Source organism: Halomonas sp. B23F22_20, from assembly GCF_043496985.1.
In the GTDB taxonomy this organism is placed as follows: Bacteria; Pseudomonadota; Gammaproteobacteria; order Pseudomonadales; family Halomonadaceae; genus Halomonas.
The window spans coordinates 1-112,607 of the sequence record NZ_JBIEKH010000010.1 but is presented as its reverse complement, the minus strand read 5'-3'; the positions used below and the strand labels follow the sequence as shown (position 1 = coordinate 112,607).

Genomic DNA, 112,607 nt, shown 5'->3' with positions numbered 1-112,607 from the left:
AGCGTGGCCTGGCGCGACGCCTCCTGGGCGGTGCTGGTGGTCATGGCGGTCTACGCAGGCGCCTCGCTGGTGATGTTCCCGCTGAGTCTGCTGGTGGCGCTGACCGGGCTGCTGTTCGGCCCCTGGTGGGGCTTCGGCTATGCGCTGGCCGGCACGCTGGCCGCCTCGGTGTTGACCTGGTGGGTGGGTCGCAAGCTGGGCCGCGACGCCCTGCTGCGCTACGGCGGCAAACACCTCAAGGGCCTGTCGCGCTACCTCTCGGGGCGCGGCATCCGCACCATGACGGTGGTCAACCTGCTGCCGCTGGCGCCCTTCACCCTGACCAACATGATGGCCGGCGCCTTCCACCTGCGCTTCCGCGACTACATGATCGGCTCGACCCTGGGCATCGTCCCGGGGCTGGCCGGGGTGACCCTGCTCGGCAGCCAGCTCGGCGAGCTGGCCACCGCCGAGAGTCGCCAGGAGGTGATCGTGGCCCTCGGGGGCCTGGTGCTGGGGGTGGGGCTGCTCTACGGACTCAAACGCTGGGCCCAGAACCGCAGGCGCCGCTGAGGCCGGCTCAGCGCCTGCCTGCAAGGCGGCTTACTTGGGGGGCAGCTTACTTGGAAGGTAATTCTGGTTCGTCGGAAGGCTCGTCAGAGTGCCTGCCGGGCCACCAGGAGGGCCGCTCCTGCTCCCACTCCTCCTGTACCAGGTGGCGCAGGATCCGCCCCCGGTAGCGCAGCATCTGCCACTCCGCGCCCAGCCGTCCGCGCACTCGGTCCCAGCCGCCATCGTCGGCGTGGGTGAAGGGCCCACCTCGGGCGATCACCCGCCGGTAGACGGCCAGGCAGCGCTCGGCGCATAGCCGCTCGTCGTAGTCCGCGGCGGTGGCCAGGGCACCGTGGTGCAGCGGCTTGCGGCATCCCGGGTCAGCGAGCTCGACCAGTGCCGTGGCCATGACTTCGGCGTCGTCCTCGGCCAGCAGCCGGCCGTTCTCGCCATCCGCCACCACCTCCACGACCCCGGGCGCGTGCACTGCCACCACGGGTAGGCCGGCGGCCATGGCCTCGGCCACCACCATGCCCTGGGTCTCGCTGTGGGAGGCGAAGGCGAAGACGTCCATGGCGTGGTAGGCGTCGATCAGCGCCTGGCCCTGCAGGCGCCCAGTGAAGTGGACCCGTTCGGCCACGCCACGCTCCGCGGCGACCGCCGCCATGGCCTCGGCAGCCTCACCGTCGCCGACCACCAGGAAATGGGCGTCAGGTCGCACTTCCAGGGCTCGGCATACCGCTTCGGCCAGGAACGCCAGGTTCTTTTCCCGCGCCAACCGGCCCAAGTGGCCGATCACGTAGGCATCGTCGGGAATGCCACGAGCCGCACGACAGCCCGCGCCGTCGCCCTCGGCGAAGCGCGCCGTGTCCACGCCGCTCGGCACCACGCGGATCTCGGGATTGCCGTCACGCGCCAGCAGCAGGTCGCGAATGCTCTCGCTGGGCGCGATGACGGCATCGCACAGCCAGGTGTACTGGGTGGCCAGGGCCACGGCGAAGCGCTGCATGCGCGGCGAGTCGCCGGGCACGTAGTGGGTATAGTGTTCGTAGAGGGTGTGATGAGTGAACACCAGCGGCAGGCCGTAGGTTTCGGCGGCCCGAGCCGCGGTGTCGCCCAGCAGGAAGGGATGGTGGGCATGCACCAGGTCCGGCTCGAAGGCCTCGATAGCATCATAGAGCTGGCCGGGAATCGGCACCGGCAGCGAGAAGTCGCTGCCGTTAAAGTGCTGCACCGCGGCCACCCGCACCACGTCGGCCTCGAAGTCCGGCTGACCCTCGAGGCGCGGCGCCACCACCAGCACGTTATGCCCCGCGGCCTGGAGCTGTCGCTTGAGCCGCTGCACCGACTCGCTGACGCCACCGACGATGGGCAGATAGGTGTTGGTGAACATGAGCACATTCACGGTCGCGACTCTCCTTGCCGGGCTTGCGGGGGCACCTCCAGCGGCGGCACGCGCCCGGGCATCTCCTGCTCAAGATAGGCGATGAAGGCGCGGATCCGCAGCGGAACGTGGCGGCGCCGATCATACACGGCATGGAAGTCGGCACGCACGCCCCGCCACCCCGGCAGCAGTTCGACCAGGCGCCCCGCCGCCAGGTCTTCGTGGACGTCCCACCAGGAACGCAGGGCGATGCCACGACCGTCCTGGGCCAGGCGCCGGACCACCTCGCCGTCGTTGCTGGCCATGGGACCGGTGACCTTGACCGCGCGTTCCTCTGCCGGGCCGCGGCGGCGAACGAAGCGCCACACCGCGTAGTCGCTTTCGATCTCGCGCAGCACCAGGCAGGGATGGCTCGCCAGATCGGCCGGTGCCTCCAGCGGGGGCATCTCCGCCACGTAGCGCGGCGCCGCGCACAGCACTCGACGGTTGGCCAGGATGCGCCGCGCCACCAGCCGCGAGTCCGGCGGCTCGCCGATCCGGATGCCGATGTCGATGCCCTGGTCGGCCAGGCCGAGCGGGAAGTTGGTCAGCTCCAGGTTCGCCTCGAGGCGCGGGTGGCGGGCGAGAAAGGCCGACAGCAGCGGCGCCACGTGCCGGCGCCCGAAGCCGAAGGTGGCGTTGACGCGCAGCGGCCCGGAGAGCTCGGCACGGCGGTCGCCCAGTGTCTCCTCCAGCTCCGTCAGATCGTCGAGGATGGCCACGCCGCGGGCCAGGTAACGCTCGCCCTCGGCGGTCAGGGTCAGGCGCCGGGTGGTGCGCGCCGCCAGCGAGACGCCGAGGCGCGCTTCGAGGCGCTGCAGGCGCTTGCTCACCGCCGACAGCGACAGCCCGAGCTCCCGGGCGGTAGCGGTCAGGCTGCCGGCCCGGGCCAGGCGCTGGAAGAAGGCCAGGTCGTCGAGGGGCGTCACCGTACTCTCCACTTATGTTCAATAATTGCTTGAATATTACCCCGATTATCTCGTCGATGTGCAGGCGTAGACTGAATGCCACATTCCGCACCGAGGATTCCCCATGACCCAGCGTATCGCCGTGCTCGCCGGTGACGGCATCGGCAAGGAAGTCATGCCCGAGGGCCTGCGCGCCCTGGAGGCCGCCGCCCGCCGCTTCGGCCTCGACCTCTCCTTCGAGCCCTTCGACTTCGCCAGCTGCGACTACTACCTCGAATATGGCCAGATGCTGCCCGACGACTGGCACCAGACCCTGGTCGCCTTCGATGCGATCTACTACGGCGCCATCGGTTGGCCGGAGAAGGTCCCGGACCATGTCTCGCTGTGGGGCTCGCTACTCAAGTTCCGCCGCGAGTTCGACCAGTACGTCAATCTGCGACCCTGCCGCCTGCTGCCGGGCATCGAGAGCCCGCTGGCCGGCCGCAAGCCGGGCGATATCGACTTCTACGTGGTGCGCGAGAACACCGAGGGCGAGTACTCCAGCGTCGGCGGCACCATGTTCGAGGGCACCGAGCGTGAAGTGGTGATTCAGGAAACGGTGATGACTCGCACCGGGGTCGACCGGGTGCTGAAGTACGCCTTCGACCTGGCCCAGAGCCGCCCCCGGAAGAAGCTCACCTCGGCGACCAAGTCCAACGGCATCGCCATCACCATGCCCTGGTGGGACAAGCGCGTGGCGGCCATGGGCGAGCGCTACCCGCAGGTCGAGGTCGACAAGTTCCATATCGACATCCTGACCGCCAACTTCGTGCTCCACCCGGACTGGTTCGACGTGGTGGTGGCCAGCAACCTGTTCGGCGACATCCTCTCCGACCTGGGCCCGGCCTGTACCGGCACCATCGGCGTGGCCCCCTCGGCCAACATCAACCCCGAGGGCACTTTCCCGAGCCTGTTCGAGCCGGTCCACGGCAGCGCCCCGGACATCGCCGGACGCGGCATCGCCAACCCCATCGGCCAGATCTGGTCCGGTGCCATGATGCTCGAGCACCTGGGGCACCGCGAGGCGGGCGCGGCCATCCTCGCCGCCATCGAGGCGGTGCTCGCCGAGGGCGATGCCAAGACGCTCACGCCGGACCTCAAGGGCCGCGGTACCACCGAGGGCCTGGGCCGCGCCATTGCTGAACGTATCGAGGCCTGTGCCACGGAACACACAAGCCATCAGGGAAAATTCGAGTCACTTCGGACCTGAAAATCGGTCCTGGTGTTTACGAAGAGAGAAGAGATCAGGCGTCGCCTGCCGCTGCATCGGCGATGGCCATCGAAACAGGAAGCGGCCCTCCTGTCAGGAGGACCGCGCATTGCAACTGGCGTTTAGTTGGTATTGACCAGGGACTTGAGGTACTGGCCAACCTCAGAGTGATGCTGAATCGAAGACACCGGCAGGATCATCTCGGCCGGTCCCCAGGCAAAAACGTTCACAGGGGTATGGGTATGGGTGCCAGTGCCCCAGACGATGTTCTGTGCGGTCCCCAGGACACGCCCCAGCACATCACCACGGTCGTTATAGGGATAGAAGGCGTCGAAATCCTGAACGGCCGGGACCTCCTTGGCATCGAGATAGCTATGACCCGCCACATGATAGGGATTCGGCTTGTCGGCCAGGACAGCCACCGCCTGTTCCTCATCGATCTGAAAATCGCTGTTGGCATTGACCATTTCCATCAGACGCGCGGGGGTCTGCTCCCCCTCATCGAGCGCCCCGAAGTCGCGCAGCAGCGTCGAAAAGCTGGCCTTCTGCTGATAGAGCGAATCGAGGATCGAGAAATCGCCAAAGTTGAAGTTGGGAGCATAATCCTGCTCCGCGAAGGCAGGGCCCGGCTTCGCCTGCGGCTCTGGCAAGTTGGCCGAGGAGTAGCTGAATCCGAACGCGCCGGTTTCATGATCCGCGGTAACCAGAATTACGGTGTCATCGCGTCCTTTCGCCCAATCATAGACGCCCTGAATCGCCTCCTCGAACTTAACCATCTCGTTGAGCATGGTACCGGCATCGTTGGTATGGCCCGCCCAGTCGATCTGCCCTCCCTCGACCATCAGGAAGAAGCCATCGTCATCCTGCTCGAGCACGTTCAGGGCGGCCTGAGTCATCTCGCTCAAGGTCGGCTGCTGACGCCCGGGATCATCCTTGCTGTCACGATAGGCGATACCATCGGCCATGCCGGAATTGGCAAAAAGGCCCAATAGCTTCCCGTCATGGTGGTCGTCGAGCTGCGTGCGACTGAAAGCCAGACCATAGCCCTGTTCGGCGGCTTCGTCGAGCAGGTTACGCTCATCCTCGCGCTTGGAAACCGGGTCGAAGGCTCCCCCCATCAGATCGAAGACCTCGTTTCTAGCCTGATCGCCATCATTCACCGATTGCGGTACCCAGTGGCGGAGCCCGCCCGAGAGCATCACATCAGGCCCCACCTCGAGCATGTCCTCAGCGATGGCGTTCTCAAGCGAGCGATGGGGTTGATGAGCGGCGAAGGCGGCGGGTGTGGCATGGGTCAGGCGAGTATCCGAGACCAGACCGGTTGACTTGCCCTGGGACTGGGCCAGCTCGAGCACCGTCTCGACCGGATTGCCCTCGGCATCGATACCGATCACCTCGCTTCCGGAAAAGACCCCCGTTGCCAACTGAGTGGCGGAACAAGCGGAGTCCACCACGACGGCATCCCCTGGGTGAGTCAAAGAAAAGCCGACAACACCCTCCTTGGCCAATTGATAGAACGCCGTCGACTTGCCGCCATAGATGGAATCGGGAGCCTGATTCGCATAGGTCTCCAGCATACCGACCTGCTGTGGCCCCATACCGTCCCCGATCATCAGAATCACGTTCTTGATCTCGGCAGCACTAGCCGGTGCCGCTATACCCGCCAGCAATATGCTACCGCACAGCGCGCCTACTGCCGGTGTTTGCTTCATGCAGTATGTCATTGTTATTCCTTCTTGTTACTATATTTTCTGGGTGCACGGCGCACCCTCTTGCCTACTCGACTAGGCAGTCTCAAAGTCCGTCTTTCATCGATGTCAGCACCTTGGGGATGACGGTGTCTCCACCATCTAGTGCCATTGAGTAGCATGCATTATTTCAGATATATGACAACAACCATATTGATGAGACTTTAGCGGACGAATCCATTCCCTGGCGTTATTGCCGGCAGCACCGACAGAGACGCAAGAACCGTACCGGGACGGCTTGAGCATGAACCCGGCGCGTGGCTCAAGGTTTCTTGCACCCCGACCGGAACGGGGTTCGCTTGGATCAGGACCGTGACTCTCCCGAGTCCTCATTCGAATTTTGTATAAAACATACAAGCTTCTTCATCGACTTCTATGCGACCACGGGCTACCGAGTCTGTGCGCATGCATGAAACTTCGACATCTGAAGCGAACACCATGACAGGACCACGCAAATAGCGCATTCAGGCGACCGGTTATAGGTAGCGGTGGTGCATCAGCGTGACTCGTACCCGATAGGGTCGCCGATCTCGGCGCCGGTGACCGACGTTATCCTCGCACGGCCACGCCGAGGACAAGCGTACTGGAATGACGCCTGCGTAGTGGAGCCGGCAGGATGCCGAAGGGTTCTCCTACGACCGACTCTCCACCGACCGACATACCCCGTGTGGCACCCGGGAGGACTCCTTCTACTACAGCGGCTCCCGGGCATGTAGCGGCCAAGACAGTAATGGCTGGAGTATTCTGGACGTAAGAGTTCTCCCGCTCGCCGGCCTACCCCGAGGCGAAGGCAGACGGCGGTTCAAGCAACCAGCTTCGCCGCTATTCCGGCCACGTGCTCGCCCTGGAAGCGCGCCAGCTCGAGCTCCGTATCGCTGGGCTGGCGCGAGCCGTCACCGCCGGCAATGGTCGCGGCGCCGTAGGGCGAGCCGCCTTTGACCTCGGAGATGTCGAACTGAGCCTCGAGCCCGTAGCCGATCGGCACGATTACCATTCCGTGGTGGGCCAGGGTGGTCCAGGCGGTGAGGATGGTCGACTCGTTGCCGCCGCCGGTACCTGTGGAGGTGAAGACGCTGGCCACCTTGCCGCGCAGCGCGCCCTTGGCCCACAGGCCACCGGTCTGGTCGAGGAAGGTGCGCATCTGGCCCGACATGTTGCCGAAGCGGGTCGGCGTGCCGAAGATCACCGCGTCGTAGTCGGCCAGCTCCTGAGGGCTCGCCTCCGAGGTGTCGAAGGTCTGACCGCCCGCCTTGGTGAAGGCCGCCGCGTCCATGGTCTCGGGCACGCGCTTGATGTCGACCTCGACGCCGGCCACCCGGCCGGCGCCTTCGGCAACGGCTCGGGCTAGGGTGTCGATATGGCCGTACATGGAGTGATAGAGCACCAGTACCTTGGTCATGAATCCCGCCTCCTGTCGATGGATGACGAGATTCAGTCTAGCCGCCGTCGCGCCGGGCACAGGCGAAGCCTTTCGACGCCGGCATGCGATCCCATCGAACGGTCAGGCACGTGCCCAGGCGCCGGCGATGATCCGCACCCGATCGTCCGACAGGTTATCGAGCAAGTTGCGTCCCATGGCCGCGAAATCATCGCCGAAGATCAGCGCCGGGCCCGGCAAGGGCGCCGATGCTGAGCGTTCTTTGCCCTTCCCCTGTCCTTCCACCTGCCGACGCCGCCAGGCCAGCGCCGAGGCGCTGACGTCGTCCACCTCGTGGGCGACGAACCCCGCCTCGGCAAGCGCGGCCTCGAGGACCTCCCGGCGGATCAGGTGACTATGCGTGACCTCCCGAGCCCACGGCACCGGCAGCGAGAGCGGCGCCGGGTTGTCCCCGGCGACCACCTCATGGAGCAGCACGCGCCCCCCAGGCACCAGCAGGCGACGCCACTCGGCGAGCACCGTCGCCGGATCGGGCATGTTCATCAGGGCATGCTGGCACCAGACCACATCCACGCTCGCCGTCAGCAGCGGCAGCCGAGCGGCGTCCGCACACAGGAAGCGTGTCCGATCCGCCAGCCCGGTGGCCTGGCTCAACCACTCGGCCACCGCGACGAAGGCCGCGGTGATGTCCACTCCGAGCGCCTCGACACCACACTCGTGGGCCAGCAGCCGGCTGGCGCCTCCGGTGCCGCAGCCGACGTCCAGCAGTCGCTGTCCGGCGGCGAGAGCACCGCGCCGTGCCAGGTCGCGACTGGCCCGGCGTCCGCCCAGGTGAAGCTGGTCGATGCCGGCGACCTCGTCCGGCGAAAGCCGCTCCGGGTCCCGGCCAGCGGCCCGGAACGCCGCCCGCAGTCGGGCCGTCAGCGGCTCGCCATCTTGCCGGGCGAGGGCATCGTAGTGGCCATCGAGATGCGGCATGCTATCCATTACGGGGATCTCCCTGAATATCCAGGCGTTCCAGCCTAGCGGCTTTGCGGCCGCCGCCCTATCCTGCCATGGTCGTCCCGACACGGAGGTCACGATGCCACGCACCCTGCTTCCCCTGGCCCTGCTCGCCCTGGGCCTGTCCGCCTGTACCGGCATTCCCGAGGGCACCCGAGCCGTCGATGACTTCGATGCCGAGCGTTATCTGGGCCGCTGGTACGAGATCGCGCGACTGGATCATTCCTTCGAGGAGGGCCTGGACTGCGTCACCGCCGACTACGCCCGACGCGACGACGGCGGCATCCGGGTGATCAATCGCGGCGTCGACCTGGACGCCGGCGAGGTCGATGTCGCCGAGGGCCGGGCCTATCCACTCGACGATCCGCGCCTCGGTCGCCTCAAGGTCAGCTTCTTCGGTCCCTTCTATGCTGGCTACAACGTGCTGGTACTGGCCGACGACTATGACTGGGCGCTAGTGTCAGGCCCGGACCGCGACTATCTGTGGATCCTCTCGCGCCGCCCCGAACTCGCTCCGGACACCTACCGCGCGCTGGTCGACCGCGCCGCGGCGCTGGACTTCCCAGTCGACGAGCTGATCGAGGTGGAACAGGGCGACGCCTGCACGCCCTGGCGTCGCAACGGCTCGGCGGAGCCACTCGACGCACCGAGCGAGCGCTGAGCAACCCCAGAGACACGAAAGAATGTACAACATACGTATGTCGTAGTTACACATACGCATGGTTCACGTCATCCTCATGCACGCACTCCCGAACAACAAACGTGCATTCACATGAGGTGACATATGACGATAGGACGCCGTCAATTCCTGGCTGGGACCGCCGCCCTGACCGCCGTGGCGAGCTCGCCTTCACTGTTCGCTGGCGCCGAGGCGCCAGCGCGCTATCCCAACGACTGCTGGCAAGTGCTCGACGAGCGCTTCGAGCGCTACATGCTGTTCAACTCGCCGCTGCAGCGAGTATGGAGCGGCGGACTCTGGCTCGAGGGACCGGCCTGGAACGCCGTGGGTCGCTACGCGGTGTTCAGCGACATTCCCCGCGCCCGCCAGATGCGCTGGGACGAAGCCAGCAACACGGTCAGCGTAATGCGCCACGAGGTCGGCCACTCCAACGGCAACGCCTTCGACGACCGAGGACGCCTGATCGCCTGCGAGCACTCGCCCGCCAGGGTAGTACGCTACGAGTGGGACGGCAGCGTGAGCGTGCTGGCCGACGGCTGGCAGAACAAGCGCCTCAACGCGCCCAACGACCTGGTTACCCTGCCCGGCGGTGGGATCATCTTCACCGACCCCGGCTACGGCGCCCACGTGGATTACGAGGGCCATCGCCGCGAGCTGGAAATCGAGCCGGCGGTCTATTACGTCGACGACACCATGGACGAGCCGCTGCGCCTGACCACTACGCCCTACAAGCCGAACGGCATCGCCCTGAGCCCCGATCGGCGCACGCTCTACGTCACCGACACTGCGCCGTCTCACTATCCCGATCAGCCCCCTGCCATCTTCCGTTTCAAGCTCTCGGAGGACGGCAAGCAGGTCTCGGAGGGCACTCGCCTGGTGGAAGGCCAGGACGAAGGCTACGACGGTATGGCCGTGGACGAGGACGGCAACCTCTGGGTTGGCACCTCGGGCGGCGAGGGCAAGGACGGCGTCAGCATCTTCACCGCCGAGGGCGAGCGCATCGGCCGCATCCTGCTACCCGAGGTGTGCGCCAACGTGTGCTTCACCGGCGAGGGCCGCAATCGGCTGCTGATGACCGCCAGCCGCTCCATCTACACCCTTTACACCGGGGCCCGCGGCGTCTGATCGCAGAACGCCCCACTCCGGCGCGCGATCGCGACGCGTCGACCCGCGCCGCTCGGCCCATATGGCCGAGCGGCGGCGTTTCCTTTCGGCTTTTCACACACGCACCGGCCATTTTCATTAAATCGACAGGTTCCCTTGAGCCGGCCCCGGGCAGGGCCGAAGGTAGGTCGCATCCCGAAAAAAGCCACAACACGAGGATCCCCATGCTGCCCCCGACCCGCCATCGCCGTTGCCGAGGTAAGCACCATGCTCAGTGAATGGCTGGAGGCCAGTCTCGACGGCCGATCTCTCGCTACGAAGGATGGCTCTCTGGCCGGAGGACGCTACCGCATCGAGGGTGCAGGCCTGCTGGAGCTCACTCCCACGGCAGCGTCGGAGACGGCACCGGCGCTGATTCTTTCGGTGGGGGTTCACGGCAACGAGACCGCCCCCATCGAGCTGCTCGGGGAACTCCTGGCTCGCCTGGAGGCCGGCCTGCTGCGGCTGGCCACCCCTACACTGGTGATCCTCGGTAACCTCGAGGCCATCCGCGCCGGCTCCCGCTACGTCGACACCAATCTCAACCGGCTGTTTCGTCGCGGCCTCGACGCCGCTGGCATGGAGCCGGATCGCGCGCGGGCGCTGATGTCCGCGGTAGACGCCTTCTACGCGCGCCATGCGGATCGCCCCCGGCTTCACTATGACCTGCACACCGCGATCCGCGACAGCCAGTACCCACGCTTCGCGGTCGATCCCTACGCCGAAACGGTCACCCCGGCCGCACAATGGCGCTGGCTGGCCGGCGCCGATATCCAGGCGGTCCTGCACCAGCATGCCCACAGCTGGACCTTCTCCCACTATTCGAAGCACTACCTCGGCGCTGCGGCCTTCACCCTGGAACTGGGCCGCGCCCTGCCCTTCGGCGACAACGATCTCGCGCCTCTGGCGCCCATGGCCCGACTGCTCGAGGCACTGATCGAGGACCGCCCGCCGGCCAGCCGACCCGCCGAGACCATGGCCTTCTTCCGCGTCGAACACGAACTCAGGCGCCACGCCGAGGACTTCAGGCTGTGCTTCCCCGACGACACGCCCAACTTCACCGAGTTCGCCGCTGGGACCCGCCTGGCCGAGGACGCCGTCGACGGCCCATTCACGGTCGGCGAGCGGCCCCTGCGGGTGGTCTTCCCCAATGCCTCGGTGGAGATAGGCGCCCGCGCGGCCCTGCTGGTCAGCGCCGCGACGGCGCCGGACGACGGCACCTGATCATCACGCCGGCCCGGTCAAGAGGCTCAACAACAACAATCCCAACAACCCGGAAAGCATTCATGACACTCTTTTCACACCGTTTAGACCAAGGTCGAATGACCGTCTGGACAAGGCGACCTGCCGACGCTCGTCGAGGCTGGTAGAATCGCCCCCTTTTTCACGCCGGACCGTCACCATCGGTCTTCGGGGCTGCGCCCGACACGCCGCGCCACCCGCGCGCCGTGTCGGACGCAGCCCGGGTGAACCCTGCGAACTGGAGCCTTTTCCATGGCCGACACCCCGACCCCGCTGGAAGTGCGCAACATCAAGAAACGCTTCGGCGATACCGAAGTCCTCAAGGGACTCTCCCTGCAGGCTCACAAGGGTGACGTCATCACCCTGATCGGCGCCTCGGGCTCCGGGAAGAGCACCTTCCTGCGCTGCATGAACCTTCTCGAGATGCCCAACGAGGGCGAGCTGATCGTCCACGGCGAGCCGATTCGCTTCAAGGAGACCAAGCACGGCCGCGAGCCGGCCGACTGGAAGCAGGTCGTGGCCATGCGCGCCAAGCTGTCCATGGTCTTCCAGAGCTTCAACCTGTGGGCCCACATGACGCTGCTGGAAAATGTCATCGAGGCGCCGGTCCACGTACTCGGCAAGTCGAAGCAGGAGGCCATCGCCCACGCCCGCCAACTGCTCGAACGGGTCGGCCTGGGTGAGCGCGCCGACTACTATCCCGCCCAGCTGTCCGGCGGCCAGCAGCAGCGCGGCGCCATCGCCCGGGCGCTGGCCATGGACCCGGAGGTGATGCTGTTCGACGAGCCCACCTCGGCGCTCGACCCGGAGCTGGTCGGCGACGTGCTCAAGGTAATGCGCGACCTGGCCGAGGAGGGGCGCACCATGATCGTGGTCACTCATGAGATGGCCTTCGCACGCGACGTTTCCACCCAGGTCATTTACCTGCACCAGGGACAGGTCGAGGAGGCCGGACCGCCCGAGCAAGTGCTGGGCAGCCCGCGTTCCGAGCGACTCAAGCAGTTCCTGGCACCCAAGCACTAAGGCGCCCGCACGAGGAGATCTCCATGATCGATCTGCACGGCTACGGCCCGCGCCTGTTCGAAGGCGCCCTGATCACCGTCGAACTGGCGGTACTGTCGCTGATCCTGGCTATCGTGCTGGGGCTAGCGACCGCCACCGCCAAGATGTCGCGCCACTGGTGGCTGCACCGGCTCGGCACCCTCTACACCACCGTCATCCGCGGCGTGCCGGACCTGGTGCTGATGATGCTGCTGTTCTTCGGTGGCCAGATCGGCATCAACGCCTTCACCGACATGCTCTATGAGCGCTTCGACGTCGACATCTTCATCAACGTCAACGAGTTCATCGCCGGGGTTGGCACCATCGGCCTGATCTTCGGCGCCTACATGGGCGAGACCTTCCGCGGCGCTTTCCTGGCCGTGGACAGCGGCCAGATCGAGGCCGGGCGCGCCTACGGCATGAGCCACTCGCTGGTGTTCCGCCGCATCCGCTTTCCGCAGATGATGCGCCACGCCCTGCCGGGGCTGTCCAACAACTGGATGGTGCTGCTCAAGACGACTGCCCTGGTGTCGGTGATCGGGCTGTCCGACATGGTCCGGGTGGCCGCCGAGGCCTCCAAGGCGACCCGCGAACCCTTCACCTTCATGATCATCGTCGCGGTCATCTACCTGCTGATCGCCAGCGTCTCCGAATGGGGTTTCGCGCGGCTGCAGAAACGCTATGACATCGGCTACGGGGAGGCAGACTGATGGACGCCCTGATGAACTGGCTCGAGGCCGCCCTGGCCGACAACAGCATCTTCACCCTGCAGACCCTCTCTTACTACGGTGACGGCCTGGTCACCACCGTCCAGTTGGTGTTCCTGTCGCTGATCATCGGCCTGGTGATGGCGGTGCCCCTGGCCATCGGCCGCGGCTCGAAGAAAGCCTGGATCCGGCTGCCGATCTTCTTCTACTGCTACGTGTTCCGCGGCACTCCGCTGCTGGTGCAGCTCTATCTGATCTACTACGGGGTCGTGTTCGTCGAAGGCATCCAGGACACCTGGCTGTGGGTGATCCTCGAGAAGCCCTTCGTACCAGCGCTGATTGCTTTCACCCTCAACACCGGGGCCTACACCACCGAGATCTTCCGTGGCGCCATCAAGGCCACGCCGAAGGGCGAGATCGAGGCGGCCCGCGCCTACGGCATGTCATGGAGCCTCATGCTGCGGCGCATCGTGCTGCCCAGCGCCTTTCGCCGCGCGCTGCCGGCCTACGGCAACGAGGTGATCTTCATGCTCCATGCCAGCGCCATCGCCAGCGTGGTGACCATCATGGACCTCACCGGCGCGGCGCGCTTCGTCTACGCCCGCTTCTACGCTCCCTTCGATGCCTTCCTGTTCGTGGCGGCGATCTACCTGTGCCTGACCTTCTCGATCATCTACTTCTTCCGCCACCTGGAGAAGCGACTGCTCGCCCACCTCAAGCCGGCCAGCGGCTGAGGCTAGCGTCAAACAAGCGTTGGGAACCGACGTTCGTTCCCGATCTTTCGGCCCGCCCGACCTTCCGCTAAGGTGGGCGGGTCATCATCCCAGAGTCGCCGCCCACAAGGTGGACCATCAACAACAAGGGGAATCCCTCCATGAAGATTCAGAAGATCCTGAGCCTCGGCGTGCTGAGCGCCGCCATGTTCGCCGGCATCGCCAACGCCGAGGTCCGCGATATCCGCATCGGCGTCGACGTGCCCTACGAGCCGATGGAGTACCGCACCCCGGACGGCGAGCTGACCGGCTTCGACATCGAGCTGGGCAACGCCCTGTGCGCCGAGATCGGCATCCAGTGCGAGTGGGTCGTCCAGGGCTGGGACGGCATCATTCCGGGGCTGCAGGCGCGCAAGTACGACGCCATCATGTCCTCGATGACTATCAATGAGCAGCGCCGTGAACAGGTACTGTTCTCCGATCCCTACATCACGCCGCCCTCTGCCTGGTTCGCCCCTGCGGACAGCGAGATCGTCACCCCGGACGCCGAATCCCTGGACGGCATGTCCATCGGCGTGCAGCGCGGCACCCTGCAGGACAACTACGTCACCGACCTGTACGGCGACGTGGCCGACGTGAACCGCTACGCCACCGCCGACGACATGGTGCTGGACATGGATGCCGGCCGCCTCGACATCGTCTTCCTCGACTTCCCGATCGGCAAGTCCACCCTGCTCGACAGTGAGGCCGGCGACTACAAGACCGTCGGCGAGAAGATCAGCGAGCCGAAGGAGTACTTCGGCGAAGGCTTCGGCATCGCCTTCCGCCAGCGCGACGAGGAACTGGCCCAGGCCTTCAACGAGGCCCTGGCAACCCTCAAGGAGAACGGCACCTACGGCGAGATCGAAGCCAAGTACTTTGGTGAATAAGGGCGTTGGTGAATAAGGCCTTCGTTGACTCGGATGGGGGCGTCTGACCTCCATCACATTGCGGCTCCTGTCTTCAGGGGCCGCAATGCTCAACGTCAAAGACTCTGCATGGCACTTCACGAACGCTACCCATGCCTTCGACAGGCCGCCTCATACTTCTCACCATGACAACAGACACGCCATGCACCTCATGAGGATTGTGGCGGAAGTTTTCGAAAACGCCCTGGCGAGACGCCAAACAGTTGACTGAAGCAGCGTCGAAAGTGAGAAATGTTAACAAACCCCGTCGCAACGGCAATATCGGCAAGCGTCTTGTTGGTATGTTGTAATAGCTGACGAGCTTGAGTAAGCCGCAATTCCAGATAGTAACGTGACGGTGACGTGTCGAGATGGTTCCCGAACAGCCGCTCCAACTGACGTCTCGAGATACCTACCCAGTCCGCCAACTCTTCTACCGATAGCGGCTCATCGATATTGTTTCGCATTAACTCCAGCGCACTCTTCAGCGACTTTGGCAGCAAATTATTACGATCGATGCTAATGGCTGAGATATCAATTACATCCGACTTCTTGTCGCAACTCAAGACTTCTTCTATCGCACTGATGCAAGCACCATCACAGTCACGACTGAGGATCGACAGCATCATATCCAAGGAGCTATTGGCTCCGGCACAGCTCACTCGATCACGATCCACAACATGACTCTGCTGGGAAATCTTCACCCCAGGAAACTCTTCCGACATCATGGCTCGCCCATCGGGATGGAATGCACATTCGTACCCTTCCAACAAGCCGGCTTCGGCGATGAAATACGAGCCGTTCCATAGCCCACCCAGCACGCAGCCCACATGATCCGCGGTTTTCAACTTGGCTCTCAGGCGAGGAAGAGAACGCATCTCAAGGCGATAACCACCGCAGAGAATCAGATAGTCGAAAGCATCTTCTTGAAGATCCTCCAAAGGATAATCCACCGCCACCTCGATGCCCAAATCGCTGACGACCTCCCCTTCGACATCCGCGGCACTAACGACGGAAAATTCATAGACAATATTCGATTTCACCAAATTAGCAGTCACCAAGGCATCAAGCGCACCCGTGAATGCCATCAGAGAAAAATTCTCGAACAAGACAAAAGCAAACCTCCTCTTTTCAACCGCGACTGCCTCGTCAACTTCCAGATCGATGAAGGGCCTATTCTTGCTAGCCAATGGGCTTGAAAACCCGAAACTATGATTCATGTTTTTACCGGCGATCATTGTCATATCTACCAGTCTTGCTTGGAAGGCGATAGTGAGGACGCACGCACCAGCCCGGCACTATCGTCGAGTCAGAAAATAATCGACATGCACAATTTGATGCACCCGAGTTATGGCATGCGACAACAACGATGGCAACCCGATCAACAGCAGCAAATAGAAACGCCCTCGACGACGACGCCGAGGGTGCTGTCTATAGCAGGTTGGGCAGCCAAAGAATCAGCTCGGGAAACACGGTAAAGATCCCTACGGCAGCCAGCAGAATTAACCAGTAGGGTAGCGAGGCCCTGGCGGCATCGGGCAGGCTCACCTCATTTTTCGTGATGGAGCAGAGCACGAAGAGATTGAGCCCGACAGGCGGCGTGATCATCCCGATCTCCATCAGCAGCGTCACGATGACGCCGAACCAGACGGGATCGAAGCCTAGGCTGGTGACCATCGGGAAGGTGATCGGCAGGGTCATCAGCAGCAGGGAGATGCCGTCGAAGAAGCAGCCCAGCAGCAAGTAGACGAGCACGATCATCAGCAGGATGCCGTAGCGATCCAGCCCAAGCCCGCCGATGGCATCGACTGCGGCCCGGGGCAGGCCGAGCAGGCTCACCGCCTGTGACAGGATCACGGTGCCGATCAGGATCATAGCGATGGCCCCGAACATCATCGAGGCGTGCTTGAAGGCCCCCCACAGCTTCGGCATGTCGAGATCGCCCCAAGTCAGGCCGAGCACGATACTGGCCGTCACGCCCAGCGCGGCTGCCTCGGTCGGCGTCGCGATGCCCATGTAGATGGTGCCGAGTACGAAGAAGATCAGGATCGGCAATGGCCAGACCTCCAGCAGGCCACGACCCACCGCGCCCCAGTCCATCTTCTCTTCCCGCGACGGCGCCACCGGGGATCCGAGGCTCGACCGCACCATGATCCAGCCGAAGAACGCCAGGGCAATCATCAGGCCCGGCAGCATGCCCGCCAGGAACAGTTTGCCGATCGAGACGTTCTGGGTCGCCCCGTAGATCAGCAGCGCCAGGCTGGGCGGAATCAGCAGCCCCAGCGTGCCGCCCGCCGCCAGCGTGCCCACGATCATGTTCGGCGAATAGCCTCGCTTGCTCAGCTCGGGATAGCCGACCGAACCGATCGCCGCCGCGGTGGAGGTGCTCGACCCGCTCACCGCGCCGAACAGCGTGCAGACCGCGATATTGGTATGCAGCAGCTGGCCGGGAATCCGCCGGAACAGCGGCGTCAGGCCGTTGTAGACACGGGTGGAGACGCCGCTGGCCAGCAGGATATCGCCCAGAAAGATGAACAGCGGCACGGCGCTGAGCGTGAACTCGGTCAGCAGGTTCCACGCCGAGTTGATCGCCAGCGCCGAGGCTCCGCCAGCCTGGAAATGCAGCAGAATAAAGCCGGTCAAGCCCAGGGCCGCCCCCAGTACGGCGCCGCTGCCTAGAAAGACCAGCAGGCCGACGCTCAGAATCGCCCAACTCATGACAGGCCCTCCGCGGATGATGGCGCGTCGCAACCGAACAGCTCACGCAGTCCGTTTCTCACGATGATCAGCAGACACAGCCCCATCGACAGCGGCATCAGCGCCATCCAGGGCCACAGCAGCACCCCGCTGATCTCGGAACGTGCCCCGATCTGCAGCGAGAAGACCATGAAATCCCAGGCCTGGTAGGCGAAGATCGTGGCGAAAGTGACTAAGACCGCATTAGCGAAGATATCGGCCGCCACGGCCAGCCGACGGGAAAGGGTCCGCACCAGCAGGTCGATGCGAATGTGTTGACTGGTATTCAGTACGTGGGGGAGCGACAGGAACGACAGGGAGAGGAACAGCAGACCGGAAAGCTCATCGGAAAACCCGATGGGACTCCCGGCCAGGTATCTCATCAGGGTGCTGACCAGCACCAGGCCGGTCATGAACACCCCTCCACATACGCCTATCAGGAATACCCCGTACACCAGTCTGTCCAACCAGGTAGACAAGACTCTCATCAAAGGCCTCTCTCGATGACGGCTTACTGGGAATCGCTCTGGAGTTCACCGGTCACGGTGTCGTAGTAGCGAAGGCCTTCTTCACCGGCCTCGCTGGCCATCTCATGCCAGGCCTCCCAGGCCGCATCCACAAAGGTCTGCACATCCTCGTCCGAGAACGCCGGCAGCACGGTGATCCCCATGGCTTCGCGCTCTTCGCGGGCCTCGGCCTCGCGCTCGGGATCCACCGCCTTGTCACGGGTCTCTTGCCAGATCTGTTCACCGGCCCTCGTCAGGATCTCCTGCTGCTGCTCGTCGAGGCTGCTCCAGGTGCGATCGCTGACCCCGAACATCCAAGGAGAGGCCGCCCAGGGATGCAGGTAGGCCTCGTAGTCGGTCACTTCCTGAAGGGAAACGGTCTTGGCAACGGTCGAGAGATAATAGGCACAGTCCACGACCCCGGTCTGCAGCGCCAGGTACATGTCGTTCTGGGGGATCACCTGGGCGGAGATGCCGAGGCGATCGAAGGTCTCGACGAGGTGGCCCGACCACACCCGCACCTTCTTGTCGCGCAGCCCCTCGAGGGTGTTGACCGGTTCCTTGCAGTGCAGGCCCACGTCGAACACCGGCGCGACGACGCCACCGATCGTGTGGACGCCCCAGTCGACATAGCCTTCTCGATACAGCTCGCGCAGGGTGGGCAGGATGCCGAGATGCTGCTCTGCTTCGGTGATCGCGCCCTGGGCGTAGATCGAGGCCATTCCCGGAGCATCGCGGTTATAGTACTCCCCGTACATCAGCGCCATGTCGACCATGCCTCGCTGCATTATGCGCAGCATGTCGACTTCCTTCAGGCCCAAAGATCCCGCGTGGTAGACATCGACCTGCAGCTGCCCGTCGGAATACTCGTCGACCAGGTCCGAGAAACGCTCCAGGTATGCCGCCTCGGGACGCGATTCGGCCAGACCGCTGTGAAACTTCAGTGTCCGAACGTCGGACCAGGCCTGAGTTGCAGCCCCCATCAGCGCCAGAGAGACGCTCGCCGCCAGCATTGTTTTTTTCACTTCAGGTTCCCTTGGTTGGCAAACTCTTTAAGAACCTCTCACAAAGCCGGGCTGACACTGGCACTGAATACGAACAAAAAGGGGCCATATGCGACAAACTGTGCACTTTCATCTCTCGCCGGTGTCGTATCCGTTTCGTCTTGCCGAATCACTGCCTTGCCTCCGAGCACGACCTTCCTGGTCGGCCAGACGCCAACGGCCCCGACAGTGTCGGGGCCGTTGGCGTCATGGTCGGGCGTTGCCTCGTGTGACGTCGATCACACCCTTGGATGCACGCCCGGCACATGGTCGTCATCGGCCTGGGCCAGGGCGGATGCATCCTCCGGCGGATGCGCCAGGGCATCGAGGATGCCGCATTCGGCGGCGGAACTCTGCCCCTGACAGCGCTCGCGCAGCGCCTGCAGCGCACGCTCCAGTGCCTGGAGCTGGGCAATGCGGGCCGCCACGTGCTCCAGGTGGGCGTCGATCAAGGCGTCGGCTTCGTGGCAGGGACGGTCGGGATCGTCATGGCAGTCCAGCAGGGCACGAATCTCGCCCAGCGTCATGTCCAATGCCCGGCAGTGCCGGATGAAGGACAAGCGCTCGACGTGGGCCTCGCCGTAGAGGCGGTAGTTGGCCTCGCTGCGCGCCGGCTCGGGCAGCAGCCCCTCGCGTTCGTAGTAGCGGATGGTGACGACGCGGCAGTCGGTGCGCCGCGCCAGCTCGCCGATCTTCATGGCAGGCTCCGGTGAGGACTTTTCCCTATAGTGACTATAAGCTTGAGATCGGGCAAGCCGCGGGCGGCGCTTTTTCCGTCCTCGGACGGCGACACCCGATGCAGAGAATCGACAAAGCGGCCACTCACGTCGAACCGCTCTCTCGCTCGAGAGTCATCGGAAGGGTCACTCACACCGGGAGATCACGATGCCGCTCGCCGCCAATGCCGATGCCACCGTCACCCGCCCCTCCTCGGCCTGGACCGGCTGGGGCCAGTGGCTGGCGCTGGTCACCATGACCCTCGACCACCTGGCCCGCTACGCGATGCCCGACGCCTGGCACATGGGCTGGATCGACTCCTCGCTGGGCCGCATCGCCTTCCCGCTGTTCGCCGCCATGGTCGCCTGGCACGGACTGTTCAACACCCGCGATCCGTTGCGCTATGCACGGCGCGTGCTGGTGATCGGGCTGATCGCCCAGGTGCCCTACGCGCTGATGCCTCGAGAGGCCGACGGGCTGATCCTCAACATCTGCTTCACCCTGTCGCTGGGCCTGATCGGCGGCGCCTGGCTGCAAGGGCTCCCGGGGCGGCTGGCGAACGACACCACCACCACCAGGCGAGTGGCCGCCGAGGGGCTCGGCGCGTTGGCGGTCTGGGCCCTGGCGGGCCAGGTCGTCGAGTACGGCCACCTCGGCCTGCTGATGATCCCGTTCTACATGCTGGCCATGCGCAGCCTTCACTCGGCCGGCAGCGGCCTGCACGAGCGCTTGACGAGTATCGCCGCCGCACTGCCGGTGCTGGTCACCGCTGGGCTGATGAACAGCTCCGGGATGGCCAAAGCCGTCACCGTCGCCACCTGCCTGGCGGCCTTGCTGCTGGCCGCCGGCGCTCACCGCCTCTCGCCTCGGGTGCCGGTGCAAATGCCGCGCCGCCTGTGGCTGGCCTGGTACCCCGCGCACTTCGCCGCCATCGCGCTATGGCTGGGGCTGACCTGATGCCCCACGCGCCTCGATCAGGAACACCTTGAAGGCCTGCCACAAGGGGCTTCGATAGCGCTCGGGATGCCATACCAGCGAGAACGTCCGATGCAAGATCAGCTCGCTGTCGAGCGCCACCAGCTCACCGCGCTCGAGCTCACCGGCAACGCCGAGCGCCGACAGGCAACCGAGACCGAGGCCAGCGAGCACCGCTTGCTTGATCGCTTCATGCTGGCCAAGCGCCATACGCACACGGGGCGACCCACCACGGCGACGCATGGCCTGTTCGAAGACCTCGCGGGTACCTGAGCCGGGCTCACGCAGGATCCAGGCGGCCTCGGCCAGGTCGTGATCGTCGAGCCGTTCGCGGCTCGCCAGTGGATGGCCCGGGGCTGCCACCACCACCAGGCGATCCTCGCACCAGGGCTCGCTGACCAGCGCCGGCTCCAGACACTCTCCCTCGATCAGGCCCAGATCGGCCTCCAGGCGCAGCACGTCGCCGATCACCTCATGAGTGTTGCGCAGCCTCAGGCGCAGATCGGTGCGCGGATGCGCCTCGCTGAAACGCCCTACCAGGTCGGGCAGCAGGTAGGTCCCCACGGTGGCACTGGCCGAGACACCAAGCGTTCCGTGCAGCTCCCCCTCAGGCTCACGGGCCGCGGCGACAAAAGCGGCCATGCCGTCGAGCAGTTCCTCGGCGCGCGGCAACAGGCTACGCCCCAGGTCGTTGAGCACCAGCCGGCGGCCGGGGCGTTCGAACAGCGCCACGCCAAGCTGGCGCTCCAGGTCGGAGAGCGCCTGGCTGGTCGCCGACTGAGACATCGCCAGTTCGGCGGCGGCACCGCTCACCGTGCCGCGCCGGGCCACGGCGGCGAAGACCTGAAGCTGACGAAAGCTGACCTGGGGTGCCATATCGCCTTTTCCGAAGAGAGGGTGCGTTATTAGCTGATAACCATACACGCTATCAGGACACGACATGGCCGCAACGCACAATCTCCTCGCACACTGCCTCGCAGCCCAGTCCCATATGGCAAGGCCTTGTCCTCAGTCTTTTAATGACCGCCAGCGGCACCGCCCTGACCCCGCTGCAGAGGCTCACCGAGAGCGGGGTGAGCCTGCTGGTACAGGCCTTGCTACTGGGCATCCTGTTCGGCCATTCTCCGGCTGGCCGGGCCAGGGGACTCAAGATGGCTCAGAACGAGCCCGGACGTCCGGGGCCCCGCGCATGAAGGCGAGGATCCAGCGCGCCATCAGGGCATCGTCTACCGGGGCATGCAGGGAGGCCATGCCCTCGCGGACCCGCTGTGCGCCGACCTGGTCGCGGCGCAGCGCCATCAGCTCCGCCGAGTAGGGCTTGGCGAACTCCGGGTGCCCCTGAACGCCGAGGAAGGACTCGCCCACCTGCATCAGGTAGACGGGGCAGAAGTCGCTACCGGCCAGCACCCGGGCCTCCTCGGGGGGCGTCACCACCTGGTCCTGGTGGCTGACGACCAGGTCCAGGCCCTCCTGCCAGGGTTCCATCCATCCGGCTCGGCCGGTCACCCGGTTGAAGGACATCCCCACGCCCCAGCCCCGGGCGCTCTTGACCACTTCGCCGCCCAGCGCCCTGGCGATCAATTGATGGCCGAAGCAAATGCCCACCAGGGGCTTGCCCACCGCCCACAGCCGGCGCACGAAGGCCTCCAGGTCAGCCACCCAGGCCAGGCCGTCGTTGACGCCGAACTTGGAGCCCGTCGTCAGCCAGGCATCCACCGCCTCCGGGTCATCGGGGATCTCCCCGTCCAGGCAGCGCCACACCCGGAACTCGAGGGTCGGGTCCACCGAGGTGAACAATCGCTCGAACATCGCCGGATAGTTGCCGTGGCGCTCGCGCAGTTCCGGCGCCACGTCGTCGCATTGCAGCAGTCCGATCCGCATCGGCTGTCTCCCTGGGCAAGTTAGAGGCGCCCTTCGACGGCCTGAACGAAGATGTCCCGGTACTGGTCGGCCGTGAAGGCGATGGGATTGGAGCCCGAGGACGGATCGGCAACGGCCATCTCCCCCACCCGGTTGGCCTGGGCGGAATCGATGCTCAGGGCGGCCAGGGTGTGTGGGATGCCCAGACGCTCGCGCAGGTCGAGCACCCAGTCGATGACCGACGCGGTGCCCGGCTGGCGCAGGTCCAGGTAGCGTCCCAGACGCACCATGGGCTCACCGATGGCCCGCTCGTTGGCGCGCAGCACATAAGGCATCAGCACCGCGTTGAGGGTCCCGTGGTGGGCATCGTAGAGCGCGCCCAGTGGGTGGGCCAGGGCATGCATGCCGCCGAGCCCCCGCTGGAAGGCGGTGGCTCCCATCATTGAGGCCACCAGCATATTCATGCGCGCTTCCAGATTATGGCCATCGGTAAAAGCTTGAGGCAGAAAGTCACGGATCCGGCGCATGCCCTCCACGGCGATGCCCTCGGCCATCGGATGGTAATTGGGCGAGCACCAGGCCTCCATGCAGTGGGACAGCGCATCCATGCCGGTGGCCGCGGTAATCGCCGCCGGCAGTCCGGTGGTCAGCTCCGGGTCGAGGATCACCGTGGCCGGCACCATGGCGGGATGGAAGATGATGCGCTTGACCTGGGCGGCCTCATCGGTAATCACCGAGGCGCGGCCCACCTCCGAGCCGGTGCCGGCGGTGGTGGGTACCGCCACCACCGGTGCCACGGCCTCGCCGTCGGCCTGCTTCCAGTTGTCGCCGACATCCTCCAGCGCCCACAGCGAGAGATCGTCCCGCTGGCGGGCCATCAGCGCCACCGCCTTGGCGGCGTCCAGGCCGGACCCGCCGCCGAAGGCAATCACGCCGTCGTGACCACCCTCGCGGAAGGCCGCCACCCCGGCGTCGACGTTGGTGCCGGTAGGGTTGCCCTTGATGTCGCTGAATACACTGATGCGCAGTCCGTCCTCGGCGCAGGCATCCACCAGGTCGCGGACCATGGGTAGCCCGGCCAGTCCCGGATCGGTAATCAGCAGGGGCGCCCGCATGCCCAGCGCCCGGCAGGCATCCGGCAGCTCCCGGGCACGCCCGACGCCGGTGAGGATCTGGGCCGGATAGTTCCAGCCCGTGGTGAATCGACTCATATCGTCTTGACTCATGATGACCTCGTTTCGTCTGAGCTGGAAGCTGGAAGCTTGCCACCAACCCTGCGTCAGGTGTGTCTTCCAGCTTCGAACTTATGGCTTGCAGCTCCCGGCGGAGCCGGGTTTCCTTCCGGCTTCCAGCCGCGAAGCGGCGCTCTTCCAGCTTCAAGCTGATCAAGCGTGCTTGAGGTGAAAGGACTTGGGCCGGGTCAGGGTCTCGTAGCCCAGCCGCGACAGCGAGCAGCCCCGACCGGACTGCTTGACGCCGGTCCAGGCCAGCTCCGGGTCCAGGTAGTCGCAGCGGTTGGTGAACACCGTGCCCGCCTCCAGGCGACGCGCCAGCGCCTCACCGACGACGATGTCACGGGTGAAGATCGCGGCGGTGAGGCCGAAGTCGCTGTCGTTCATCAGCCGAACGGCCTCATCGTCGTCCTCGACCGGCATGATGCCGACCACCGGCCCGAAGCTCTCCTCACGCATGACTCGCATGGAGTGGTCTACCCCGGTCAGCACCTGGGGGGCCAGGTAGGCACTGCCCGGCCGCGACAGCGGATAGTCGCCGGGATCGATCCAGGCCTTGGCCCCTGCGGCCACGGCCTCTTCCACCTGGCCGCGTACGAAGTCAGCGGCGTCCGGCTTGACCACCGGTCCCAGGGTCGTCGAAGGGTCGGTGGGATTGCCGAGCCTGAGCGCACGGACCCAGGCCACCGCCCTCTCGACGAAGGCGTCGAAGATATCGCGGTGAACGTAGATGCGCTCGATGCCGCAGCAGCTCTGTCCGGAGTTGAAGAAGGCACCATCCATGACACCGTCCACGGCAGCGTCCAGGTCGGCGTCGGCGCGCACGTAGGCCGGATCCTTGCCGCCCAGCTCCAGGCCGGTGGCGATGAAGCGCCCGGCGGCGTTGCGTTCGACCATCTCGCCGCCGCCCACCGAGCCGGTGAAGGAGACATGATCGATGCGTGGATCGCGGATCAGCGCCTCGGTGGCCGCATGGGAGAGGTGCAGGTGCTGGAAGACGCCGTCCGGCAGCCCGGCCGCGTCGAAGGCCTCCTGGAGGCGCTCGGCGCACAGCGGGGTCTGGGCCGAGTGCTTGAGGATCACGACGTTGCCGGCCATCAGCGCCGGCACGATGGCGTTCACTGCGGTCATGAAGGGAAAGTTCCAGGGCGCCACGATGAAGGACACCCCCAGCGGCTCCCGGGTGATATAGCGGGTGAAGCCCGGCTTGTCGGGGAGCTCGACCGGGGCCAGGGCGGCCTCGGCCAGACCGATCATGCCCCGGGCGCGCTCCTCGAAGCCGCCGATCTCGCCGCCGCCTGCGGCGATGGGCCGGCCCATCTGCCAGGTCAGCTCCTCGGCCAGCGCATCACGGCGGGCCACGATGGCATCGACCATCGCCGAGCAGTAGCGAGCCCGCTGGCCGAGCGGAGTCTCGCGCCAGGCCCGCTGGGCCGTCACCGCCTGCTCCAGGGCCGCCTCTACCCGGGCCGGATCGGCCAGCTCGCGCTCGACGTAGACCGAACCGTCCACCGGGGAAATCGTCTGTTGTACTGTCATAGTGTCTTGATCCTCTCGTTATTGGCGACGGGGTGAGCCTCGGGCTACGGGCTTCGAGCCGCGAACCCCGTGCTCGCTCGTAGCCCTTAGCCCGTAGCCCTTAGCCCGTAGCCCTTAGCCCGTAGCCCGAAGCCCGAAGCCCGAAGCCCGAAGCCCGAAGCCCGAAGCCCGAAGCCCGTAGCCCGTAGCCCGTAGCTCAGATAATCTCGAAGTAACGATCCAGCTCCCAGTCGGTGATATGCCGCCGGAACTCCCGCTCCTCCCATTCCCGGGTGGCGGCGAAATGCTCGACGAAGGCGTCTCCGAACAGCGTCCGCGCCGCGTCGGAGGCCTTGAGCCGCTGAGCCGCTTCCCAGAGGGTGGCGGGCAGGGCCTGGTGGGCGGGGTGGTCCAGGGCATAGGCATTGCCCTTGACCGGCTCGTCGGGTTCCAGGCGGTGCTCGATACCGTATAGACCGGCGCCGATGGCGGCGGCCAGCGCCAGGTAGGGGTTGGCGTCGGCACTGCCCAGCCGGTACTCGACCCGCTGGGACTTGTCGCTGCCGGGGATCACGCGCAGGGCCGTGGTGCGGTTCTCCACGCCCCAAGTGGCCTCGGTAGGCGCCCAGAACCCGGGGATCAGTCGCGTGTAGCTGTTGATGGTCGGCGCGAACATGGCCAGCAGCTCCGGCATCAGCTTCTGCTGGCCGGCCACGAAGTGGCGCTGGACGTCGCTCATCCGGTAAGGCTTGTCGGCATCGAAGAAGGCCGAGTGGCCCGTGCCGCGCTCGCGCAGCGAGAGATGAATATGACCGCTCTGCCCCGGATAATCCGGCGACCACTTGGCCATAAAGGTGGCCATCAGGCCCCGCCGCTGGGCCCAAACCTTGGTGAAGGTCTTGAACAGTGCACCCTTGTCGCCGGCGGCCAGGGCATCGTCCACGGCGATGGCCGCCTCGAGCACCCCGGGACCGGTCTCCGTGTGCAGGCCCTCGATGGGGAAGTCCATGGTCTCGGAGAGCGCCAGCAGCTCGTGATAGAGCTCGCTGTGCACCGAGCTCCTGAGCATGGAGTAGCCCATCATGTCCGGGGTCAGGGGCTTGAGGTTGCGAAACCCCTTCTCGCGGACAGACTCGGGAGTCTCCTGGAACATGAAGAACTCGTACTCCAGGGAGCCGAAGGCGTCGTAGCCCATCTCCCGGCCCCGCTCGAGCACCCGGTTCAGCAGGCCACGCGGACAGATATCACCGGCCGGCCCCTGGAAGTCGGCCAGGAACAGCAGCATGCCGTTGCCCTCGCTGGGCAGCTCGCGGCAGCTCTCGGGAATGACCCGTAGCGGGGCGTCGGGATAGCCGGTGTGCCAGCCGGTGAACTGCACATTGTCGTAGAGCTCGTCCTTGCTGTCCCAGCCCAGCACCACGTCGCAGAAGGCGAAGCCATCCTCCAGGGCCGAGAAGAACTTCTCGCGCTGCATGTACTTGCCGAGCATCACGCCATCCATGTCGAACATGCCCACCTTGACGTGGCTGAGGCCGCGCTCCTCGACGATGCGCCGGGCATCCTCCGCCGTCTTGATCTCTCTGGCCTGCATTCCGCTCATCGTGGGGTCCTCGTTAAGTCTGTTGCTGTTGTTGTCGACGTCGTCGCCGGACCACTGCCGGAGTGACGAGTCGTAAGGATTAGACCGTGCCCGGAGCCAGTTCTTCGTCCGCCAGCTCCTGCTCGGCCCGAGCGATGGCCTCGAACTCCTCCTCCGGTGCCTGGGCTACCAGGTGGTGCCGGCTGTAGAGGCCGAAGTAGGCGAGCATCACGGCATAGAAGACCGCCGACCACAGGGCCGCCTCGACGCTGACCACGAAGGTCGACAGGAAAGCGACGATGGCAAGCCCGAAGGCCACGCCCGAGGTCAGGGTGCCTCCCGGAGTCCGGTAGGGGCGTTCGAGTTCGGGCTCGCGGCGGCGCAGCAGGATATGGGAGAGGGTCATCATGGCGTAGGAGATGGTGGCGCCGAACACCGCCATGGTGATCATCAGGTCTCCCTTTCCGGTGAGCGACAACAGAAAGCCGATCACGCCGGGCACGATCAGTGCCAGGTAGGGCACCTTGCGCGCGCCGGTGACCGACAGCCAGCGCGGCAGGTAGCCGGCCCGGGACAGGGCGAAGGTCTGGCGGGAGTAGCCGAAGATGATCGAGAAAAATGAAGCGATCAGCCCGGCCAAGCCCACCAGGTTGACGAAGCCGGCCGCCCAGGAGTCGGGGCCATAGACCGCCTGCAGGGCACCGACCAGGGGCGCCGCGTGCTCGCTCATGGCCGCCGCCCCGGCGCCGCCGGGTGCCAGCAGCAGCACGCAGGCGGCGAACACCAACAGCACCAGCATGGCAGTGATGATGCCCCGCGGCATGTCGCGGCCCGGATCGCCGGCTTCCTCTGCGGCCAGGGGCACGCCCTCTACGGCCAGGAACAGCCAGATGGCGAAGGGCAGCGCGCCCCAGATGCCCATGACGCCCTCCGGCAGGAAGGCCGAGGCCCCTACGGCCCCGGCAGTGGGGGCAATGTCGAAGAGGTTGTCGACGCTGAAGTGCGGCATCATGCCGACCACGAAAACCAGGATGGCCACCACCGCCAGCGCTGTGATGCCCATCATGATCTTCAGCGCCTCACCGGCGCCCCACAGGTGGATGCCAACGAAGAGCGCATAGAAGGCGGCATAGACCAGCGGGCCATTGAGGCCGATCAGCTCGTTGACGTAGCCGCCGATGAAGATGGCGATGGCCGCCGGGGCGATGGCGTATTCCAGCAGGATCGCGGTGCCGGTGATGTAGCCCCCCCAGGGGCCCAGGGCGCGCCGGGCGAAGCTGTAGCCGCCGCCGGCGGTGGGCAGCGAGGAGGACAGCTCGGCGATGGACAGCACCATGGCGGTGTACATGATCGCCATCAGTACGGTGGCCACCAGCATGCCGCCGAAGCCGCCGGCGGCCAGGCCGAAGTTCCAGCCGGCGTAGTCGCCGGAGATCACGTAGGACACACCGAGGCTGGCCAGCAGGATCCAGCCCGCCGCGCCCTTCTTCAGCTTGCGTTTCTCGAGGTAGTCCGTGTCGACGGACTCATAGTCCACCGAAGAGGGGTGGGAATGGCTCATCGAAGTCTCCCTATGGCTTCTTGTCATTGTCGGTGACGACCGGACCGGGGCCCGGCCGTGCGGGAATTGCCACGAGCTCGGGCCAGTGTGGTCCTGGGCGATTGCCGGCGGCAAACAGCATCAGCATGGCCGACGGCTTGGCTATAGGTAAAATCGATAGTGCCTATCCAGGGTGCGTCCCAGAGCCATCCGGCCCCGTGACGCGAGGGCTCAGAGCCCCTGGATATCGGGCACCACCCAGGGAAGGTGGCGCTGCAGTTCACCGAGGAAGCGACCCTCCAGTAGGCGGCGGCTGTCGCGGGCCAGCCGGGCGGGCAAGCCACCGAGCTCGTCCCGGCGTGCCACCAGGGTCAGGTCGCGGCGCAGGGGAGCAAGGGGAAGCGGCACGGCGCGAACGTCGAGGTGATCCAGCCCGGCCTGGTAGAGGCACAGCGGGGTGGTGATGGTCCAGCCGGCTCCGCCGGCGACCAGGCTCAACACGGCGTAGGTGTTGTCCAGGTGCAGCCTGCCCGGCAGCTCCAGCTGGTTGAGGCGCAGGTGGCGCTCGATGGTCTGACCGATCAGCGCCTGAGGGGTGTAGCGCACGAAGTCCAGCTGCCGAGCCAGCCAGCGCAGGTTATCCACCGGGCCATCCCAGTCCGCGGGCAATACCAGCACGAAGGGCTCGCCGAGCACGGGGTGGCGCTCAAGGCCGTCGTAGTTCTCCAGGCGATCGTCGGAGAGGATGATGTCCACGTGGCGGGTCAGCAGCGCATGGCCATGCATGTGGGAGAGCCCGGTGGTCAGGGTGTAGTCAGCGGTATGCCGGCGGATCACCTCCAGCAGCGGCTGGCCAACGGCAGTGGCCAGGGAATCGACCAGGGCCATGCGCACCTGGTGCAGCTGGCCGAAGGCGCCGGCCTGGAGCTCGCGCCGGGTGGTGCGGGCCTCGTCGAGCAGCCGCTTGGCCCGGTCATAGAAGAAGCGCCCGGCTCCCGTGGGCTCCAGGGGTCGGGAATGGCGGTCGAGCAGGATCACCCCCAGGGCCTCCTCGAGGTTGGCCAAACTCTGGGAGATCGAGGATTGCTTGACCCCAAGGTGGCGGGCGGCAGCGGTCTGGCTGCCCCGCTCCAGGGTCTCGACGAAGATTTCCATGCTGCGCAGGTCGAAGCCGAAGCCGTGACGCATCCCAATCCCTCGGTGACGTGGATGATGCTCCAGTCTACTCGGCCCCGAGCGCGCTGCCAGCCGTAACCCTCATGACACCGAACGAGGCCTGGCGCCTCGATCGGGAACACCTTGAAGGCCTGCCACAAGGGACGTCGATAGCGTTCGGTCGTCACACCAGCGAGAAGGTCCAGGGCAGGACCAGCCCGGCCCGCGCGAGCTGGCTGGCAACGGCGGAAAAGACCTGAAGCTGACGCAAGCTGACCTGGGGCGTCATATCGGTTTTTCCGAAGAGAGATTTCGTTATTAGCTGATAACCATATGAGCTATCAGGACATAGCATGACCGTCACGAAGCGCGTTCACAGCACCCGCCCACCGTCCGGAGCCCAATCTCATGTGGCAAGGCCTGTTGATCTGTACCCTGCTGACCGTCGCCGGCACCGGCCTCGCCCGGCTGCCGCTCCTCGCCGAGGCCGGCGTGAGCCCCCTGGTCCTGGCCCTGCTGGTGGGCATCGTGGCGGGCAATCTGCCGCTTTCCCGTCACCTGACGAAGGCCGGGCCGGGGCTGGCCTTCGCCACTCGCCGACTACTGCGCGGCGGCATCGTACTGTTCGGCCTGTCGCTGACGCTCCAGCAGGTGGTTGGCCTGGGGCCGATGGTGCTGCTGCTGGACGCGCTGGTCATCACCAGCGTGCTGTGCGCCGGCTACCTGATCGGCACCCGCCTGCTGGGGCTTGATCGCGAGACGGCGCTGCTGACCAGCGCCGGCAGCGCCATCTGCGGTGCCGCGGCGATCTTGGCCACCGAGTCGACCATCCGCTCGCGCCCCGCGGCCACTTCCATGGCCGTGGCCACGGTGGTGCTGTTCGGTTCGCTGGCGATGCTGGTCTACCCGCTGCTGTATCCGCTGATGGGCATGGATGAGAGCCTGTTCGGCGTCTATATCGGCGCCACCGTCCACGAGGTCGCCCAGGTGGTGGCCGCAGGCGAGGCGGTGGGCCCGGACGCCCTGGCCAATGCGGTGATCGTCAAGCTGGTGCGGGTGATGCTGCTGGTGCCCTTCCTGCTGATCGTCGGCCAATGGTGGCTGCGGCGCCACGCCACCGCCGGCAGCAGCGAGGGAAAGGCCGGGATGACGGTGCCCTGGTTCGCCTTCGGCTTCATGGCCATGGTGGGCTTCAACAGCTTCGTGACCCTGCCCGCCCCGCTCCATTCAGCACTGGTGCAGCTCGGCCAGCTGTCGTTGACCATGGCCATGGCGGCGCTGGGCTTCGAGACTCGCCTGGAGAAACTGCGCGCCCTGGGGCTGCGTCCCTTCGTGCTGGCGCTGATTCTGTTCGCCCTATTGATGGGCGGCGGAGGACTGGCTAGTGCACTGCTGATGGGTTGAAGGGTGAAGAAGGAAGAGCCAAGAGATAGGACTGAGGAAGTCGACGTGAGGAGACAGGCGAAGGCCACGCCCTGGGGCGCGGCCTTTTTCATCTCAGCCGATGAGGCGACGCCTCACTCGAAGCTGAAGCTCGGCGCCGGAGCGTCAGGCAGCAGGGCCGCGCAGGCGCGAACCTTTTCCAGCAGCGCCTCGTGGGTCGGTGCCACCAGGTTGACGTGGGCCAGCTTGCGGCCGGGGCGCTCACTCTTGTCGTAGCGATGCAGGTGGGCGTCCTCGATCTCCAATAGCTTCGCCGCCTCGCCTTCGCGGCCGATGACGTTGACCATGCAGGTCGGTGCGCGGGCGGCGGTGCTGCCCAGCGGCAGGCCCTGAATGGCACGCAGATGGTTTTCGAACTGACTGGTCACCGCGCCGTCCTGGGTCCAGTGGCCGGAATTGTGCACACGCGGCGCCATCTCGTTGGCTAACAGACCGCCGTCGCGGGTCTGGAACAGTTCCAGGGTGAGGACGCCGACGTAGTCGAGCTCGTCGAGCAGCGCCCGGATGTAGCCGTCGGCGGTCTGCTGGACGGCGTCGTCCAGGTCCGGCATCGGCGCCACCGAATAGCGAAGGATGCCGTCGACGTGGACGTTCTCGGCCATCGGGTAGAAGACCACCTCGCCGTCACGGCCGCGCACGGCGATGATCGATACCTCGCGCACGAAGTCGACGAAGGCCTCGACGATCAGCCGCGGGTGGTTGATCGTGCGCCACGCCTCGGACGCATCGGCCGGGTCCTTGATCACCGCCTGACCCTTGCCGTCGTAGCCCTCGGTGACAGACTTGGCGACCACCGGCGCCCCCAGCTCGCGCACCGCGGCCTCCAGCGCCTCGGCGCTGTCCACCAGGCGATAGGCCGGGGTAGGAATACCCAGGCGGTCGAACAGCGCCTTTTCCTCGGCGCGATGCTGGCACACGCGAATCGCCTCGCTGGAGGGATGCACGGGCTTGCGCTCTTCGATCGCCTGGACCAGCGAGACCGGCAGGTGCTCGAACTCGTAGGTGACCAGGTCGACCTTGTCGAGGAAGCTCTCGAGATGCTTCTGGTCGGTGTCCACCATCACATCACCGATTCCCGCGCTGGGGTGGCCGGTGGTGTCGAGAAAGGTGAAACGGTTGGCCAGCGGATAGCCCGCCAAGGCCAGCATCCGGCCCAGTTGGCCGGCTCCCAGTACGCCGATGTTCATCGTGGTTGCCTCGCTCGTCGCTCTCGGTCAGGGGGTGGGCCGCGGGTCGGGATTGTCCAGCACCGTCCGGGTCTGCTCGGCGCGGAAGTCCTCCACGGCCTCGCGCACCGTGTCGTCCTGCAGCCCGACGATCTGGGCGGCCATCAGGCCGGCATTGGTCGCCCCGGCCTTGCCGATGGCCAGGGTGCCCACGGCGATGCCGCCCGGCATCTGCACGATCGACAGCAGCGAATCCAGCCCCTTGAGGGACTTGGACTCCACCGGTACGCCAAGCACCGGCAGCGCCGTCTGGGAGGCCACCATGCCGGGCAGGTGAGCCGCACCGCCGGCACCGGCGATAATCACCGAGAGGCCGCGCTCGGCGGCGGATTTTGCATAGTCGAACAACAGGTCCGGGGTGCGATGGGCCGAGACGACGCGGGTCTCGCAGGGCACCCCAAGGCGTTCGAGCATGGCGACCGCATGCTCCATGACCGGCCAGTCGGACTTCGACCCCATGATCACGCCGACCCGCGGCGACTCTTTCGGTGCTGGCATCCTGGGCTCCTCGAAAACGGCAATGACGACGCCGCACGGCCGTCGCCGCGGGCAGATGATGAAAGTGGAAGCCCGCTATTCTAGCAGAGCCGCGCCGCGCCTACCTCTCCTCGCCGCACGGAAACCAGCAAGCGCGTGGAGACATGAGATTCGGCGTCGCCCGCAGATACGTCGCCGTCGGGCGACAGCGGGTTTCAACCTTCCTGCAGATTACCTTGGTAGGGTCATAGTCAAAGCGGTCGACAGGACGCGGCCGCTCAGCCCCACACGGACAACGTGCAGAAGGAGACCGACCATGAAGCGTCATCTTTTCATCGTGGCAGCCCTGACCGGCACCCTGGCGCTGGCCGGCTGCGACCAGGCCGACGACACCGAACAGGATGCCCAGGCCGGCACCACCCAGACCGAGCAGGCCCAGAACGAGCAGAGCGCTCAGAACGACACGGCTCAGGACACCGAGCAGCAGGTCAGCAAGACGCTCGACGGGGTGCTGGAATTCGCCGCCACCGACACCCCGCTGCCGGACGACGCCAAGGTCGTGGTGAGCCTGCGTGACGTGGCCTTGGCCGATGCCCCGGCCACCATCATTACCGAGACCAACGTGGACGCGTCGGGCAACGATCCGGTCGAGTTCAGCCTCGACTACCCGGTCGATCAGGTGGATCCCGGTCATGCCCACGCCCTGCATGCCGAGGTCTTCGACGACGAGGGCAACCTGCTCTGGAACAGCCCCGAGCGCCATTCGGTCGAGGTCGGTCCGAAAGCCGATCAGGCGCCGATCACCCTGACCCTGGAGCCGGTGGCCACCGAGGCCATGGCCGGCGAGCCGCTGGAAAAGACCGGTGAGGCACTGGACGAAGCAGGCGACGCCGTCGCTAACACCGCCGGAGAGGCCGTAGAGGCGACCGAACAAGCCGCCGGTGACGCCGCCGAGGCGACCCAGGAAACCGCCGAGGACGCCGCCGAAGCCACCCAGCAGGCCGCCGAGGAGACCGCGGAGGAGCTGGAAGAAGCGACCCAGGACGACGGCCAAGCCAACCAGTAACACCGACGAGCGACGACACGCGGCCCCGCCCGGCTGGCCCGGGCGGGGCCGCGTGTCGTCAGTGGAAAGCTCCGCTTCAGCCGGCCGCCGCCTCGCGACGGCTGGCCAGCCAATTGCCGACCAGCGCCAGGGCCATCACCGCGGCCCCGGCGACCTCGGCGATCAGGCTCGGATAGAAGACGCCGACGATGGCCGGCAGCAGCACCAGCCGCACCGGCGCCGACATGCGCGTGAACAGGTAACCCTCCAGGGCCGCCGCGAACGCTCCCAGCGCCAGGAAGGCGGTCAGCGTCGTCCAGGCCAGCAGCGGCAGCGGGCCGCCCATGATGATCTCCGGATTGAAGACCATGAACAGCGGGATCAGGTAGAGGCCCTTGGCGAACTTCCAGGCCTGGAAGCCGGTATCCATCGGCTTGGCCCCGGCGATCGCCGCCCCGGCGAAGCCGGCCAGCGCGATAGGCGGAGTGACGTTGGAATCCTGGGAGTACCAGAACACCACCAGGTGAGCGATCAGCAGCGGCACGCCGAACTCGGCGGTCAGCGCCGGCCCCACCAGCACGATCAGCACGATGTAGCTGGCGGTCACCGGCAGCCCCATGCCCAGCACCAGGCTGGCCAACAGCACCATCACCAGCGCCAGCAGCAGGTTGCCGCCGGAGAACGCCATCATCATGGCCGAGAACTTGAGCCCCAGGCCGGTCAGCCCCACCACCCCGACGATGATCCCGGCCACGGCGCAGGCCATGGACACCGCCACGGCATTGCGGGCCCCGAGTTCCAGGCCCTCGATCACCTTGAGCGCTCCTTTTTTCAGCGCCTGGGTCAACGCCGCCCCGGTCACCGGCTGGCCCCGTTTCGGGGCAACGAAGAAGAACCATACCGCGAAGCGCAGCGCCGCCACCGCCAGCATGGTAAGGATGGCGTAGTAGCCCACCCGCATCGGCGACATGTTCATCACCAGCAGCCACACCAGCACCGCCAGCGGCAGCAGGAAGTGCCAGCCGGCACCCATCACGTCGCGCATCTGCGGCAGCTCGCTCCTGGCCATGCCCTGCATGCCCTGCTTGAGCGCGATGATATGCACGAACAGGTAGACGGTACCGAAATACATGATCGCCGGCAGGATGCTGACCTTGACCACGTCCAGGTAGGGCATCCGCGTGTACTCGGCGATCAGGAAGGCGCCGGCGCCCATCAGCGGTGGCATGATCTGGCCCCCGGTGGAAGCCGCCGCCTCGATGCCCCCGGCCTGGTGAGGCTTATAGCCCAGGCGCTTCATCAGCGGGATGGTGAAGGCGCCGGTGGTCACCACGTTGGCGATGGCGCTACCGGAAATCGAACCCATGCCGGCGGAGGCGATGACGGCGGCCTTGGCCGGCCCGCCGCGCTGGCGCCCGGTGGCGGCGTAGGCCAGGTCGATGAAGAACTTGCCGGCACCGGTGATCTCCAGGAAGGCGCCGAACAGCACGAAAATGAAGATGTAGGTGGCCGCCACGCCCATCGGCAGCCCGAAGATGCCCTCCTGCCCCAGGTAGAGCTGGCCGACCAGCCGGTCCAGCCCGTAGCCGCGGTGCTCGAGAATGCCGGGCAGCCACTCGCCGAGCCAGGGCAGCTCACCGCGCGGGCCGGCGAAGGCATAGAGGATCGCCAGCACGCCGATGATCGTCATGCCGAGCCCCACCGCACGGCGACTGGCCTCGAGCACGGTGACGGTGGCGATGATGCCGACGGTGATGTCCGTCTGACTCCAGAAGCCGGCGCGGTTGATGATCTCGTCGAGGTACAGCGCCATGTAGCCGCCGGTGATCACCGCCCCGGCGAAGAACGTCAGGTCGATCAAACCACCGACTACGCCCCGCTTGTGGCGAGGGCCGAATACCGGAAACATCAGGAAGGCCAGCATCATGATCAACGCCAGGTGGATGCTGCGCTGGTAGAACAGCCCCAGCGGCTCGATGCCGGCCGAATACAGCTGAAACAGCGACAGCGCCACGGCCACCAGACTGATCAGCCACAGTACCGGGCGCGAGTGCGGCGCCTGGCTGCCGGGGACGATGGGGGAAGTGCCCGCTTCGCTCATTGGCGTCTCTCTCGAAGATACGATGTCATGTTCAGGGATCCGCGTTGTCGTGGCCTCGGGATTCCGGGGCCAGCGCTTCCAGCGACAACATCACGCGCTGGTTGGCGGCGCGCTCGCTGAGGCTGACGACCACCGGCGGCTCGCCGGCCATGGCGATCAGGTCATCGGCATAGCGATCGCCGACGCCGCAGTCGCGGGCCTCATCCAGCAGCGTCGCCAGGCTCGTCCCGTCCAGGCGGCTGACCAGGCGGTGGTCGACACGCATCGCCCCGACCCGTAGCCGGTAAGCGGCACCGGGCACCGGCTCGTCAAGATCCTCGATCCAGTAGCCGCCCTGGCCGTCAGAGACCTGGTGCCCGCGCCCGGGGATGTGATCGAGGCCGGCAGCAAAGTCCGGCAGGTGGCTGCGCTGGAGCACCATGCGGCCATCGATGTTGCGATAACAGTCGTGAACGGTGAAGCCCTCGACCGAGTGGTTCCAGGCCAGGCACCAGCCATCGCCTTCCGACATCGGCAAGCGCACCAGCAACTGCCCTTCGGCGTTCCGCACCCGCAGTTCATGGCTCGGGCACTCGGCCAGCGCCGGCGCCACCATCGTCAGCATTGCCATCGCCAGGACCAGCCACGACAAGGGGGCGAGCCCGGCGGCTCGCCCCTTGATCATCGGTGATGGCATGGCAGCGCCCCTCAGGGACGCTGACGGTCGGCGATCTCGGCGCCCACTTCCTCGTAGTAGCGCAGCGCGCCGGGGTGGAAGGCGATGGGCGTGGACTCGACGCTGAACTCGACGGTAGTGTCGTTGGCCGCCGGGTGGATGGCGATAAGCTGGTCGGTATGTTCGAACAGCGTCTTGGTGATCTGGTAGGCCAGTTCCTCGTCCATCTCACTGCTCACCGCTAACACGTTGGGAATGCCGATGGACTGGACCGGCTCCTCCATGCCCTCGTAGAGCCCCGCCTTGAGCTGGTAGGCGGCGAACACCGGCTCCTCGCCCTGGGCGTTGGCGACCTCTTCGTCGGTCAGGCCAACCAGGCGGATATCGCGAGTAGTGGCCAGGTTCATGATCGAGCTGGTGGGCGGCCCCACGCTCCAGAAGCCGGCATCGATGTCGCCGTCGCGGATCGCGTCGGCAGTCTCGTTGAAGTTGAGGCGGCGGGCGTCGATGTCGTCATAGGTGATGCCGTTGGCCTCCAGCAGAGTGCTGGCATTGATCTCGGTACCGCTGCCCGGCGCACCCACCGACACGACCTTGCCCTTCAGATCCGCCAGCGACTCGATGCCGGAGTCCGCCATGGTGACGATCTGCACGGCGTTGGGATAGATCGAGGCCAAGGCGCGGATGTTCTCGAGCTGGCGGCCCTCGAAGTCGCCGGTGCCGTTGTAGGCCTGGTAGACGGTATCGGCCAGGGCCAGCGCCAGGTCGGAATCGCCGCGCCAGACCAGCCCCATGTTCTCGACCGAGGCCCCGGTGACCTCGGCCACGGCATCGTATCCCTCAACATGCTCGTTGATCAGCTCGGCCAGGCCACCGCCGTAGGGATAGTAGGTGCCGCCCGTGCCGCCCGTGGCGATGGACAGCTGCTGCTGGGCCAGGGCCGCGGGTGCCGCCACCAGCAGGGTGGCCGCCAGGGCCGTCTTGAGTGCGCGCATGAAAGAGTCCTCCCTCGCGAATATCGCGGAGCTTGTTGTCCTTGTGGGGCGATACGGGCTCAGTCAACCACCGGGCGCCGCCGCCTGCAAAAACGCTAGCAGGCGCCAGGCAAAGCGGCCAGACCACTAATGTCGATACGCGCTACAACTTTAGCCAATGACGAAATATTGCAGACATTCTGTCTCAACATGCTGAAAAACGGCTTGAAAGCCCCATTCGCGTGGGTCGCACGCTGCGTTTCCCGGCTTCCTCGCCCGTCTTTCACTCACTTTCCGCCACCGTCTACCCCTTCCTCAGCCTCTCGTTTCAACGTCGAACTCACTCACCAACCAGCGCCTTCACCTTGGTGACGATATGCGCGCCAATGGGCAGCGCCGAGGTGGCGGCCGGCGACGGGGCATTGCCGACATTGACGGTTCGCGGCGTGTTGACGAACAGGAAGTCGTCGACCAGCTTGCCGTCCCGGGACACCGCCTGGGCGCGCACCCCAGCAGGATAGGGCTCCAGGTCGTCAAGAGTGAGGCTCGGGCAATACTTGCGCACAAGCTCCAGGTATCCGCGCCTGTGCAGGGAGTTCTTCATCTCGACCAGCCCCGGACGCAGATTCCTACCCAGCACCTTGAGGATGCCAGGATTGGTGAACATCTGCGCCAGGTCACGGGGAGAGACGTCGCGACGGCGATATCCCTCGCGCTTGAGGGCCAGCACGGCGTTGGGGCCCACGGTGACCGAGCCGTCGATCATGCGCGTCAGATGCACGCCCAGAAACGGCATCGAGGGATCCGGGATCGGATAGATCAGATGGTTGACGATGGCGTTGTGGCGCTCGAGCAGCCGATAGTACTCGCCGCGGAAGGGGCAGATGGTGAACCCCGGATCCTGGCCCAGCATGCGAATCACCCGGTCTGCCATCAGCCCCGAGCAGCTCACCAGGTAGCGGCCGCTGAACTCGCCCGCCGTGGTGGAGACCACGACCTCCTGGCGACGCTCGGCAAGCCCGGTGACCTCCGCCCCGAAGCGCACCTCTCCGCCCAAGCGTTCGAACTCGGCGGCCATGGCCCGGGTCACGGCGGCATAGTCGACGATACCGCTGGACGGCACGAAGATGCCGCCGACGCCGGTGATGTTGGGCTCCCGCTCGGCGAGCGCCTCGGCCCCCAGCCACTCACGCGTGAGGCCGTTGGCCTCGGTGCGCTCCCACAGCGCCTGCATGCGCTGCATCTCCAGGTCGTTGGTGGCCACCAGCAGCTTGCCGCAGCTCTCGAAGGGAATGTCGTGGGCCTCGCAGAAGGCCTTGGTGGCCCGATTGCCTTCCAGGCAGAAGCGCGCCTTGAGACTGCCCGGGGTGTAGTAGACCCCGGCATGAATCACTCCGCTGTTGTGGCCGGTCTGGTGGCGCGCCGCCTCGCGCTCCTTCTCCACCACCAGCATCCGGCGATCCGGATAGGCCTGCTTGAGCTGCATGGCGGTGGACATGCCCAGGATACCGCCGCCGATGATGATGAAATCGTACATGCCGTCCTCTTGTGCCAATGCGACGACCACGCCGCGATGGCGGCGTGGCCGGATCAGGGTACCTCATTGTCGAGGCGTCGCGCCCCGCACGGCTGCGCTCAACGCTGGCGCAGGGTGCTGGCGTGGGTGAAGTAGCCCCGCTGGCGCATCAGTTCGCGGCGCAGCTCCGGATGCGGTGTGAAGCGATCGCGCCCGTGCAGCCAGAAGTGGTTGTTGATCAGCAGGAAGCTGCCTACCGGATTGGGCACCGAGAGAATCCCCGCGCTGCTCTCCAGGGATTCGGAGAGATCGCTCAGCCAGTTGCCCTCCTCGAAGTCCTTCGGCTGCACGAACTGATCGATGTAAGACATGATCGGCCGCCCCTCGCGATCCACGTCGAACACCGCATGAAAGACGTCCTTGGCGACCCTCTTGCTGGGCGGCGCGGCCCAACGCATCTCGCGGCGTGCCAACGGATGGCGATAGAAGCACTCCAGGTGCTCCCAGTCGTCAAGGTGCAGCAGCAGCGAGTCTCCGCCCTGCATGTGCCGCTCGTCGATCTTCATCATCAGCACGTAGTCGGTGTCCTGCTCGACGAAGGTGCCGTCGTTGTGCAGCTCCATCACCCGGTGCGGCTGACGCAGGTAGCTGTCGGACTCGTCGACGTTCTTCACCACGAAGCGCGCGTAGTACTGGCCGCTCATGGCATCGAAGTTGGAGCGCCCCATCAAGTGCGCCACGGCGGTGGCGAACTTGACCATGTCGTCGGCCTGTTCGACGTCGTCGAGACCTTCGGGCACCACCTGCAGCCCGCCGGTCTGGCGATCCACCAGGGTGTTGATCAGCACCGGCTGCAGGGTATTGCCGCACAGATCGTCGAGGATCTTCGCCACCCGGAAGCGCAGCATCGACTTGTACTCCAGGGCCTGCACCGGCCAGTCGGCCACGGCGGCGAGGAAGGCTTCGACCACCTCACGGCAGAACGTCATTTTCAGCAGACGCGGCGACTGCGTCGAGGGCGTCAGGGTGAAGCCTTGGATGTCGGTGGGCAGCGGCATGGCGATGGCGGGAATCCGGGTCAGCGCGGTCATCTGGGTCTCCATGGTCTCGAGCGTTGATGATTAAAAAATATCTACATTTTTAAAAATCGTCAACATAAAAGCACTTTATCCTCATGCGCTCCTCATCGATCGCCCAACGCAAGAACCCCGGCCTCAGGGCCGGGGTTCGGGGTCAAACGGCGTCGACGCGGACGATCAGGGCTTTGAAGAAGGGGCGGCGCCCCGCAACTCACGCTGCATCACGGCATCGCTGTAGGAGATGCCGTAGCGGGCCCGCGACCAGGCATAAAGCGCCAGTCCCAGCAGCATCCAGCCACCGAACAGCGACCACTCCAGCGGCGACAGCGCGGACGGGCTGCCGGGCAGATAGAGACCGATCAGCGCCAGCGACAGGATCACCGATAGCGCGCCCACCGTCTTGCCGCGGCGCACGCGGAAGGGACGCGGCATGTCCGGCTCGCGGCGACGCAGCAGCACGAAGGACAGCGACACGAACAGATAGGCGACGACGATGCCCAACCCTCCGGCGACCACTAGCCAGACCAGCGCCGGCCGACCGAGCAAGGGGGCCGCGGCAGACAGCCCCCCCATCACCAGGATGGCGTTGGTGGGCGTACGGTGCTTGGGATGCAGCCTAGCGAGGAAGGCCGGCAGCATGCCGGAGTGCGCGAGAGCGTAGATGGCCCGGGAGCCGCCGATGTAGAAGGCGTTCCAGCTGGTGATGATGCCGGCGATACCGGCCAGGATCATCAGGTTGCCCGCCCAGGGCGCCTGGAAGACCGCCTGCATGGCGTCGGGCACCGCCAGCGAACTCTCGCCCAGCGCCGCCGGATCCAGCATCAGCGCGGTGCCAAGAATGATGAAGGCGTACCAGAACACCGCCAGGATCACCGAGATCATCAGCACCCGGCCAATCTCCTTGAACGGCAGGTCGATCTCCTCGGCGGCCTGAGGAATCACGTCGAAGCCGACGAACATGAAGGGCACCATGATGATCACCGTCATGATGCCGCCGACGACGCCCTGTTCGACATTGAACAGCGGTTCGAGGGTGGTGGCGCTGCCCTCGAACAGGGCGCCGGTGATGAACATCACGCCTACCGCCAGGATCAGCAGGGTCACTACCTTCTGCACCAGAGCCGCGGTGCGCACGCCGAGGTAGTTGATCCAGGTCATCACTAGCGAGCCGGCCACGCCGACCGCCACCCAGGTAGCCTTCACGTCCCAGCCGGCAATCGTCCACAGCTGCCCGACCGCGTAGTCCGGAAACAAGTGCTCGACCACCGTGGGCAGCGCCACGGCCTCGAAGGCCACCACGCTGACATAGCCAAGGGTGATCGCCCAGGTGCAGAGAAACGAGGCGAAATGCCCCATGGCCCGGTAGCTATAGACGTGCTCACCGCCGACCTGAGGCATCGCCGAGGCGAGTTCGGCGTAGGTCAGGCCCACCAGCACGATCACCGCGCCGCCGAGCAAAAAGGCAGTGATGGCGCCCAGGCTGCCCGCCGACTGGATCCAGCTGCCGGTCAACACGATCCATCCCCAGCCGATCATGGCGCCGAAGGCCAGGGCCAGCACGTCCTTGCGCGCGAGCACTCGCGTCAGCTGTGTCGCTTGCGTCGGGTCGTTGTTCATATACCTCTCCCATTTAGAAGATTTTTTGTATTAATTAATATTTTTTTTAAAATCATCGACAAAATAGCTCCTCTTCTTCGCCGTCACAAGTCACCCGAGCAACGTCCCGACTACAACCTTGGTCGCAACCCATCGCCTACCGACCCGACAAGGCCTGGCACCGCGGGCTGCTTGAAGGCCCCTCGTTAGAGGTCAAGAGAGAGGACATTTCGGGGCTAGCGAAACCCGAAAAAAGCCTTCATGCTGTAGCGGTCGATTCTGTCCTCTGGAGCATCATGAGCACGGCAAGCCCCTCCACCCGCGCGGATCGCGTCGAACCTCCGCCAAGGTGCCCTGACCTCGACGTCAGGGATCTCGAACAACGCACGCGCCTGATGCGCATCATCACCCGGCTGATCGCCGTATCGGATCTCGGCAACCGCGAGATCGCCCGCCGAGCGGGACTGCCAATGCAGAAGATCAGCGACCTCCTCGCCGGACGCCTGGAGCAGCTCACCCTCGACGAGCTCCAGACACTGCGCCGGACCATCGACCACGAACTCACTCCGCCCTAGCCGCCCGGCACCTCGCTGCGCGACCAGGGCTCGGGCCGGACTCCGCCGGCCCGACTCGCCTCATGGATTCGAGACACTAGGGAGATTCCCAATGCGACACCTCGTGACCGGCCTGCTGTTGGCCGCCTCGCTGCCCGCCCTGGCCGACGGCAAGGCCACCCTGGAGAGCCATTCCGCCCAGGGCAGCGCCACCATGGAAGTCAGTTGGGCAGGTGACGACCTGCGCATGGACTTCCCCCAGCAAGCCCAGGCGGGCTTCATGCTGCTCAAGGACGGCAAGGGCTACATGGTCAGCCAGATGCAGGGGCAGACCATGGTCATGGATCTGGCCCAGCTCAAGGAAATGGCTGAAGGCATGGGCGGCGACAAGGCCGCGGCCGGGCTCACCGACCAGCAGGCCAGCTCGGTCGATTCCCTGGAGGCCACCGGCGAGCAGGAGACCATCGCCGGCCTGGAGGGCGACGTCTATCGCCTGCAGTGGACCGACAAGGCCGGCAACGCTCACGACGACACCCTGGTGCTGAGCGACGATCCCCAGGTTCGCGAGCTGATGACCGCATTTCATGCCTACCAGCGGACCATGACCGGCGAGCCGGACCCCATCGCCACGGAACTGGAAGAGCGGGAGCTCGGCATGCTGCGCTTCAGCGACCGCTTCCAGATCGCCGAACTGTCCGACGAGACGCCGCAAGCCGATATCTTCGTACTGCCCGAGGACGCCATGACCTTCGAGGACATGATGCGCTCGGCCATCTCGGAGTAACGCCGCCTCACGGCAGCGCGAAGGCCGCCTCGAACAGGTAAGGCTCGTCGAAGTGGCGTCGCCCCACGAACACCGTGGCGTGAGTGCCCCACTGGCGCATGGCGCCAGGGCTGCGGATTCCCGCCGGCCAAAGCAGGAAGCGCTCGCGCCGCGCCGACGCCGACACGATGCCCTCGGGCCCGTAAAGGCTGCGCCGCCCGCCGCTCGGCAGTACCAGGGAACGCTGGCCGAAGCGCGGCGGCTCGCGGGCCAGGGTCAGCGCATACGTCGCCTGTGATGGCTGCGATGCTCTCGCCGATTCGACCCCGACCAGATAATGGCTGACCGCCGCCAGGCGCAGCCTCAGACGCTCGCCCTCTCCTCTCGGGTGTGCCGACATCGGCGTCAGCGGCGCCTCGCGCAGGTCGTGGTCCGCCGCCACCGACACTCGGCGCAGCGGCGGCACCGGAAAGAACAGGTGATAGCAGCCACAGGCATGGATGCTGTCGTAGATCAGCGGCCGGCCGTCCTCGCCCAGGGTCACCCGCCAGATCACGCCGTCCAGACGCCCGCCGAGGATGTCGAAGGCCCCGCTGCGCGTGCGTGCCGGAAACCACAGCGTGTAGACCAGCTGCGGCAGCACGGCGCCATGGAAACGGGTATGGGCCAGGCGCACGTCCACCTCCGGCCGCGTGGTGTCCACGCCCGGCCGCGGGCCCGCCGCACCACGCCGCCAGACGGGCGTACCCGGGCGATCGTCGTGACTGCGCGTCTCAATGGCGAAGGCCGGGGCATGGTAGGCCGCCAGGCGCCGCAGGCGGGCGTCATCCAGCGCCAGCATCCCTAGCGGACTGCGCGGCGCCTCGCGCACCAGCCGGGCGGCCGAGGCGGCGTCCAGCCCCTCGGCCGCCAACGGCTCGGGCGCATAGCGACGCACCTCGGCGCTCGCCGGGAAGGGCCGACCGAACGTCGCCAGATACTCTTCCCGCCAGCGAGTATAGCCCCAGGCCAGCCCTAGCCGGGTCAACGGATAGAGCCCCAGCACCCGCCAGCTATCGACGTAGTGGTCGGGCATCTCGATCGCCTCATGCAGCGCCCTGCGCGCCGGGCGATCCTCCGACCCGCGCAGTTCCTCATCAAGCAGTTCTTTGCCCAGCAGTTCTTTGCCCAACAGGCGCTCGGCACAGGCATTGACGGCCGCGGCCGGGGCATCACCGAAGCGCCGGGTCAGGCGCTGTCGGGCCTCGGCGGGCAGGTTGGCCGCCTCGATGCGACGCGCCCCGGCGTCCAGGCCGCGCAGCCGCGCCAACCAGTCGGCATGGCGCGGCGTCTCGGGAGAATCGCGCAGCTCGTCGGCGAAGCTCGCCAACAGCCGATCGGTGCGTAGATAGGGAAAGCCCGCGACGTGGGCCGCCCCGGCATCACCGACGCCGGCCTCGGCCACGGCGGCATCGAAGGCGGCGAGCCGGTCACGACACTGTCGCTGGTCCGGCGTCGGGTTGGCCCGCCAGGCCGGGGTCACGGCGCAGCCGGCGAGCCAGGCGACGCCGACCAGCGTCGCCAGCCACCGCCATCGGGTCACGACGACTAGACCGGGCGGTCGGTCACCGCGCCTTCGGAGGCCGGCCCGACCGTACGGGCGTATTTGGCCAGCACCCCGCGGGTATAACGCGGCGCCGGCTGCCGCCAGGCCGCACGCCTGCGCTCCAGTTCGGCGGCCTCCAGCGCCACCTCGAGGGTGTCTGCCTCGGCGTCGATGGTGATGGTGTCGCCGTCCTCCACCAGCGCCAATGGGCCGCCGTCGAAGGCCTCGGGGGTGACGTGGCCGACCACGAAGCCGTGACTGCCGCCCGAGAAGCGGCCATCGGTGATCAAGGCCACCTCGCTTCCGAGTCCGCGGCCCATGATCGCCGAGGTCGGGGTCAGCATCTCGCGCATGCCGGGTCCGCCCCGCGGTCCCTCGTAGCGGATCACCACCACGTCGCCGGCCACCACGCTACCGTCGTTGATGCGCGCCTGGGCCTCCTCCTCGGAGCCGAACACCCGCGCCGTGCCGGAGAAGCGGGTGCCCTCCTTGCCGGTGATCTTGGCCACCGCTCCCGCCGGGGCCAGGTTGCCGTAGAGGATGCGCAGGTGGCTCTGGGCTTTCAGCGGCGCCTCGAGCGGGGCGATGATGTCCTGGCCTTCCGGGTAGGGGGCGATGTCCGCCAGGTTCTCGGCCAGGGTCCGGCCGGTCACGGTCAGGCAATCGCCGTGCAGCAGCCCGGCCTCGAGCAGGGTCTTCATCAGCGGCTGGATGCCGCCGATCTCGACCAGCTCGCTCATCATGTACTGGCCGCTGGGCCGCAGGTCGGCCAGCACCGGCACTCGCTTCCCGATCGCCGTGAAGTCATCGAGGGTGATCGACACGCCGATGGCGTCGGCCATGGCGATCAGGTGCAGCACCGCATTGGTCGAGCCGCCCAGCGCGATGACCACGGTGATGGCGTTCTCGAAGGCCTCACGGGTCATGATGTCGACGGGCTTGATGTCGCGCTCGAGGAGCGCCAGCACCGCGGCGCCAGCGGCATGGCAGTCGTCGCGTTTCTCCTGCGACACGGCGTTCTGGGCCGAGCTGCCCGGCAGGCTCATGCCCAGCGCTTCGATCGCCGAGGCCATGGTGTTGGCGGTGTACATGCCGCCGCAGGCGCCAGGGCCGGGAATCGCCGTCTCCTCGATCTGCTTGAGCTCGATGCGGTCGAGATCGCCGCGAGAGTGCGCGCCCATGGCCTCGAACACCGAGACGATATCGGTGTGCCCTGCCCCGGGCAGGATGGTGCCGCCGTAGACGAAGACGCTGGGACGATTCAGCCGCGCCAGACCGATCAGGCAACCCGGCATGTTCTTGTCGCAGCCGCCGATGGCCACCAGGCCGTCGAAGCCCTCGCAGCCCGCCACCGTCTCGATGGAGTCGGCGATCACCTCCCGCGACACCAGCGAGTACTTCATGCCCTCGGTGCCGTTGGCAATGCCGTCGGAGATGGTGATGGTGTTGAAGACCACCCCCTTACCGCCGGCGGCATCGGCGCCATCGCTGGCCCGCTCGGCCAGCTCGCCGATGTGGCTGTTGCAGGGGGTGACCCGGCTCCAGGTGGAGGCGATCCCCACCTGGGGCTTGCTGAAGTCGGCGTCCTCGAAGCCCACCGCGCGCAGCATGGCACGGCTGGCCGACTTGCCGACGCCGTCCACCACCGGGGCGGAATGGCGTCGACGCGGATCCTGGGGCGTATCGCTCATGGCATGGTCTCCTCGGCTCGGTCACAGTGAACCTTCAGAGGGTGGCCGCCTGCGCCCGTGCTGGCAACCGTTCAGACCGTGCGATGGACCTCGGCCGGTCGCCACCAGGCCACCAGCAGGGCGACCAGGCTGGAGGCCACCAGCGCCCCGAGGAAGGGCGGCAGGGTCGGCACGCCACCGGGGAAGCTCGCCGCCAGCAGGCCCTGGACCAGGCTGCCGGAGGCGACCCAGCCCGGCAGCGCGGCACCAACCAGGCCGGCCACCCCGCCGGCCACGGCCGCGGCGGCGCTCATCCGCGCCCACAGCCCGAGCAGCACCGGTATCACGATGGCGGCGCACAGCAGATCGGCAATCAGGAACAGCCGCAGCACCGAGAGCCCCTGCAAGGCGATCGCCACCACCGGCACCATCAGCGCCACAGTGACCCAACGGGCCGCGCCCAGCGACAGGCCACGACGGCCGCTGCCGGCCACCACCAGCGAAGCGATGCCGTTCTGCAGGGTATCGACGCTGGAGGCCACCAGGGTCACCGCCAGCACCAGAGCCGGCAGGGCCAGCCAGCCCGGCGCCTCGGCGAGTAGCGCGAAGAACGGAATCGGCGGCTCGCCAAGCGACACCCCGGCCATGGCGGCCAACATGCCAAGACCGCCGACCACCGCTACCACCAGCACGGTGGTCACGCCGCCCAGCCAGGCGCCGCGGCCCAGGGCACGCTCGTCCCGCGCCGCCCAGACTCGCTGCCAGTAGCCCTGGTGGAAGAGGTTGGCCGCGGTCACCGCGATCACCAGCGTCAGCGCCACGGAGAGAGCGTCACCGGCAGGGATCGACGGCAGCGAGGCGTCGACGGGCAGCGCAGGCAACCGGGCGAGCGCCACGCCGCCCACCACCAGCAGCAGGGCCAGCAGCAGCCAGGCCTGCCAGCGGTCGGTGGCAAGGCTAGCCCGCAGGCCACCCACCGCGGTGTAGAGCAGGGTCGCCACCGCCACCCCGATCACCACCAGGTTGACCGACACGTCGGACAGCAGGCCGGTGATGGCGCCGATGGCGGTCAGCTCGGCGGCCAGGAAGCAGCCCATGTAGAGCACCGAGACCAACGATACCCAGCGCCGCACGCCGGCGCCGAAACAGGCCTCGGCGTATTCGCCGATGCTGCGGCCCTCGGGCAGCCGGCGGCGGATGGCCGGCCCGAAAGCGCCGAGCACGATGAACGGCAGCGCCGAGCCGATCGCATAGCCGGCCAGACCCAGCGGCCCCACGAAGGCGCCGATCTCGGGCGGAGCAAAGAGGATCCAGGCACCCATGCCGGAGGCCAGGAAGGACAGCCCCAGGGTCGGAGCCGACTGGGAGTTGCGGGCGGTGACGTAGTCGTCGAGGGGGCCATCGGCCCGGCGGGCCCTGAGGCCCAGAACGGTAAAGCACAGCAGCGCCGCGCCGAGCACGGCAGACGTCAGGTAAGGCATGTCGCACTTCCTCCGCCGGTATGAACCGGATCAGGTTCCAGGGTCAGCGACGAACGCTCTCTCAGCCTCGCGCACGGCGAGACTCCCCTGGCGACAGTGAGTGAATTGTGAGGGCGACCCTCAAGCCACGACCGAGACGGCCGATATCGGTATCGCCCGACCAGCATGACACAACGACACCCGAATTCGAACGTCCCACACGCCGGAAGCCTGCCATGCCATTCACCGAAGCCAAGGAACATGCCCCCGGATGCCTGCACGGTATCTTCGCCGACCCCTATACCGCCTTCGACAATCTGGTCGGCGAACGCCTGCTCCACCTGCGCGTGGCCCTTCAGGCCCTGCTGGCGACGCCGATGCGTGAAGAATGCCTGACGCTGCGGGTGATCCACGGCTGGGAAAACGGCGGCTGCGCCGCCGGAGACCTGCGGCACAGCGACCACCGGCTGAATAACCTGGCGGACTATCGGGCCGTGGCCGAGCGCTACCACCGGGCCGCTGAGGCGCTCGCCCCACTGCCCCGTGACGAGGCATCGCTGCTCGCCGAGCCGCTGGCCGCTGCCATCGCCGCGGCCCGATCGGATGGCATCGAGGTCGACGCCGAGACGCGCAACAATCCCGCCCGCTGGTCGGCCTTCCCCTGGGGCCTGTCGCTGTACACCTTCTTCAAGGTCTATCACCGCCTGATCTACGGCGAGGACGACGCCTACCGCTCGATCCGCTGCGAGACGCCCGAGGGCAGCCGGCAGATCCACGAATTCCACCTGGAAGAAGGCGAGTTTGCCGTGGTCCTGCCCGCCGACGGCGAGCTCGGCCAAAGCGTGCTATTGCTGCATGAGAGCCAGCTAGGGCCGGTGGAGCAACTCATCGGAGAGAGCCTGATCGACCATTGAGGCACTATCGGCGAAAGCATTCCCGATAGTGCCAAGCGAGACAGTCACGATTGGGGAAAACCTCGGGTCCCAGACTCAAGGGCTTGCCATCGAGATCCTGTAGCTGGTGTTTCAGCTGCCCCACCACATCCGCATCGTTCAGCTCCGGCGCTATCCGGATGCGATCTCGGTCATCGATGGCCAAGAGCCCCATATCGAAGGCTCGATCATGCAATGCATTGAGACAGAGCCCGTTGGCCGGATCGAGACGCGATTCTGGCCGCGCTCGCCAGGGCACGATATGGCTGGCAATCAGCAGGTCTTCGTGGCGTAGGCCGGTGATCACGCAGCGTGTGTCATAGCGGATCATCACCGCCTTGCGGAAAAGAGGCTGGCCGAGACGCCGCTTCTGCAGGCCACTCGTTTCCTGGCCTGAGAAGTCGCCATATTTCTCGACGTTCGCGCTCTCTTCCTGCTCGTGGAACGCCAATTCCGCCCAGGCTTCCTCACACTCCTTCCCTACCTGCTCTGGGCTGGCAATCAATCGCTGCCAGAGCAGAGCATCCTGTCGAGAGGCACCGGAAAGGCCTTTCTTTCCAAGGGCCTGGACCTCGGGGTCGAGACTCGCATAGTTGGTGAGTTTCATCGCCACGGAGTTCACCGAGCGCCCCATGCGCTCGGCTAATACCATCACCTCCGGCCGACGCTTGTGTAGTTGTCCGAACGTCAGCTGACAATAGAGGAATAGTACCTGCAATCGATCCTGATCCGTCCAGGCTTTCCGTGCTACCCCCATGGCGTTCTCTTCCAGTTTCCTGGCACTAAACTACCTTGGCAGAGTGGAACGTTACCAGCGTACTCACACCTCCCTCGGCACCCGTCCCATCAGGTAGAACTCCTCGTTGGGCGGGGTGGCGGTGAGGGTCACCAGGCGATTGGACAGGCCGAAGAAGGCCGCGATGGCGCCGATGTCCCAGATGTCTTCCCGGGTGAAGCCGGCCTCGGTCAGCCGCGTCTCCCATTCGTCGGTGAGCTCGCCAACCTCCAGGCCGCTGTAGAGGGCGAAGTCGAGCATCACCCGGTGCCGCTCGTCGATCGGTGCGGTGCGATGGTTGATGGCCACCTGGTCGGCCAGCAGCGGATCCTTGCTATAGATCCGCACCAGCGCGCCGTGGGCCACCACACAATAGAGACAGCGATTGCGAGCGCTGGTGGCCACCACGATCATCTCCTTCTCGGCCTTGGTGAGCGTATCGGACTCGCGCTCCATCAGGGCGTCGTGATAGGCGAAGAAGGCCCGGAACTCCGCCGGCCGGTGGGCCAGCATCAGAAAGACGTTGGGCACGAAGCCGGCCTTTTCCTGCACCGCCAGGATGGCGTCGCGAATGTCTTCAGGCAGGTCATCGAGGGAATCGGGCACGGGGAAACGGCTGATGGGGGCGTTCATGGCGGCTCCTGGAGCGATGATCGTGACGGACTACACCCTTCTAGTTAACGTTAGCGTAAACTTAATTTCCACTCATCTTTCGTGGCCCACACATAAAGCGGCCCCGCCTCTATCGAGACGGGGCCGGCGGATGCCGTATCGCTGGCCGGAATCAGTGCAGCGAGATGGTGCTGTTGATACCGCTGGAGACGTTCTCGGGCTCGAACCAGCGAGCGGTGATCGTCTTGGTCTGGGTCCAGAAGGCGATGGCCTGCTTGCCGTTGGGCCCCAGGTCGCCGAGCTTGGAGGCCCGCGAGCCGGTGAAGCTGAAGTAGGCCACCGGCACCGGGATCGGCACGTTGATGCCCACCTGGCCGACGTCGATCTCGGTCTCGAAGCGCCGCGCCACCCAGCCGGAGTTGGTGAAGATCGAGGTGCCGTTGCCATTGGGGTTGGCGTTCACGAACTCGATCGCCTCGTCGAGGGTGTCGACGCTCACCACGCACAGCACCGGGCCGAAGATCTCCTCGCGATAGATGGTCATCTCGGCGGTGACGTCGCTGAACAGGGTCGGGCCGACGAAGTTGCCGTCCGGGTAGCCCTTCACCTGGCAGCCACGGCCGTCGACCAGCAGCCTGGCGCCTTCCCGCTCGCCGGTGGCGATCAGGTCCTCCACCCGCGCCTTGGCGGCCGGCGAGACCAGCGGGCCGAGATCGGCGTCGCGCTGGGTGCCGGGGCCGACCTTCATGTTGCGGGCGCTCTCGACCAGATCGTCGAGCCACTCGCGAGCCTCACCGACCAGTACCACCACCGAGTTGGCCATGCAGCGCTGGCCGGCGGCGCCGAAGGCCGAGCCCAGCAGGTTGTTGATCGCCTGGCTGCGGTTGGCATCGGGCATCACCACGCAGTGGTTCTTGGCACCCATCATCGCCTGGGCGCGCTTGCCGGCCTCGGAGGCGCGACGATAGAGGTGGGTGCCGACGTGGGTGGAGCCGATGAACGACATCGCCTTGATGTCCGGATGGTCGCAGAGGCGGTTGGCCACGTCCGGGCCGCCGTGCACCACGTTGAGCACTCCGGGCGGCACGCCGGCCTCGTGCGCCAGCTCGACCAGGCGCATGGTGGAGCTGGGATCCTGCTCGGAGGGCTTGAGCACGAAGGCGTTGCCGGTGGCGATGGCCAGCGGGAACATGAAGCAGGGCAGCATGATCGGGAAGTTGAAGGCGGTGATCCCGGCGCCCACGCCCAGCGGCTGGTTGAGGGTATAGACGTCGACCTCGGTGGCGGCGTTCTCGGCCAGCTCGCCGAGCTGCAGCGAGGTGATCGAGCAGGCGTGCTCTACCACCTCGAGGCCGCGGCCCACCTCGCCGGCGGCGTCGGGCAGCGTCTTGCCATGTTCCTCGGTGATCAGCGCGGCCAGCTCCTCGGTGTGCTCGCGAATCAGCGCCTGCAGCTTGAGCATGATGCGCTGCCGCTTGGCCAGCGGCGTCTTACGCCACTCCCGAAAGGCGGCCTTGGCGCTGGCCACGGCACGGTCGACCTCCTCCACGGTGCAGAAGGGCACCCGGGCGACGACCTCCTGGGTGGCCGGATTGACCACGTCGCGCCACTCCTGGCTCTGGGACGGCACGGCCTGGCCATCGATGTATAGCGGAATCTCTCGGACAGTCATGGTTGCGGCTCCTTGGCGGGCCCAGGAATGGATGGCTCGGCGTGCCACCCTCCTCCTATAGACCCAAGCATTGTGGTTGTTATCCGACATTCGACTTTATGTGCATATCGACAAGGCCATCTCACCGAAAGCGGGTGTTTCGAGTGTAGAAAGGAGGCGAATTGACAGGCAACCGCCAGGCGCGCACATTGCTTGTGCCATTATGCACAAGCAGATCAAACGGAGACGCCCCGTGATCCTCGACTGGCAGGACATCCAGCTGTTCCTCGAGGTGGCGCACACCGAGCGCCTCACCGAGGCCGCCCGACGCCTGGGCGTCGACCACTCCACCCTGTCGCGGCGCACCCGCCGCTTCGAGCAGCGGCTCAACGCCCAGCTGTTCGAGCGTAGCACCCACGGCTACCGGCTGACCGAGGCCGGCCAGCGGCTGCTGGCCCACGCCGAGGAAATGGCCCGACATGCCAACGAGGCCCTGGAGACGCTCAGCGACCAGAATCGCCAGCTCAGCGGCCAGATCCGCCTCGGCGTCACCGAGGGCTTCGGCACCTGGGTGATCACCCCGCTGCTGGCGGGGTTCGGCGAGCGCCATCCTCGCCTGACCCTGGACCTGCTGGCGCTGCCGCGGGTGGTCAACCTGAGCCGTCACGAGGCCGACCTGGCGATCACCGTGGAGCGTCCCGGCAGCGCCGGCCTGGTGACCTCGCGGCTGTGCGACTACCGGCTGCGCCTCTACGCCAGCCGCGGCTATCTAGCCCGACATGGCACCCCCGAGCGGCTCGCCGAGCTGGGCCAGCACCGACTGATCGGCTACGTCGACGACCTGATCTTCAGCGACCAGCTGCACTACCTGGATCCGCTGCTCGCCCCCGGCCGTATCGACACGCCTCCCCACTTCGGCATCCGCAGCACCAGCGTCACCGCGCAGTATCGCGCCGTTCGCCAGGGCGCCGGCCTGGCGATCCTGCCCTGCTTCATGGCCGAGCCCGACGACGACCTGGTCGCCGTGCTCGAGGATGAGGTGGAAGTGGTGCGCCAATTCTGGATCACCGCTCGCCAGGAGCAGCGACGGCTGTCCCGAGTCCGCCTGCTGTGGGACTTCCTGCGCGAGGCCGTCGAGGCCAACCGCGACCTGCTGATGGGCGAACGACGCGGCGAGCTGGTGATTCCCGCCGCCGAGCCATCCCCACCCAACGAGGCCTCGGAGGCCTCCTCGGAGCCGGCATCATGACTCGACGCCTCCCGCTGCTGGCGGCGCTGCTGCTGCTCGCCGCCCTGGCCTGGCTGGACCTGCCCCGCACCCTGGCCACCGAGACCCTCGACGCCGCCCTCGGCGACGCCTTCTCGGCCTTCGCCATCGCCAAGGGGCTCAACGCCAGCATCTCGGTGCTGCAGTCCTCGACCCTGGACTTCCAGGTCTTCCAGCTCTCGGTGGGTGAGGCGCTGGACCCAGCCAACGACATGATCGAGCGCTTCTCGTGGGTGATGTTCGCCGCTTCGGGGTCGCTGGCGCTGCAGAAGCTGCTGCTCGGCATTTCCTCGAGTGCCATCATCAAGGGCCTGCTGAGCCTGGCCTGCCTGATCGCCGCACTCGCGCTCGCCGGCAACGCACCGCGCTGGCGGCGTGCGGCGCTACGAGGCGTGCTGGTGTGCGCCTTCCTTCGCTTCGCCGTGGTCGCCGTCGCCCTGGCCAGCGGAATGGCCGAGCACGCCTTCCTGGAAGCCCCCAGGAGCCAAGCCATGACCGAACTGCGCAGCAGCCAGGAGCAACTGGAAACGCTGGCCGAGCGTCGCCTCGCCCAGGGCGAGGCCGACGACAGGAGCTGGTGGGAAGGCCTGACCGATCGCGTCGGCAGCCTGGTGGACAATCCGGTGGAAGGCATGACGGAACGCTTCGATGCCCTCACCGATCGCGTCATCGACCTGACCATGATCTTCATCACCCAGACGATGCTGTTTCCGCTGGGCTTCCTGTACCTGCTCTACCGGCTTGCCGCGGCCGGCATTCGTGAGTGGACACGCCCCCGGCGAGAATGACCGACACGCTGGCCGCGGCTGTATGCATGATTCACGATAAAGGAGGGCTATCGACGCCTTCGAGAAAGAACAATGGAAGTCTCGATCCTCATCACTAAGCTGAAAACAAGAGGATGGAGATCCCCGGGTCGAGTGGCGCGTTTCGGCCGCCGGAGGGTCAGGAAGACCACCTTGAAGCATTTCTGGAGCAGCCAACGACTTCGCGATGAGGGAGACACGAGATGGGTGACGCAACGCAGCAAGGCAGTGCAGGCAAGTGCCCGGTGATGCACGGCGGCAACACCGCCACCGGCCACTCCAACATGGACTGGTGGCCGGAAGCGCTGAACCTCGACATCCTTCACCAGCACGATCGCAAGACCAACCCGATGGGCGAGGACTTCGACTATCGCCAGGAAGTCAGGAAGCTCGACTTCGAGGCGCTCAGGAAGGACATGCACGCCCTGATGACCGACAGCCAGGCATGGTGGCCGGCCGACTGGGGGCATTACGGCGGCCTGATGATCCGCATGGCCTGGCACGCGGCCGGCTCCTATCGCATCGCCGACGGCCGCGGCGGCGGCGGTACCGGTAACCAGCGCTTCGCCCCGCTCAACAGCTGGCCGGACAACGTCAGCCTGGACAAGGCGCGTCGCCTGCTGTGGCCGATCAAGAAGAAGTACGGCAACAAGATCAGCTGGGCCGACCTGATCATCCTGGCCGGCAACGCCGCCTACGAGAGTATGGGGCTGAAGACCTTCGGCTTCTCCTTCGGCCGCGAGGACATCTGGCACCCCGAGAAAGACACCTACTGGGGCGCCGAGAAGGAATGGCTGGCGCCCTCGGATGAGCGCTACGAGAACGTCGACAAGCCCGACACCATGGAGAATCCGCTGGCCGCGGTGCAGATGGGCCTGATCTACGTGAACCCGGAGGGCGTCAACGGCAATCCGGACCCGCTCAAGACCGCCGAGCAGGTACGCGAGACCTTCAAGCGCATGGCGATGGACGATGAGGAAACCGCTGCCCTGACCGCCGGCGGCCACACGGTCGGCAAGACCCACGGCAACGGCGACGCCGACGCCCTCGGGCCGGAGCCCGAAGCGGCCGGCGTCGAGGAACAGGGCCTGGGTTGGCGAAACCCCAACATGCACGGCAAGGCCGCCAACGCGGTGACCTCCGGCCTCGAAGGGGCCTGGACCAAGTACCCGACCAAGTTCGACATGGGCTACTTCGACATGCTGCTCGACCACGAGTGGGAGGTGCGCAAGAGCCCCGCCGGCGCCAACCAGTGGGAGCCGGTCGACATCAAGGAAGAGGACAAGCCGGTCGACGCCAGCGACCCGTCGATTCGCCATAACCCGATGATGACCGACGCCGACATGGCGATGAAGATGGATCCCGCCTACCGGGACATCATCGAACGCTTCCGCCAGGATCCCGCTTACTTCGAGGACTGCTTCGCCCGCGCCTGGTTCAAGCTGACCCACCGCGACATGGGACCGAAGTCGCGCTACATCGGTCCGGAAGTGCCCGACGAGGACCTGATCTGGCAGGACCCGGTGCCGGCCGGCAGCACCCACTACTCGGTGGAAGTCGCCAAGCAGAAGATCGCCGAGAGCGGGCTTTCCGTTTCCGACATGGTCGCCACCGCCTGGGACAGCGCGCGGACCTTCCGCGGCTCCGACATGCGCGGCGGCGCCAATGGTGCACGGATTCGCCTGGCCCCGCAGAAGGACTGGGAAGGCAATGAGCCCGATCGCCTGAGCAAGGTGCTGAAGGTCTACGAGGGTATCGCCGCCGACACCGGCGCCAGCCTGGCCGACCTGATCGTGCTGGGCGGCAGCGTAGGCATCGAACGGGCCGCCCGGGCCGCCGGCCACGACATCCTGGTGCCCTTCTCGCCGGGCCGCGGCGACGCCAGCGACGAGATGACCGACGCCGAGTCCTTCGAGCCGCTGGAGCCGCTGGCGGACGGCTTCCGCAACTGGCAGAAGAAGGAATACGTGGTCAAGCCTGAAGAACTGCTGCTCGACCGCGCTCAGCTGCTGGGCCTCACCGCCCCCGAGATGACCGTGCTGATCGGCGGCTTGAGGGCGCTGGGCACCAACCATGGCGGTACCAAGCATGGCGTACTGACGAGCCGTGAGGGTCAGTTGACCAACGATTTCTTCGTCAACCTGACCGACATGGCCAACACCTGGAAGCCCGCCGGCAACGGGATCTACGAGATTCGCGACCGCAACAGCGACCAGGTGAAGTGGACCGCCAGCCGCATCGACCTGGTGTTCGGCTCCAACTCCATCCTGCGCGCCTACGCGGAGGTCTATGCCCAGGACGACAACCAGGCGAAGTTCGTCGACGACTTCGTCGCCGCCTGGACCAAGGTGATGAACGCCGACCGCTTCGACCTGGCCTGATCGAGATCCACCGCCAAGCCTCGCCGTCACCCACGGCGGCGAGGCTTGTTACGCCACCCATCTCAGACCACCGCGCCGACCCGAGGGTCGGCGCGGTGCTTTGCCCCGGCGGTCATCTACCCTGCCCTCGAATGCCCCCGATCTGCAGAGAATCACCCACGCGGGGATACAGCATGACGAGTACTTGGGACTCGCCACAGGCTGGCCAGCGAGACCGCGAGAATCGACATCAGCACCAGTGCCAGCGACGGCACCAGCACGGCCCAGGGGGCCCGTTCGAGATATGGCATGCTCTCGGAGAGCAGCAGGCCCCACTCCGGCGCCGGCGGGCGCGGGCCAAGGCCCAGGAAACCCAGCGCGGCCAGCGCCAGGGCGGTGCCGGGCAGACGCAGCATCGCATGACGAAACACCGGGCCGGCGACGGCGGGCAGCACATAGCGCGACAGAAGCCGCCAGCGCCCGACGCCCAATACCGGTGTGATGCGGACATGGGGCTGGCCCAGCGTCTCGCTCACCAGCGCCGACGTATGCGCGGCCAGCGGCGCCCAAGTCACCGCCGTGACGGCAATCACGGCGCCGCTGGCGCTGGGGCCCATGAGGCCCGCCACGATCAACCCGGCGATCACTGGCGGTGTGGCGTTGGTGATCTCGATGGGGCCAGCGGCTAGCCGCGGCATCAGGCCGATCGCCAGACCCAGCACGAAGGTGACCAGTACCGTGGCCAGCGCCATGCCCATGGTGGAGATCGCGCCATGGCTAACTCGCGCCAGGATATCCCGCCCGATGCCGTCGGCACCCAGCGGTAGCCCCAGGCTGGGCGGCTGCAGGCGCAGATAGGCGGAGGTCATCGGGTCCCGCGACAGGCCGGCCACCACGATGACCGCCAGCAGTAGCGCAGCCAGAGCCGGTACGATCCAACGGTGACCGCCACCGTGGTCGGTCGGCACCGACACAGGCACGGCCCCCGCCCGCATCGCCCCGCCAAGCAGCAGGGTGCGACACAGGTTGGCCAGCCCACCCAGCACCACGGCGATACCGAGCAGGATCAGGATACCGGTCTGCAGCGCCGGCAAGTCCTGGGCGGAAGCCGCGCCAAGGGTGGCCCGGCCAAGCCCCGGGATCGAGAACACCTGCTCGACGGCGATGGCGCCCCCGGTCAGCCCGACCACTACCAGGCCCACCTGGGGCATGAGGCTCGGCAGCGTGCGCTGCAGCACGGCCAGCACGATGCGTCGCCGCGAAAAGCCGGCCACGTGCCAGGTCGCCACCCAGCGCTCGGCGAAGGCCGAGGTCAGGCCATCGCTGAACAGCCGGCCCAGCAGGCCGCCGGCAGGCAGGCCCAGCGACAGGGCGGGCAGGATCGCGTGATGCCACTCGCCCCAGCCGTAGGGCGGCAGCCAGCGAAGCCAGGCGGCGAACACCACCAGCAGCAGGGCGGCCAGCAGAAACTCTGGCAGCGCCGTGATCGCCGCCCCGACCGCGCCGGAGGTCGGCACCGGCCGCCCGGCCAGGCCGCGGCGCAGCGCCGGCAAGCAGATCAGGGTCGCGGTGACGAGCGCTACAACCAGGGCCGCGGCCATCAGCATGAGCGACACCGTAGTGGCTTCGAGCATGCCCGGCAGCACCGGCGTGCCCGAGATCCAGGAAGTACCGGCGTCACCGTGCAGCAGGCCGGTGAGCCAGTGCTGCAGCTTCTCGAGCGGCCCCATGTCGAGGCCGAGCTGCGCGCGGATGGCGTCGAGCGCCTCCTGGGTCGGGTTCTGGTCGCCGGCCCGGGCACGCAGGATGCTCAGCGCCGGGTCGCGCCCGGACAACCAGGGCAACAACCCCACCAGTGCCACCACGGCGGCCAACGTCACCAGACGCGATAGCCCCGGCAGCAGGGCGCCCCATTCCAGGGGGCGATGCGGCGCCGGGGCCTGTCGAACGTCGGGGTCGACGCTATGCGTCGCCATCGTCGATCAGCCGGGTGTGTTCATTGATCAGTTCCCGCTCGCGCGGGTCGCGCACCGCACCCTCGACGCGGGTAGATTCTCCCTGGATGACGCGCTCGTGGAGCATCGGCACTGCGGCGTCGGTGGCCAGGATGGCGGCCTCGGCGTCGATGATCGCCTCGCGACGCGCCTCACCCGGGGCCAGGTCAGCGGCCTTCTCCAGTGCCGCCTCGACCTCGGGATCGCAGAGCTGAGCGATGTTGAACGAGCCCTCGCAGGCGAAGTCGCTGACCATGTAGGCCACCGGGTCGCCGGAGTCGAGCATGGTCGCCCGGGACAGGATGAAGGCGTCGAACTCGCCGGCCAGCATGTCGGCCTCGATGTGTGCGTACTGGCGCACCTCCTGTTGGACGTCGAAACCGACAGCCTCGAGCTGCTGCTCCAGCAGCACCGCAACCTCCGGCAGCTCCGCCCGGTCGGTGAAGGTGCCCAGCGTGATGGACACGCCGTCCGCATCCTTGGCCTCGGGGCGGCCCTCGACCGGAGAGCGCAGGCCGTCGGCCCACTGCAAGGCCGGGCCCAGCAGGCCGTTGGCGACGTCGGCGCGGCCCTCATAGACGGTGCGCACGATGGCCTCACGGTCGACCGCCTCGCGGGCCGTGGCGCGCAGCGCGGGGTCCGCCAGCGGGCCGGACTCGGTGTTGAGATAGAGGGTGTTGGTGCGCGGCATCGGCACCTCGTGGATCAGCTCGGGATCGATCAGCGCGACCTGGGAAACCGGCACCGCTTCGACCACGTCGGCCTCGCCAGTGCGCAGGGCGGCGCCGCGAGCCGTGCCGTCCGGCACATAGTCGGCGTCGATGCCAGCGAGCTCGGCTCGCTCTCCCCAGTAGTCCTCGAAGCGGTCGAGGTGGGCGCTCTGGGTGCCGTTGATCTCCTCAAGCACGAAGGGCCCGGTGCCGGCCTCGATCGGATTGACGGTACCGTTGTCGCGGTAGGCCTGCTCGGCGAGGATCGCGAGCTGGGGACTGGATAGTCGGTTCGGCACCAGCGGGTCGGACTCGGCGGTACGCACGATGACGGCGTCGTCGCCGTCGGCCTCGATCACCATATCCACGCCGTCGAGGATACGCGGCTTGGGCGCGGCGTTGGTGGCGGCGGTCAGCGAGGCCACCACGCGCTTTGCGGTCAGCGGGGTGCCGTCGTGGAAGATCACATCGTCACGGATCGCGAAGCGCCAGGTGCGTGGGTCGAGCCGCTCCCACTCGGTGGCGAGGAAGGGCTGGGGACTGCCGTCGGCGTCGAGCCGAATCAGCGTCTCGGCGGTGCTCCAGCGAGACAGCTTGAAGGCGTCGTCGGTCAGCGGGTTCAGACCGGAGCGCGGCGGCTGCAGCATGGCGACGCGGATGCGTGGATCGCCTTGCTCGGTGGTGGCCTCGGCGGTTTCGGCCGTCTCGGTCTTGGCGGTATCGCTGTCTTCCTGCTGACAACCGGCCAGCATGGCCAGCGAGAGCATGGCGAACGGAAGGGGCAGGGCGTGGCGTAGCGTCATGGTGGGCTTTCCTTGTCGTAGGTGGCCGGCATGGTGTCGTCATGGTGCGTGGCGAAGTGCGGCAGCCCGGGAGAGGCACGCAGCAGGGCCGCGGTGCGCGCGTGCTCGGGAGACCGGAACAGAGCTGCCGTGGGGCGATCCTCGATGATCTTGCCGTCGTCCAGCACGATGGTTCGCTGGCACAGTCGGCAGACCACCGAGAGGTCATGCGAGATGAGCAGCAGCCCGATGCCGGCATCGTGGTGCAGCGACTTCAGTACCTCGGTGACACGGGACTGAGTCGGCAGGTCCAGGCCGCTGAGCGGCTCGTCGGCCAGCAGCAGGCGTGGGCGTACGGCGATGGCCCGGGCAATGGCCACGCGCTGCGCCTGACCGCCGGAGAGCTCGGTGGGCCGGCGGCGCAGGAAACTGGCGTCCAGGCCGACCTGCTCCAGCGACTCGGCTGCGCGTCGCTCGCGGTGGCAGTCGATGCGCAGCCGCGCGAGCGGCTCCTGGATCAGCTCGCCCACGCTCATGCGAGGGTCCAGCGATGACGCCGGGTCCTGGGGAATGTACTGCACGGTGCGCCTGTACCAGCGCATCGCCCGCACCGTTCCGGGCACGATCGGGCGGCCCTGACAGACGATCTCGCCGGCATCGGCCCGGGTCAGACCGAGCATCAGATTCAGTAACGTGCTCTTGCCGGCGCCGGATACCCCGGCCAGGCCGATGAGCTCGCCACAATGGATGCGGAAGTCCACGTCCTTGAGCGTGTGATACCACTCACGCGCTCGCCAAAGCCGCCGGGAACCGGGCATATACTTGTTGAGCCCGGCGACCCGCAGTAGGGAGCCGTCGTCGTTGAGTGCCGTGTCCGACATGATCTATCCGGTAACCTCGCAGACCGGTGACACGCGATAGGCACCGGGGCCAGCGCCATGGCGAAGTGCCGCGAGCAGCTCGCGGGAGAAGCGATGCCCGGGAGCCTTGATGATGTTCGCCAGGGCGCCGCTCTCTACCAGCCGGCCATCGTCGATGATCACCGCCCGCTCGCAGAGCCGGGCTGCGGCGTGCATGTCGTGGGAAATGAACAGCAGCGACGGTGTCCCAGCGGTGCCGGTGGCATCGCTCAGCAGCGTCAGCACCTCGTCCTGGGACAGCACATCCAGCGCGGTGGTGGGCTCGTCGGCGACGATCAGCGCCGGCTTGCAGGCCAACGCCAGGGCCAGGCAGACACGCTGGCGCTGGCCGCCGGACAGCTCCGCCGACGAACGTCGCACGACCCGCTCCGGGGCCGAGATCCTCATCCGCGCCAGGAGGTCGACGACTGCCCTTTCCGCCTCACGGCGTGACATGCCATGAGCGCGCAAGAACGGCTCGCGAAGCTGGGTGCCAACACTCACCAGCGGGTTCAGTGCAGCCTGGGTGTCCTGAAAGACCATGCCGGCGCGCGCTGTCGACGGGCGACGGGTCGCACGCATCCTGCCGACATCGATGCCATTGATCCGTATGCCTCCCCCCACTGAGGACCCAGGGGGCAGCAGGCCGAGGATCGCCTTGGCCGTGAGGGACTTGCCTGAGCCGGAGGGGCCAAGCAGGCAGACACGCTCACCGGGCTGCACCTGGAAGGACAGGCCATCCACCACGTCTTGTCCGCCCAGGCGCACACTCAATTGATCCACCCTCAGAACAGGGGCGCTTTCCGGTGAGGTCACGAGATGTTTCTGCCTTGGGGATGCCGAAAGGCGAAAGGTTATATCATAACAACAGATGCAAAAACAACGCGCTCTAGCCCTGTCTCGTTCGGCCGGATATGGCCCGGACCTGTTCTCTCGCCCCCAGGCCTCGCGACCGCGTCGGGCGCTCACGAGGCCAAAGGCCACATCGCTGTAAACGAACGCCAGGCAATGGCTCAGGTGCCGCAGAAGGTCCGCAGCACCTTCTCGTCGTCATGCGGCGGGCGCAGGTAGTCGATCTCGCCGTGGGGTTCCTCGAAGGGCCGGGTGATCGCCGCCAGCAGCGCCTCGAAGGGGGCGAAATCATCGTCCTCGGCGGCCGCGACGATGGCCTGCTCAACGCGGTGGTTGCGGGGGATGACCGCCGGGTTGGTGGCGCGCAGGCGCCGCGCCAGCTCGGCGGCGTCGGCGTTTTCCCGAGTCAGCCGCTCGCGCCAGCGCGACAGCCACGCGTCCAGCGCCTCGCGATCGGCGAACAGCTCGGCCAGCCGTGCCTCGCCCTCGGCCCCTGCCAGGGCATCGGCCAGGCGGCGGAAGGCCAGGGTGAAGTCGGCGCGACCGGCGTGCATCACCGCGAGCAGCGACTCGATCAGCTCGCCGTCGCCCTCCTCGGCGGTCTCGAGCCCCAGCTTGGCGCGCATCACGCCGAGGCGGCTGGCCTCGAAGCGCTCGGTGAAGGCCTCGATCGCCGCCGTGGCACGCTCGATGGCGCGGTCAGTGTCGTCGTCGATCAGCGCCAGCAGCGTCTCGGCGAAGCGCGCCAGGTTCCACTGGGCAATGGTCGGCTGGTTGACGAAGGCGTAGCGGCCGCGCTCATCGATGGAACTGAACACGGTGCGCGGATCGTAGGCGTCCATGAAGGCGCAGGGACCGTAGTCGATGGTCTCGCCGGAGATGGCGGCGTTGTCGGTGTTCATCACTCCGTGGATGAAGCCGATCCCCATCCAGCGGGCCACCAGCTCGGCCTGAGCCGCCACCACCGCCTCGAGCAGGCCCAGATAGCGCTCGCCGCCCTCACGCTCGGCGAGGTGAGGATAATGGCGCTCGATCGCCTCGTCGGCCAGCAGCTGCAGGGCCTCGGTATCGCGACGGGCAGCAAAATACTGGAAGGTGCCCACGCGCAGGTGGCTGGCGGCCACCCGGGTCAGCACCGCGCCGGGTTCGGGGATGTGCCGGAACACCCGTTCGCCGCTGGTCACTGCGGCCAGCGCCCGGGTGGTGGGCACGCCGAGGGCGTGCATGGCCTCGCTGACCAGGTACTCGCGCAGCACCGGTCCCAGCGGCGCCCGGCCGTCGCCGCCCCGGGAGAAGGGCGTGCGCCCACTGCCCTTGAGCTGGAGGTCGCGCACCCTGCCCATCCGGTCGATCACCTCGCCCAGCAGCAACGCCCGCCCGTCGCCGAGCTGGGGCACGAAGTTGCCGAACTGATGCCCGGCGTAGGCCATGGCCACGGGCTCGGCGCCCTCGGGCACGGCGTTACCCGACAGCGCTTCGGCGGCCCGCTCGACGTCGAAGGCCTCGAGATCGAAGCCCAGCTCCTCGGCCAGCGGCCGGTTGAAGGCCACCAGCCTCGGCCGCTCGACCGGGGTCGGCAAACATTCGGCGCGCAGCCGATCGGGGAAACGGGCATAGCGCAGGGTAAAGGGGGGAAACATGGCGCCTCCTCATGGTTGGTGACGCCTACCCTACAGAGACAGACGGGGACGACCAAGATTCCCGACGTTTCAATCGCCTTCGTCGCGGCACGTCGCCTCCAGCGCAGGCATCAGCTCGTCCAATCGGCGCGCCAGTGCCTCCCTGGCCGACACGGCCCGCGCCAGCTCGCCGGTCTTGGCCAGCGCCTCCAGCCGCCTGGCGGCCTCACCGGCCGCCAGGCCGCCCACCACTTGCGCCGAGCCCTTGAGGGTATGGGCGGCGCGGCGCAGCGCGCGAACCTCACCGGCCGCCAGGGCGGTATCGATCTCCGCCATCAGTCGCGGCCCCTCATGGCGAAACATCTCGACCATCTCGACGAGCATCTCGTGGTTGCCGTCCAACGCCTTCAAGGCGCCTGCCCAGTCCAGGCAGGGCAGCTGCCCGGCCTCTGGCGCGGCCTCGACGCCACCCGGTACTGCGGCCGATATCAACGCGTCCGATGTGACACCCCCCACCACCTCCTGGCCCGTCTCCTTTACCCCTTCCGAGCGTTCGACCGCGGCATAGAGCTCTGCGGCGCGAAACGGCTTGGAAACGAAATCATCCATCCCGGCCGCCAGGCAGTGCTCGCGATCCTCGCGAGTGGCACTAGCCGTCATGGCGACGATCGGCAACCGATACCCGGCACCTCGGATCGCCCGGGCGGCCTCCAGACCGTCCATCACCGGCATGTGAATGTCCATCAGCACCACGTCGAAGGCCTCGCGCGCCACGGTATCGACGGCCTGGCGTCCGTTCTCGGCCAGCACCACGGCGTGGCCGCGCTGGCGCAGCAGGTCGCAGGCAACCTGCTGGTTAATGCGCCCGTCCTCGACCAGCAGCACCCGCCGGGGCGTCACCGTGGCCGGGGCGACGGACTCGCTGCTCCGCTTCGCCGCGCCCGTGTCGCCCAACGCCTCGCCGATGGCATCGAGCAGCTCGGACTGCTTGAGCGGCTTGAGCAGCAGCCGGGCGATGCCCAGCCGACGTCGCCGGGTCACGTCCCCGGAGCGTCCACCCGAGGAAAGCATCAGGATCGGCATGGCGGCATGGGAGGGGTGAGCACGGATGCGTGCGGCCAGCGCCAGGCCATCCATGTGCGGCATCATCATGTCGAGCAGCGCCAGCGGGAAGCATTCTCCGGCCTGCTCGGCCCGGGCCAGGGCCGCCAGGGCCTCGCGTCCGCTCTCCACGCATACCGGGTGCATGCCCCAGCCGGCCAGGATCTCGTCGAGGATGCGCCGATTGGTGGCATTGTCATCCACCACCAGTACGTCGATCCCCTTCAGGCCGGGCGGCGACATGGCGGCCCCGTCCTCGAGCACCTCCAGGTCGATCTCGAAGACGAAGCGGCTGCCTCGACCGTCCAGTCCCTCACGGACCTCGATATGGCCCCCCATCATCTCCACCAGCTGGGCGGCGATCGACAGCCCCAGCCCGGTGCCACCACTCTGACGGGTGGTGGAACTGTCGGCCTGGCCGAAGGCCTCGAAGATCCTGTGGCGCTTGGCAACGGGAATGCCGATGCCGGTATCTCGGATCTCGACGCCCAGCCGGATCCGCCCCGTTTCGCGGGCGACCAGGCGCAGATCGACCACCACCTCGCCGCGTTCGGTGAACTTGATGGCGTTGCCGACCAGGTTGACCACCACCTGGCGCAGGCGAACGGGATCGCCCAGCACCCGGTCGGGCACCTCCGGCGGAATGTGCACTGCCAGCTCCAGGCCCTTGTCGGCGGCATGTAGCGACAGGGTCTGGAGGGTGTCGCTCAAGGTGTCGCGCAGCGGGAAGGGCGTGGCCTCGAGCTCGAGCCGGCCGGCCTCGATCTTGGAGAAGTCGAGAATGTTGTTGATCAGTCCCAGCAGGGTATCGGCGGATTTCTGGATCAGCGCCACGTACTCGGCCTGCTGCTCGTTGAGCGTGGTGCGCTCCAGCAGCTCGGCCACCCCGATCACGCCGTTCATCGGCGTGCGGATCTCGTGACTCATGTTGGCCAGGAACTCGCCCTTGGCCTGACTGGCCCGCTCCGCCTGGTCTCGGGCACGGCGCAGGTCGTCCTGGGAGCGGCGCAGCGCCTCGGTGGTGGACTGCAGCTCGGCGGTACGCTCGGTGACCAGCTCCTCCAGACGGTGCCGGTGGCGCTCGAGCTCGGTGATGTCGGAATAGACGGCGACGTAGTCTCCGTCGCGGGTGCGATGCTCGCTGATCTGCACGCATACCCCATCGCTGCGGGTGAACTGGTAGGGGCCGACCGGCTCACGGTGCTGAGCGAGGCGCTCGGTGACGTACTGCTCCCCGCTGGCATACTCACGCGGGATCGTGCCCCGAGCGACCACCGCCCGCAGCAGGTCCTCGAAGCGCAGCCCGGGTTCGACCACGTCCACCGGGGTGACGAAATGCTCCTTGAAGCGTGAGTTGTAGAGCACCAGGCGGTCCTCGGCGTCGAAGATCGCAAAGCCCTCGGCGATCGATTCCAGGGCCTCGGTGAGCTGGTGGCGAGCCTCCTCGGTCAGCCGCATCTGAGCCTCGAGGCACTCGCGCTGCTCTTCAAGCTCGGTGATGTCGGTGTAGATAGCCACGATCCCACCGTTGCGAGTGCGGCGCTCGCTGATCATCAGCCGCCTCCCGTCGCCGCGCTCGAGCTTGAAGGGCGGCCCGGGATCGCGGCGCTGTGCAAGGCGCCAGGCGACCCACTCCTCTATCGAACGCTCTCCGGTGAGGATGACGCCCTGCTCGGCCACGCTGCGAATCATGTCCTCGAAGCACATGCCGACTCGGACCATCTGCGGGACACCGGAGCAGTCATCACGGAAACGCCGGTTGAACGCCACCAGGCGATCCTCGGCGTCATAGAGGGTAAAACCCTCGGAGATCGCCTCCAGGGCCTCGATCAACTGACGATGTACCGCTTCGGCCCGATCCGCCCGCTCGCGGTCGTCGTCGTTCATCGCCGCACCCCCTTGCGGCGGCTCACGGGAAGATGCCGCGCATCAGCTTGGCCTCGGTGACCCGGCTGATGCCCTCGATCAGCGCCGCGGTGCGCATGTCGAGGTGCTGCGCCTCGGCCCTGGTAAGGGTGCGCTGGAAGGCATCGAGCAGGATCGCCTGCAGGCGCTCGTGGATCTCGTCGAGGCTCCACATCAGGTTCTGCATGCCCTGCACCCACTCGAAGTAGGACACCGTGACGCCACCGGCATTGCCGAGGATATCCGGCAGCACGAAGATGCCGCGCTCCTGGAGGATGTCATCGGCTTCCAGCGTGGTCGGGCCATTGGCCCCCTCGGCGAGCAGGCGGCACTCCAGGCGCGCAGCGTTCTCCACCGTGACCTGGTTCTGCAGCGCGGCCAGCACCAGGATGTCGCAGTCCAGCTCCAGCAGCTCGTCGTGGTCGACGATCTCCGGCGCGGGAAAACCATGCAGGCGGCGATGCTCATCGGCATAGGCAGTCAGCGCCTCTACCGACAGCCCGGCCTCGTCGTGGAGCGCGGTGGACGCGTCGCCGACGCCGATGATCTTCACCCCACGTTCGGCGAGGAAGCGCGCCGCATGGCTGCCCACGTTGCCGAAGCCCTGAACTACCGCGGTGGCGCCGCTCAGCTGGAGCCCCAGGTGGCGGGCAGAGGCCTCGATCAGATAGACCAGCCCACGGCCGGTAGCTTCCTTGCGCCCCAGCGAACCGCCCAGCACTACCGGCTTGCCGGTCACCACCGCCGGCACCGTATGGCCGACCTGCTGGCTGTAGGTGTCCATCAGCCACGCCATGACACGCTCGTCGGTGCCCAAGTCCGGGGCCGGGATGTCCTTGTCGGGGCCGATGATGTCGATGATCTCGGTGGTGTAGCGCCGCGTCAGGCGCTGCAGCTCGCGGTCGCTAAGGGTGGTCGGGTCGACCCGCACGCCGCCCTTGGCGCCGCCGAAGGGCAGCTTCATCAGCGCGCACTTCCAGGTCATCCACATCGCCAGGGCCGCCACCTCGCCCAGGTCGACGTCCTCGTGGTAGCGAATGCCGCCCTTGGTCGGCCCCATGGAGAGCAGGTGCTGGACCCGATAGCCGAACACCGTCTCCACCTGGGCACGGTCGTCGCGGAAAAACGGGAAGCTGACCATCTGGGTGCGCTGGGGAAACAGCAGGCGCTGGCGCAGGTTGTCATCCAGCCCCATGTACTGGGCGGCCTTGAGGAACTGCTGCTGGGCCAGGCGGAACATCGGCGAGTCCCACTCGCCGCCCCGCGCCCTGGCCCGAGACAGGGTGTAGCGAATCGCCCGGCCGAGCGACACGCTCTTGAGGTGCGACTTCACCAGGTAGTCGTAGGCGCCGGACTCCACCGCCCTCGCCGCCAGCTTGACGTCGTCGAGGCTGGTGAGCACCACTACCGGCACCTGGGGCGCCACCAGGCGCACCCGGAACAGGGTCTCCAGCTCTTCGCTGTCGGGCAGCACCAGGTCGAGCAGCACCAGGTCCACCCCGCCCTTGACCAGCCGCGTCAGGCCGTCGGCCAGGTTGTCCACCGCCTCGACCTCGCAGCGTAGCTGGGAATCCTCACCCAGCAGCTTCTGGATCAGCTTGCGATGCATCGGGTTGTCCTCGACCAGCAGCAGACGTACCGGGGAATCCTGCATGATCGAGCCCTCCCGAATTGACGTGCCATGCCTGGCCGGCCGGGCTTGAGGCTCGGGCATGGGTTGCTATCAGCGTAGGCTACCCTCAGGCGTTGCGGGCACCGCATAGAACAGACAGTCGCTGCGCGCGATCTCGCTGTTGGTGGTGGCCATGAACAGCCGCAGCGGCCGCCGGGCATGCAGTCGGCCGTCACGCGCCTCGAGCAGCTCGGCCAGGCGCTCGCGCCCCTGACCGTCGCACGCCGTCAGACAGGCCAATCCCTGCTCGCCCAGCCAGCCGAGGCGCGCGTCCGGCAGGGTCACGCCGCGATTGTGCTCGTCGATACGCGCCCACAGCGTGAGATCGAAGCCGGGGCGCGGCTCACGGGCATAGACGACGCTGCCCCCTGGGCGCAGCTCGACGCGCAGCGGATGGACCAGCACCTCGAGGCCCTGAGACGGCGGCATGGTGGCCGGCTCGGGACACTCGGCAAGCAGTCGCAGCAGCCCCTCGGCGACCTCCCGGGCCGCAGGCTGCAGGGCGCCGCCGCACTCCAGGGTGAAAACCGGGCAGTCGGCAAGTGCAGGCATCTCGTGGGGCAGCTCCATCAGGCTGCCGAGCCGCAGGTCGGTGACGATCAGCCGCTCGCAGAAGCGTCCGGCCAGGGCCTCGATCACGGGATGGCAGCGGGTGGCGACGGCGAAGGCCGGGCCGTTGCCCGAGGTGTTGTGCAGGTCGACCACGAGCTCCGGCACCAGCGCCGCCAGGTCATGGGCGATCGCCCGGGCCAGGGCCCCGGATGGTCCCTCGAAGGGCGGCCGGAAGCAGCGGTTGAGGTCACGACCGTCCGGGGCATGGCGATGCGTGAACAGGGGATGGCTCAGTGCCCCGCGCACGTTGGCCAGCAGCACCGCCAGGCGCGTGCGGGGCCGCGGGCCGCTCATCAGCCAGCGATGCAACGCCAGCGTCCCGGACGGCTCGTTGCCATGCAGCAGGGTCGTGACGACCCGACAGCGCCGGGTGTCCTCACCCTCGAGAATCAGCCATACCGGGCCACCCAGCGACTGTAGCCAGGCCGCGATATCCGCATGCTCGACCCTGGGATCGCGGATCACGGGCAGTTCGAGCGCGCTCATTCAGTCCTCCAGGGGCCAGCGCGCCACCGGCCGATTGGTCGCCATGGCCGCCTGATAGGCCTCGAGCAGGCGTTGACAGGCCCGACTCCGGGAACGTCCCTGACCTTCGAAGTGCGACAGCGCACGACGCTGCCAGACGGCGCCGCTGGTTCGCGCCGCCAGGCGCTCCCCGATCACCGCCAGATAGGGGCCGGTGTCGGCCTCTCCTACTCCCAGCGAACGTAGACCGCACTGAACGTCCGGCAGCAGCCGCTCGAGGAGTTCGACCACCGGCGTCTCCTCCAGCCGATGATGCTTGCGATGCGGCCACAGCAGCCGGGCGTCGAGCCCCGACTGGGCGGCGCGATAGAAATTGTATTCGGCATAGCGGAACGGCATGGCGCTCAGCCAGCGTGCAATGTCGTCGCGCAGGGCGGCCACCAGGCCCAGCATCAGGACCACGTTGGCCACCATGTCCACGGCGGTCGGCCCCGACGGCAGGGCGCGCATCTCCAGGCGCAGATGACCATCGCCGACGGGATCGTAGACGGCCCGATTCCAGGGCCAGACGGTTCCCATGTGCAAGCGCAGCTCCGCCAGGCCCGGCGCCGTGGAGCCGGATGGCGAATCCTCGGGCCAGGCATCGGCGATGATCGGCAGGATGGGCGGATAGAGGGCGACCGCCTCGGCGAACAGCTCCCATGGGCTCTGACGGACCCAGCCCTGGCCGAAGTTCACCCGTGCCGGCTCGCGCCAGCGGGCGTCGCGCATCCGGCAGTCCACGGACTGCTTGAACAGCGCGATGCGGGTCTCGTCCCACAGCAGCCGCTGCAGGAACAGCGGCGAGTTGGCGGCCAGCGCCAGCACCAGGGGCGTGACCAGCTGGGCAGCGTTATAGGTGTCGGCAAAGCGTTCGGGGTCGACCCGCAGGTGCACTTGCAAGGAGGTGTTGGCGCCCTCCAGCACCACATGATCGCTCGAGACCCGCACGCTGTCCTCGCCGCGGATCTCCACATCGAAGGGCTCGCCGCGCATCCGCTGGAGCTCGCGTTCCAGGGCGCGATAGCGCGGCAAGTCGCTCATCGCATGACTGCCCAGATCGGCGCGCCTCAAGGTGGGCAGAATACCGATCGGCACGATATGGGCCCGGTACGCCGAGGCAGCCTCTTCGAGCCGCCGCAGGGCCAGGCGCAACTGGTCCTCCAGGGCATGCATCGGGCACCCCGACAGCGACAACGGCGCCAGGTTGTACTCGATGTTGAAGCGGTTGAGCTCCAGCTGCAGCTGGGGATCCCCGAGGCCCTCGAGCAACGCCTGGTTGAGGAGCGCCACCCGCCCTCGGCCGTCGACGATATAGGCCTCCAGCTCGGCGCCGATGCTGGGCGCGCCGACACCGAAGCCCGGCTGGCCAAGCAGCTCGTGCAGGATGTCGAGGCTCTGGCGCAGGCGCTTGCCGAAATGCTGGTAGTCCGACGCCGAGAAGGCCTCGCGATCGATGACCGCGCCCATCGCCGCCCCTCCGGGAAAGTGGCCGCCGATAGTGTCAGTCTAGGACCCCGTCGGACTTGATGCCGATCTACTGCGAAGGCCTACTCCGCCTCCCGGGCCTCGACGAAGGTGCGATGATCCAGGGCCACGCAATCGGCGTAGCTGAAGGCCAGGGTCGCCACCATGTCGACGAAGTGGTCTCGCCCGCCCTCGACACGCTCGCCCACCACGCGGGCAAAACGCCCGGGGTCGTCGGCGTGAAGCACCCGGGCGCCGCGCAGGTGCTCGCGAGCGAGGATCCGCCCCCACTGCTTGGCCAGCTTGCGATAGGGCTTGTCGCCGTCGAGCTTGTGGGTGGGAAAGTCTTCCTTGAAGGGCGAGCGCTCGCGCACCGAGAACACCGCCTGGCCCAGATGCAGCCAGCCGAGGTAGACATCGGGGTGCTCGGCGATGGCGGTGAAGGCGGCGGCATGACGGGCGCCCTCGTGGGCAAAGGCGCGGCGCCAGTCTCGTTTCTCGGCGGCGTTCATCAGCCGCCAGCCATCGGGCGGGGTCTGGCGCTTGACGTCGAGGATGACGTCGTCATGAGCGTGGTCGCGCCCGCCCTCGATCAGCACGTAGTAGCGCTCGAGCCCCAGCGAGCCGGTGCCGGCATCGAGCCGTCGCGCCATATCCTTGACCCGGAAATGATCCTCCTCGGCCTCGGCACAGGCGCCGCGCAGGGTATCGCGATACTCGCCCTCGACGGCCTTGCGTAGCTGGCTGGCCAGGTGCGCCGGCAGCCGGGCCAGCTTTTCCGGACGCTCGTCAACGGCGAAGCGCCGGCCGTCCTCACCAAGCGTGGTCCACTTGTCGAGCATTTTCTCCCGGCTCTCCTTGCGCGCCACCTTCTCCAGGAAGGGACCCAGCGGCCCCTTGGCGGTATCCAGGGTCACCGCGCCGGGGATCTCGCCCTCGGCGTGATCGTCGAGCTCGTCCAGGTAAGCTTCGATAAGCGTTGCGAGCGACTTGTCGATGCCCTTGCGCGACAGCTCCGCATTTTCCCGGGCGTCCAGCACCAGGCTGATGGCCAGCCGCCAGAGATCGTACTGGTAGTCGCCGACCAGGGCGTCGTCGAAGTCGTCCATGCCGTAGCGCACGGCATCGTCGTGGTGACCATAGGCGCCGAAGTTGTAGACGTGGGCGTCACCCTGCAGCCAGGTCTGGGTCTCGGGCAGTCCGCCGTAGAGCGCGAAGCGCCAGTCGTGCCAGACGTCGTCCCAGTAGAGATGGTTGGTGCCGCGGAAGAAGCGATACGGCGACTCGGCCAGCTTGGCGTACTTGGCGGCACGCTCGTCGGCGCTCAGGTCGACGTTGGCCGCCTCGATGGCATCGAGCACCCGGCGGGGGCGATTGTGGCGGGTCAGCGGTGGCGACATGCGTAGACTCCCAATGGCAGAAGAGGGCCGCAGTCCCGCGGCCCTCGTCAGTCAAGCAAGCCTGGCGACCGCCGGCAAGCCGGACGCGTCAACCCTGTGGCCTTCACCCCAGGCATGAGCATGCACGCTCATGCGGTCATTTAGAACTCAGGGACCGGCAGCAGGCCAAAAACCCCCATGAAATGCAGGACTCCAACGGTAACGCCGAACAGCAGTACCAGAAAGATCGCGGCATTGCCGCCCGGCGCCAGGAACGCACGCTTCCCTTCCACCGTCATGCGGGACTTTCTTGCCAACATGGCAGGTATGATGCACGTCCAAACCGTCGCAGCAGCCCCCGCGTAGCCAATAGCCAGCAGGAAACCGAATGGAAACAGCAGTGACAGGACAAGAGGGGGAAGGAACGTGATGGCCCAGGTTTTCAGGCGCCCTCTTCGATCATCGTCGAACCCTGCCAAGTCTGCCATGAAGTCGAAAACTCCCAGACCAACGCCGACAAAGGAGGAAAATACAGCAGCGGATGAAAAGGCACCGATGATATCGGAAACCCTCTCTGACACGATTACCCCGCCAAGAGAAGAGAGAAGGACGTCGACCTCACCACCCTGGGAAAGAATTCCATCAAATGCTGACCGAGGCAGATTGCCGAATATGCTGACGACCCACAAAACATACAGCAAAAGGGCGATGACAGTACCGCCAAGAATGGCCTGCCCGGCTTTCCTCTCATCCTGATAGTACGACCGCAGGGAGGCCACGGAGTGATGATAGCCAAAGGAAGTCAGGGCGACGGGGAACATGGCCAGCACAAAAGGAAACCTCTTCACTTCCTCTTCAAGGCTACTCACGAGAGAGGAAATATTTACCTCGACTGTCAAGCCAAAGACACCAAACACGAAGCTCAACACCATGAACAGAATCAGTAGAACGGACAGCCGATCCACGGCACGAGTGGAATGAAGCACGAAGGACGAAAACACTGCCACGAAAATGACGGAAGCCAGCTTCTCGTTAATACCCAAGGCACTTTCTATCATCAAGCCGGAAGATGTCGTGTAGGCATAAAGCAAGATAGCGCCAACGAAATACACCATCAAGTTGTTGAAAAAGCACACTCTCTTGCCAAGAATGGCTTTTGTGACCGTATTGAAAGACGCCCTGTACTCATACTGTCCAAGTGTTTCGAGCAGCATCCACCCGGATAGCGTCATCACGATCATGGTGATACACAGCGCCAGCCCCGACCACAGCATCCAGGCGCCGGCACCGGCACTGGGCAGCCCAAGCATGCCCGCGCCGACGCATACGCTTGCCACTATGCTGGCGCCACCGACAACCGAGGATTTTCTTGTCATAGTCATCATCCGATAGTCAAAAATTGCTTGTCGACCGACATGATCCAACGGACACGAACGCGATACCTGTTCCGACATGTCGGCCTGGTCTTCCCTGGTCTTCCCAAGCCTTCCTTCGCCAAACGCCTCTGACGCGCCCTGCAGTTGACAACCGCACCGCGCCTTACCCAGCACTCCACTGCGCAGGAAAGGTTGCTCCAGGCTTCTCGTGAAGCTTGAAGGTTATTTGTCACCATCCAAGCATGCTTTCGGCACGCGTCATGACATCCTCAAGCGCGTACCGAACACTGTCACCGCTTCTAATGGAGCGCCGGGCAAGCCGGCTACAGCGAGGTCCTGACCGACCAGAGCTCAGGAAAGAACTTCAGATCCAGCGCCTTCTGCAGATAGGACACCCCTGAGGTGCCGCCAGTCCCGCTCTTGTGGCCAATGATACGTTCCACGGTTTTCATGTGGCTAAAGCGCCATTTGTGGAAGTTGTACTCGGTATCTACCAGCTTTTCCGCCAGTTCGTACAGGTCCCAGTGCTGATCAGTATTGGCGTAGATGTCTGCCCACACGGCTTCGACCTCGGCACAAGCCTCGTACGGCTCCGACCAGTCTCGCTCCAGTACCGATGCCGGCAGCTTGAAACCTCGCCGAGCCAGCAACTGCAGGCTGACGTCATACAGGCTTGGGGCCTGCAAGACACTCATGAGCCTCTGGTAATGCTCGGCGTGCGAGCGATGCACCTTGACCATACCGGGGTGCTTGTTGCCCAACAGAAACTCCAGCTCCCGGTATTGATACGATTGAAAACCGGAGCTCTGCCCAAGGCTATCGCGGAAACTGACATAGTCGGTAGGCGTCATGGTGACCAGTACTTCCCAGGCCTGGATCATCTGCTCCTGGATTCGCGCGACTCGGCTGAGCATCTTGAAGGCCGGCCGGAGCTGGTCCGCCGCAATATGCCGCGCCGCCGCATGCGCCTCGTGCAGGCCCTGCTTGAGCCATAGCTCGGAGACCTGGTGGATAATCACGAAGAGCATTTCATCATGCTCGTCAGAGACAGGGCGCTGACAGGACAGCAGAGCCTCGAGCCCAAGGTACTGCCCATAGCTCATGTCCTGATCCCAGTGAACACTTTTTTCGTCCTGCAGGTTCACGGCATTCCGGCGTGTCTTGTTCTCGTTTGAATGGTTCACGGTTGCTCTCCTACTTCCACCCATGATGTTACGTTTGCCGATGGATCGTCTCTCGAACGGCCTGGCATGCTGCCGAGTCGTTCGAGAATGTCGAAATGGTCACAGTCCTTGAGTGCGGTGAGTCGGCTGGGCACCCCGGCCGCTCGCACCTGCTCATCGAGCCATTCGCTCTGCGCGTGGAACGCCGGCGGATCGAACGCTCCGTATACCAGCTGCAATGGCGGAAGCCCCGCCAGTGGCTGACACAGGGGGCTGAGCCGCTCGGCACGTTCATGATCCAGCCCCAGCGGCTCATTGATGTATGTCTCCACCAGGGGGCGCAGGTCATAAATACCGCTGATCAACCATAGCGAGTCGATACCAGACAGCCCTTTCCCGCCCAGACAGCTCATCAATGCCAAGTGCGCGCCAGCACTATGGCCGCCCAGGTGAAGGCTGGCTTCCCGATTCAGCTCGCCGAGCACATGTCGCAGAACCGCTACCGCGTGCCGGCAGGCCTCGATCATTGCCTCGATGGAAGCCTGAGGCGCAAGTGGATAATCCACTGACGCAAAGGCCCAGCCGGCCTCGAGCCAATCAGCGGCCATGAAGTCCGTCGCAGAGGCGTCGAGCTCCTGCCAGTAGCCTCCGTGCAAGAACGCCATCAGCGAGCGTGGTTTGCCCGTTGCCGGCAGGAAGAGATTGATCCCCTCCCAGGCTCCCGATCCATAGCTCAGGCGCTGCGGCACATGGCGTTCCCGCAGGCGCCTGCCAAGCGCTGCCTGGCGCTCCAGGCTGGCGTCGAAATTCCGAGCCCAACGGCTCGGCGAGTAGGCATGGTCCAGTGCCTGGTCGGTCATGACATCCGCTCCCTTGCTTTCCCAGCCTTCAGGTCACCGCGCCGCGTACCTGGAAGCGCGGCTCCCGGTACTCACCGCTTTCGACCACCTCGCGGAAATGCCGCGCCGCCCGCCAGACGTCCTCGAAGCTCAGGTAGAGCGGCGTGAAGCCGAAGCGCATCAGGCCCGGCTCGCGGTAGTCGCCGATCACCCCTCGGGCGATCAGCGCCTGGACGATGGCGTAGCCGTGCTCGGTATCCACCAGCGAGACCTGGCTGCCACGCGCCTCGGTGGGCGGGGTGAGATCCTTGATGCCATGGGCGGCGAAGATGTCGGCCAGGCACTCGCGGAACAGCTCGCTCATCGCCAGGCTCTTGTCGCGCAGGGCCTGCATGTCGACCTCGGCCCACATGGAAAGCGAGGCCTCCAGGGCGCTGTAGATCAACGCCGAGTGGGTGCCGGTGCGAAACCGCGTGATATCGCCGGCCGGCGCATAGTCGGCCTCGAAGGCGAAGGGCGCGGCGTGGCCGTGCCAGCCGGAGAGCGGCTGCCAGCCGCCGTCCTGGTGGTCGCGGTGGACGTACAGGAAGGCCGGGGCGCCGGGACCGCCGTTGAGGTACTTGTAGGTGCAGCCCACCGCATAGCGCGCGCCGCAGCCGTTGAGGTCCACCGGCAGCGCCCCGGCCGAGTGGGCCAGGTCCCAGATCACCTCGGCGCCATGTTCGTGCACCAGCCGAGTGGTAGCCGCCATGTCACGCAGCCGCCCGGTGCGGTAGTTGACCTGGCTCAGCACCACCACCGCCACGCCGTCCAGGTGCGCGGCCAGGTCTCCGCCCTCGGGCAGAAAGCGGTGCTCGTAACCGCTGACCCGGCAGAAGCCCTGGGCGATATAGCCGTCGGTGGGGAAGTTGCCGCCCTCGCTGAGCACCGCGCGGCGGTCGTCGCTGCGCTGCCCGGTGATGTAGCCCAGCAGCTTGAAGAGATTGAGCGTGATGTTGTCGGTGACCACCACCTCACCGTCGCCGGCGCCGATGATGGGTGCCATCAGGTCGCCGAGGCGCTCGGGGGCGTCGAACCAGCCCTGGTTCCAGCCCTTGATCAGCTCGTCGCGCCACTGGTCCAGGGTTCCGTCCACCGCCTGGCGGGCCGCCGTCGGCTGGGCGCCGAGGGAGTTGCCGTCGAGATAAAGGACGCCTTCGGGCAGGGCGAAGCGGCACTTGAAGTCGGCCAGGGGATCCTGGCGATCAAGCTCGCGGACGCGTTCCAGGCTCACGCTCATGTCGGGTCTCCGGAAAGGAAAGGGAATCACCTGGGAACATTCTAGGGGGAGAGGGATGACGCGGGGTTGCGTTCTTATGCGCTCGGAAGCACCTTATGCGCAAGATTTTTGCACCAAATAGAGAGAAACGAAAAATGACGTCACTCGATCGCTTCGACCTGAAGCTTCTTCAAGCCCTGCAGCGCGACGCCCGCCTCACTCTCGGCGCCCTCTCCGAGGCCGTCAGCCTCTCACCCAGCCAGTGTTCACGACGACTGGCACGACTGGAGCGCGAAGGCGTCATCCAGGGCTACTCGCTGCGGCTTGACCCGCCCGCCCTGGGGCTGGCGGTAACCGCCTTCATCTTCATCTCCATGGACAAGTCGCGCATGCACCATCCCCACGAGGCCGTGGCGGCGCTACTGGCCCGCGACGAAGTCACCGAGTGCCATACCGTCACCGGCAACCACGATTTCCTGCTCAAGGTGGTGGTCGAGAGCCTGGGTGCGCTGTCGACTTTCCTCGCCGAGGCGGTGAGCCCGCTCGACGGCCTCCACGACGTCGCCACCCAGGTGGCCATGGACACGCTCAAGAGCGGAGGGCCGCTGAAGGTGGCAAACGACTGGCCCAAGGCCTAAGGAAACACTGATCTGCTGCGGCGCTCGACAATCTACAGGGACGCGGGACGTACAAAGATTCGTAGGGAACGAACCTAGCCACCCTGGCCGTCGGCAGGGCTGGTACGCCACCCCAATCAACATCTTCATTTCCTGACTTGCAAGATCCGGTGTCGCCGTTCCTGCTGCGACCAGCCACTCATCGCTCGCGACATGAATCATGCGCCTCCTGACACCACACTGCCGAACGGCTAGCGCATCTGATGGCATCCATCGGTTCAACGCCTCACTCCAGCCCATCGAAACACGCCGCAATCATTTGCCGAATCGCGGTCAACACCGCATCGTTCGCATCGGCCGTTCGCCAACCCAGTTCGATCGGAAACTGAGGCAAGGGGAGAGGACAAGGCAATTCTCGCAACCCCGTCATGCTCGCGATGGAAGCGGCAGCGTGTTCGGGTATCGTCGCAATGGCCCGCGTTCCCTTCAGCAAGTGGGGAAGTGCCGCAAAGTGCGTCGTGGCGGCCAGCACGCGACGCGATACCCCTCGCTCCGCCAACGCTTCGTCGACCAAGCCAACGAAGCCGCCTGATGAAACCAGAAGATGCTCCGTCGAGACGTAGTGTTCGATATCCAGTCTGGCTGACGCCCAGTGAGCAGGATCCACGACACAGGCATAGCCTGCTTTCCCGAGTAGCAGCCGACTCAACCCACTGCTGGCAAGCCCCCCTGAACTGATCGCCAGATCGAGATGTCGCCCGGCCAAGGCATCGGCGACCACCTGGCTGTGGGTCTGCCGGAAAATGAGGCGCAACCCCGGCACCTGGTCGGTCGCAAGCGCCATCAAGCGCGACCCGATGGCGATCTCGAAGTCGTCGGACAGCCCTATCGTCACCGAGCGCCCCTCGAAGCTGCGCGCCGTCGTCGACACCAGGGCCAGGCTCTGGCGCATCTTGCTCAGGGCTTCGGAGATGATCGGCTGCAACTGCTGGGCAAGCAGCGTCGGCGCAAACCCGCGTCCGGTGCGTCGAAACAGGGCATCTCCATACAACGTTCTCAGCCGCCTGAGTGCTGCGCTCACCGCCGACTGCGTCACCCCGAGCCTCATCGCTGCGCGACTTGCACTGCCTTCTTCGTACAACGCTTCGAAGACCTTGAGCAGATTCAGGTCGGCTCTCAAGACATCAATTTCATTCATATCAAATAGAAAAGCATCCATCTTAACTTATGTCTTGTCAGGCTATAGCATCCTGATATCACTTACCTGCTCAAGGTCTCGCACCATGACGCGAACGACGGTTGCCGCCCTCCAGCTCGGCTCACTCCCTTCAGGCAAGGCCGATACATTGGATCTGATCCTTTCCTATGAAGCTCCGATCATCGAAGCCGGAGCCACACTGGTGGTGTTACCGGAGGCCGTTCTCGGCGGCTACCCCAAAGGAGAGACCTTCGGCACTCGGCTTGGCTTCCGGCTTCCAGAGGGTAGAGAGGCGTTCGCCGCCTACTTTGCCAATGCCATCGATGTGCCCGGAGCGGAGACCGAAGCGCTGGAGGGGTTGTCAGCCCGAACCGGCGCCACGCTCGTGGTGGGAATCATCGAGCGAGAGGGAAGTTCGCTTTACTGTTCAGCCGTGTTCTTCGACCCTGCCAAAGGCCTGATTGGCAAGCATCGAAAGCTGATGCCCACGGGGACCGAGCGGCTGATCTGGGGCCAGGGAGATGGTTCGACCCTGACCACGATCGACGCCCAGGCGGGTACTGCCGGGGCAGCTATCTGCTGGGAAAACCACATGCCGCTGTTGCGCACCGCGATGTATGCCAAGGGCGTTGAAGTCTGGTGTGCACCCACGGTGGATGAACGCGATATCTGGCAGGCGTCGATGCGTCATATCGCACACGAAGGACGCTGTTTCGTCGTCAGCGCCTGCCAAGTCCAGCCATCACCTGCCGCCCTCGGCATCGATGTCCCCGACTGGGATGACGATCGCCCCCTCATTCGTGGCGGCAGCCTGATCGTAGGTCCCCTGGGCAACGTGCTAGCCGGGCCACTGCGCGATCAGGCGGGCTTGCTGACAGCTGAGGTGGATACTGCCCAGCTCATTCAGGCACGCTACGACTTCGATGTCGTCGGGCATTACTCACGCCCAGACGTGTTCGCACTGACCATCGACGAGCGGCCGAAGCCAGGCACCCGATTTGTCACGGAGGATCCTGGGCAAGGGACCTGAAGCCTCTCGCTCGGAAACAGCAAACTCGGCAGGCGCAGCCGGTCCCCGCCGCGTGCCGGGGTGCGGAATGCCCCCAGGGAATAAGGCACGCTTCATCGCCCCAGTTATCTTGCCAAGCGAACCTCGCCTTTAGGGTACGTGCTTGTCACGGGGCCCCTAGGGCTGTCGCGCAGGATCAGTAGCGATCCGGCGCCTCGTCGGTAGGCAAGCGCGCCAGGAAAGCCTGGAAGTCCTGGTCGGCCAGAATCCGCCGGTGCAGCTCGACCAGCGCCGTCACCGCCTCGTCCGAGTGGTCGATGCGCAGGTCCAGGGGCAGGCCGCCGGGGGCGCGTACCTTGAGCGCCGCCGACACCATCCCGCGTCGGTCGCCGCCGGCTCGATGGCCCGCCTCGAGGGCGACCAGCAAAGCTTCCGCCAGCACCACGCCGGACGCCATCGCCTGGCGATAGGCCGCGATCATCGCGGGCACCACCTCGTCGCTGCTCAGCATGTTGCCTGCCACCGCCAGGCCAGGCTCGAGATGCAGGTCGCAGACCGGCACGTTGCTCGCCCCGGTCCAGCCCGCCACCTCGCCGCGCCCATCCATCAGCGCCAGCTGACGCCAGGCCTCGCCCCGGTCCTCGCGGCGCAGCTCGGCCACCGCCGAGGTCACCGCCTCACCGGCGGCGAGCCTCGCCAGGCCGCGCTCGGCGGCCATCACATTGGTGCTGTAACCCTGGGTGATGGCGGCCCCGACACCGGCATGCAGGTGCGGCACGAAGCCGCCGAGGGCGGGGCCACCCGTGGCGCAGGCGATTCCTAAGGTCTGACGGTCGCGATCCAGGGCAATCAGGCTGAAGGTCATGGCACACTCCTTTGAGAAGCCCGGCGGCATTGGCGCTGAGCGCCGCGGTTATTTATCATGATAAATACCATGGCATTCAGGTCGGCGACAATCGCCGCCGGAGCGAGGGCCCATCTGGACAGCGTATCGGAGAAGCCGGATCATCGGGCCAGTCGGCACCAACAGCGGCCTGCCCGCCTCGGTCAGCCTGGAACCCATGGCCGTCGACCGGCCCGCCCCACCGCAAGGAGAGTGATGAGCCAGTCACCACGACACGCCGCACGCCGTGCCCGCCCCGAGGTCATCGGAGAAGCGATCAAGGAGTACATCTCCCGCCACGGCCTCGCCCCAGGGGATCGCCTGCCCCAGGAGTCCCACCTGGTCGAAGCGCTGGACGCCTCCAAGGGCACCATTCGCGAGGCACTGCGCGGCCTTGCGGCCCAGGGGTTGATCCAGACACGCACCGGCCCCGGCGGCGGCGCCTTCATCTGCGAGGTGAGCGACGACCGGGCCATGGAGCTGCTGGGCAACTATTTCTTCTTTCGCCCACCGACCATCCACGACATCTACGAGGTCCGCAAGCAGCTGCAGCCCGCCATGGTGGCCAGCCTCGCTGGCGTGCTGGACGACGACGCCTTCCAGCGCCTGGAGGCGGTGATGGCCTACTACACCCATCCTCCCGCCTCGCTGGAGGAGGAACGCACTCAGCGCATCAAGGAGCTGGAGTTCCATCTGGTGCTGGTGGATTACTGCCCCAATCCGCTGCTGGCGCTGATGTGCCGCTTCATGATCCGACTACTGATGAGCCTGACCACCTGCCAGCGGATCTACGAGCAACCCTACCCGGAGCTGCGCCAGCGCGGCTACGACTTCCAGCGCCGGCTGCTCGACGCCCTGCGTGACGACGACATCGACCGAGCACGTCAGGTCATGACCGAGCACATGCAGGCCGCCCAGGCGCTGATGGAAGCGCGGGAAGCCACCCTCGACAAGGCCTTCTTCCGGGCCGATGACACCGCAGGCGAATCCCCTAGCCGTGAGTATCTGGCGTTGCGCGACCTGTCCAACGCCATCGATCCCTCCACGGCGCCCTCCCGCTAGCCGCTAGCGAATCTCCCGAGCCCGCGGTGTGACCGGCGCTCGGGGCACATCAAAGTGCGAGCCGAGCGGTTCGCCCGTGCCTCCGCCCTGTCGTTTCCCCTTGCCTCTTTCCTCTTCCTTCTTGCCCGTCAGCCGTCCTGGGAAACCGGACGACTAGACCATCGTCGTAGTCCATCGGGCGATCCTTTCCGGACATTTATCATAACAAATTGTTTTCCGCCGATTTCCCCCGTATCCCGGGCGACGTGGCGCGCTCGCCCGGTGTCCGGCGGCGATTGACAGGGTTCGCCGAGCCCCGCTAGCCTTCATTTATCATGATAAATTAATGACGCCCTGGCGATGCCCCTCCGGTCGCCGCGGCAAGGGGAATCCATGAGTCAATCGTACGAACCGGCAGCCCGGCAGGCATGGCAATGGCTGGAAGCGGCATCCCGCTTCAGTGAAACCCGCGATCCGAACCTCGAGGGCGTTACCCGGCGCTGCGCCACACCGGAACACCGCAGCGTACTGGACGCTCTGGGCGGCTGGATGCGCGAGCTCGGCATGCAGGTGCGGATGGACAACGGCGCCAACCTGATCGGCCGTCATGCCAGCGCTACGCCTGGCGCCCGCACGCTGCTGCTCGGTTCGCACCAGGACACCGTGCCCCACGGCGGGAAATACGACGGCATCCTGGGTGTCATCCTGCCCCTGGCACTGGTCAAATACCTCAGGGACAACGCCATCGCGCTGCCCTTCAATATCGATGTGGTGGCCTTCAGCGACGAGGAAGGCACTCGCTTCAGCTCGACGCTGCTGGGCTCCAAGGTGCTGGCCGGCACCTTCGATGACGCCATGCTGAAGGCCACCGACGACGGCGGCGTAACGCTGCGTGAAGCCCTCGAGGCCTTCGGCTGCCACCCCGAGCGCATCGCCGAGGACTGCTATGCGTCCGAGGACGTCCTCGCCTTTCTCGAGGTGCATATCGAGCAGGGGCCGCAGCTCGAGCTCGATGACCTGCCGGTCGGGGTGGTGAGCGCCATCACCGGCATCGAGCGTCATCGCCTGATCATCCACGGCCAGGCCGGCCACGCCGGCACGGTACCCATGCACGTGCGCCAGGACGCCCTGGTCGGCGCCGCCGAGGTGATCCGCCTGGTGGATGCCCTGTGCCGGGAGACCGAGGACCTGGTCGGCGTGGTGGGCAAGATCGAGAACGCCCCCAACGGCGTGAACGTGATCCCCCAGACCACCACCCTGTCCATCGAGCTGCGTTCGCCGAACGACGAGATCCGCCGCCAGGCCCGGGAGACACTGCTCGAGCGCATCGACGCCGCCCTGTCCGCCGCCCGCCTGGGGCTCGACCACCAACTGACCTACGAACAGTCCGCCGTGCAGTGCTCCGACTGGCTCTCCGAGGAGCTGCAGGGCGCCGTGCGCGACAGCGGCCTCCCGCCGCGGGTGCTGTTCAGTGGGGCCGGCCATGACGGCCTGGCCATGCGCTCGCTGTGCGACATCGGCATGCTCTTCCTGCGCTGCGAAGGAGGCGTCAGCCACCATCCCGGCGAGGCCATCGAACCCGAGGACCTGACGGCCGCCGTCGAGGTCCTGGTCCACGTCTGCCAACGCCTGGCCCAGCGCCACGCGGCGGCATGACATTTCACCGCGACTCACTCCCCCCACGACAACACTGACAACGCTCCGAGGGTCGACCATGAGCCAATCCCAACAAAACTCCCAGACCTCGGCACCATCGGCCTCGACCGCGCCGAAGTGGTACCAGCGCGTGCCGGACCCGATGGTCCTGATCTTCCTGATCCTGGTCGCCGCCTACCTGATGACCTTCATCGTGCCGGCCGGCGAGTACCAGCGTGAAGTACTCGACAACGGCAGGACCTCGGTCATTCCCGACTCCTTCCGCTATCTCGCCAACGTGGCCAACCTCCACGTCTTCGACATCTTCGTGGCCATCCCCGAGGGGCTGATCACCGCTTCGCAGTACCTGTTCATCGTCTTCATCGCCGGCGGACTGTTCCACATCCTGCAGCGCACCGGGGCCCTGGAGAACGCCATCGGCGTCGCCGTCCACCGGGTCGGCGCCGAGAACAACACCCGCAGCCGCAACCTGATCATCGTCGCCGGCACCTTCATCTACGGCTTCTTCGGCGTGGCGGTCGGCTTCGAGAACAACATCGCCCTGGTGCCCATCGGCGTGCTGATCGCCACCGCCATCGGCTGCTCGCGGCTGGTCGGCGTGACCATGGCCGTGGGCGGCATCGGGATCGGCTTCGCCCTCTCGCCGATCAACCCCTACACCGTCGGGGTAGCCCAGGGCATCGGCGAGCTGCCCACCTTCTCCGGCTGGTGGCTGAGGACCCTGATGGTGCTCGGCTGCCTGGCCACCCTGAGCGCCTTCATCTGCTACTACGTGACGCGCGTCGACTACCGCGACGACCAGCCCGCAGAGCTCACCAAGCGGCTCGAGGACTACACCCTGACGCGCCGCGACCTGATGACTCTGGGCATCTTCGTGACCGGCCTGGTGATCATGCTGATCGGGGTATTCACCCGCGGCTGGTACATCAACGAGATCGCTGGCATGTTCCTGCTGATGGCGATCGTGATCGGCTTCGCCAACGGCCTGGGCGCCAACGAGCTGGTCAAGCAGATGATGGAAGGCGCCTCTACCGTCACCGCCGGCGCGCTGGTGATCGGGGTCGCGGCGTCGATCCAGGTCATCCTCAAGGACGCCCAGATCATCGACACCATCGTCCACGGCCTGAGCGGCCTTGTGGGCGACATGCCGACCGCGCTGGCAGCGGTGGCCGCCAGCGTGATCCAGGGCGTGATCAACCTGTTCGTGCCCAGCGGCTCGGGGCAGGCGCTTGTGACCATGCCGATCCTGATTCCGCTGGCCGACCTGATCGACATGAGCCGCCAGCTGATGATCACCGCCTTCCAGGTGGGCGACGGCTTGACCAACCTCATCGTGCCCACCTCCGGCGGCACCCTGGCGATGCTGGCCCTGGGCCGGGTCTCCTATGCCCAGTGGCTGCGTGTGATCATGCCGCTGATGCTGCTGGTCTACGCCATGTGCTGGGTGGCGCTGATCGCCGGGCACTATCTCGGGTATTGAGTTCGACTGCCGGGCCGGGAGATAGCCCGGCCCGGGGCTAATGGCCATCACGAACGGGGCGAGCGTCCATGACGGACGCTCGCCCCTTTTCTTGCTTCTTGCTCCACTTTGCGTTGCCGACCGTCGCCGGCCTGTCAGCCCCAGGGCGCCATCAGCGCCCGCGATGCCGCCAGCAGCTCGCCGTCGGCCAGGGTTTCCATCACCGAGAAGTGGTGGGTGCCGGGCACCCGAGAGACCGCGATGCCCTCGAGATCGGCGCCCCAGCGCTCGGCGAGCGCCCTGGATTGCCAGTAGAATTCCTCGCTCTCCTGCGCCCCCACGGCCAGGTGCAGGCGCAGGCCGGGATTGGGCGTGTCGAACATGGGGCTCAGCGCCCGGGCCGTGTCGGCGTCGGGCAGGCCAAGCAGATGGCCGAAGCTCATGTGGCGCATCGGCTCGAGCTCGAACAGCCCGCTGACCAGCAGCGCCGAATGCAGCGGAGCGGCGGGCATGGCCGGGTCCAGGGCCGGCCAGTCGGTGCTTGCCAGGCAGGCCCCCAGGTGGCCGCCAGCGCTGTGGCCGCAAACCTGGATCCGCGACCGGTCAACGCCATAGCGCTCGGCCCGATGCCAGAGATGACGCAACGCCAGGCGTACGTCCTCGACCTGGTCGGTGATCGTCGCCTCCGGACACAGCCGGTAGTTGAGCAGCGCCACCGCCCAGCCGGCGTCGAGATGGCCCTCGATCAAGGGCGCGTGCTCGGCCTTGTCCATGGCCTGCCAGTAGCCGCCGTGGATGAACACCAGCAGTGGAGCATCCGGCCGAGACGCGGGAAAGAAGTCGAGGCACTGCTCCGGGGCGTCGCCATAGGCCTGGTCCTGCTGGACCTCATGGGCCGCCAGGAAACGCTCGCCGGCCTTCCGCCAACGGGCGAAGATATCGAGATGATCGGGTAAGGCCGCTCGGGCGCTGTAGGCCGCATTGACCTCGGCCGGGGTCAGGCCGTGCCAGACCGGCTCGTCACGCGGTGACGCTGTCGCCCCCTGATCCAGTGCCAAGGTCAACGTCACCCGCGGCGCCGACGCCGACTCGGTCATGAACTCCACCGGCTTGAAACCGCCGAAGGCCTCGCGCCAGAGGCGATCACAGGCCGGGTCGCGGGGATCCAGACAGCCGCCTGGCGAGGTCACGGTCAACCGCGATATCTCAGCCGGCGAGCGTCGCTCGGCCTTGAAGCGGCCAAGCAACGCCACCACTGCCTCGCGATAGGCGTCCGAGATGGCCGCCGCAGTGTCGTCGTGCAGGGCCGACTCGGCTCGCAGGGTCGTCGTCGTCATGTCGGTCATCCGATCAGCACCAGCGTCAGCCAGGGCTGCCAGGCCAGCAGCACCAGGGCCAACAGGCTCATCAACAGAAAGGGCCACAGTGCACGGAAGATCCGCATCGGCGGCACCCCGGTCATCGACGAGCCGATATACAGCCCCGCGCCTACTGGCGGCGTCAGCAGGCCCAGCACCAGGGTCAGACAAACCACCACCCCGAACTGGTAGGCGCTGATATCGAACTGCTGCTGGGCGATCGGCAGCAGAATCGGCACCACCAGTATCAGCGCAGCGATGCCATCGACGATCATCCCTACCAGCAGCAGGATGCCCACCACCAGCAGCAGGAAGGCGAAGGGGTCGTCGGTCATCCCGGCGATCCAGGCGGCGGCCATCTGCGGCAGTTCCTCGTAGACGATCACCCAGCCGAACACCCCGGCGGCGGCGATCAGCATGATCACCAGGCCGGCGTTGAAGGCGGTGCGCTTGAGGATCTCGGGCAGGCGGGCGAAGGTCAGGTCGCGGTAGACGTAGCGGCCGATCAGCAGCGCCGCCAGCGAGGCCAGTGCCGCCGACTCGGTGGGGGTGGCCAGCCCGGCGAGGATGCCACCGATGATGATCAAGGGGATGCTCATCGCCGGCAGGCCCATCAGCAGGAAGCGCCGGGCCTGGGCGCGGTTCGGCCACTGGCCGCGCGGGTACTGCTGCACCAGGCCCACCGCGGCGATGGCCAGGAAGAACAGCCCGCCCATCATGAGCCCCGGCAGGATCCCGGCAATGAACATGTCGGCGATCGGCACCTGGGCCATCACCCCGTAGAGCACGAACAGCATCGACGGCGGGATGATCGGCGACAGCAGCCCGCCGGCGGCGGTGATCGCCGCGGCGAAGGGCTTGTCGTAGCCTTCCTCCTCCATGGCCGGGACCATGGCCCGGGACATGATGGCGATCTGCGAAGCCGCCGAGCCGACGATGGCCGCCATCATCATGTTGGCCACCAGGTTGATGTACACCAGCCCGCCGCGGAAGCCGCCGACCAGGATCCGCGCCAGGTCGATCAATCGCCGGGTCAGCCCACCCTCGTTCATCAGCTCGCCGGCCAGCATGAACAGCGGAATCGCGAGCAATCCGTAGTTCTCGATGGCGCCGTAGAGCTGCTGGGGATAGGAGGCGAACAGCAAAGTGTTGCCCGAGTCGGCGATGTACCAGGCGGCGGTGAGCGCCAGCACCAGCGCGATGGGCACCGCACCCAGCAGCAGCGCAGCGAAGACGACGAGTGTCATGCGTACCTCCTCGGCGCGGCGGCCAGGTTCCTGAGCCCCTCGCCCAGATTGACCAGGGCGTGCAGGGCGAGCGAGACGGCGAAGATGGGCAGGCACAGCCAGACCCAGAACTTGGGAATGCCCAGCGTGCGTGAGGTCTCGGAGTACATGAAGTTGAAGGTCTCACCCTGGAAGGCCTGGATATCGAAGCCGCTGGCCCACAGGGTCACCGGGTCGTACCAGCGCCAGCACAACACGGCCAGGAACAGTGCGAAGAACAGCACCAGCGCATCGACGACCAGCGCCAGCAGGCGCCGCAGGCCCGCCGGCAGGGCATCGAGCAGCAGGGTCACGGCGACGCCCTCGCGGCGCTTGAGCGTCGCCGAGGTGGTGAAGAAGGTCATCCAGATCATGGCGTGGATGGCCAGCTCGTCGGTCCAATAGAGGGCATGGCCGAGGGCGCGGGTGGCGATGTTGAGAAGGATCAGCAGGGTGACCAGCGCCGCCAGTACCGCCGCGATAGCCCCCTCACAGCGGGCGATGCCGGACGAGAGTCGTTTGAACATGACGGCCTCCGGACGCCCCGGCGCCGAGCCGGGGCAATGACAGGTGGACGGGGTCAGTCGGCCAGCTCGGCGGCCGTTTCGCGCAGCTTGGCCAGCGACGGGGCCTTGGGCGCCCAGACGCCCTCCCACTTCTCGACGGCCTCGGCGAAGAAGGCGGGATCGATCTCGGTAACGGTGATGTCCTGCTGGCGCAGGTCCTCGCCCCAGGCCGCGTGATGCTCCTGGAAGCGAGCCATGACGTTGTCGGCGTGCTCGGCCATGCTGGCTCGGATCAGCTCGCGATCCGCTTCGTCGAGCTGCGCCCAGACGCGCCCAGAGACCACCGCCACCATGGGGAATATCATGTGGTTGGAAACCACCAGGTTATCGGCCTGCTCATAGAATTTGAGCAGCCGGATGGAATCGTAATCCATGTCGATGGCATCGACCTGGCCGTTGGCCAGGGCATCGTAGACCGCAGGCAGCGGCAGCGGCGTGGGCGCAGCCCCGGCCGCGGCGTAGAAGTCGCGGATCGGGTCGAAGGGCGTGATGCGCACCTTGAGCCCACTCAGGTCCTCGGCGGACTCGATGGGTTCGCGGCTGAGTATCTGGCGCATACCGGCCATGCCGTAGCCCACCCCCACCAGACCGGTGCGGGCCGGCATCTGCTCCAGCAGGCCGGCGGCGGTATCGGAACGCAGCAGCGCCGCGGCCTGATCGATGTCCTCTACCAGGAAGGGCGCATAGAGGGCGCCGAAATCGGGGATGCGGTTGGATATCTCGGCGATGGTCAGGAAGGCCATGTCCAGGGAGCCGGCCTGGAGCTGCTGGACCATCTGCGCCTCAGTGCCGAGCTGCTGGGCGGGAAAGATGCTGACACTGTGCTCGCCGTCGGAACGCTCGGCCAGGTCGTCCGCGAACCCCTGGGCCTCCTGGGTCCAGATGTGCGACTGCGGCGTGATCAGGCCGAGCCGGAAGTCGCGCGCTTGGGCGGTGAAGGCGGTGACGGAAAGCGAAGCCGCCAAGGCGGCCGTCATCAGGGTCTTGAGCTTGTTCATCAGGGTGCCTCTGTTGTTGTAGTCATGCCTAATGTAACCGGCCCCGGAGGGCCGGCCATCAACGCGGGAAACGTTACACCTTGGCCGCGGCCGCCTGCTGGCTGGCCTGGTCCTGCGCGTCTTCCTTGGCCCGCGGGCGCTTGTGGCGGTGCTGCAGCTCGGCGGCATTGGTCGCCGACAGCGCGACGTCGAACACCACCTCGGTGAAGGGGCCCTCGAAGCCGCGTGCCGCGATGGCCGCGTCGTCCTCGATGCGCCGCCCTTCCACCACCAGCTCCTCGCGGGTGGCGAAGGCGAAGTCGTCGAAGGTGTAGGGGTCGCCGGCCAGGTTGATCTGGGTCGTCAGGTGCTGGTGCCCCGGGGCGGAGACGAAGTAGTGGATATGCGCCGGGCGCTGGCCATGGCGCCCCAGGGCCTTGAGCACCTGATCGGTGGGCGCGCCTTCCGGCACGCCATAGCCGGAGGGGACGATGCTGCGCACCGCGTAGCGGCCCTCGGCGTCGGTGATGATCGAGCGCCGCAGGTTGTACTCCGCCTGCGACGGGTCGAAGAAGGAGTAGCCGCCCTTGGAGTCGGCGTGCCAGATCTCGACCTTGGCCCCGGCGATCGGCTGGCCGTCGGTGTCGCGCACCTGGCCGGTCAGCCACATCGCCTCGCCGTCGGTATCGGTGCCGTCGTCCATGCGCCCGCTGCCCTGCAGTTCCGGAGCGCCGGCCACGTACAGCGGGCCCTCGATGGTGCGCGGCGTGCCGCCGGTGCGGCCGGCCTCGGCGTCGGCCGCGTCCATGCGCATGTCCAGGTAGTGGTCGAAGCCGAGCCCCGGGGCCAGCAGCCCGAACTGGGTGCCCTGGCCGAGCGCGTTGAGCACGCTGACGCTGCTCCAGAATTCCTCGGGGCTGACGTCGAAGTCGTCGATCAGCCGATACAGGTCGGAGAGCAGGCGATGCATGATCTGCTTGGCGCGCTCGTTACCGCCGTCCTTGTCGAAGCCGCTGACGGCCTTCAGGAAGTCCTGGACGTCGGGAGTGTCGAAGATCTTCACGGTCATGGTCGTTTCCTCGGTTGTTGTCGTCTGTGTGACGGCCGGCGCGCATGCCCGGCGTCCACCGTGATTCAGGAGTCGTCGTCGCGGATCGACGAGGGATGCCGGCACAGCGGCTTGACGCGGATCTCCATGTAGGGGAACAGCGGCAGGTTGCTGATCAGGTTCTGCAGTTCAGCGTTGTCCTCGACGTCGAAGATGCTGACGTTCGAGTAGCTGCCGGCCACCCGCCACAGGTGGCGCCACTTGCCGGCGCGCTGCAGCTCCTGGGAGTAGGCCTTCTCGGTCGCCTTGATCTCGGCGGCCTGCTCGGCGGGCATCTCCGGCGGCAGTTTCACGGTCATTTCCACCTGGAAGAGCATGGGAATCTCCTTGGCTGGGCTGGGCGCGGCTCAGTCGCGGCGCCGGTAATGGTCGAGCTTGTCCTCGTCGAGACTGATGCCGAGGCCGGGACCGGCCGGCAGGTCGACGCCGAACTCGTGGTAACGCAGCGGCTCGGCGACGATGTCGTCCTTGAGCAGCAGCGGGCCGAACATCTCGGTGCCCCAGGTCATCTCGGGCAGGGTCGCCCAGGCGTGCAGCGAAGCGGCGGTGCCGATGGTGCCCTCGAGCATGGTGCCGCCGTACAGGCCGACGCCGGCAGCCTGAGCCACATGGGCCAGTTCCAGCACGCTGCGCGGTCCACCGGCCTTGGCGATCTTCAAGGCGAAGGCATCGCCGAAGCCGCCGGCCGCGAGGGTGAAGCCGTCGCGGGCGTCATGGACCGCCTCGTCGGCCAGCATCGGCACCACGAACCGCTGAGCCAGCCGGGTCAGGCCGGCGAACTCCCGGGCCGGGATCGGCTGCTCGATGAGGTCGATGCCGGCGGCCTCCAGGGCGTCGATGCCGCGGGCCGCGGTGGCCTCGTCCCAGGCCTGGTTGACGTCGACGCGCACGCTGGCCCGATCGCCCAGCGCCGCCTTGATCGCCGCGACATGGCGCACGTCCTGGTCCACCGGGTTGGCGCCGATCTTGAGCTTGAAGTCGCAGTGGCGGCGTTCCTCGAGGCGCTGGAAGGCCTCGTCGATATCCTTCTGGGTGTCGCCGCTGGCCAGGGTCCACAGCACCGGCAGATGCGTGTGGCGGGCGCCGCCCAGCAGCTCGGCCACCGACAGGCCGCGGCGCTTGCCCTCGGCGTCGAGCAGCGCGGTCTCGAGCCCCGACTTGGCGAAGCTGTTGCCGCGGGCATGGCGATCCAGGCACGCTCGCAGGGCGTTGAGGTTGTGCGACGGCTGGCCGATCAGCAGCGGCGCCAGGTAGGTGTCGATGGTCTGCTTGATGCCCTCGGGGCTCTCCGGGCCATAAGACAGGCCACCAATGGTAGTGGCCTCGCCCAGCCCCTCGGTGCCGTCGGACAGGCGCAGACGGATGATGACCATCGTCTGGCAGGCCATGGTGGTCATCGACAGCTTGTGCGGCCGAATGGTCGGCAGGTCGACCAGCAGGGTCTCGATCTCGTGGATCAGGGTGTCGGACATGAAAGTCTCCAGGCGGCTCGCCTCGGGGCGCCGCTTGCATGCAATGAAAGTCGCTGGTGCCAGGCGGGACGCCACCCGACTGTAGTGGTCAGCTCGAGACGAACTTCTCGAAGAACACCCGGTGCTCGCCGACCTCGCGCTCGGCGAGCCACTGCTTCGAGGCCTCGATCATCGGCGGTGGTCCGCAAAGGTAGGCGTCGAAGGACTGGGCCAGGAAATCGAGATCGAAGAGATCGCAGACCACGCCCGTCTTGCCCTGCCAGGCCTCGGACGGGTTCATCACTACCGTCTCGTAGGCGAAATCGGGCAGCACTTCGGTGAATCGATCCAGGCGTTCGAGCTCGCTGAGATCGGCTTCCTGGGTCACGCCATAGCACAGCCGGATCGGCCGGTCGGTCTCGCCCGATTCCTCGAGTCGCTCCAGCATGCCGAGGAAGGCCGAGAGCCCGGTGCCGCCGGCGACCATCAGCAGGGGACGCTCCACCTCGCGCAGGTAGAAGGCGCCCAGCGGGGCCTCCAGGGAGATCGCATCGCCCGGCTTGGCGCGCTCGCGCAGGTAGTCGCTCATCACCCCGCTGGGCAGCAGGCGAATCAGGAAGCGCAGCTGGCCGTCCTTCACCGACGAGGTGGCGAAGGAATAGGCCCGCCATTGGTCGGAACCCGGCACCTCGAGACGCGCGTACTGCCCGGGCAGGTACTGCAACGCCTGGGCAGGATCGTCGAGGGTGATCTCGAGGATGGCGGCGGCATCGGACACCTGCTCCACGGCGCTCACGGTGGCCTCATGGACCTCGGTGGCCACGCTGCACACGCTGGAGTCCACGTCGAAGTAGAAGGAGGCGTGGGGTGAGCGCAGGCGGGTCTGACAGGCCAGCACGTGGCCTTCGGCGACCTCTTCCTCGCTCAACGCTTCCTCGTCGATGTACTCGACGTCGACCTCGCCGGCCTCGCGCAGGCAACGACAGGTCCCGCAGACGCCCTCCCGGCAGTCCACCGGCAGGTTGACCCCGTGACGCTGGGCGGCGTCCATCAGCAGCTCGTTATCGTCGACCTTGACGAAGCGTGTGGTGCCGTCCCGAAAGACGATGGCGGCTGTGTTATGCATGACTCGCCCTCCAGCGAAACTCAGACGTGGTAGAAATCCAGCACGGAATCGATCTTGTCGTTGAGCAGCACGGTGTGCTTGCGCAGGACCTTCCAGCCGTCGCCCTCGCCCCGCAGGGTGTAGTCGGCAGTGCCGAAGAAATGGCCGCTCTCGCCGAAACGATAGAAATGGGTTACCCAGTTGACCCGTACCTGGACGATGCCGTCGCCCTGCTCGGTGCAGCGCACGTTGTCGATCAGGTGCAGGGTGCGCGGCAGCGGCGTGGAGGCCGCGGACTTGCCGGTGCGCAGGCGGAAGACGCGGTCCTCGATGCCGGTGCGGTCGGCGTAGTACATCAGCGACATCTCGCGTTTGGGATCGCGGGTGAGCTCGTACTCGTTCTTCCACTGCGGGATATGGAACTCACACTCCGGCGCGAACTGCTCGATATAGCCGTCCCAGTCACGGTCATCGCAGAGCTCGGCCAGGCGGTACATGAACTGCTCGATGGATTGCTGAAGAGTCATGGCTTACACCTCCTGGAGCTTGAGTGCTTTCTTTTCGAGGCCCTCGAGCAGCAGCCGCTGCCAGGTGCCGTGCTGGTTGACGTAGAGCCCCTCGTGAGTGAACTCGGTGCCGGTAATCACCGGCTGGATGCCGAGCACCTGGCTGTTGTGGGTCTCGCCGTACTGCCACTGCTCATGGCCTCGCGAGATGTCACTCCAGCGGGAGGCGCGGGCCTGGAAGCCGCGCTGCTGCTCACGGAACTCCACCAGGTCGTCGGGGGTGCCCATGCCGGAGACGTTGAAGAAGTCCTCGAACTGGCGGATGCGGTTCTCGCGGTCGGCGTCGGACTCGCCCTTCACGCCCAGGCACAGGCTGATGACCTCGGTCTTGTTCCAGGCCACCGGGCGCACGATGCGCAGCTGCGAGCTAATCTGGTCCATGAAGAACAGGCTCGGGTAGATGTTCAGGTTGCGCAGCCGGTGCATGGTCCACTCGGCACGCTCCTGGGGATGCCGCTCGAGCAGGCGCGGCATCACGGTGGCGTAACCGGGCCGAACCTGGGGGTTGGGCATGTCGCTGAACAGCAGGCTGTGGCCGTTAGTGAAGGAGAACCAGCCGTCGTCGGTATCCTTGTCGCCAGCGCCGAGCTTGCTGTAGTCGAGGGTGTCGCCGTTGTCGCCGTGCTTCTGAGCCTCGAGCTCGCGGCGATGCTTCACCGTGGACACGTAGTTGTAGTGCACGGTGCTGACGTGATAACCGTCCAGGCCGTTCTCGTTCTGCAGCTTCCAGTTGCCGTTGAAGGTGTAGGTGGACTTGCCCGGCAGCACCTCCAGCTCACCGTCCTCGGCCTGCTCGACCATCATGTCGAAGAACAGCCGGGTGTCGCCGAGGAAGTCCTCCAGGCTATCGGTGCCCTCGGCGTCGAGGCTGATGAACACGAAGCCGCGATAGCTTTCGATGCGGGCCTGCTTGAGGCCACGGCTCGCCTTGTCGAAGTCCGCCGGGTACTCGCTCGGCGCCTTGACCTTGACCAGGCGGCCATCGGACTTGTAGCACCAGGCGTGGAAGGGGCAGGTGTAGGTGGACTGGTTGCCGCACTCGGTGCGCACCAGGGTCGCGCCACGGTGCTGGCAGGTGTTGGCCAGCGCCCGCAGCTCACCCTTGCCGTCACGCGCGATGATCATCGGCTGGCGACCGGCCTGCATGGTGATGAAGTCGTTGTTGTTGGGGATCTGACTCTCGTGGCAGGCGAAGATCCACTGCTTCTCGAAGATCAGTTCCATCTCGAGATCGAACAGGGCCTCGTCGGTGAACATCTCCCGGGCCATCTGGTAGACCCCGTCATCGGGGCGGAAATCGAGACAGTTCTCGACGAATTGCTGCCACTCGGGGATAGAGCGTTGTGCTGTCATCGGTCATCACCGTCTTGTTGCTTGTCGTGGTGTGACCCAACTTAAGTAGGCTCCTCCCTGGCCACTATTCGCTTCTTCGGCCAACGCTATGCACTTTTTCGGCGTCGCCCTGTCCTCCGCCTGCCAGGCCGGCTCGAGGCGGCTAGACTTTGGTCGCAGCCTCGGCGAAAAGCCGCTCGCACCTCACCCCAGCGGGTCGAGATGTGGCATAAAGGTGCTATACTCCAACAACAAAGTTCGCAATACGCACTTTATACCGACAAGCGAACATTTCAGCCTCCAATGCTGGGCCCGATACAAGCAACGAGAAGCCGTGACTAGCGGCCAGGCCCGGGAGGCGAGGAGACCGTATGACACTGGTGCCCCAAGCATCTTCCCGGCAACGGATCGCCACCCTGATCCACGAGCCCGACGATGCCTGCCGCTGGATGCGCGGCATCAACGGCCCACATGAGCTCGAGGTCCCGAAGCCGCGGGAGCTGGCCTTCCGTCACGAGGGCACGGCGCTCGGCAACGTGGCCCTCGGCATCATCGAGTACGCGACCCGGGTCAACATCCGGGTCGACGACCTGGCCCACAGCTACAGCATCAGCCTGCCGCTGTCCGGCGATCAGCACGTCGAATGCGCGCGGCAGGAGTTCGCCTCGGACACTCGGGTGGGGGCGATCATCTCCCCGAATCAGCCGCTGCACCTGGACATCGGCGACGACTGTCGCAAGCAGCTGGTGCGTCTTTCTCGCGAGGCCGTGCATCACCGCCTCGGCCAGCTGCTAGGCCGCAAGGTGACAGCACCGGTGGTCTTCGACCCGCGGATGCCGCTCGAAGGCCACCTCGGCGACTGGTGGAAGACCGTCGCCCACCTGCAGGATCTGCTCGGCGCGGAGGGCTCGCTGTGCGACCTGCCGGAAGTCTGGGGCAACTTCGAGAGCAGCCTGATCACCAGCCTGCTCTACGCCCAGCCCCACAACTACTCGGGAGAGCTGCTCGGCCGCCAGCAGGAGCGTCCGGGCTACCTTAGCCAGCTCGACGCCATGATGCGTGAATCCCTCGATCAGCCGCTCACGCTCGAGGATCTCGAGAGGGCCTCCGGAGTGTCCCGGGAACGTCTCTACCAGGATTTCCATGCCCACTTCGGCTCCTCCCCCATCGCCCACTTCCGCAACCTGCGCTTCGATTGGGTGAAGCGTCGCCTGGAGCATGCCGGCCCGCGGGAAAGCGTTTCCAGCATCGCCATGGACTGCGGCTTCCTGCAGCTCGGCCGCTTCTCCAAGGACTACCAGAAGCGCTTCGGCGAACGGCCCTCACAGGCCATCGGTCGCTTCACCAGCCAGGGCGTGGCGATCCAGCACTGATATGCGCCACCCGGCACCCGCCACAGGCGCCTCGGGTGGCACTTTCATGCCCTCCAACGAGAAAGGGCACGAGCCATCAACGACGGCCCGTGCCCTTATGCTTCCCTACTGCTAGGCGGCGCTAGAGCGGCCAGGCCGCCTTGATCCACCAGGCGTCGCCCTCCGGGCGGTTCTCGACGAAGAACTCCCGCTCGTACTTCAGCGCCACGAAGGCACCCTGGCCGGCGTCCAGCTTGATGGATGGGCCGACGGAGAAGGCCTGCCCCTCGTTGCCGATATCCACGCCGTTGAGCCGATCACCGGTGATCTGCTTGTAGGCATAGCCGCCGACTCCCACCACCCAGTTCGGATGGATGCCGTAGCCGAGGGCATAGTCGGCATGCAGTTCCTGGCCGGAACGGTAGTCGGTGTCCTCGTTTTCGAAGTTGTAGTCGTACATCAGCTTGATGTCCCAGTTGAGGCCGGCCGGATCGACCCGCGAGGCGGCATAGACACCCTGCACCGTCCAGTAGTTGCGGCCGATGTTGGCCAGTTCTCCGGCCTCATAGTCACCAGTGGGGGCGATCAGGTCGACGCCGAAGGCACTGTGCAGCGTGGGACTGTGGTGATAGGCCAGTGCCGCGGTCAGGTCGACATCGCCAAGGCCACGATTGCTGTCGTGCACGCCGTTGACCGAAACCTCCAGGTCCACCAGCGGCAGCAGCGCGGCGAAGGCCAGCTGACCGCCGAGGAGGCGCTGCTCGGTCACCCACAGCAGCCGCGGCGCCAGCACGTCGGCACGCAGGCGGAAATCCATCGGCAGGCTGTCGCCGTCGTCGTCCCGGAAGTCATCGGCGGCATAGTGGTTGGCATAGAACAGCGAGTAGAATCCCGGCGGCGGCAGGGCTCCCATCAGGTAGTTCTCGGCTCCCATGGGGTAGCTCGAGCCGCCCCCCTCCGTCGCCTGCGCACTGGTGGCAAACGCCATCACCAGCCCGGCGATGCTCGCCGCCATTCCTCTCCGATATTGCGTCATGAGAATCATCCGATCGTTGTTGTTCTGGTTCGTTGTTCTGGTTCGTTGTTCTGGTTCGTTGTTCTGGTTCGTTGTTCTGAGTCGTTGTTCTGAGTCGTTTTTCTGATGCGCTGGGATGGAACGGGCCCCGGCGAAGCAGGCCCGGTGACCTCAGGCGCTGAGGCGCTGGAAACCGCCCTGGTAGAACAGCAAGGGCTCGCCCTCCTCGGTCGAGAAGGCCTGGACCCGGCCGACGATGAGCAAGTGATCCCCCGCGATGCGAGTGAATTCCACGCGACATTCGAGCCGGGCCAGCGCCCCGTCCAACAGCGGCACGCCGGCGGCATTGGCCCCATGGGCCACGTCCTCGAACTTGTCGTCCGACGGGCGGGCAAACTGCATGGCCAAGGCATCCTGGTGATGGCCGAGAATGTTGACCGCGAAGGAACGTCCCTCGGCGAAGGCCGGCAGACTGGGTGACGTGAGCGCCAGGCTCCAGAGGATCAGCGGCGGGTCCAGCGACAGCGAGGAGAAAGAATTGGCGGTGATGCCCACCGGCATTCCGTCCTCGGTCCGGGCGGTGACGATCGTCACGCCGGTCGCGAAGCGGCCCAGGGTGTCGCGCAGCGCGCGGCCATCGATCGCCGGCGCGGCCTCCGTACGAGGCGAAGCCGTCAGGGTCGTCATGTCAGGCCCCCTTCTTCATGTGGTCGTTGACGAAGTGATCGCAGGCTTGGGCATCCAGCCACCAGGGCAGGTAATCCGGCGGGTTGTCGAAACCGTTGGCGAGCACCGTGGCCAGGGACGGGGACTCCTGCGCCGCCCCTAGCAGGTTGACGATGTGCTCCTCGGGCGGCAGCAGCAGGCTGTTGGTCCAGCTCACCACGTCCTTGGCATAGTCCCAGTAGGCCTCGAAGGTGGCGCTCATCCAGTCGGCATCGAAGGGCTGGTCTCCTCGCGCCAGGATGGCGTCCAGATAGACGCGGCTGCACTTGGCGCCGTTGTTGGAGCCCTGCCCGGTGATCGGGTCATTGACCACCAGCGCATCGGCGATGCCCAGCACCTGCCGCCCCGAGGGCAATGTCGCGACCGGCCGGCGCACGGTCGGCGGGAAGCGGCCGGCGAGGATGCCCTGGTCGTCGGAGAGCTGAACGTCCTGGCAACGCTCGGCCTCCCAGGGAGCGAAGGTGCGAATCAGCTCGAGGCTCCTGGCCAGGTGCTGCTCGGGCGTCGAGACATCCTGCCAACAGTCCAGGGGACCGCCGGGAATCCCTTCGAACACCATGATCTCGCAGGGACCATTCAGAGTCAGGGCCGGGAAGGCGAAGTACTCGCCGACGCCGGGAATCAGGTTAAAGGCCACCCGGGAGAAGGGTTCCCGGGGCGCCATGCCCTGCACATAGGTCAGCGCCAGGGCCCGCTGGGGCTTGTCAAAGCGGGAGCGCTGGGCGTCGCGCTCGAACAGCCGCACGATGTCGCCCTTACCGGCGGCTACCAGCACCAGGTCGTGGGAGGCGGCCAGCTCCTCCAGGTCGTCGATCCCGGCATCCCGGATCACCAGCTCGCCGCCGAGGCGAACGAACTCATCCATCCACACCGGCATCTTGAGGCGCTGGTCGACCGATTGCGCAGGGCGATCCAGACGCGCGGCCCAGTCGATCGCCTTCGCCCCTTTCCGCTCGGGGTCCGGCACGGTCATGCCGATGCCCTCGACCGGTGGGCAATCCTGCTCCCAGAAGTTCAGGCCCAGGTCGCGCTCGGTCTGCAGCGCCCGGTCGAACATGCACTGGCTGGACATCACCCGCCCATTGCGAATCTGTTCGCCGGTGCGGTTGGACAGCAGGGTCACCTGGTAGCCGTGCTTGAGCAGGCCGATACCGGTCTGCAGGCCGGACTGGCCGGCCCCTACGATGGCTATGCGTCGGGTCATGATCATCTCCACGATCGATTGTTGTTGTGCCAGCCGGAGGCTGGGATGGTCGGACTCAGCCGGCCAGTCGGGGAATCGCCGGCACGCGCTGTTCGGGCCCCAGGGCCGAGTAGCCGCCGTCGACGGCATAGTCGGCGCCGGTAACGAAGCTGGCGCGATCGGAGCACAGGAAGAGCACCACCTGGGCGACCTCTGCCGGGTCGCCGGCGCGGCCGAGCATGTGAAAGTCGCTCGCCACCGCATCGGTGCGTTCGCGGTCGCCGCCGCTGACCTCCTCGATCAGCCGCGACCAGGTCCAACCGGGGGAAACCGCGTTGACGCGAATGCCCTCCTCGGCGAAATCGAGGGCCATGCTGCGCGTCACCTGGCGGATGGCCGCCTTGCTGGCCGGATACAGCCAACGGCCAGTCTGGGCGGCCTGGGCCGAGATGCTGCTGAAATTGACGATGGCGCCGCCGCCACACCGCCGCATCGCCGGCAGCACGGCCTTGGCCGCCATCACGGCGCTGACGAGGTTGATATCCAGCGCCTTGAGCCAATCAGCGCGCGAGGAAGCAACGCCATCGTCCAGGTAGCTGCAGGCCAGGTTGATGAGTGCGTCGATGCCGCCGAAGCGCGCCTCGACCTCCTCGACGGCTTGCTGCAGCCGGGCATCGTCGGTGATGTCGGTGGCGAGGAAGCAGGCCGCGGGCCCCAGGCGATCCGCCAGGGCGGCCCCCGCCTCGGCATCGATGTCCAGGATGGCAACGCCGGCTCCGGCGGCGACGAAGGCCTCGGCCACCGCCTGCCCGATCAGGGTGGCGCCACCGGTGATGATCACGGTGCGTGCGTGAAAGTCTTGCATCTCGATCCCCCCGTTCAGCGCTCGGCGCTCTCGGCCCACTTGGCCATGAGCTCGTTGGACGGCAGCGTCTCGTCCAGCAGCTTGGCGGCGGTGGCATGCCCGGCCACCGGCAGCCCTGCGGGATCGAGCACCCCGATCTGCACCAGCACCGATGCCTGATCCCAGTAGATGTGCTCGTGGTAGAGCTTGTCGCCGCGGAACTTGACGATGGCCACCAGGGGGATTTCCACGTATTTGCCGGTGGGGGCGATGCCCGGCAACAGCCAGTCGATCTCGCGATCATGGGTGAAACAGTACAGCAGTTCGTCGACGATCTGGGTCTCGCCGATGGTCCGCGAGATGGGGATCAACCGGGTATCGTCCGGATTGCTGTCAACGAAGTGGTGACTGTAGAAGCGATACAGGTCCCGGTAGCCGACGCCGCCGGTCAGGGTCGGGATGTGGTTGACGTAAGGCTCGGCGACCATGGTGGCCATGGTGTCGTCGACGTTGCGGGTGGAAAACTCGTACTCGCAGTGCTTGTCCCACAGCGCGGAGAGGTCATAGTGGGGCCCCATGGCCTTGCGAAACGCCGCCACGGAGCGCTGGTGCGCCATCAGCGCCGACGGCTTGTGATAGTGCTCGGAGCCCGGACGGGCGAAGGCATGATCCACGCCGGGGTAGAGATACAGCTCGACGTTGTCGCGACCCTCCAGGGCGGTCTGGATGTCCTGACGCGCCGCCGCCGGACAGTACTCGTCGTTCTCGGCGAAGTGCAGCACCAGCCGGCCTCGGATGTTCTCCGCCTCGTCGAGGTGATGCTCGATACCCATGCCGTAGTAGCCCACGGCGGCCTCGACGTCGCAACGGCAGGCGGTGAGATAGGCCATCCGCGCACCGAGACAGAAGCCCAGCGCCCCCACTGGGCCACGGCACTCGGAGCGAGTCCTCAGCGTCTCGATGGCTGCGCCGATGTCCGCCACGCCCTGATCCTGGTCGAAGCCCTGGTAGAGGCCGAAGGCCTTCTGCCAGTCCTCGGGGCCATAACCCAGCTCCACGCCCGCCTCCTGACGCCAGAACAGGTCCGGTGCCAGCACCACATAGCCTTCCTCGGCGTAGTAGTCGGCGATCTCGCGGATGGTGGCATTGATGCCGAAGATCTCCTGCAGCAACACGATGCCCGGCCCGCTGCCGGCGGCCGGGAGCGCCAGATACCCGCCGAAACTCCCGCTGCCATCCGCCGCCTGGATCTCGATGGACATGCCCATGATGGTGCCTCCTCGTTGTTGTTGGACGTCACGGAATCCACCTTAGGCAGGGCAAGCCCCTCCACACGAGCCGGCCAGTGCAGCGACTATCCGTTCCGTGCAGAAAGTGCCTGGGCGTTCCCCGGATCGAGACAACCTGGACGTATACTGAGCCCACCCCTGAGAGATCACTCGGCATGGCCGGGTGGCTGACAACAACAACAAGGGAGAGCCCCATGACACTGGAAAATCGTTCACCCGCCTGGTTGAGATCGGCCCTGTTGGAAGACAAGCGTCGGCTGGTCTTTAGCTCCGAGGCGCTGGATGAGATCCAGGAGAGCGTGGCCAGCGTCTTCAAGCCACACCGGCTGGATACGCCGCGCGGCGATGCTCCCCGGAAGGCCCGCTTGCATTCCGTAGGCCTGGGCAGGGTCTCGTTCAATCGCCTGGCCTATGGCCGCGAGGTTCTCATCGACCCCGAACGGCTGGAGCGCTTCTACCTGATCCAGATGCCCGTCTGCGGGCGAGCCGAGATTCTCAGCGACCAGCAGTCCATCGGCTCCCATGAGCGCCAGGCCTCGGTGCTCAACCCGACGACACGGCTGGAGATGAAATGGAGCGGCGACTGCGACCAGCTGATGCTGCGCATCGAGCGCGAGGCCCTGGAGTTGTCCTGCAGCCGCCATCTCGGTCATCCCTTGCGCGAACCGCTGTGCTTCGCCCCGGCGCTGCGCTGGCGAGACGACCCGAACTGGTTCCACCTCATCGCCTATCTGGCCCGACTGCTCAAGGAATCTCCCGGCGCCCCCGCCCAGCCGTTAATCGCCTCGCAGCTCGAGCAGCTCGTGATCAGCACCCTGCTGACGATCCAGCCCCACAACTACTCCGAGGCCCTGCAGCAGGGCGAGAGACGCCTGGCACCGCGTCACGTCAAGCGGGTCGAGGAGTACATCGAGGCGCATGCCGAGGAGCCACTGACGCCGGCCCATCTGGCCGAGATCGCAGGCGTCAGCCTGCGGACGCTCTATGCCGGGTTTCGCGACTTCCGGCAGCAGAGCCCGATGGAATACCTCCGCCAGGTCCGTCTGCAACGGATCAGGACGGCACTGCAGGCGCACGACAACAATGCCTCGATCACCGAGACCGCCATGCGCTGGGGCTTCACACACATGGGCCGTTTCAGCCAGCGTTACCGCCAGGTCTTCGGCGAGATGCCCAGCGAGACCCGGCGCCGGGTCGACGGTTGAGGGACATCACCATTTTCGGCTTGACGTCCGATTCCGGCGAGTCTCGTGCTCCGGGGGCGTTACACTAGCGGTGAAACATCGGAAACGAGGAGCGCCGCCATGCTGGACCCCGCCCAGTGCCGCCAGGCCCGACTGGCTCGGGACGCCCGCTTCGACGGCCGTTTCGTGGTCGGCGTGACCACCACCGGCATCTACTGCCGGCCGATCTGCCCGGCCACCCCGCCACGGGAAGCCAACGTGCGCTACTTCACCAGCGCCCTGGCCGCCGCCGAGGCGGGCTTCCGCCCCTGCCTGCGCTGCCGGCCGGACAGCGCGCCGGACTCCCCGGCCTGGCGCGGCACCCGCACCACCCTGGAGCGCGCCCTGCGGCTGATCGACGACGGTGCCCTGCGCGACGGCCCGCTCGGAGCCCTGTGCGAACGGCTAGGCGTCGGCGAACGCCACCTGCGCCGGCTGTTCCACGAGCAGCTCGGCGTCTCGCCCAAGGCCTATGCCCAGCACCGCCAGTGCCTGTTCGCCAAGCAGCTGCTCCACCAGACGACGCTGCCGATCACCGATATCGGCTACGCCAGCGGCTTTCGCAGCCTGCGGCGCTTCAACGATGCCTTCCTGAATCGCATCGGCCTGGCCCCGCGGGAACTGCGCCGCCGTGCCGGCACGCCCAGCCAGGCCGGCGAGCCCCTGACGCTATGGTTGGCCTACCGCCCGCCCTACGCCTGGCAGGCGCTGCACGACTTCCACGCCGGCCGTGCCATTCCCGGCCTGGAGTGGGTCGGCGAGGATCATTACGGCCGCCACATTCGCTGGGACGCTGCCGACGGTAGAGCGGCGACGGGCCAGTTCACCGCCGAGCACGTACCGGAACGCCACGCTTTCCGGGTCCGCCTCGAACTCGACGACCTGCAGGCGCTGTCGCCGGTGGTGCGACGCATCCGCCGGGTGCTCGACCTGGACGCTGACACCGCCACCATCGAGGCCCACCTGGCCGACACCTGCCCGGACCTTGCGCTGGTCGAGGGGCTGCGCCTGCCCGGTATCTGGTCGCCCTTCGAGGCCGGGGTACGTGCCATCCTCGGCCAGCAGGTTTCCACCGATGCCGCCCGCGGCCTGGTCATCCGACTGGTGGAGGCCCTGGGCGAGCCGGCCGGAAACGGCTATCACTTCCCGACGCCCGCGGCCGTCGCTGGCAGCGCGCTCGACTGCCTGCGCATGCCCGGTGCTCGCAAGGCGACCCTGAAGCGCTTCGCGAGCTGGTACGCTGACGGCGAGGCCGATGACGAGCCGACGGCGTGGACGACGCTCAAGGGCATCGGGCCCTGGACGGCCAGCTACGCGGCCCTGCGTGGCACCAGTCATCCCGACATCTGGCTGGACGGCGATGCCGGCGTGCGCCGGGCCCTGCCCTGCCTTCACGGCGCCGACCCGGCCACCGCCGCGCCCTGGCGCAGCTACCTGACCCTGCAGCTCTGGTCTCAGCCACTCCCCACGCATGACGCAAGGAACCAAGCCAATGAGCACTGACAACGCCCTGGACTACTTCCGCCCGCCGGAGAGCGAAGCCCTCGGCCTGGTTCGCCTCGAAGCCTCTGGCTCGGGGCTGACCCGGATCGCCTTCGTCATGGAGGAGGACGCACCGGCCCGGCCCAACGCCCACACCGAGCAGGCCCGCGCCCAGCTCGCCGAGTACTTCGCCGGCACCCGCCAGGCCTTCGACCTGCCGCTGTCCCCCGAGGGCACCGACTTCCAGCAACGCGTCTGGCAGGCGCTGGCGACGATCCCCTTCGGCGAAACCCGATGCTACGCCGAGATCGCCGAGCAGCTCGGCTGCAAGGGCGGGCAGCGCGCGGTGGGCGCAGCCAACGGCAAGAACCCGCTGGCCATCGTGGTGCCCTGCCACCGGGTGATCGGCAGCGACGGCCGGCTCACCGGCTACGCCGCCGGCATCGGCCGCAAGCAGTGGCTGCTGGCCCACGAGGCCGGCGAGATTCCCTTCTCGCTGGGCTGAGCGCCTGCCACCACCACAGGAAGCCGACCATGACCCAGTTCTGGCACGACCCGGCGCTGCCCTTCGTCGAGAGCCGACGGGCCAGCGACAGCCGCGCCTGCTACCGGCCCCACAGCCATCCCACCCTGTCGATCGGCGTGGTCGACCGCGGCCACAGCCGCTTCCAGTGCCAGCGGCGGCGCGAGCGGCTGACGCCGGGCTGCCTGGTCAGCGTGCCGGCGAGCGTGGTGCACGCCTGCAATCCCCTCCCGGAACACTGCTGGAGCTACCAGATGCTGCACCTGGAGCCCGCCTGGGTCAGCGACGTCCTGACGGAGATCGACGCCGACCTGTCCCCACCATCGATGGTATTCATCGCCCGCGACCCCGCACCCTACCGGGACTTCTGCCGGCTCAACGCGCTGCTGTTCTCCCCGGCCCCGCCGGCCGACAAGGAAGCCGGGCTGATCGAATTCATCGGCGGCCGCCTGTGGTGTCGCGGTGAGCCCCTAGCCATCCCGCCGCCGAGCTCGGCCACCCTCGCGGCGCTGCAGCGCCACCTGTGCGAAAGCCTTGAGCGACCGCCGACCCTCGAGGCGCTGGCCCGTGATCACGGCCTGAGCCGTTACCAGGTGATCCGGCTGTTCCGACGCGAGACCGGCCTGACGCCTCACGCCTGGCTGCTCGACCGGCGTATCCAGCAGGCACGCCGGCGCCTGCGCCAGGGCGCCGAGCTGGCGGCGCTCGCCCAGGAGCTGGGCTTTGCCGACCAGGGCCACTTCCAGCGGGTGTTCAAGGCCAGGGTGGCGAGTACGCCGGGGCGCTACCGCCGCAACTGAGCCCGCCGCAATTTCCTTCAATACCGCCGCACCGAGGCGACACAGACTGGCCGCTCCTTCTGCTGGAGCGTCGACTCTTCATGCTGCAACAATTCCTGCTGGTCGCCGGAGCCCACTTCCTCGCCCTGCTGAGCCCCGGGCCGGATTTCTTCCTGATTCTGCGCTACGCCGTCGCCCGTGGACGCGGGCAGGCAGCGCTGGTCAGCCTCGGCATCGCGCTGGCCAACGCCCTGTTCATCCTGCTGGCCATGGGCGGACTGATGGCGCTGGACGCCGCCGACGGCCCCTTCATCGCCGTGCAATGGGCCGGCTGTGCCTTCCTGCTGTTCATGGGCATCCAGTTCATTCGCCAGGCGGGACAGACGCGGCTCGACGCCGCTACCCTCGGCGAGACAGCACCGAGCGCCGCCTTCGGCGCCCTGCTGGCAGGCCTCGCCTCGGGGCTGTTGAATCCCAAGAACGCGCTCTTCTACGCCAGCCTGTTCGCGGTGCTCCACGCCCAGGGCACCCCCGCCGGCATCCAGGGGCTGTACGCGGCCTGGATGGTCGCGGTGGTGCTCGGCTGGGATCTACTGATCGGCCACATGGCGGGCCATCCGCAGCTGATCCGCCGCTTCGGCCACGGCCTGCGACACATCGAGCGGCTGGCCGGCGTCCTGCTTATCCTACTGGCGCTCGGCATCGTCGCAGCCCGGCTGGGGTCCACGCTGCTGGCGCCGTCGTGAAAGAGACGTCGACCTCAGGGCCCGGGCGCTTCCAGCCAGTCACGCCGCTCGATGACCAGTTCGCCGAGGAAGTCGGCCAATGCCCGGACCCGCGGCGCCCGCGACAGGTCGGTCTGGATCACCAGGTAGATGTCCTGCTCGACGCCGATGTCCGCCGCTAGGCAGGTAAGGTCGGTGCCCCGCGTCAACAGATGCGGCAGCACCGCCAGCCCGAGCCCCGCCTCGACCGCGACGACCTGGGCATGAAGCGATGTGGTGGTGATCGCGGCCTCCCGGCCGTCGAGCGCCGCGGCCACCCAGCGGGCGGCCGGCAGGTGGGCCTGACGCTCGCCCCAGGTAATAAAGGCGTCGTCGCGGTAGTCGTCGGCCCGATGCTGCGCCAGATAGTCGGCGCCGGCATAGAGCCCGTAGCCCAGGGTGCCCAGCCGCCGGAAAGACAGATTGCCCCGCTCGGGCTTGACCATGCGGATGGCCAGGTCGGCGTCCCGGCGCTGCAGGTTGGCGGTCGGGATATCCGTGACGAGATCGATGGCGAGCCCCGGATAGCGTTCCCGGAACCTCGGCAGGGCCGGCAGGATCAGCCGGGTCGCCAGGTTCTCGGCGGTGGCCAGCCTGATTCGCCCGGTCATCTCCTGGCCGTCGTCGACGCCCGAGGCGAAGGCATGGGCGGCAGCTTCCAGCGCCTCGGCCCTGGGAACGAGCCCTTCCCCCTCGGCGGTGAGCCGATAGCCCGACTGCTGGCGCACGAACAGCGGAACCCCCATGGCCGCTTCCAGGCGTTCGATGCGTCGCGCCAGGGTGGCGATGCCGACCCCGAGCCTCGCCGCCGCGCCGCTCAAGGTGCCGAGGCGTGCCACGGCGAGGAAGGCGCCGGCATCGTTCCAGTCGACCCGGCGCGACGCCGGCTTTTCATTCCTGGAAACCCCCTTTCCGGAGTCGTGCATATTGCTGGTTCCTGGTGTGTGTAACGCTGATTGCCGTCATTTTCCTCAACGCGACAGGAGACGCCAGCATGCAACGACGCACCCTCGGAAAGGACCTGACGGTATCGGCCATGGGCCTTGGCTGCATGGGCATGAGCGAATTCTACGGTCCGCGCCATGATGACGAATCCCGGCGCGTGTTGGCCAGGGCGATAGAGCTCGGCGTGGACTTCCTCGACACCGCCGACATGTACGGCTCTCATCACAACGAGACCCTGATCGGCGACTTCCTGTCGCGCCAGCGGGCCGAGGTGAAGATCGCCACCAAGTTCGGCATCGTGCGCAAGCCCGGCGAATACCGGCGCAGCCTGGACAACAGCGCAGGCTATGCCCGCGAGGCCTGCGAGGGCTCGCTACGCCGGCTCGGCGTCGAGCGGATCGATCTCTACTACGTGCATCGCATCGACCCCGAACGACCAATCGAGGAGACCATCGACGGCCTGGCGCGGCTCGTCGAGGAAGGCAAGATCGCCCGCATCGGGCTGTGCGAGGTCAGCGCCGAGACCCTGCGCCGGGCCCACGCCGTGCACCCGATCACCGCCGTGCAGACCGAATACTCGCTGTGGACCCGCGACGTGGAGCAAGAGGTGCTGCCCGCCTGCCGCGAACTCGGCATCGGCTTCGTGCCCTACTCGCCGCTGGGGCGCGGCTTCCTGACCGGGCGCTATCGGAACGAATCCGACTTCGAGGAAGGCGATTTCCGCCCCGGCCTGCCCCGCTTCGCGCCCGAGGCGATGGACGCCAACCGGCGGATCGCCGAGGCCATCGCCGAGCTCGCCGCCGACAAGGGCTGCACGCCGGCCCAGCTGTCACTGGCCTGGCTGCTCGCCCAGGGCGACGACATCGTGCCGATCCCGGGCACCAAACGGCAGCGCTATCTCGAGGAGAACGTCGCGGCAGCGGATCTCAGCCTGACGCCGGACGAATGCCGACGCCTCGAGGCCGCCACCGCCTGCCTGCCGGTCAGCGGCGAGCGCTACACCGCCGAAGGCATGAAGGGCGTGAACGCATGAGCGCCACGCCCAAGCCCCGTCGCGAGGAAGCCCTGGCCCTGCTGGCCCGCCTCGAGCCCGAGGCGCCGGCCAAGGTCGCACGCAATCTGGACGACTTCCACGCCGACGCCGTCGAGATCCTGCTTGGCTTCGGCTTCGCCGACGTGGTCTCCCGCGACGGCATCGACCTCAGAACCCGCGAGATGCTGACGGTGGCGATGCTCGGTGCCATGGGCACCGCGCCGGGCCAGCTGGAGTTCCACATGCGTGCGGCGCTCAACACCGGCGTGACGCGCGAGGAAATCGTCGAGATCGTCCTGCAGGTGGCGGTGTATGCCGGCATCCCCGCGGCGATGAACGCCATGAGCGCCGCCAAGGCGGCCTTTCGGGATCACGAGCCTGGTCGATGACAGTAGTGCCGACCGTAGAGTGCATGAAGTAGTGAGTGTGGCGGGCGGCAACATGCCCGTCAGCGCCGCTCACGAACAGCGACATGCCAGGGTTCCTGACCGCAGCAGCGCTTGCATCTCACCAATATGTCTGTAACTCTCGACATATGGACACAAAGCAAATGCTTGAGGCCTTTACGGCCCTCTCCCAGGCGACCCGCCTTGAGACCTTCCGGGTACTGGTGCGCCACGAGCCGGAAGGCCTGCCGGCCGGCGAGATCGCCCGGCTGATGGGCGTGCCGCACAACACCATGTCGACCCATCTGGGCGTGCTGTCCCGGGCGGGGCTGGTGGTCTCGCGCCGCCAGAGCCGCTCGATCATCTACCGCGCCAGCCTCGATCACATGCGCGAGACGCTCAGTTTCCTGGTGCGCGATTGCTGTGCCGGCCGCCCCGAACTCTGCGAGCCGCTCCTCGAGGAACTGCAGCATCCCGGGGCCGCATGCCATCAGGGGGCCGGCGAGACCAGACGCAATGATGAGGACGCCTCATGACGCCCGACACGCTCCCCAACATCGACCCCGAGCAACTGCGTCCCATCGACGTCGACGCCCTGGCAGGCCCGCACGAGCCACGCCATGCCCCGCGCCTGCTGGTGCTTTACGGCTCGCTGCGCGACCGCTCCTATTCGCGCCTGCTCGCCGAGGAAGCCGGGCGCCTGCTGCGCTGGTACGGCTGCGAGGTGCGCACCTTTGATCCTTCCGGACTGCCGCTGCCGGACGACGCCGAGGCTGATCACCCCAAGGTGCGGGAACTGCGCGATCTAGCCGAGTGGAGCGAAGGCATGCTGTGGGTCAGCCCCGAACGTCACGGCGCCATGACCGGCATCATGAAGGCCCAGATCGATTGGATCCCCCTGGCGCTAGGCGGTGTGAGGCCCACCCAGGGCAAGACCCTGGCGGTGATGGAAGTCTCCGGCGGCAGCCAGAGTTTCAATGCCGTCAACCAGCTCCGCATCCTCGGTCGCTGGATGCGCATGCTGACCATTCCCAACCAGTCCTCAGTGCCCAAGGCCTTCAACGAGTTCGACGAGGCCGGGCGCATGCGCCTGTCGCCGCTCTACCTGCGGGTGGTCGACGTCTGCGAGGAGCTGGTGAAGTTCACCTGGCTAACCAGAGGGCGATCCGCCTACCTGACCGACCGCTATTCAGAGCGAGTCGAGAGCGCCGAGGCCGTGTCCCAGCGCGTCAACCAAGCAACGCACTGAGAGGGCGTTTACAAAAGTCACGAGCGACGGCCAGACAAGGCGAAATTCGGCGAGAACGCGGAGTTTAGCCCTACTAAATGAGCACTTCGAGCCGAATTTCAACGCGGTATGGTCGAGCGCAGTAATTTGTAAACACCCTCTGAGCCGAACCACCGGGAAAGGAGTCCTCTATGCTGGCTTTCGCCATCTTCGTGGTCACCCTGGTACTGGTCATCTGGCAACCCAAGGGCCTGGGAATCGGCTGGAGCGCGCTGGGTGGCGCCGCGCTGGCCCTGGCCACCGGGGTCGTTGACTGGGGCGACGTGGGCACGGTCTGGCACATCGTCTGGGACGCCACCTTCACCTTCGTGGCGCTGATCATCATCTCGCTGATCCTCGACGAGGCGGGATTCTTCGCTTGGGCAGCCCTGCATATCGCCCGCTGGGGCAACGGCCGGGGGCGACTGCTGTTCCCTCTGGTCGTGATGCTCGGCGCGATGATCGCGGCGGTGTTCGCCAACGACGGCGCTGCCCTGCTGCTGACGCCGATCGTCGTCGCCATCCTGGCGCGTCTCGACTTTCGTCCCGGGGCCGCCCTGGCCTTCATCATCGCCACCGGCTTCGTCGCCGACTCGACCAGCTTGCCGCTGGTCATCTCGAACCTGGTCAATATCGTCAGCGCCAACTACTTCGATATCGGTTTCTCGCGCTATGCCCAGGTGATGGTGCCGGTCGACCTGGTCTCGCTTCTGGCCACGCTGGCGGTGCTCGGCTGGTACTTTCGCCGCGACGTGCCAGGCCGCTACGACGTCGAGCGGCTCGAGGCGCCGGCCACGGCGATCCACGACCGCCAGGTCTTCCGCGCCGCCTTCCCGCTGCTCGCCGTGCTGCTGATCGCGCTGTTCCTGACCACCCGCTGGCCGGTCCCGTTCGCCGCCATCATGGGGCTGGCGGCCCTGGTGCTGATGGCCATTGCCGGGCGCTGGTTCACCTCGAGCCACCTGCACGTCATCTCGCTCAGGAAGGTCATCGGCAACGCCCCCTGGCAGATCGTGCTGTTCTCGCTGGGCATGTACCTGGTGGTCTACGGGCTTGGCAATGCCTGGCTGACCGCCGAGGCCGCCCGGGTGCTGGAGTGGCTCGCCGGTCAAGGCGCCTTCGTGGCCACCATCGGCACGGGATTCGCCTCGGCGCTCCTGGCCTCGCTGATGAACAACATGCCCTCGACGCTGGTGGGCGCGCTGGCTATCGACCAGGCCCAGGTCTCGCCGACGACCCAGCAGCTGATGGTCTATGCCAACGTCATCGGTAACGACCTGGGCCCCAAGTTCACGCCCATCGGCAGCCTCGCCACACTGCTCTGGCTGCATGTGCTGGCGGGCAAGGGCTACCGCATCGGCTGGGGGCAGTACATGAAGGTCGGGCTGATCATCACCCCGCCGGTGCTGCTGGCCGCCCTGGTGGCCCTGGCTCTCTGGTTGCCCATGCTCCCGCCTCAGTAGTGCCCTACACCGGCAGATGAAGGATGGCGCCGCGCAGGGCGGTTTCACCGGCCCACAGCTTGCCCAGGGTCAGCGGCAGCGTGAAGCGGCGGCCGGCACCGCCGGGGTTGAACAGCAGCCGGCCGTCGCGCCATTCGTTGCGCGCCTTGTGGGAGTGGCCGTGGAGCACGGCGTCACAGGCGGTGGTGTCGTCGAAGTCGGCGATATCATGCACCAGGTGCAGCCGCCAGCCGTTGACCGCGAGGTCCCGATGCCAGGGCAGGCGCTCGGCCCAATCGGCGGTATCGACGTTGCCGCGCACGGCTTAAACGGGCGCCAGCTCGCCCAACCGCTCGAGGATCGCCGCGTCCCTGTCCCGACTGCCTACGTCGCCAAGATGCACGATCAGCCCGCAGCCCTCGAGCATCTCCAGCGCCTGGTCGCGCAGCGCGCCGTGGGTGTCAGCGATCACACCGATCGGGTCGTCGAACTCGTAGCGCTGGATGCTCATGCACAGCCCCCGTGATGCGAATAGCCCCATGGTGACGCTCAGCGGCCAAAAGAACCAGGCCGCTAACGCGTCACCACCAGCAGGCCAACCAGCAGGGCCATCCCACCGGCGAGGAAGTTAGTCGTCAGCGGTTCGCCAAGCATCAGCGCCCCGAACAGCACGCCAAACACCGGCGACAGGAACGAGAAGATCCCCAGTTGGGAGGCGAAATAGCGACGCAGCAACGCAAACCACAGCAGCAGAGCGGCCAGCGAGATGACCAGGGTCTGGAAGGTCAGGCTGGCCACCACCGCCCCGGTCGCTTGGATACGGCCGAGGTCGCCCAGCAGCGCGGTCGCGGGCAGCAACAGCAGGCCGGTGAAAGCGAGCTGGTAGAACAGCGTCTGGACCGGAGGCACCTCGGACAACGAGGAGCGGCGTATCACCAGGGTAGTGGCGGCCCAGGCGAGGCCGGCCAGCAGCCCCAGCAGATCGCCCCGCAGGATGTCGCCGGCATTGTCGATATCGATCGCCGGCGCCATGGCCAGCACCATACCGGAGAATGCCAGACCGACGCCCACCCACTGGCGCCGCATCAGCTGCTCTCCCGGCACCAGCAGGTGCAGCCCCAGGGCCGCGAACACCGGGGCCGTATAGAGGAATACCGACATGTGCGAGGCCAGGGTGTAGTTCAGCCCCCAGGCCACGAACACGAACTCGGCGGCAAACCCCAGCCCCACCAGAATGCCCGGGCCGAGATGGGCGCGCAGGTCGGCCGCTCGAATGCCCTGTCGGTAGGCCAGCGCCGCCACCAGCAGCGCCGCCAGGGATGAGCGCAGCGCAATCTGGGCCAGCGGCGAGATATCCGCCGCGACCATCTTGATAGCCACCTGCTGAACCCCCAGCGCCAGGCAGAACAGCACCATCAGCGCACTGGCCTGCATGTCCAGGTGCCGGCGCGCCGTGCCGCCGCCAGTCGGTGCCATAGCATTGCTCAACTGCTTGGTCTCTTGCATATCGCCCCCTTGGCCGTGATAGAGGCCAAGTGGAGCATTTGCCGGCGGCGCCTCCAAACGATTAATCTGAAGGTCAAGACTCAGGAAAACTCACTCCATGAAGATCGAACGCCTCCCCCTGAATGCGCTACGGGCATTTGCCGAGGCGGCGCGCACGGAAAGCTTCAAGCACGCGGCCGGCCGGCTGGGCGTCACCCCCGGCGCGGTCAGCCGCCAGATCAAGCAGCTCGAAGACCGGCTCGGCATACCGCTGTTCGCCCGGCATGCCAACGGCGTGTACCTGAACGAGGCCGGACGACGGCTGGCCCAGGACATCGACAGCGGCCTCGAGCGCATCGCCGCCGGGGTCATGGCCGCCCAAGAGAGCGCGCGACAAGCGCCCATGCTGACGCTCAGTGCCCCGCCCTCCTTCATGCAGCTGTGGCTGTTGCCACGGCTGGCGGATTTCGACGCCAGAGTGGGCGGCATCGACATCTCGCTGGAGGCCAGCCAGTCGTTGACGGTACCGGCCTGGCAAGGCGACGGCGCTCGCCTGGCGATTCGCTACGGCCGCGGTCCCTGGTCGGAGGTGAAAAGTCACCACCTGTTCGGCGACGAGTTGTTTCCTGTCTGTGCACCGTCAATGCTGGAGCGCAGCGATCGCCCGATGGCACCCACCGATCTGGTCCATCACGCCCTGCTGGAAGTTTGCTGGGAGTCCTCCCAGGGCGTCGCCTTTCCAGGCTGGCAGGAATGGCTCGAGGCCGCCGGCGTCGCCGACCGGGTGCCGCCGCCACAGCGCCGCTACTCGCTGTCCGGACTGGCCATGGATCAGGCCATCGCCGGGCGCGGCATCATGCTGGCCAATCATCCTGTGGCCATGGATAGGCTGAAAAGCGGTGTAATGACCCCCTAGTTTCTGCTCACCCTACGCGGCTAATGCTGGGTGTGCTCGGGGAGCCACATAGCCCAGAGACTGATGTGGCCGTACGTCGTTGTAGTAGCGGATCCATCGGCTGATCACCGC

Annotated in this window: 100 protein-coding genes, 1 pseudogene and 1 riboswitch (1 of these 102 running past the window's edge); of the genes and pseudogenes, 35 read left to right on the top strand and 66 right to left on the bottom strand. The window is 66.6% G+C overall.

Annotated features, from left to right (window positions below; genetic code table 11):
* Positions 1-552: the 3' portion of a TVP38/TMEM64 family protein gene (locus ACGTN6_RS10250; RefSeq protein ID WP_394591384.1), read on the top strand. 126 nt of this gene lie to the left of the window's left edge; 552 of the gene's 678 nt are visible here — the last part of the coding sequence; its start codon lies off the left edge, out of view; the stop codon is at positions 550-552.
* 46 nt (positions 553-598) lie between these two features.
* Here the strand turns inward: ACGTN6_RS10250 and ACGTN6_RS10245 are convergent, their stop codons facing one another.
* A complete protein-coding gene (locus tag ACGTN6_RS10245; RefSeq protein WP_394591382.1) occupies positions 599-1,936 on the bottom strand; it encodes a glycosyltransferase in 1,338 nt (445 codons plus the stop codon).
* Positions 1,933-2,883 (bottom strand): LysR family transcriptional regulator, encoded by a 951-nt coding sequence (locus ACGTN6_RS10240; protein ID WP_394591380.1) that lies wholly within the window; start codon positions 2,881-2,883, stop codon positions 1,933-1,935. Before ACGTN6_RS10240 ends, ACGTN6_RS10245 begins: the two co-directional genes overlap by 4 nt.
* Positions 2,884-2,986: 103 nt before the next feature.
* Between ACGTN6_RS10240 and ACGTN6_RS10235 the strand changes: the two genes are divergently transcribed.
* On the top strand, positions 2,987-4,111 hold the full coding sequence (locus ACGTN6_RS10235) for a tartrate dehydrogenase (RefSeq protein ID WP_394591378.1): 1,125 nt from the start codon (positions 2,987-2,989) through the stop codon (positions 4,109-4,111).
* Positions 4,112-4,233: 122 nt separating this feature from the next.
* On the opposite strand, the gene ACGTN6_RS10230 is transcribed toward ACGTN6_RS10235, so the two are convergent.
* From ACGTN6_RS10230 to ACGTN6_RS10220, 3 genes are all read right to left on the bottom strand, one after another.
* Positions 4,234-5,823: an alkaline phosphatase gene (locus ACGTN6_RS10230; RefSeq protein WP_394591377.1), complete on the bottom strand. Its 1,590-nt coding sequence runs from the start codon at positions 5,821-5,823 to the stop codon at positions 4,234-4,236.
* 838 nt (positions 5,824-6,661) lie between these two features.
* Positions 6,662-7,258, bottom strand: a complete 597-nt coding sequence (gene wrbA / locus ACGTN6_RS10225; protein ID WP_394591376.1) for an NAD(P)H:quinone oxidoreductase — start codon at positions 7,256-7,258, stop codon at positions 6,662-6,664.
* Between the two features lie 102 nt (positions 7,259-7,360).
* A complete protein-coding gene (locus tag ACGTN6_RS10220; RefSeq protein WP_394591374.1) occupies positions 7,361-8,224 on the bottom strand; it encodes a class I SAM-dependent methyltransferase in 864 nt (287 codons plus the stop codon).
* A gap of 94 nt (positions 8,225-8,318) precedes the next feature.
* Here ACGTN6_RS10220 and ACGTN6_RS10215 point away from each other — a divergent pair, with 94 nt between their 5' ends.
* From ACGTN6_RS10215 to ACGTN6_RS10185, 7 genes are all read left to right on the top strand, one after another.
* The gene (locus ACGTN6_RS10215) at positions 8,319-8,900 is read left to right on the top strand and encodes a lipocalin family protein (RefSeq protein ID WP_394591373.1); all 582 of its coding nucleotides are present in this window, start codon (positions 8,319-8,321) and stop codon (positions 8,898-8,900) included.
* Positions 8,901-9,023: 123 nt separating this feature from the next.
* A complete protein-coding gene (locus ACGTN6_RS10210; RefSeq protein ID WP_394591372.1) occupies positions 9,024-10,043 on the top strand; it encodes an SMP-30/gluconolactonase/LRE family protein in 1,020 nt (339 codons plus the stop codon).
* A gap of 246 nt (positions 10,044-10,289) precedes the next feature.
* Positions 10,290-11,285 (top strand): succinylglutamate desuccinylase, encoded by a 996-nt coding sequence (locus ACGTN6_RS10205; RefSeq protein ID WP_394591371.1) that lies wholly within the window; start codon positions 10,290-10,292, stop codon positions 11,283-11,285.
* Positions 11,286-11,555: 270 nt separating this feature from the next.
* Positions 11,556-12,326, top strand: coding sequence for an ABC transporter ATP-binding protein (locus ACGTN6_RS10200; protein WP_394591370.1), 771 nt, complete (start codon positions 11,556-11,558; stop codon positions 12,324-12,326).
* Positions 12,327-12,349: 23 nt separating this feature from the next.
* Positions 12,350-13,054 (top strand): ABC transporter permease, encoded by a 705-nt coding sequence (locus ACGTN6_RS10195; RefSeq protein ID WP_394591368.1) that lies wholly within the window; start codon positions 12,350-12,352, stop codon positions 13,052-13,054.
* The gene (locus tag ACGTN6_RS10190) at positions 13,054-13,785 is read left to right on the top strand and encodes an ABC transporter permease (protein ID WP_394591367.1); all 732 of its coding nucleotides are present in this window, start codon (positions 13,054-13,056) and stop codon (positions 13,783-13,785) included. The genes ACGTN6_RS10195 and ACGTN6_RS10190 overlap by 1 nt, the downstream gene beginning before the upstream one ends.
* A gap of 140 nt (positions 13,786-13,925) precedes the next feature.
* On the top strand, positions 13,926-14,693 hold the full coding sequence (locus tag ACGTN6_RS10185; protein WP_394591365.1) for a transporter substrate-binding domain-containing protein: 768 nt from the start codon (positions 13,926-13,928) through the stop codon (positions 14,691-14,693).
* A 188-nt stretch (positions 14,694-14,881) separates the two neighbouring features.
* On the opposite strand, the gene ACGTN6_RS10180 is transcribed toward ACGTN6_RS10185, so the two are convergent.
* The 5 genes from ACGTN6_RS10180 to cadR all read right to left on the bottom strand — a co-directional run bounded on the left by ACGTN6_RS10180 (position 14,882) and on the right by cadR (position 19,694).
* Positions 14,882-15,955 carry a GlxA family transcriptional regulator gene (locus ACGTN6_RS10180; RefSeq protein WP_394591363.1) on the bottom strand — a complete coding sequence of 358 codons (1,074 nt, stop codon included), beginning with the start codon at positions 15,953-15,955 and terminating at the stop codon, positions 14,882-14,884.
* A 187-nt stretch (positions 15,956-16,142) separates the two neighbouring features.
* Positions 16,143-17,429, bottom strand: coding sequence for a TRAP transporter large permease (locus ACGTN6_RS10175; protein WP_394591361.1), 1,287 nt, complete (start codon positions 17,427-17,429; stop codon positions 16,143-16,145).
* Complete coding sequence (locus ACGTN6_RS10170) at positions 17,426-17,860, bottom strand: TRAP transporter small permease (RefSeq protein ID WP_394591359.1); 435 nt, start codon at positions 17,858-17,860, stop codon at positions 17,426-17,428. Before ACGTN6_RS10170 ends, ACGTN6_RS10175 begins: the two co-directional genes overlap by 4 nt.
* 98 nt (positions 17,861-17,958) lie before the next feature.
* Entirely contained in the window at positions 17,959-18,978 is a 1,020-nt protein-coding gene (locus tag ACGTN6_RS10165; protein WP_394591357.1) for a TRAP transporter substrate-binding protein, read from the bottom strand.
* 257 nt (positions 18,979-19,235) lie between these two features.
* A complete protein-coding gene (gene cadR, locus ACGTN6_RS10160) occupies positions 19,236-19,694 on the bottom strand; it encodes a Cd(II)/Pb(II)-responsive transcriptional regulator (RefSeq protein WP_394591355.1) in 459 nt (152 codons plus the stop codon).
* A 187-nt stretch (positions 19,695-19,881) separates the two neighbouring features.
* Here cadR and ACGTN6_RS10155 point away from each other — a divergent pair, with 187 nt between their 5' ends.
* A complete protein-coding gene (locus tag ACGTN6_RS10155) occupies positions 19,882-20,670 on the top strand; it encodes a TraX family protein (protein ID WP_394591353.1) in 789 nt (262 codons plus the stop codon).
* Here the strand turns inward: ACGTN6_RS10155 and ACGTN6_RS10150 are convergent.
* From ACGTN6_RS10150 to ACGTN6_RS10120, 7 genes are all read right to left on the bottom strand, one after another.
* Entirely contained in the window at positions 20,650-21,564 is a 915-nt protein-coding gene (locus ACGTN6_RS10150) for a LysR substrate-binding domain-containing protein (RefSeq protein WP_394591351.1), read from the bottom strand. The two genes, ACGTN6_RS10155 and ACGTN6_RS10150, sit on opposite strands and share 21 nt — an antisense overlap.
* A 270-nt stretch (positions 21,565-21,834) precedes the next feature.
* Positions 21,835-22,569, bottom strand: a complete 735-nt coding sequence (locus ACGTN6_RS10145; RefSeq protein WP_394591349.1) for a glutamine amidotransferase-related protein — start codon at positions 22,567-22,569, stop codon at positions 21,835-21,837.
* Between the two features lie 20 nt (positions 22,570-22,589).
* Positions 22,590-23,774 (bottom strand): iron-containing alcohol dehydrogenase, encoded by a 1,185-nt coding sequence (locus ACGTN6_RS10140; protein ID WP_394591347.1) that lies wholly within the window; start codon positions 23,772-23,774, stop codon positions 22,590-22,592.
* A gap of 159 nt (positions 23,775-23,933) precedes the next feature.
* Positions 23,934-25,319, bottom strand: a complete 1,386-nt coding sequence (locus tag ACGTN6_RS10135; protein ID WP_394591345.1) for an aldehyde dehydrogenase family protein — start codon at positions 25,317-25,319, stop codon at positions 23,934-23,936.
* 196 nt (positions 25,320-25,515) lie between these two features.
* Positions 25,516-26,898: a glutamine synthetase family protein gene (locus ACGTN6_RS10130; RefSeq protein WP_394591344.1), complete on the bottom strand. Its 1,383-nt coding sequence runs from the start codon at positions 26,896-26,898 to the stop codon at positions 25,516-25,518.
* A gap of 79 nt (positions 26,899-26,977) precedes the next feature.
* On the bottom strand, positions 26,978-28,438 hold the full coding sequence (gene eat / locus ACGTN6_RS10125; protein WP_394591343.1) for an ethanolamine permease: 1,461 nt from the start codon (positions 28,436-28,438) through the stop codon (positions 26,978-26,980).
* A gap of 210 nt (positions 28,439-28,648) precedes the next feature.
* Entirely contained in the window at positions 28,649-29,605 is a 957-nt protein-coding gene (locus ACGTN6_RS10120; RefSeq protein ID WP_394591342.1) for a LysR family transcriptional regulator, read from the bottom strand.
* 375 nt (positions 29,606-29,980) lie between these two features.
* On the opposite strand from ACGTN6_RS10120, the gene ACGTN6_RS10115 reads away from it, so the two are divergent.
* A complete protein-coding gene (locus tag ACGTN6_RS10115; protein ID WP_394591341.1) occupies positions 29,981-30,976 on the top strand; it encodes a YeiH family protein in 996 nt (331 codons plus the stop codon).
* 113 nt (positions 30,977-31,089) lie between these two features.
* On the opposite strand, the gene ACGTN6_RS10110 is transcribed toward ACGTN6_RS10115, so the two are convergent.
* Positions 31,090-32,202 (bottom strand): 5-(carboxyamino)imidazole ribonucleotide synthase, encoded by a 1,113-nt coding sequence (locus tag ACGTN6_RS10110; protein ID WP_394591340.1) that lies wholly within the window; start codon positions 32,200-32,202, stop codon positions 31,090-31,092.
* A 27-nt stretch (positions 32,203-32,229) separates the two neighbouring features.
* The gene (purE, locus tag ACGTN6_RS10105; protein ID WP_394591339.1) at positions 32,230-32,739 is read right to left on the bottom strand and encodes a 5-(carboxyamino)imidazole ribonucleotide mutase; all 510 of its coding nucleotides are present in this window, start codon (positions 32,737-32,739) and stop codon (positions 32,230-32,232) included.
* Positions 32,740-33,034: 295 nt separating this feature from the next.
* On the opposite strand from purE, the gene ACGTN6_RS10100 reads away from it, so the two are divergent.
* Positions 33,035-33,784 carry a YbaY family lipoprotein gene (locus ACGTN6_RS10100; protein ID WP_394591338.1) on the top strand — a complete coding sequence of 250 codons (750 nt, stop codon included), beginning with the start codon at positions 33,035-33,037 and terminating at the stop codon, positions 33,782-33,784.
* Positions 33,785-33,860: 76 nt separating this feature from the next.
* Here the strand turns inward: ACGTN6_RS10100 and ACGTN6_RS10095 are convergent, their stop codons facing one another.
* The 6 genes from ACGTN6_RS10095 to ACGTN6_RS10070 all read right to left on the bottom strand — a co-directional run bounded on the left by ACGTN6_RS10095 (position 33,861) and on the right by ACGTN6_RS10070 (position 41,705).
* A complete protein-coding gene (locus tag ACGTN6_RS10095; protein ID WP_394591337.1) occupies positions 33,861-35,864 on the bottom strand; it encodes a TRAP transporter permease in 2,004 nt (667 codons plus the stop codon).
* 31 nt (positions 35,865-35,895) lie between these two features.
* Positions 35,896-36,540 (bottom strand): DUF1850 domain-containing protein, encoded by a 645-nt coding sequence (locus ACGTN6_RS10090; RefSeq protein WP_394591335.1) that lies wholly within the window; start codon positions 36,538-36,540, stop codon positions 35,896-35,898.
* Positions 36,541-36,551: 11 nt separating this feature from the next.
* Positions 36,552-37,514 (bottom strand): TAXI family TRAP transporter solute-binding subunit, encoded by a 963-nt coding sequence (locus tag ACGTN6_RS10085; RefSeq protein WP_394591334.1) that lies wholly within the window; start codon positions 37,512-37,514, stop codon positions 36,552-36,554.
* 319 nt (positions 37,515-37,833) lie between these two features.
* Positions 37,834-39,030 (bottom strand): L-2-hydroxyglutarate oxidase, encoded by a 1,197-nt coding sequence (lhgO, locus tag ACGTN6_RS10080; protein WP_394591333.1) that lies wholly within the window; start codon positions 39,028-39,030, stop codon positions 37,834-37,836.
* Positions 39,031-39,128: 98 nt separating this feature from the next.
* A complete protein-coding gene (gene glaH, locus ACGTN6_RS10075) occupies positions 39,129-40,100 on the bottom strand; it encodes a glutarate dioxygenase GlaH (RefSeq protein WP_394591332.1) in 972 nt (323 codons plus the stop codon).
* Between the two features lie 165 nt (positions 40,101-40,265).
* Positions 40,266-41,705: an APC family permease gene (locus ACGTN6_RS10070; protein WP_394591331.1), complete on the bottom strand. Its 1,440-nt coding sequence runs from the start codon at positions 41,703-41,705 to the stop codon at positions 40,266-40,268.
* A gap of 275 nt (positions 41,706-41,980) precedes the next feature.
* On the opposite strand from ACGTN6_RS10070, the gene ACGTN6_RS10065 reads away from it, so the two are divergent.
* Both ACGTN6_RS10065 and ACGTN6_RS10060 read left to right on the top strand, forming a co-directional pair.
* On the top strand, positions 41,981-42,259 hold the full coding sequence (locus ACGTN6_RS10065; RefSeq protein ID WP_394591329.1) for an XRE family transcriptional regulator: 279 nt from the start codon (positions 41,981-41,983) through the stop codon (positions 42,257-42,259).
* Positions 42,260-42,350: 91 nt separating this feature from the next.
* Positions 42,351-43,022, top strand: a complete 672-nt coding sequence (locus ACGTN6_RS10060; RefSeq protein ID WP_394591327.1) for a hypothetical protein — start codon at positions 42,351-42,353, stop codon at positions 43,020-43,022.
* Positions 43,023-43,029: 7 nt separating this feature from the next.
* Here ACGTN6_RS10060 and ACGTN6_RS10055 read toward each other — a convergent pair whose 3' ends face one another.
* The 3 genes from ACGTN6_RS10055 to ACGTN6_RS10045 all read right to left on the bottom strand — a co-directional run bounded on the left by ACGTN6_RS10055 (position 43,030) and on the right by ACGTN6_RS10045 (position 47,737).
* On the bottom strand, positions 43,030-44,583 hold the full coding sequence (locus tag ACGTN6_RS10055; RefSeq protein WP_394591326.1) for a hypothetical protein: 1,554 nt from the start codon (positions 44,581-44,583) through the stop codon (positions 43,030-43,032).
* 5 nt (positions 44,584-44,588) lie between these two features.
* Positions 44,589-46,277, bottom strand: coding sequence for a dihydroxy-acid dehydratase (gene ilvD, locus ACGTN6_RS10050; protein ID WP_394591324.1), 1,689 nt, complete (start codon positions 46,275-46,277; stop codon positions 44,589-44,591).
* 71 nt (positions 46,278-46,348) lie between these two features.
* Positions 46,349-47,737 carry a sodium:solute symporter family transporter gene (locus ACGTN6_RS10045; protein ID WP_394591322.1) on the bottom strand — a complete coding sequence of 463 codons (1,389 nt, stop codon included), beginning with the start codon at positions 47,735-47,737 and terminating at the stop codon, positions 46,349-46,351.
* Positions 47,727-47,836, bottom strand: a riboswitch (TPP riboswitch). It overlaps the preceding gene by 11 nt.
* Before the next feature lie 116 nt (positions 47,837-47,952).
* On the opposite strand from ACGTN6_RS10045, the gene ACGTN6_RS10040 reads away from it, so the two are divergent.
* Positions 47,953-48,630: a hypothetical protein gene (locus tag ACGTN6_RS10040; protein ID WP_394591320.1), complete on the top strand. Its 678-nt coding sequence runs from the start codon at positions 47,953-47,955 to the stop codon at positions 48,628-48,630.
* A gap of 4 nt (positions 48,631-48,634) precedes the next feature.
* Here the strand turns inward: ACGTN6_RS10040 and ACGTN6_RS10035 are convergent, their stop codons facing one another.
* From ACGTN6_RS10035 to ACGTN6_RS10025, 3 genes are all read right to left on the bottom strand, one after another.
* Entirely contained in the window at positions 48,635-49,405 is a 771-nt protein-coding gene (locus ACGTN6_RS10035; protein WP_394591319.1) for an HNH endonuclease, read from the bottom strand.
* 63 nt (positions 49,406-49,468) lie between these two features.
* Positions 49,469-50,056, bottom strand: a complete 588-nt coding sequence (locus tag ACGTN6_RS10030) for a peroxidase-related enzyme (RefSeq protein WP_394591318.1) — start codon at positions 50,054-50,056, stop codon at positions 49,469-49,471.
* 151 nt (positions 50,057-50,207) lie between these two features.
* Entirely contained in the window at positions 50,208-51,707 is a 1,500-nt protein-coding gene (locus ACGTN6_RS10025) for a CoA-acylating methylmalonate-semialdehyde dehydrogenase (RefSeq protein ID WP_394591317.1), read from the bottom strand.
* 232 nt (positions 51,708-51,939) lie between these two features.
* Here ACGTN6_RS10025 and ACGTN6_RS10020 point away from each other — a divergent pair, with 232 nt between their 5' ends.
* The 3 genes from ACGTN6_RS10020 (at position 51,940) to katG (ending at position 56,140) form a co-directional block, all read left to right on the top strand.
* The gene (locus ACGTN6_RS10020; protein ID WP_394591315.1) at positions 51,940-52,935 is read left to right on the top strand and encodes a LysR family transcriptional regulator; all 996 of its coding nucleotides are present in this window, start codon (positions 51,940-51,942) and stop codon (positions 52,933-52,935) included.
* Positions 52,932-53,741 (top strand): hypothetical protein, encoded by an 810-nt coding sequence (locus ACGTN6_RS10015; protein ID WP_394591314.1) that lies wholly within the window; start codon positions 52,932-52,934, stop codon positions 53,739-53,741. Before ACGTN6_RS10020 ends, ACGTN6_RS10015 begins: the two co-directional genes overlap by 4 nt.
* Before the next feature lie 221 nt (positions 53,742-53,962).
* Positions 53,963-56,140: a catalase/peroxidase HPI gene (gene katG / locus ACGTN6_RS10010; RefSeq protein WP_394591312.1), complete on the top strand. Its 2,178-nt coding sequence runs from the start codon at positions 53,963-53,965 to the stop codon at positions 56,138-56,140.
* A 152-nt stretch (positions 56,141-56,292) separates the two neighbouring features.
* Here the strand turns inward: katG and ACGTN6_RS10005 are convergent, their stop codons facing one another.
* The 14 genes from ACGTN6_RS10005 to kynU all read right to left on the bottom strand — a co-directional run bounded on the left by ACGTN6_RS10005 (position 56,293) and on the right by kynU (position 76,272).
* Complete coding sequence (locus ACGTN6_RS10005) at positions 56,293-58,095, bottom strand: ABC transporter permease subunit (protein WP_394591311.1); 1,803 nt, start codon at positions 58,093-58,095, stop codon at positions 56,293-56,295.
* Positions 58,082-59,626, bottom strand: a complete 1,545-nt coding sequence (locus ACGTN6_RS10000; RefSeq protein ID WP_394591309.1) for an ABC transporter substrate-binding protein — start codon at positions 59,624-59,626, stop codon at positions 58,082-58,084. The genes ACGTN6_RS10005 and ACGTN6_RS10000 overlap by 14 nt, the downstream gene beginning before the upstream one ends.
* Positions 59,623-60,486, bottom strand: a complete 864-nt coding sequence (locus tag ACGTN6_RS09995) for an ABC transporter ATP-binding protein (RefSeq protein WP_394591307.1) — start codon at positions 60,484-60,486, stop codon at positions 59,623-59,625. Before ACGTN6_RS09995 ends, ACGTN6_RS10000 begins: the two co-directional genes overlap by 4 nt.
* 3 nt (positions 60,487-60,489) lie before the next feature.
* Positions 60,490-61,272 carry an ATP-binding cassette domain-containing protein gene (locus ACGTN6_RS09990; protein WP_394591452.1) on the bottom strand — a complete coding sequence of 261 codons (783 nt, stop codon included), beginning with the start codon at positions 61,270-61,272 and terminating at the stop codon, positions 60,490-60,492.
* Positions 61,273-61,517: 245 nt separating this feature from the next.
* Positions 61,518-62,996 (bottom strand): protein adenylyltransferase SelO, encoded by a 1,479-nt coding sequence (locus ACGTN6_RS09985; RefSeq protein WP_394591306.1) that lies wholly within the window; start codon positions 62,994-62,996, stop codon positions 61,518-61,520.
* 69 nt (positions 62,997-63,065) lie between these two features.
* Positions 63,066-65,963, bottom strand: coding sequence for a response regulator (locus tag ACGTN6_RS09980; RefSeq protein ID WP_394591304.1), 2,898 nt, complete (start codon positions 65,961-65,963; stop codon positions 63,066-63,068).
* 22 nt (positions 65,964-65,985) lie between these two features.
* The gene (locus tag ACGTN6_RS09975) at positions 65,986-67,635 is read right to left on the bottom strand and encodes a Glu/Leu/Phe/Val dehydrogenase dimerization domain-containing protein (protein WP_394591301.1); all 1,650 of its coding nucleotides are present in this window, start codon (positions 67,633-67,635) and stop codon (positions 65,986-65,988) included.
* A 69-nt stretch (positions 67,636-67,704) separates the two neighbouring features.
* Complete coding sequence (locus tag ACGTN6_RS09970) at positions 67,705-68,751, bottom strand: M14 family metallopeptidase (RefSeq protein ID WP_394591299.1); 1,047 nt, start codon at positions 68,749-68,751, stop codon at positions 67,705-67,707.
* Complete coding sequence (locus tag ACGTN6_RS09965) at positions 68,752-70,239, bottom strand: hypothetical protein (protein ID WP_394591297.1); 1,488 nt, start codon at positions 70,237-70,239, stop codon at positions 68,752-68,754. It lies immediately after the preceding gene.
* A gap of 80 nt (positions 70,240-70,319) precedes the next feature.
* On the bottom strand, positions 70,320-71,636 hold the full coding sequence (locus ACGTN6_RS09960; RefSeq protein WP_394591296.1) for a DUF2252 domain-containing protein: 1,317 nt from the start codon (positions 71,634-71,636) through the stop codon (positions 70,320-70,322).
* Positions 71,637-71,776: 140 nt separating this feature from the next.
* Positions 71,777-73,069 (bottom strand): aromatic amino acid transporter, encoded by a 1,293-nt coding sequence (locus tag ACGTN6_RS09955; RefSeq protein WP_394591294.1) that lies wholly within the window; start codon positions 73,067-73,069, stop codon positions 71,777-71,779.
* Positions 73,070-73,314: 245 nt separating this feature from the next.
* A complete protein-coding gene (gene kynA, locus ACGTN6_RS09950; RefSeq protein ID WP_394591292.1) occupies positions 73,315-74,175 on the bottom strand; it encodes a tryptophan 2,3-dioxygenase in 861 nt (286 codons plus the stop codon).
* Positions 74,172-75,014, bottom strand: coding sequence for an alpha/beta hydrolase (locus ACGTN6_RS09945; protein WP_394591290.1), 843 nt, complete (start codon positions 75,012-75,014; stop codon positions 74,172-74,174). The genes kynA and ACGTN6_RS09945 overlap by 4 nt, the downstream gene beginning before the upstream one ends.
* Positions 75,015-75,042: 28 nt before the next feature.
* Positions 75,043-76,272, bottom strand: a complete 1,230-nt coding sequence (gene kynU / locus ACGTN6_RS09940; RefSeq protein ID WP_394591289.1) for a kynureninase — start codon at positions 76,270-76,272, stop codon at positions 75,043-75,045.
* Positions 76,273-76,406: 134 nt separating this feature from the next.
* Between kynU and ACGTN6_RS09935 the strand changes: the two genes are divergently transcribed.
* Positions 76,407-76,889 (top strand): Lrp/AsnC family transcriptional regulator, encoded by a 483-nt coding sequence (locus ACGTN6_RS09935; RefSeq protein WP_394591288.1) that lies wholly within the window; start codon positions 76,407-76,409, stop codon positions 76,887-76,889.
* Between the two features lie 265 nt (positions 76,890-77,154).
* On the opposite strand, the gene ACGTN6_RS09930 is transcribed toward ACGTN6_RS09935, so the two are convergent.
* Entirely contained in the window at positions 77,155-78,087 is a 933-nt protein-coding gene (locus tag ACGTN6_RS09930) for a LysR family transcriptional regulator (RefSeq protein ID WP_394591287.1), read from the bottom strand.
* A 64-nt stretch (positions 78,088-78,151) separates the two neighbouring features.
* Between ACGTN6_RS09930 and ACGTN6_RS09925 the strand changes: the two genes are divergently transcribed.
* Positions 78,152-79,096 carry a carbon-nitrogen hydrolase family protein gene (locus ACGTN6_RS09925; RefSeq protein WP_394591285.1) on the top strand — a complete coding sequence of 315 codons (945 nt, stop codon included), beginning with the start codon at positions 78,152-78,154 and terminating at the stop codon, positions 79,094-79,096.
* A gap of 175 nt (positions 79,097-79,271) precedes the next feature.
* Here ACGTN6_RS09925 and ACGTN6_RS09920 read toward each other — a convergent pair whose 3' ends face one another.
* Positions 79,272-79,940: a DUF1028 domain-containing protein gene (locus tag ACGTN6_RS09920; RefSeq protein ID WP_394591284.1), complete on the bottom strand. Its 669-nt coding sequence runs from the start codon at positions 79,938-79,940 to the stop codon at positions 79,272-79,274.
* Positions 79,941-80,174: 234 nt separating this feature from the next.
* On the opposite strand from ACGTN6_RS09920, the gene ACGTN6_RS09915 reads away from it, so the two are divergent.
* The 3 genes from ACGTN6_RS09915 (at position 80,175) to ACGTN6_RS09905 (ending at position 84,135) form a co-directional block, all read left to right on the top strand.
* Positions 80,175-81,020, top strand: coding sequence for a FadR/GntR family transcriptional regulator (locus ACGTN6_RS09915; protein WP_394591282.1), 846 nt, complete (start codon positions 80,175-80,177; stop codon positions 81,018-81,020).
* Between the two features lie 372 nt (positions 81,021-81,392).
* A complete protein-coding gene (locus tag ACGTN6_RS09910) occupies positions 81,393-82,655 on the top strand; it encodes an allantoate amidohydrolase (RefSeq protein WP_394591281.1) in 1,263 nt (420 codons plus the stop codon).
* A gap of 58 nt (positions 82,656-82,713) precedes the next feature.
* A complete protein-coding gene (locus ACGTN6_RS09905) occupies positions 82,714-84,135 on the top strand; it encodes a YfcC family protein (RefSeq protein ID WP_394591280.1) in 1,422 nt (473 codons plus the stop codon).
* A gap of 134 nt (positions 84,136-84,269) precedes the next feature.
* Here the strand turns inward: ACGTN6_RS09905 and ACGTN6_RS09900 are convergent, their stop codons facing one another.
* The 10 genes from ACGTN6_RS09900 to antA form a co-directional block, all read right to left on the bottom strand.
* Positions 84,270-85,451 carry an alpha/beta hydrolase gene (locus ACGTN6_RS09900; RefSeq protein ID WP_394591279.1) on the bottom strand — a complete coding sequence of 394 codons (1,182 nt, stop codon included), beginning with the start codon at positions 85,449-85,451 and terminating at the stop codon, positions 84,270-84,272.
* Between the two features lie 5 nt (positions 85,452-85,456).
* Entirely contained in the window at positions 85,457-86,719 is a 1,263-nt protein-coding gene (locus ACGTN6_RS09895; protein ID WP_183385719.1) for a TRAP transporter large permease, read from the bottom strand.
* Complete coding sequence (locus ACGTN6_RS09890) at positions 86,716-87,264, bottom strand: TRAP transporter small permease (RefSeq protein ID WP_394591278.1); 549 nt, start codon at positions 87,262-87,264, stop codon at positions 86,716-86,718. Before ACGTN6_RS09890 ends, ACGTN6_RS09895 begins: the two co-directional genes overlap by 4 nt.
* A gap of 53 nt (positions 87,265-87,317) precedes the next feature.
* Entirely contained in the window at positions 87,318-88,301 is a 984-nt protein-coding gene (locus ACGTN6_RS09885; protein WP_394591277.1) for a TRAP transporter substrate-binding protein, read from the bottom strand.
* 73 nt (positions 88,302-88,374) lie between these two features.
* On the bottom strand, positions 88,375-89,349 hold the full coding sequence (catA, locus tag ACGTN6_RS09880; RefSeq protein ID WP_394591276.1) for a catechol 1,2-dioxygenase: 975 nt from the start codon (positions 89,347-89,349) through the stop codon (positions 88,375-88,377).
* A gap of 65 nt (positions 89,350-89,414) precedes the next feature.
* Positions 89,415-89,705: a muconolactone Delta-isomerase gene (catC, locus tag ACGTN6_RS09875; protein WP_394591275.1), complete on the bottom strand. Its 291-nt coding sequence runs from the start codon at positions 89,703-89,705 to the stop codon at positions 89,415-89,417.
* Between the two features lie 30 nt (positions 89,706-89,735).
* The gene (locus ACGTN6_RS09870; RefSeq protein WP_394591274.1) at positions 89,736-90,860 is read right to left on the bottom strand and encodes a muconate cycloisomerase family protein; all 1,125 of its coding nucleotides are present in this window, start codon (positions 90,858-90,860) and stop codon (positions 89,736-89,738) included.
* Between the two features lie 88 nt (positions 90,861-90,948).
* Entirely contained in the window at positions 90,949-91,965 is a 1,017-nt protein-coding gene (gene antC / locus ACGTN6_RS09865) for an anthranilate 1,2-dioxygenase electron transfer component AntC (protein WP_394591273.1), read from the bottom strand.
* Between the two features lie 20 nt (positions 91,966-91,985).
* Complete coding sequence (gene antB / locus ACGTN6_RS09860) at positions 91,986-92,471, bottom strand: anthranilate 1,2-dioxygenase small subunit (RefSeq protein ID WP_183385726.1); 486 nt, start codon at positions 92,469-92,471, stop codon at positions 91,986-91,988.
* Positions 92,472-92,474: 3 nt separating this feature from the next.
* Positions 92,475-93,863, bottom strand: coding sequence for an anthranilate 1,2-dioxygenase large subunit (gene antA / locus ACGTN6_RS09855; protein WP_394591272.1), 1,389 nt, complete (start codon positions 93,861-93,863; stop codon positions 92,475-92,477).
* A gap of 350 nt (positions 93,864-94,213) precedes the next feature.
* On the opposite strand from antA, the gene ACGTN6_RS09850 reads away from it, so the two are divergent.
* Complete coding sequence (locus ACGTN6_RS09850; RefSeq protein WP_394591271.1) at positions 94,214-95,215, top strand: AraC family transcriptional regulator; 1,002 nt, start codon at positions 94,214-94,216, stop codon at positions 95,213-95,215.
* Between the two features lie 121 nt (positions 95,216-95,336).
* Here ACGTN6_RS09850 and ACGTN6_RS09845 read toward each other — a convergent pair whose 3' ends face one another.
* The 5 genes from ACGTN6_RS09845 to ACGTN6_RS09825 form a co-directional block, all read right to left on the bottom strand.
* Positions 95,337-96,209, bottom strand: coding sequence for a SphA family protein (locus ACGTN6_RS09845; RefSeq protein WP_394591270.1), 873 nt, complete (start codon positions 96,207-96,209; stop codon positions 95,337-95,339).
* A gap of 171 nt (positions 96,210-96,380) precedes the next feature.
* A complete protein-coding gene (locus ACGTN6_RS09840) occupies positions 96,381-96,896 on the bottom strand; it encodes a flavin reductase family protein (protein ID WP_394591269.1) in 516 nt (171 codons plus the stop codon).
* Position 96,897: 1 nt separating this feature from the next.
* The gene (locus tag ACGTN6_RS09835; RefSeq protein WP_394591268.1) at positions 96,898-98,139 is read right to left on the bottom strand and encodes a styrene monooxygenase/indole monooxygenase family protein; all 1,242 of its coding nucleotides are present in this window, start codon (positions 98,137-98,139) and stop codon (positions 96,898-96,900) included.
* A 55-nt stretch (positions 98,140-98,194) separates the two neighbouring features.
* Positions 98,195-98,983, bottom strand: coding sequence for an SDR family oxidoreductase (locus tag ACGTN6_RS09830; RefSeq protein ID WP_394591267.1), 789 nt, complete (start codon positions 98,981-98,983; stop codon positions 98,195-98,197).
* Positions 98,984-98,997: 14 nt separating this feature from the next.
* Positions 98,998-100,230, bottom strand: coding sequence for a dienelactone hydrolase family protein (locus ACGTN6_RS09825; protein ID WP_394591266.1), 1,233 nt, complete (start codon positions 100,228-100,230; stop codon positions 98,998-99,000).
* A gap of 215 nt (positions 100,231-100,445) precedes the next feature.
* Between ACGTN6_RS09825 and ACGTN6_RS09820 the strand changes: the two genes are divergently transcribed.
* The 5 genes from ACGTN6_RS09820 (at position 100,446) to ACGTN6_RS09800 (ending at position 105,004) form a co-directional block, all read left to right on the top strand.
* Positions 100,446-101,456 (top strand): AraC family transcriptional regulator, encoded by a 1,011-nt coding sequence (locus tag ACGTN6_RS09820; protein ID WP_394591265.1) that lies wholly within the window; start codon positions 100,446-100,448, stop codon positions 101,454-101,456.
* Positions 101,457-101,555: 99 nt separating this feature from the next.
* Complete coding sequence (locus ACGTN6_RS09815) at positions 101,556-102,977, top strand: DNA-3-methyladenine glycosylase 2 family protein (protein WP_394591264.1); 1,422 nt, start codon at positions 101,556-101,558, stop codon at positions 102,975-102,977.
* Positions 102,967-103,461 (top strand): methylated-DNA--[protein]-cysteine S-methyltransferase, encoded by a 495-nt coding sequence (locus ACGTN6_RS09810; protein WP_394591263.1) that lies wholly within the window; start codon positions 102,967-102,969, stop codon positions 103,459-103,461. The genes ACGTN6_RS09815 and ACGTN6_RS09810 overlap by 11 nt, the downstream gene beginning before the upstream one ends.
* Before the next feature lie 29 nt (positions 103,462-103,490).
* Positions 103,491-104,279 (top strand): helix-turn-helix transcriptional regulator, encoded by a 789-nt coding sequence (locus tag ACGTN6_RS09805; RefSeq protein ID WP_394591262.1) that lies wholly within the window; start codon positions 103,491-103,493, stop codon positions 104,277-104,279.
* Positions 104,280-104,359: 80 nt separating this feature from the next.
* A complete protein-coding gene (locus tag ACGTN6_RS09800; protein WP_394591261.1) occupies positions 104,360-105,004 on the top strand; it encodes a LysE family translocator in 645 nt (214 codons plus the stop codon).
* 14 nt (positions 105,005-105,018) lie between these two features.
* Here the strand turns inward: ACGTN6_RS09800 and ACGTN6_RS09795 are convergent, their stop codons facing one another.
* Positions 105,019-105,948: a LysR family transcriptional regulator gene (locus tag ACGTN6_RS09795; RefSeq protein WP_394591260.1), complete on the bottom strand. Its 930-nt coding sequence runs from the start codon at positions 105,946-105,948 to the stop codon at positions 105,019-105,021.
* Positions 105,949-106,016: 68 nt separating this feature from the next.
* Here ACGTN6_RS09795 and ACGTN6_RS09790 point away from each other — a divergent pair, with 68 nt between their 5' ends.
* From ACGTN6_RS09790 to ACGTN6_RS09770, 5 genes are all read left to right on the top strand, one after another.
* Positions 106,017-107,000, top strand: coding sequence for an aldo/keto reductase (locus tag ACGTN6_RS09790; protein WP_394591259.1), 984 nt, complete (start codon positions 106,017-106,019; stop codon positions 106,998-107,000).
* The gene (locus ACGTN6_RS09785) at positions 106,997-107,389 is read left to right on the top strand and encodes a carboxymuconolactone decarboxylase family protein (protein ID WP_107181293.1); all 393 of its coding nucleotides are present in this window, start codon (positions 106,997-106,999) and stop codon (positions 107,387-107,389) included. The genes ACGTN6_RS09790 and ACGTN6_RS09785 overlap by 4 nt, the downstream gene beginning before the upstream one ends.
* 161 nt (positions 107,390-107,550) lie before the next feature.
* Positions 107,551-107,922, top strand: a complete 372-nt coding sequence (locus ACGTN6_RS09780; protein WP_394591258.1) for an ArsR/SmtB family transcription factor — start codon at positions 107,551-107,553, stop codon at positions 107,920-107,922.
* The gene (gene arsH / locus ACGTN6_RS09775; RefSeq protein WP_394591257.1) at positions 107,919-108,635 is read left to right on the top strand and encodes an arsenical resistance protein ArsH; all 717 of its coding nucleotides are present in this window, start codon (positions 107,919-107,921) and stop codon (positions 108,633-108,635) included. The genes ACGTN6_RS09780 and arsH overlap by 4 nt, the downstream gene beginning before the upstream one ends.
* 170 nt (positions 108,636-108,805) lie before the next feature.
* Positions 108,806-110,116 (top strand): arsenic transporter, encoded by a 1,311-nt coding sequence (locus ACGTN6_RS09770; RefSeq protein WP_394591256.1) that lies wholly within the window; start codon positions 108,806-108,808, stop codon positions 110,114-110,116.
* 4 nt (positions 110,117-110,120) lie between these two features.
* On the opposite strand, the pseudogene ACGTN6_RS09765 reads toward ACGTN6_RS09770, so the two are convergent.
* Both ACGTN6_RS09765 and ACGTN6_RS09760 read right to left on the bottom strand, forming a co-directional pair.
* A pseudogene (locus ACGTN6_RS09765) lies at positions 110,121-110,606 on the bottom strand (metallophosphoesterase family protein).
* A 62-nt stretch (positions 110,607-110,668) separates the two neighbouring features.
* Positions 110,669-111,601 (bottom strand): DMT family transporter, encoded by a 933-nt coding sequence (locus tag ACGTN6_RS09760; RefSeq protein ID WP_394591255.1) that lies wholly within the window; start codon positions 111,599-111,601, stop codon positions 110,669-110,671.
* A 97-nt stretch (positions 111,602-111,698) separates the two neighbouring features.
* Here ACGTN6_RS09760 and ACGTN6_RS09755 point away from each other — a divergent pair, with 97 nt between their 5' ends.
* Positions 111,699-112,496, top strand: coding sequence for a LysR family transcriptional regulator (locus ACGTN6_RS09755; RefSeq protein ID WP_394591254.1), 798 nt, complete (start codon positions 111,699-111,701; stop codon positions 112,494-112,496).
* Between the two features lie 12 nt (positions 112,497-112,508).
* Here the strand turns inward: ACGTN6_RS09755 and ACGTN6_RS09750 are convergent, their stop codons facing one another.
* Positions 112,509-112,604 carry an integrase core domain-containing protein gene (locus tag ACGTN6_RS09750; protein WP_394591451.1) on the bottom strand — a complete coding sequence of 32 codons (96 nt, stop codon included), beginning with the start codon at positions 112,602-112,604 and terminating at the stop codon, positions 112,509-112,511.
* Positions 112,605-112,607: the final 3 nt, after the last annotated feature.

Excerpts from the sequence above, each read along its gene's own strand:
- ACGTN6_RS10235 (WP_394591378.1), top strand. The coding sequence starts at position 2,987 with ATGACCCAGCGTATCGCCGTGCTCGCCGGTGACGGCATCGGCAAGGAA.
- ACGTN6_RS10230 (WP_394591377.1), bottom strand. The coding sequence starts at position 5,823 with ATGAAGCAAACACCGGCAGTAGGCGCGCTGTGCGGTAGCATATTGCTG.
- wrbA (WP_394591376.1), bottom strand. The coding sequence starts at position 7,258 with ATGACCAAGGTACTGGTGCTCTATCACTCCATGTACGGCCATATCGAC.
- ACGTN6_RS10220 (WP_394591374.1), bottom strand. The coding sequence starts at position 8,224 with ATGGATAGCATGCCGCATCTCGATGGCCACTACGATGCCCTCGCCCGG.
- ACGTN6_RS10215 (WP_394591373.1), top strand. The coding sequence starts at position 8,319 with ATGCCACGCACCCTGCTTCCCCTGGCCCTGCTCGCCCTGGGCCTGTCC.
- ACGTN6_RS10210 (WP_394591372.1), top strand. The coding sequence starts at position 9,024 with ATGACGATAGGACGCCGTCAATTCCTGGCTGGGACCGCCGCCCTGACC.
- ACGTN6_RS10205 (WP_394591371.1), top strand. The coding sequence starts at position 10,290 with ATGCTCAGTGAATGGCTGGAGGCCAGTCTCGACGGCCGATCTCTCGCT.
- ACGTN6_RS10200 (WP_394591370.1), top strand. The coding sequence starts at position 11,556 with ATGGCCGACACCCCGACCCCGCTGGAAGTGCGCAACATCAAGAAACGC.
- ACGTN6_RS10195 (WP_394591368.1), top strand. The coding sequence starts at position 12,350 with ATGATCGATCTGCACGGCTACGGCCCGCGCCTGTTCGAAGGCGCCCTG.
- ACGTN6_RS10190 (WP_394591367.1), top strand. The coding sequence starts at position 13,054 with ATGGACGCCCTGATGAACTGGCTCGAGGCCGCCCTGGCCGACAACAGC.
- ACGTN6_RS10185 (WP_394591365.1), top strand. The coding sequence starts at position 13,926 with ATGAAGATTCAGAAGATCCTGAGCCTCGGCGTGCTGAGCGCCGCCATG.
- ACGTN6_RS10180 (WP_394591363.1), bottom strand. The coding sequence starts at position 15,955 with ATGACAATGATCGCCGGTAAAAACATGAATCATAGTTTCGGGTTTTCA.
- ACGTN6_RS10175 (WP_394591361.1), bottom strand. The coding sequence starts at position 17,429 with ATGAGTTGGGCGATTCTGAGCGTCGGCCTGCTGGTCTTTCTAGGCAGC.
- ACGTN6_RS10170 (WP_394591359.1), bottom strand. The coding sequence starts at position 17,860 with ATGACCGGCCTGGTGCTGGTCAGCACCCTGATGAGATACCTGGCCGGG.
- cadR (WP_394591355.1), bottom strand. The coding sequence starts at position 19,694 with ATGAAGATCGGCGAGCTGGCGCGGCGCACCGACTGCCGCGTCGTCACC.
- ACGTN6_RS10155 (WP_394591353.1), top strand. The coding sequence starts at position 19,882 with ATGCCGCTCGCCGCCAATGCCGATGCCACCGTCACCCGCCCCTCCTCG.
- ACGTN6_RS10150 (WP_394591351.1), bottom strand. The coding sequence starts at position 21,564 with ATGGCACCCCAGGTCAGCTTTCGTCAGCTTCAGGTCTTCGCCGCCGTG.
- ACGTN6_RS10145 (WP_394591349.1), bottom strand. The coding sequence starts at position 22,569 with ATGCGGATCGGACTGCTGCAATGCGACGACGTGGCGCCGGAACTGCGC.
- ACGTN6_RS10140 (WP_394591347.1), bottom strand. The coding sequence starts at position 23,774 with ATGAGTCAAGACGATATGAGTCGATTCACCACGGGCTGGAACTATCCG.
- ACGTN6_RS10135 (WP_394591345.1), bottom strand. The coding sequence starts at position 25,319 with ATGACAGTACAACAGACGATTTCCCCGGTGGACGGTTCGGTCTACGTC.
- ACGTN6_RS10130 (WP_394591344.1), bottom strand. The coding sequence starts at position 26,898 with ATGAGCGGAATGCAGGCCAGAGAGATCAAGACGGCGGAGGATGCCCGG.
- eat (WP_394591343.1), bottom strand. The coding sequence starts at position 28,438 with ATGAGCCATTCCCACCCCTCTTCGGTGGACTATGAGTCCGTCGACACG.
- ACGTN6_RS10120 (WP_394591342.1), bottom strand. The coding sequence starts at position 29,605 with ATGCGTCACGGCTTCGGCTTCGACCTGCGCAGCATGGAAATCTTCGTC.
- ACGTN6_RS10115 (WP_394591341.1), top strand. The coding sequence starts at position 29,981 with ATGTGGCAAGGCCTGTTGATCTGTACCCTGCTGACCGTCGCCGGCACC.
- ACGTN6_RS10110 (WP_394591340.1), bottom strand. The coding sequence starts at position 32,202 with ATGAACATCGGCGTACTGGGAGCCGGCCAACTGGGCCGGATGCTGGCC.
- purE (WP_394591339.1), bottom strand. The coding sequence starts at position 32,739 with ATGCCAGCACCGAAAGAGTCGCCGCGGGTCGGCGTGATCATGGGGTCG.
- ACGTN6_RS10100 (WP_394591338.1), top strand. The coding sequence starts at position 33,035 with ATGAAGCGTCATCTTTTCATCGTGGCAGCCCTGACCGGCACCCTGGCG.
- ACGTN6_RS10095 (WP_394591337.1), bottom strand. The coding sequence starts at position 35,864 with ATGAGCGAAGCGGGCACTTCCCCCATCGTCCCCGGCAGCCAGGCGCCG.
- ACGTN6_RS10090 (WP_394591335.1), bottom strand. The coding sequence starts at position 36,540 with ATGCCATCACCGATGATCAAGGGGCGAGCCGCCGGGCTCGCCCCCTTG.
- ACGTN6_RS10085 (WP_394591334.1), bottom strand. The coding sequence starts at position 37,514 with ATGCGCGCACTCAAGACGGCCCTGGCGGCCACCCTGCTGGTGGCGGCA.
- lhgO (WP_394591333.1), bottom strand. The coding sequence starts at position 39,030 with ATGTACGATTTCATCATCATCGGCGGCGGTATCCTGGGCATGTCCACC.
- glaH (WP_394591332.1), bottom strand. The coding sequence starts at position 40,100 with ATGACCGCGCTGACCCGGATTCCCGCCATCGCCATGCCGCTGCCCACC.
- ACGTN6_RS10070 (WP_394591331.1), bottom strand. The coding sequence starts at position 41,705 with ATGAACAACGACCCGACGCAAGCGACACAGCTGACGCGAGTGCTCGCG.
- ACGTN6_RS10065 (WP_394591329.1), top strand. The coding sequence starts at position 41,981 with ATGAGCACGGCAAGCCCCTCCACCCGCGCGGATCGCGTCGAACCTCCG.
- ACGTN6_RS10060 (WP_394591327.1), top strand. The coding sequence starts at position 42,351 with ATGCGACACCTCGTGACCGGCCTGCTGTTGGCCGCCTCGCTGCCCGCC.
- ilvD (WP_394591324.1), bottom strand. The coding sequence starts at position 46,277 with ATGAGCGATACGCCCCAGGATCCGCGTCGACGCCATTCCGCCCCGGTG.
- ACGTN6_RS10045 (WP_394591322.1), bottom strand. The coding sequence starts at position 47,737 with ATGCCTTACCTGACGTCTGCCGTGCTCGGCGCGGCGCTGCTGTGCTTT.
- ACGTN6_RS10040 (WP_394591320.1), top strand. The coding sequence starts at position 47,953 with ATGCCATTCACCGAAGCCAAGGAACATGCCCCCGGATGCCTGCACGGT.
- ACGTN6_RS10035 (WP_394591319.1), bottom strand. The coding sequence starts at position 49,405 with ATGGGGGTAGCACGGAAAGCCTGGACGGATCAGGATCGATTGCAGGTA.
- ACGTN6_RS10030 (WP_394591318.1), bottom strand. The coding sequence starts at position 50,056 with ATGAACGCCCCCATCAGCCGTTTCCCCGTGCCCGATTCCCTCGATGAC.
- ACGTN6_RS10025 (WP_394591317.1), bottom strand. The coding sequence starts at position 51,707 with ATGACTGTCCGAGAGATTCCGCTATACATCGATGGCCAGGCCGTGCCG.
- ACGTN6_RS10015 (WP_394591314.1), top strand. The coding sequence starts at position 52,932 with ATGACTCGACGCCTCCCGCTGCTGGCGGCGCTGCTGCTGCTCGCCGCC.
- katG (WP_394591312.1), top strand. The coding sequence starts at position 53,963 with ATGGGTGACGCAACGCAGCAAGGCAGTGCAGGCAAGTGCCCGGTGATG.
- ACGTN6_RS10005 (WP_394591311.1), bottom strand. The coding sequence starts at position 58,095 with ATGGCGACGCATAGCGTCGACCCCGACGTTCGACAGGCCCCGGCGCCG.
- ACGTN6_RS10000 (WP_394591309.1), bottom strand. The coding sequence starts at position 59,626 with ATGACGCTACGCCACGCCCTGCCCCTTCCGTTCGCCATGCTCTCGCTG.
- ACGTN6_RS09995 (WP_394591307.1), bottom strand. The coding sequence starts at position 60,486 with ATGTCGGACACGGCACTCAACGACGACGGCTCCCTACTGCGGGTCGCC.
- ACGTN6_RS09985 (WP_394591306.1), bottom strand. The coding sequence starts at position 62,996 with ATGTTTCCCCCCTTTACCCTGCGCTATGCCCGTTTCCCCGATCGGCTG.
- ACGTN6_RS09980 (WP_394591304.1), bottom strand. The coding sequence starts at position 65,963 with ATGAACGACGACGACCGCGAGCGGGCGGATCGGGCCGAAGCGGTACAT.
- ACGTN6_RS09975 (WP_394591301.1), bottom strand. The coding sequence starts at position 67,635 with ATGCAGGATTCCCCGGTACGTCTGCTGCTGGTCGAGGACAACCCGATG.
- ACGTN6_RS09970 (WP_394591299.1), bottom strand. The coding sequence starts at position 68,751 with ATGAGCGCGCTCGAACTGCCCGTGATCCGCGATCCCAGGGTCGAGCAT.
- ACGTN6_RS09965 (WP_394591297.1), bottom strand. The coding sequence starts at position 70,239 with ATGGGCGCGGTCATCGATCGCGAGGCCTTCTCGGCGTCGGACTACCAG.
- ACGTN6_RS09960 (WP_394591296.1), bottom strand. The coding sequence starts at position 71,636 with ATGTCGCCACCGCTGACCCGCCACAATCGCCCCCGCCGGGTGCTCGAT.
- ACGTN6_RS09955 (WP_394591294.1), bottom strand. The coding sequence starts at position 73,069 with ATGTCGGAACAGGTATCGCGTTCGTGTCCGTTGGATCATGTCGGTCGA.
- ACGTN6_RS09945 (WP_394591290.1), bottom strand. The coding sequence starts at position 75,014 with ATGACCGACCAGGCACTGGACCATGCCTACTCGCCGAGCCGTTGGGCT.
- kynU (WP_394591289.1), bottom strand. The coding sequence starts at position 76,272 with ATGAGCGTGAGCCTGGAACGCGTCCGCGAGCTTGATCGCCAGGATCCC.
- ACGTN6_RS09935 (WP_394591288.1), top strand. The coding sequence starts at position 76,407 with ATGACGTCACTCGATCGCTTCGACCTGAAGCTTCTTCAAGCCCTGCAG.
- ACGTN6_RS09930 (WP_394591287.1), bottom strand. The coding sequence starts at position 78,087 with ATGGATGCTTTTCTATTTGATATGAATGAAATTGATGTCTTGAGAGCC.
- ACGTN6_RS09925 (WP_394591285.1), top strand. The coding sequence starts at position 78,152 with ATGACGCGAACGACGGTTGCCGCCCTCCAGCTCGGCTCACTCCCTTCA.
- ACGTN6_RS09920 (WP_394591284.1), bottom strand. The coding sequence starts at position 79,940 with ATGACCTTCAGCCTGATTGCCCTGGATCGCGACCGTCAGACCTTAGGA.
- ACGTN6_RS09915 (WP_394591282.1), top strand. The coding sequence starts at position 80,175 with ATGAGCCAGTCACCACGACACGCCGCACGCCGTGCCCGCCCCGAGGTC.
- ACGTN6_RS09910 (WP_394591281.1), top strand. The coding sequence starts at position 81,393 with ATGAGTCAATCGTACGAACCGGCAGCCCGGCAGGCATGGCAATGGCTG.
- ACGTN6_RS09905 (WP_394591280.1), top strand. The coding sequence starts at position 82,714 with ATGAGCCAATCCCAACAAAACTCCCAGACCTCGGCACCATCGGCCTCG.
- ACGTN6_RS09900 (WP_394591279.1), bottom strand. The coding sequence starts at position 85,451 with ATGACGACGACGACCCTGCGAGCCGAGTCGGCCCTGCACGACGACACT.
- ACGTN6_RS09895 (WP_183385719.1), bottom strand. The coding sequence starts at position 86,719 with ATGACACTCGTCGTCTTCGCTGCGCTGCTGCTGGGTGCGGTGCCCATC.
- ACGTN6_RS09890 (WP_394591278.1), bottom strand. The coding sequence starts at position 87,264 with ATGTTCAAACGACTCTCGTCCGGCATCGCCCGCTGTGAGGGGGCTATC.
- ACGTN6_RS09885 (WP_394591277.1), bottom strand. The coding sequence starts at position 88,301 with ATGAACAAGCTCAAGACCCTGATGACGGCCGCCTTGGCGGCTTCGCTT.
- catA (WP_394591276.1), bottom strand. The coding sequence starts at position 89,349 with ATGACCGTGAAGATCTTCGACACTCCCGACGTCCAGGACTTCCTGAAG.
- catC (WP_394591275.1), bottom strand. The coding sequence starts at position 89,705 with ATGCTCTTCCAGGTGGAAATGACCGTGAAACTGCCGCCGGAGATGCCC.
- ACGTN6_RS09870 (WP_394591274.1), bottom strand. The coding sequence starts at position 90,860 with ATGTCCGACACCCTGATCCACGAGATCGAGACCCTGCTGGTCGACCTG.
- antC (WP_394591273.1), bottom strand. The coding sequence starts at position 91,965 with ATGCATAACACAGCCGCCATCGTCTTTCGGGACGGCACCACACGCTTC.
- antB (WP_183385726.1), bottom strand. The coding sequence starts at position 92,471 with ATGACTCTTCAGCAATCCATCGAGCAGTTCATGTACCGCCTGGCCGAG.
- antA (WP_394591272.1), bottom strand. The coding sequence starts at position 93,863 with ATGACAGCACAACGCTCTATCCCCGAGTGGCAGCAATTCGTCGAGAAC.
- ACGTN6_RS09850 (WP_394591271.1), top strand. The coding sequence starts at position 94,214 with ATGACACTGGTGCCCCAAGCATCTTCCCGGCAACGGATCGCCACCCTG.
- ACGTN6_RS09845 (WP_394591270.1), bottom strand. The coding sequence starts at position 96,209 with ATGGCGGCGAGCATCGCCGGGCTGGTGATGGCGTTTGCCACCAGTGCG.
- ACGTN6_RS09840 (WP_394591269.1), bottom strand. The coding sequence starts at position 96,896 with ATGACGACCCTGACGGCTTCGCCTCGTACGGAGGCCGCGCCGGCGATC.
- ACGTN6_RS09835 (WP_394591268.1), bottom strand. The coding sequence starts at position 98,139 with ATGACCCGACGCATAGCCATCGTAGGGGCCGGCCAGTCCGGCCTGCAG.
- ACGTN6_RS09830 (WP_394591267.1), bottom strand. The coding sequence starts at position 98,983 with ATGCAAGACTTTCACGCACGCACCGTGATCATCACCGGTGGCGCCACC.
- ACGTN6_RS09825 (WP_394591266.1), bottom strand. The coding sequence starts at position 100,230 with ATGGGCATGTCCATCGAGATCCAGGCGGCGGATGGCAGCGGGAGTTTC.
- ACGTN6_RS09820 (WP_394591265.1), top strand. The coding sequence starts at position 100,446 with ATGACACTGGAAAATCGTTCACCCGCCTGGTTGAGATCGGCCCTGTTG.
- ACGTN6_RS09815 (WP_394591264.1), top strand. The coding sequence starts at position 101,556 with ATGCTGGACCCCGCCCAGTGCCGCCAGGCCCGACTGGCTCGGGACGCC.
- ACGTN6_RS09810 (WP_394591263.1), top strand. The coding sequence starts at position 102,967 with ATGAGCACTGACAACGCCCTGGACTACTTCCGCCCGCCGGAGAGCGAA.
- ACGTN6_RS09805 (WP_394591262.1), top strand. The coding sequence starts at position 103,491 with ATGACCCAGTTCTGGCACGACCCGGCGCTGCCCTTCGTCGAGAGCCGA.
- ACGTN6_RS09800 (WP_394591261.1), top strand. The coding sequence starts at position 104,360 with ATGCTGCAACAATTCCTGCTGGTCGCCGGAGCCCACTTCCTCGCCCTG.
- ACGTN6_RS09795 (WP_394591260.1), bottom strand. The coding sequence starts at position 105,948 with ATGCACGACTCCGGAAAGGGGGTTTCCAGGAATGAAAAGCCGGCGTCG.
- ACGTN6_RS09790 (WP_394591259.1), top strand. The coding sequence starts at position 106,017 with ATGCAACGACGCACCCTCGGAAAGGACCTGACGGTATCGGCCATGGGC.
- ACGTN6_RS09785 (WP_107181293.1), top strand. The coding sequence starts at position 106,997 with ATGAGCGCCACGCCCAAGCCCCGTCGCGAGGAAGCCCTGGCCCTGCTG.
- ACGTN6_RS09780 (WP_394591258.1), top strand. The coding sequence starts at position 107,551 with ATGCTTGAGGCCTTTACGGCCCTCTCCCAGGCGACCCGCCTTGAGACC.
- arsH (WP_394591257.1), top strand. The coding sequence starts at position 107,919 with ATGACGCCCGACACGCTCCCCAACATCGACCCCGAGCAACTGCGTCCC.
- ACGTN6_RS09770 (WP_394591256.1), top strand. The coding sequence starts at position 108,806 with ATGCTGGCTTTCGCCATCTTCGTGGTCACCCTGGTACTGGTCATCTGG.
- ACGTN6_RS09760 (WP_394591255.1), bottom strand. The coding sequence starts at position 111,601 with ATGCAAGAGACCAAGCAGTTGAGCAATGCTATGGCACCGACTGGCGGC.
- ACGTN6_RS09755 (WP_394591254.1), top strand. The coding sequence starts at position 111,699 with ATGAAGATCGAACGCCTCCCCCTGAATGCGCTACGGGCATTTGCCGAG.